General features: G+C 41.6%; 112 protein-coding genes and 1 other annotated feature (2 of these 113 only partly in view). Of the genes, 37 read left to right on the forward strand and 75 right to left on the reverse strand.

What is annotated here, in order from left to right; genetic code table 11:
- The 6 genes from NSU11_RS13515 to NSU11_RS13540 all read right to left on the reverse strand — a co-directional run.
- A protein-coding gene (locus NSU11_RS13515) for an ATP-binding protein (RefSeq protein WP_024424787.1) crosses the window boundary here: on the reverse strand, positions 1-1,324 show its 5' portion. The gene continues 419 nt to the left of window position 1, outside the view; 1,324 of the gene's 1,743 nt are visible here — the first part of the coding sequence; its start codon is at positions 1,322-1,324; its stop codon lies off the left edge, out of view.
- Positions 1,317-2,045, reverse strand: a complete 729-nt coding sequence (locus NSU11_RS13520; protein WP_024424788.1) for a response regulator transcription factor — start codon at positions 2,043-2,045, stop codon at positions 1,317-1,319. Before NSU11_RS13520 ends, NSU11_RS13515 begins: the two co-directional genes overlap by 8 nt.
- Before the next feature lie 184 nt (positions 2,046-2,229).
- Positions 2,230-3,168 (reverse strand): malate dehydrogenase, encoded by a 939-nt coding sequence (gene mdh, locus NSU11_RS13525; RefSeq protein WP_008356047.1) that lies wholly within the window; start codon positions 3,166-3,168, stop codon positions 2,230-2,232.
- Positions 3,169-3,202: 34 nt separating this feature from the next.
- Positions 3,203-4,474, reverse strand: coding sequence for an NADP-dependent isocitrate dehydrogenase (icd, locus tag NSU11_RS13530; protein ID WP_024424789.1), 1,272 nt, complete (start codon positions 4,472-4,474; stop codon positions 3,203-3,205).
- A gap of 147 nt (positions 4,475-4,621) precedes the next feature.
- Positions 4,622-5,740, reverse strand: coding sequence for a citrate synthase (gene citZ / locus NSU11_RS13535; RefSeq protein ID WP_024424790.1), 1,119 nt, complete (start codon positions 5,738-5,740; stop codon positions 4,622-4,624).
- Positions 5,741-6,116: 376 nt separating this feature from the next.
- A complete protein-coding gene (locus NSU11_RS13540; protein ID WP_024424791.1) occupies positions 6,117-6,581 on the reverse strand; it encodes a DUF441 domain-containing protein in 465 nt (154 codons plus the stop codon).
- Positions 6,582-6,681: 100 nt separating this feature from the next.
- Between NSU11_RS13540 and ytvI the strand changes: the two genes are divergently transcribed.
- Positions 6,682-7,800: a sporulation integral membrane protein YtvI gene (gene ytvI, locus NSU11_RS13545; protein ID WP_024426142.1), complete on the forward strand. Its 1,119-nt coding sequence runs from the start codon at positions 6,682-6,684 to the stop codon at positions 7,798-7,800.
- Positions 7,801-7,826: 26 nt separating this feature from the next.
- On the opposite strand, the gene NSU11_RS13550 is transcribed toward ytvI, so the two are convergent.
- The 7 genes from NSU11_RS13550 to dnaE all read right to left on the reverse strand — a co-directional run bounded on the left by NSU11_RS13550 (position 7,827) and on the right by dnaE (position 18,254).
- Complete coding sequence (locus tag NSU11_RS13550) at positions 7,827-8,216, reverse strand: FxsA family protein (RefSeq protein WP_024424793.1); 390 nt, start codon at positions 8,214-8,216, stop codon at positions 7,827-7,829.
- 98 nt (positions 8,217-8,314) lie between these two features.
- Positions 8,315-10,075: a pyruvate kinase gene (gene pyk / locus NSU11_RS13555; RefSeq protein ID WP_024426143.1), complete on the reverse strand. Its 1,761-nt coding sequence runs from the start codon at positions 10,073-10,075 to the stop codon at positions 8,315-8,317.
- Positions 10,076-10,102: 27 nt separating this feature from the next.
- Positions 10,103-11,062: a 6-phosphofructokinase gene (gene pfkA, locus NSU11_RS13560; protein ID WP_024424794.1), complete on the reverse strand. Its 960-nt coding sequence runs from the start codon at positions 11,060-11,062 to the stop codon at positions 10,103-10,105.
- Positions 11,063-11,403: 341 nt separating this feature from the next.
- Positions 11,404-12,381, reverse strand: a complete 978-nt coding sequence (accA, locus tag NSU11_RS13565) for an acetyl-CoA carboxylase carboxyl transferase subunit alpha (RefSeq protein WP_024424795.1) — start codon at positions 12,379-12,381, stop codon at positions 11,404-11,406.
- A complete protein-coding gene (gene accD / locus NSU11_RS13570) occupies positions 12,366-13,241 on the reverse strand; it encodes an acetyl-CoA carboxylase, carboxyltransferase subunit beta (protein WP_024424796.1) in 876 nt (291 codons plus the stop codon). Before accD ends, accA begins: the two co-directional genes overlap by 16 nt.
- Before the next feature lie 303 nt (positions 13,242-13,544).
- On the reverse strand, positions 13,545-14,777 hold the full coding sequence (locus NSU11_RS13575; RefSeq protein WP_025092260.1) for a malic enzyme-like NAD(P)-binding protein: 1,233 nt from the start codon (positions 14,775-14,777) through the stop codon (positions 13,545-13,547).
- 141 nt (positions 14,778-14,918) lie between these two features.
- Positions 14,919-18,254, reverse strand: a complete 3,336-nt coding sequence (gene dnaE, locus NSU11_RS13580; RefSeq protein ID WP_149126393.1) for a DNA polymerase III subunit alpha — start codon at positions 18,252-18,254, stop codon at positions 14,919-14,921.
- A gap of 137 nt (positions 18,255-18,391) precedes the next feature.
- On the opposite strand from dnaE, the gene NSU11_RS13585 reads away from it, so the two are divergent.
- The 3 genes from NSU11_RS13585 to NSU11_RS13595 all read left to right on the forward strand — a co-directional run bounded on the left by NSU11_RS13585 (position 18,392) and on the right by NSU11_RS13595 (position 19,527).
- Entirely contained in the window at positions 18,392-18,733 is a 342-nt protein-coding gene (locus tag NSU11_RS13585; RefSeq protein ID WP_024424798.1) for a YtrH family sporulation protein, read from the forward strand.
- Positions 18,730-19,233 carry a sporulation membrane protein YtrI gene (gene ytrI / locus NSU11_RS13590; RefSeq protein WP_024424799.1) on the forward strand — a complete coding sequence of 168 codons (504 nt, stop codon included), beginning with the start codon at positions 18,730-18,732 and terminating at the stop codon, positions 19,231-19,233. The genes NSU11_RS13585 and ytrI overlap by 4 nt, the downstream gene beginning before the upstream one ends.
- Positions 19,234-19,341: 108 nt before the next feature.
- Positions 19,342-19,527, forward strand: a complete 186-nt coding sequence (locus NSU11_RS13595) for a hypothetical protein (RefSeq protein ID WP_003216400.1) — start codon at positions 19,342-19,344, stop codon at positions 19,525-19,527.
- Positions 19,528-19,579: 52 nt separating this feature from the next.
- Here NSU11_RS13595 and NSU11_RS13600 read toward each other — a convergent pair whose 3' ends face one another.
- Complete coding sequence (locus NSU11_RS13600) at positions 19,580-20,521, reverse strand: bifunctional oligoribonuclease/PAP phosphatase NrnA (RefSeq protein ID WP_024424800.1); 942 nt, start codon at positions 20,519-20,521, stop codon at positions 19,580-19,582.
- A 147-nt stretch (positions 20,522-20,668) separates the two neighbouring features.
- Between NSU11_RS13600 and NSU11_RS13605 the strand changes: the two genes are divergently transcribed.
- Complete coding sequence (locus NSU11_RS13605; RefSeq protein WP_003216665.1) at positions 20,669-20,971, forward strand: YtpI family protein; 303 nt, start codon at positions 20,669-20,671, stop codon at positions 20,969-20,971.
- A gap of 37 nt (positions 20,972-21,008) precedes the next feature.
- Here NSU11_RS13605 and NSU11_RS13610 read toward each other — a convergent pair whose 3' ends face one another.
- The 14 genes from NSU11_RS13610 to sppA form a co-directional block, all read right to left on the reverse strand.
- A complete protein-coding gene (locus NSU11_RS13610) occupies positions 21,009-22,331 on the reverse strand; it encodes a CBS domain-containing protein (protein WP_024424801.1) in 1,323 nt (440 codons plus the stop codon).
- Between the two features lie 148 nt (positions 22,332-22,479).
- Entirely contained in the window at positions 22,480-23,163 is a 684-nt protein-coding gene (locus tag NSU11_RS13615; protein WP_024426146.1) for a metal-dependent hydrolase, read from the reverse strand.
- A gap of 65 nt (positions 23,164-23,228) precedes the next feature.
- Positions 23,229-23,984 (reverse strand): SDR family oxidoreductase, encoded by a 756-nt coding sequence (locus NSU11_RS13620; protein WP_034624202.1) that lies wholly within the window; start codon positions 23,982-23,984, stop codon positions 23,229-23,231.
- A 95-nt stretch (positions 23,985-24,079) separates the two neighbouring features.
- Complete coding sequence (locus tag NSU11_RS13625; protein ID WP_342493629.1) at positions 24,080-24,985, reverse strand: aminoglycoside phosphotransferase family protein; 906 nt, start codon at positions 24,983-24,985, stop codon at positions 24,080-24,082.
- A gap of 118 nt (positions 24,986-25,103) precedes the next feature.
- Positions 25,104-26,477 (reverse strand): argininosuccinate lyase, encoded by a 1,374-nt coding sequence (gene argH / locus NSU11_RS13630; protein WP_342493630.1) that lies wholly within the window; start codon positions 26,475-26,477, stop codon positions 25,104-25,106.
- Entirely contained in the window at positions 26,474-27,685 is a 1,212-nt protein-coding gene (locus NSU11_RS13635; RefSeq protein WP_024424806.1) for an argininosuccinate synthase, read from the reverse strand. The genes argH and NSU11_RS13635 overlap by 4 nt, the downstream gene beginning before the upstream one ends.
- 173 nt (positions 27,686-27,858) lie before the next feature.
- Positions 27,859-28,374, reverse strand: coding sequence for a MogA/MoaB family molybdenum cofactor biosynthesis protein (locus NSU11_RS13640; RefSeq protein ID WP_024426150.1), 516 nt, complete (start codon positions 28,372-28,374; stop codon positions 27,859-27,861).
- A gap of 105 nt (positions 28,375-28,479) precedes the next feature.
- Positions 28,480-29,664, reverse strand: a complete 1,185-nt coding sequence (locus NSU11_RS13645) for an acetate kinase (RefSeq protein WP_024424808.1) — start codon at positions 29,662-29,664, stop codon at positions 28,480-28,482.
- Between the two features lie 380 nt (positions 29,665-30,044).
- Positions 30,045-31,019 carry a class I SAM-dependent methyltransferase gene (locus NSU11_RS13650; protein ID WP_342493631.1) on the reverse strand — a complete coding sequence of 325 codons (975 nt, stop codon included), beginning with the start codon at positions 31,017-31,019 and terminating at the stop codon, positions 30,045-30,047.
- A gap of 88 nt (positions 31,020-31,107) precedes the next feature.
- The gene (gene tpx, locus NSU11_RS13655) at positions 31,108-31,608 is read right to left on the reverse strand and encodes a thiol peroxidase (protein WP_024424810.1); all 501 of its coding nucleotides are present in this window, start codon (positions 31,606-31,608) and stop codon (positions 31,108-31,110) included.
- A 112-nt stretch (positions 31,609-31,720) separates the two neighbouring features.
- A complete protein-coding gene (gene ytfJ / locus NSU11_RS13660) occupies positions 31,721-32,173 on the reverse strand; it encodes a GerW family sporulation protein (RefSeq protein WP_007501733.1) in 453 nt (150 codons plus the stop codon).
- A gap of 14 nt (positions 32,174-32,187) precedes the next feature.
- A complete protein-coding gene (locus NSU11_RS13665; protein WP_073206972.1) occupies positions 32,188-32,895 on the reverse strand; it encodes a DUF2953 domain-containing protein in 708 nt (235 codons plus the stop codon).
- A gap of 98 nt (positions 32,896-32,993) precedes the next feature.
- Positions 32,994-33,518 carry an RDD family protein gene (locus tag NSU11_RS13670; protein WP_024424812.1) on the reverse strand — a complete coding sequence of 175 codons (525 nt, stop codon included), beginning with the start codon at positions 33,516-33,518 and terminating at the stop codon, positions 32,994-32,996.
- A gap of 14 nt (positions 33,519-33,532) precedes the next feature.
- Complete coding sequence (sppA, locus tag NSU11_RS13675) at positions 33,533-34,534, reverse strand: signal peptide peptidase SppA (protein ID WP_024424813.1); 1,002 nt, start codon at positions 34,532-34,534, stop codon at positions 33,533-33,535.
- A 446-nt stretch (positions 34,535-34,980) separates the two neighbouring features.
- On the opposite strand from sppA, the gene NSU11_RS13680 reads away from it, so the two are divergent.
- From NSU11_RS13680 to NSU11_RS13715, 8 genes are all read left to right on the forward strand, one after another.
- A complete protein-coding gene (locus NSU11_RS13680) occupies positions 34,981-35,784 on the forward strand; it encodes an NAD kinase (RefSeq protein ID WP_024424814.1) in 804 nt (267 codons plus the stop codon).
- Between the two features lie 113 nt (positions 35,785-35,897).
- On the forward strand, positions 35,898-37,340 hold the full coding sequence (locus tag NSU11_RS13685) for a DEAD/DEAH box helicase (RefSeq protein WP_224426968.1): 1,443 nt from the start codon (positions 35,898-35,900) through the stop codon (positions 37,338-37,340).
- Positions 37,341-37,531: 191 nt separating this feature from the next.
- Entirely contained in the window at positions 37,532-38,587 is a 1,056-nt protein-coding gene (locus NSU11_RS13690; protein ID WP_107163233.1) for a fatty acid desaturase, read from the forward strand.
- A gap of 117 nt (positions 38,588-38,704) precedes the next feature.
- Positions 38,705-39,841, forward strand: coding sequence for a sensor histidine kinase (locus NSU11_RS13695; RefSeq protein WP_095409274.1), 1,137 nt, complete (start codon positions 38,705-38,707; stop codon positions 39,839-39,841).
- The gene (locus NSU11_RS13700; protein WP_041115006.1) at positions 39,838-40,437 is read left to right on the forward strand and encodes a response regulator transcription factor; all 600 of its coding nucleotides are present in this window, start codon (positions 39,838-39,840) and stop codon (positions 40,435-40,437) included. Before NSU11_RS13695 ends, NSU11_RS13700 begins: the two co-directional genes overlap by 4 nt.
- A gap of 198 nt (positions 40,438-40,635) precedes the next feature.
- The gene (locus NSU11_RS13705; RefSeq protein WP_205184277.1) at positions 40,636-41,556 is read left to right on the forward strand and encodes an iron-hydroxamate ABC transporter substrate-binding protein; all 921 of its coding nucleotides are present in this window, start codon (positions 40,636-40,638) and stop codon (positions 41,554-41,556) included.
- Between the two features lie 109 nt (positions 41,557-41,665).
- Positions 41,666-42,355 (forward strand): response regulator transcription factor, encoded by a 690-nt coding sequence (locus tag NSU11_RS13710; RefSeq protein ID WP_205184275.1) that lies wholly within the window; start codon positions 41,666-41,668, stop codon positions 42,353-42,355.
- Positions 42,355-43,359, forward strand: coding sequence for a sensor histidine kinase (locus NSU11_RS13715; RefSeq protein WP_205184273.1), 1,005 nt, complete (start codon positions 42,355-42,357; stop codon positions 43,357-43,359). The genes NSU11_RS13710 and NSU11_RS13715 overlap by 1 nt, the downstream gene beginning before the upstream one ends.
- 61 nt (positions 43,360-43,420) lie before the next feature.
- Here the strand turns inward: NSU11_RS13715 and NSU11_RS13720 are convergent, their stop codons facing one another.
- Together NSU11_RS13720 and NSU11_RS13725 are read right to left on the reverse strand one after the other, a co-directional pair.
- Complete coding sequence (locus tag NSU11_RS13720) at positions 43,421-44,674, reverse strand: FtsW/RodA/SpoVE family cell cycle protein (protein ID WP_342493632.1); 1,254 nt, start codon at positions 44,672-44,674, stop codon at positions 43,421-43,423.
- Positions 44,665-45,009, reverse strand: coding sequence for a PadR family transcriptional regulator (locus tag NSU11_RS13725; protein WP_095409279.1), 345 nt, complete (start codon positions 45,007-45,009; stop codon positions 44,665-44,667). The genes NSU11_RS13720 and NSU11_RS13725 overlap by 10 nt, the downstream gene beginning before the upstream one ends.
- A gap of 329 nt (positions 45,010-45,338) precedes the next feature.
- Here NSU11_RS13725 and NSU11_RS13730 point away from each other — a divergent pair, with 329 nt between their 5' ends.
- Positions 45,339-46,100 carry an ABC transporter ATP-binding protein gene (locus tag NSU11_RS13730; protein ID WP_012010889.1) on the forward strand — a complete coding sequence of 254 codons (762 nt, stop codon included), beginning with the start codon at positions 45,339-45,341 and terminating at the stop codon, positions 46,098-46,100.
- Positions 46,090-48,057: an ABC transporter permease gene (locus NSU11_RS13735; protein ID WP_205184269.1), complete on the forward strand. Its 1,968-nt coding sequence runs from the start codon at positions 46,090-46,092 to the stop codon at positions 48,055-48,057. Before NSU11_RS13730 ends, NSU11_RS13735 begins: the two co-directional genes overlap by 11 nt.
- A 39-nt stretch (positions 48,058-48,096) precedes the next feature.
- Here the strand turns inward: NSU11_RS13735 and NSU11_RS13740 are convergent, their stop codons facing one another.
- Positions 48,097-49,449: an amidohydrolase family protein gene (locus NSU11_RS13740; protein ID WP_342493633.1), complete on the reverse strand. Its 1,353-nt coding sequence runs from the start codon at positions 49,447-49,449 to the stop codon at positions 48,097-48,099.
- Between the two features lie 102 nt (positions 49,450-49,551).
- Complete coding sequence (locus NSU11_RS13745) at positions 49,552-50,139, reverse strand: NAD(P)H-dependent oxidoreductase (RefSeq protein WP_205184264.1); 588 nt, start codon at positions 50,137-50,139, stop codon at positions 49,552-49,554.
- A gap of 116 nt (positions 50,140-50,255) precedes the next feature.
- Between NSU11_RS13745 and NSU11_RS13750 the strand changes: the two genes are divergently transcribed.
- A complete protein-coding gene (locus tag NSU11_RS13750; protein WP_095409284.1) occupies positions 50,256-50,687 on the forward strand; it encodes a MarR family transcriptional regulator in 432 nt (143 codons plus the stop codon).
- A gap of 119 nt (positions 50,688-50,806) precedes the next feature.
- On the opposite strand, the gene NSU11_RS13755 is transcribed toward NSU11_RS13750, so the two are convergent.
- From NSU11_RS13755 to NSU11_RS13775, 5 genes are all read right to left on the reverse strand, one after another.
- Positions 50,807-51,421, reverse strand: coding sequence for a LysE/ArgO family amino acid transporter (locus tag NSU11_RS13755; RefSeq protein ID WP_205184261.1), 615 nt, complete (start codon positions 51,419-51,421; stop codon positions 50,807-50,809).
- 132 nt (positions 51,422-51,553) lie between these two features.
- The gene (locus tag NSU11_RS13760) at positions 51,554-53,134 is read right to left on the reverse strand and encodes an acyl--CoA ligase (RefSeq protein WP_205184259.1); all 1,581 of its coding nucleotides are present in this window, start codon (positions 53,132-53,134) and stop codon (positions 51,554-51,556) included.
- A gap of 226 nt (positions 53,135-53,360) precedes the next feature.
- Positions 53,361-53,573, reverse strand: a complete 213-nt coding sequence (locus NSU11_RS13765; protein ID WP_024424829.1) for an alpha/beta-type small acid-soluble spore protein — start codon at positions 53,571-53,573, stop codon at positions 53,361-53,363.
- A gap of 89 nt (positions 53,574-53,662) precedes the next feature.
- Positions 53,663-54,868 carry a tRNA uracil 4-sulfurtransferase ThiI gene (gene thiI / locus NSU11_RS13770; RefSeq protein WP_342493634.1) on the reverse strand — a complete coding sequence of 402 codons (1,206 nt, stop codon included), beginning with the start codon at positions 54,866-54,868 and terminating at the stop codon, positions 53,663-53,665.
- Between the two features lie 4 nt (positions 54,869-54,872).
- The gene (locus NSU11_RS13775; RefSeq protein WP_342493635.1) at positions 54,873-56,015 is read right to left on the reverse strand and encodes a cysteine desulfurase family protein; all 1,143 of its coding nucleotides are present in this window, start codon (positions 56,013-56,015) and stop codon (positions 54,873-54,875) included.
- A gap of 186 nt (positions 56,016-56,201) precedes the next feature.
- Between NSU11_RS13775 and brnQ (NSU11_RS13780) the strand changes: the two genes are divergently transcribed.
- Both brnQ (NSU11_RS13780) and brnQ (NSU11_RS13785) read left to right on the forward strand, forming a co-directional pair.
- Complete coding sequence (brnQ, locus tag NSU11_RS13780; RefSeq protein ID WP_101676762.1) at positions 56,202-57,542, forward strand: branched-chain amino acid transport system II carrier protein; 1,341 nt, start codon at positions 56,202-56,204, stop codon at positions 57,540-57,542.
- A 214-nt stretch (positions 57,543-57,756) separates the two neighbouring features.
- Positions 57,757-59,100, forward strand: coding sequence for a branched-chain amino acid transport system II carrier protein (gene brnQ / locus NSU11_RS13785; RefSeq protein ID WP_034279555.1), 1,344 nt, complete (start codon positions 57,757-57,759; stop codon positions 59,098-59,100).
- Positions 59,101-59,141: 41 nt separating this feature from the next.
- On the opposite strand, the gene ezrA is transcribed toward brnQ (NSU11_RS13785), so the two are convergent.
- Positions 59,142-60,845: a septation ring formation regulator EzrA gene (gene ezrA, locus NSU11_RS13790; protein WP_025092280.1), complete on the reverse strand. Its 1,704-nt coding sequence runs from the start codon at positions 60,843-60,845 to the stop codon at positions 59,142-59,144.
- Between the two features lie 341 nt (positions 60,846-61,186).
- Between ezrA and hisJ the strand changes: the two genes are divergently transcribed.
- Complete coding sequence (hisJ, locus tag NSU11_RS13795; protein WP_151862613.1) at positions 61,187-62,002, forward strand: histidinol-phosphatase HisJ; 816 nt, start codon at positions 61,187-61,189, stop codon at positions 62,000-62,002.
- On the opposite strand, the gene refZ is transcribed toward hisJ, so the two are convergent.
- On the reverse strand, positions 61,972-62,637 hold the full coding sequence (gene refZ, locus NSU11_RS13800; RefSeq protein WP_024426169.1) for a forespore capture DNA-binding protein RefZ: 666 nt from the start codon (positions 62,635-62,637) through the stop codon (positions 61,972-61,974). The two genes, hisJ and refZ, sit on opposite strands and share 31 nt — an antisense overlap.
- 126 nt (positions 62,638-62,763) lie before the next feature.
- Between refZ and NSU11_RS13805 the strand changes: the two genes are divergently transcribed.
- The 3 genes from NSU11_RS13805 to NSU11_RS13815 all read left to right on the forward strand — a co-directional run bounded on the left by NSU11_RS13805 (position 62,764) and on the right by NSU11_RS13815 (position 65,025).
- A complete protein-coding gene (locus tag NSU11_RS13805; RefSeq protein ID WP_024424837.1) occupies positions 62,764-63,261 on the forward strand; it encodes a GAF domain-containing protein in 498 nt (165 codons plus the stop codon).
- A 303-nt stretch (positions 63,262-63,564) separates the two neighbouring features.
- Positions 63,565-64,167 carry a 30S ribosomal protein S4 gene (gene rpsD, locus NSU11_RS13810; RefSeq protein ID WP_024424838.1) on the forward strand — a complete coding sequence of 201 codons (603 nt, stop codon included), beginning with the start codon at positions 63,565-63,567 and terminating at the stop codon, positions 64,165-64,167.
- Positions 64,168-64,464: 297 nt separating this feature from the next.
- Positions 64,465-65,025 carry a hypothetical protein gene (locus tag NSU11_RS13815; RefSeq protein WP_103132355.1) on the forward strand — a complete coding sequence of 187 codons (561 nt, stop codon included), beginning with the start codon at positions 64,465-64,467 and terminating at the stop codon, positions 65,023-65,025.
- A gap of 26 nt (positions 65,026-65,051) precedes the next feature.
- Here NSU11_RS13815 and NSU11_RS13820 read toward each other — a convergent pair whose 3' ends face one another.
- From NSU11_RS13820 to NSU11_RS13830, 3 genes are all read right to left on the reverse strand, one after another.
- Positions 65,052-65,618, reverse strand: coding sequence for a cysteine hydrolase family protein (locus NSU11_RS13820; protein ID WP_103132354.1), 567 nt, complete (start codon positions 65,616-65,618; stop codon positions 65,052-65,054).
- Positions 65,619-66,006: 388 nt separating this feature from the next.
- Positions 66,007-66,555 (reverse strand): hypothetical protein, encoded by a 549-nt coding sequence (locus tag NSU11_RS13825; RefSeq protein WP_024424843.1) that lies wholly within the window; start codon positions 66,553-66,555, stop codon positions 66,007-66,009.
- Positions 66,556-66,951: 396 nt separating this feature from the next.
- Positions 66,952-67,593, reverse strand: a complete 642-nt coding sequence (locus NSU11_RS13830) for a triacylglycerol lipase (protein ID WP_342493636.1) — start codon at positions 67,591-67,593, stop codon at positions 66,952-66,954.
- A gap of 207 nt (positions 67,594-67,800) precedes the next feature.
- On the opposite strand from NSU11_RS13830, the gene NSU11_RS13835 reads away from it, so the two are divergent.
- The gene (locus NSU11_RS13835; protein ID WP_048239107.1) at positions 67,801-68,157 is read left to right on the forward strand and encodes an antibiotic biosynthesis monooxygenase; all 357 of its coding nucleotides are present in this window, start codon (positions 67,801-67,803) and stop codon (positions 68,155-68,157) included.
- 87 nt (positions 68,158-68,244) lie between these two features.
- On the opposite strand, the gene tyrS is transcribed toward NSU11_RS13835, so the two are convergent.
- Together tyrS and acsA are read right to left on the reverse strand one after the other, a co-directional pair.
- Entirely contained in the window at positions 68,245-69,513 is a 1,269-nt protein-coding gene (gene tyrS / locus NSU11_RS13840) for a tyrosine--tRNA ligase (protein WP_342493637.1), read from the reverse strand.
- A gap of 52 nt (positions 69,514-69,565) precedes the next feature.
- Positions 69,566-69,797: a binding site (T-box leader), on the reverse strand.
- A gap of 59 nt (positions 69,798-69,856) precedes the next feature.
- The gene (acsA, locus tag NSU11_RS13845; RefSeq protein WP_025092287.1) at positions 69,857-71,581 is read right to left on the reverse strand and encodes an acetate--CoA ligase; all 1,725 of its coding nucleotides are present in this window, start codon (positions 71,579-71,581) and stop codon (positions 69,857-69,859) included.
- Positions 71,582-71,736: 155 nt separating this feature from the next.
- Here acsA and NSU11_RS13850 point away from each other — a divergent pair, with 155 nt between their 5' ends.
- The 3 genes from NSU11_RS13850 to NSU11_RS13860 are packed head-to-tail and all read left to right on the forward strand — an operon-like array spanning position 71,737 to position 74,207.
- On the forward strand, positions 71,737-72,369 hold the full coding sequence (locus NSU11_RS13850; RefSeq protein ID WP_024424848.1) for a GNAT family N-acetyltransferase: 633 nt from the start codon (positions 71,737-71,739) through the stop codon (positions 72,367-72,369).
- Positions 72,370-72,408: 39 nt separating this feature from the next.
- On the forward strand, positions 72,409-73,050 hold the full coding sequence (locus tag NSU11_RS13855) for a CBS and ACT domain-containing protein (protein WP_024424849.1): 642 nt from the start codon (positions 72,409-72,411) through the stop codon (positions 73,048-73,050).
- On the forward strand, positions 73,047-74,207 hold the full coding sequence (locus NSU11_RS13860; protein WP_024424850.1) for an acetoin utilization protein AcuC: 1,161 nt from the start codon (positions 73,047-73,049) through the stop codon (positions 74,205-74,207). The genes NSU11_RS13855 and NSU11_RS13860 overlap by 4 nt, the downstream gene beginning before the upstream one ends.
- A gap of 44 nt (positions 74,208-74,251) precedes the next feature.
- Here the strand turns inward: NSU11_RS13860 and ccpA are convergent, their stop codons facing one another.
- The 11 genes from ccpA to NSU11_RS13915 all read right to left on the reverse strand — a co-directional run bounded on the left by ccpA (position 74,252) and on the right by NSU11_RS13915 (position 85,822).
- Positions 74,252-75,253: a catabolite control protein A gene (gene ccpA / locus NSU11_RS13865; RefSeq protein WP_024424851.1), complete on the reverse strand. Its 1,002-nt coding sequence runs from the start codon at positions 75,251-75,253 to the stop codon at positions 74,252-74,254.
- Positions 75,254-75,705: 452 nt separating this feature from the next.
- Positions 75,706-76,782 carry a bifunctional 3-deoxy-7-phosphoheptulonate synthase/chorismate mutase gene (locus tag NSU11_RS13870; protein WP_056768228.1) on the reverse strand — a complete coding sequence of 359 codons (1,077 nt, stop codon included), beginning with the start codon at positions 76,780-76,782 and terminating at the stop codon, positions 75,706-75,708.
- Positions 76,783-77,003: 221 nt separating this feature from the next.
- On the reverse strand, positions 77,004-77,327 hold the full coding sequence (ytxJ, locus tag NSU11_RS13875) for a bacillithiol system redox-active protein YtxJ (RefSeq protein ID WP_024426177.1): 324 nt from the start codon (positions 77,325-77,327) through the stop codon (positions 77,004-77,006).
- A 34-nt stretch (positions 77,328-77,361) separates the two neighbouring features.
- Positions 77,362-77,832 carry a YtxH domain-containing protein gene (locus NSU11_RS13880; RefSeq protein ID WP_185853773.1) on the reverse strand — a complete coding sequence of 157 codons (471 nt, stop codon included), beginning with the start codon at positions 77,830-77,832 and terminating at the stop codon, positions 77,362-77,364.
- 26 nt (positions 77,833-77,858) lie between these two features.
- Positions 77,859-78,278, reverse strand: coding sequence for a DUF948 domain-containing protein (locus NSU11_RS13885; RefSeq protein WP_024424855.1), 420 nt, complete (start codon positions 78,276-78,278; stop codon positions 77,859-77,861).
- A 222-nt stretch (positions 78,279-78,500) separates the two neighbouring features.
- Positions 78,501-79,799, reverse strand: a complete 1,299-nt coding sequence (gene murC, locus NSU11_RS13890; RefSeq protein ID WP_024424856.1) for a UDP-N-acetylmuramate--L-alanine ligase — start codon at positions 79,797-79,799, stop codon at positions 78,501-78,503.
- A 303-nt stretch (positions 79,800-80,102) separates the two neighbouring features.
- Positions 80,103-82,835 carry a DNA translocase FtsK gene (locus NSU11_RS13895; RefSeq protein WP_269320770.1) on the reverse strand — a complete coding sequence of 911 codons (2,733 nt, stop codon included), beginning with the start codon at positions 82,833-82,835 and terminating at the stop codon, positions 80,103-80,105.
- 196 nt (positions 82,836-83,031) lie between these two features.
- Positions 83,032-83,637, reverse strand: coding sequence for a YtpR family tRNA-binding protein (gene ytpR, locus NSU11_RS13900; RefSeq protein ID WP_024424858.1), 606 nt, complete (start codon positions 83,635-83,637; stop codon positions 83,032-83,034).
- Positions 83,638-83,653: 16 nt separating this feature from the next.
- Positions 83,654-84,466 carry a DUF1444 domain-containing protein gene (locus tag NSU11_RS13905; RefSeq protein ID WP_171464581.1) on the reverse strand — a complete coding sequence of 271 codons (813 nt, stop codon included), beginning with the start codon at positions 84,464-84,466 and terminating at the stop codon, positions 83,654-83,656.
- Between the two features lie 20 nt (positions 84,467-84,486).
- The gene (locus NSU11_RS13910; protein WP_024424860.1) at positions 84,487-84,807 is read right to left on the reverse strand and encodes a thioredoxin family protein; all 321 of its coding nucleotides are present in this window, start codon (positions 84,805-84,807) and stop codon (positions 84,487-84,489) included.
- Positions 84,794-85,822 (reverse strand): PTS sugar transporter subunit IIC, encoded by a 1,029-nt coding sequence (locus NSU11_RS13915; RefSeq protein WP_024426181.1) that lies wholly within the window; start codon positions 85,820-85,822, stop codon positions 84,794-84,796. Before NSU11_RS13915 ends, NSU11_RS13910 begins: the two co-directional genes overlap by 14 nt.
- 200 nt (positions 85,823-86,022) lie before the next feature.
- Between NSU11_RS13915 and NSU11_RS13920 the strand changes: the two genes are divergently transcribed.
- Positions 86,023-86,469 (forward strand): YtoQ family protein, encoded by a 447-nt coding sequence (locus NSU11_RS13920; protein ID WP_024426182.1) that lies wholly within the window; start codon positions 86,023-86,025, stop codon positions 86,467-86,469.
- A 46-nt stretch (positions 86,470-86,515) separates the two neighbouring features.
- Here the strand turns inward: NSU11_RS13920 and NSU11_RS13925 are convergent, their stop codons facing one another.
- On the reverse strand, positions 86,516-87,589 hold the full coding sequence (locus NSU11_RS13925; RefSeq protein ID WP_024426183.1) for a M42 family metallopeptidase: 1,074 nt from the start codon (positions 87,587-87,589) through the stop codon (positions 86,516-86,518).
- A gap of 199 nt (positions 87,590-87,788) precedes the next feature.
- Here NSU11_RS13925 and NSU11_RS13930 point away from each other — a divergent pair, with 199 nt between their 5' ends.
- Entirely contained in the window at positions 87,789-88,103 is a 315-nt protein-coding gene (locus tag NSU11_RS13930; RefSeq protein WP_003217759.1) for a PepSY domain-containing protein, read from the forward strand.
- A gap of 41 nt (positions 88,104-88,144) precedes the next feature.
- On the opposite strand, the gene NSU11_RS13935 is transcribed toward NSU11_RS13930, so the two are convergent.
- The 3 genes from NSU11_RS13935 to trmB form a co-directional block, all read right to left on the reverse strand.
- A complete protein-coding gene (locus NSU11_RS13935) occupies positions 88,145-89,842 on the reverse strand; it encodes an NAD-dependent malic enzyme (RefSeq protein WP_073207028.1) in 1,698 nt (565 codons plus the stop codon).
- Positions 89,843-89,916: 74 nt separating this feature from the next.
- Positions 89,917-90,765: an MBL fold metallo-hydrolase gene (locus NSU11_RS13940; protein WP_342493638.1), complete on the reverse strand. Its 849-nt coding sequence runs from the start codon at positions 90,763-90,765 to the stop codon at positions 89,917-89,919.
- 116 nt (positions 90,766-90,881) lie between these two features.
- Positions 90,882-91,523 carry a tRNA (guanosine(46)-N7)-methyltransferase TrmB gene (gene trmB, locus NSU11_RS13945; RefSeq protein ID WP_024424866.1) on the reverse strand — a complete coding sequence of 214 codons (642 nt, stop codon included), beginning with the start codon at positions 91,521-91,523 and terminating at the stop codon, positions 90,882-90,884.
- Positions 91,524-91,710: 187 nt separating this feature from the next.
- On the opposite strand from trmB, the gene NSU11_RS13950 reads away from it, so the two are divergent.
- The gene (locus tag NSU11_RS13950; RefSeq protein WP_024424867.1) at positions 91,711-91,986 is read left to right on the forward strand and encodes a YtzH-like family protein; all 276 of its coding nucleotides are present in this window, start codon (positions 91,711-91,713) and stop codon (positions 91,984-91,986) included.
- Here the strand turns inward: NSU11_RS13950 and NSU11_RS13955 are convergent.
- The 4 genes from NSU11_RS13955 to thpR all read right to left on the reverse strand — a co-directional run bounded on the left by NSU11_RS13955 (position 91,983) and on the right by thpR (position 95,557).
- A complete protein-coding gene (locus NSU11_RS13955) occupies positions 91,983-92,783 on the reverse strand; it encodes a phosphotransferase family protein (protein WP_171464584.1) in 801 nt (266 codons plus the stop codon). The two genes, NSU11_RS13950 and NSU11_RS13955, sit on opposite strands and share 4 nt — an antisense overlap.
- Before the next feature lie 283 nt (positions 92,784-93,066).
- Entirely contained in the window at positions 93,067-93,996 is a 930-nt protein-coding gene (locus NSU11_RS13960) for a YegS/Rv2252/BmrU family lipid kinase (protein WP_149126372.1), read from the reverse strand.
- A gap of 48 nt (positions 93,997-94,044) precedes the next feature.
- Entirely contained in the window at positions 94,045-94,980 is a 936-nt protein-coding gene (locus NSU11_RS13965) for a hypothetical protein (RefSeq protein WP_024424870.1), read from the reverse strand.
- A 25-nt stretch (positions 94,981-95,005) separates the two neighbouring features.
- Positions 95,006-95,557, reverse strand: coding sequence for an RNA 2',3'-cyclic phosphodiesterase (gene thpR / locus NSU11_RS13970; RefSeq protein WP_149126371.1), 552 nt, complete (start codon positions 95,555-95,557; stop codon positions 95,006-95,008).
- Positions 95,558-95,648: 91 nt separating this feature from the next.
- Between thpR and cysK the strand changes: the two genes are divergently transcribed.
- Positions 95,649-96,581, forward strand: a complete 933-nt coding sequence (gene cysK / locus NSU11_RS13975; RefSeq protein ID WP_171464619.1) for a cysteine synthase A — start codon at positions 95,649-95,651, stop codon at positions 96,579-96,581.
- 48 nt (positions 96,582-96,629) lie between these two features.
- Here cysK and NSU11_RS13980 read toward each other — a convergent pair whose 3' ends face one another.
- Positions 96,630-97,256, reverse strand: a complete 627-nt coding sequence (locus NSU11_RS13980; RefSeq protein WP_149126369.1) for a Type 1 glutamine amidotransferase-like domain-containing protein — start codon at positions 97,254-97,256, stop codon at positions 96,630-96,632.
- 29 nt (positions 97,257-97,285) lie between these two features.
- Entirely contained in the window at positions 97,286-98,686 is a 1,401-nt protein-coding gene (gene pepV / locus NSU11_RS13985) for a dipeptidase PepV (protein WP_342493639.1), read from the reverse strand.
- A 94-nt stretch (positions 98,687-98,780) separates the two neighbouring features.
- Between pepV and NSU11_RS13990 the strand changes: the two genes are divergently transcribed.
- Positions 98,781-100,079 carry an NCS2 family permease gene (locus NSU11_RS13990; protein WP_024424875.1) on the forward strand — a complete coding sequence of 433 codons (1,299 nt, stop codon included), beginning with the start codon at positions 98,781-98,783 and terminating at the stop codon, positions 100,077-100,079.
- A 370-nt stretch (positions 100,080-100,449) separates the two neighbouring features.
- Positions 100,450-100,671 carry a DeoR family transcriptional regulator gene (locus NSU11_RS13995; RefSeq protein WP_008356419.1) on the forward strand — a complete coding sequence of 74 codons (222 nt, stop codon included), beginning with the start codon at positions 100,450-100,452 and terminating at the stop codon, positions 100,669-100,671.
- Positions 100,672-100,948: 277 nt separating this feature from the next.
- On the opposite strand, the gene NSU11_RS14000 is transcribed toward NSU11_RS13995, so the two are convergent.
- Positions 100,949-101,665 carry a pseudouridine synthase gene (locus tag NSU11_RS14000; RefSeq protein ID WP_024424876.1) on the reverse strand — a complete coding sequence of 239 codons (717 nt, stop codon included), beginning with the start codon at positions 101,663-101,665 and terminating at the stop codon, positions 100,949-100,951.
- 16 nt (positions 101,666-101,681) lie between these two features.
- On the reverse strand, positions 101,682-103,304 hold the full coding sequence (locus NSU11_RS14005) for a polysaccharide biosynthesis protein (protein ID WP_025092401.1): 1,623 nt from the start codon (positions 103,302-103,304) through the stop codon (positions 101,682-101,684).
- A 175-nt stretch (positions 103,305-103,479) separates the two neighbouring features.
- On the opposite strand from NSU11_RS14005, the gene NSU11_RS14010 reads away from it, so the two are divergent.
- The 4 genes from NSU11_RS14010 (at position 103,480) to NSU11_RS14025 (ending at position 107,273) form a co-directional block, all read left to right on the forward strand.
- Positions 103,480-104,751, forward strand: coding sequence for an NAD(P)/FAD-dependent oxidoreductase (locus NSU11_RS14010; protein WP_024424877.1), 1,272 nt, complete (start codon positions 103,480-103,482; stop codon positions 104,749-104,751).
- The gene (locus tag NSU11_RS14015; RefSeq protein WP_024424878.1) at positions 104,748-104,945 is read left to right on the forward strand and encodes a hypothetical protein; all 198 of its coding nucleotides are present in this window, start codon (positions 104,748-104,750) and stop codon (positions 104,943-104,945) included. Before NSU11_RS14010 ends, NSU11_RS14015 begins: the two co-directional genes overlap by 4 nt.
- Positions 104,946-105,085: 140 nt before the next feature.
- Positions 105,086-106,618, forward strand: a complete 1,533-nt coding sequence (locus NSU11_RS14020) for a BCCT family transporter (protein WP_024426196.1) — start codon at positions 105,086-105,088, stop codon at positions 106,616-106,618.
- 130 nt (positions 106,619-106,748) lie between these two features.
- Complete coding sequence (locus NSU11_RS14025; RefSeq protein WP_024424880.1) at positions 106,749-107,273, forward strand: CbrC family protein; 525 nt, start codon at positions 106,749-106,751, stop codon at positions 107,271-107,273.
- 44 nt (positions 107,274-107,317) lie between these two features.
- Here the strand turns inward: NSU11_RS14025 and NSU11_RS14030 are convergent, their stop codons facing one another.
- The 7 genes from NSU11_RS14030 to NSU11_RS14060 all read right to left on the reverse strand — a co-directional run bounded on the left by NSU11_RS14030 (position 107,318) and on the right by NSU11_RS14060 (position 112,595).
- Positions 107,318-107,500 carry a sporulation protein Cse60 gene (locus NSU11_RS14030; protein WP_024424881.1) on the reverse strand — a complete coding sequence of 61 codons (183 nt, stop codon included), beginning with the start codon at positions 107,498-107,500 and terminating at the stop codon, positions 107,318-107,320.
- A gap of 100 nt (positions 107,501-107,600) precedes the next feature.
- The gene (locus tag NSU11_RS14035; protein WP_024424882.1) at positions 107,601-107,912 is read right to left on the reverse strand and encodes a rhodanese-like domain-containing protein; all 312 of its coding nucleotides are present in this window, start codon (positions 107,910-107,912) and stop codon (positions 107,601-107,603) included.
- A 54-nt stretch (positions 107,913-107,966) separates the two neighbouring features.
- Positions 107,967-108,650, reverse strand: a complete 684-nt coding sequence (locus NSU11_RS14040; RefSeq protein ID WP_342493640.1) for a YesL family protein — start codon at positions 108,648-108,650, stop codon at positions 107,967-107,969.
- 20 nt (positions 108,651-108,670) lie between these two features.
- Complete coding sequence (locus NSU11_RS14045) at positions 108,671-109,960, reverse strand: Gfo/Idh/MocA family oxidoreductase (RefSeq protein WP_171464587.1); 1,290 nt, start codon at positions 109,958-109,960, stop codon at positions 108,671-108,673.
- Between the two features lie 17 nt (positions 109,961-109,977).
- Positions 109,978-110,502: a hypothetical protein gene (locus tag NSU11_RS14050; protein ID WP_024426200.1), complete on the reverse strand. Its 525-nt coding sequence runs from the start codon at positions 110,500-110,502 to the stop codon at positions 109,978-109,980.
- A complete protein-coding gene (locus NSU11_RS14055) occupies positions 110,499-111,611 on the reverse strand; it encodes a glycoside hydrolase family 105 protein (protein ID WP_342493641.1) in 1,113 nt (370 codons plus the stop codon). The genes NSU11_RS14050 and NSU11_RS14055 overlap by 4 nt, the downstream gene beginning before the upstream one ends.
- A gap of 18 nt (positions 111,612-111,629) precedes the next feature.
- The gene (locus NSU11_RS14060; RefSeq protein ID WP_024424886.1) at positions 111,630-112,595 is read right to left on the reverse strand and encodes a sugar ABC transporter permease; all 966 of its coding nucleotides are present in this window, start codon (positions 112,593-112,595) and stop codon (positions 111,630-111,632) included.
- Between the two features lie 231 nt (positions 112,596-112,826).
- Between NSU11_RS14060 and NSU11_RS14065 the strand changes: the two genes are divergently transcribed.
- On the forward strand, positions 112,827-115,124 hold the full coding sequence (locus NSU11_RS14065; RefSeq protein ID WP_342493642.1) for a helix-turn-helix domain-containing protein: 2,298 nt from the start codon (positions 112,827-112,829) through the stop codon (positions 115,122-115,124).
- A gap of 38 nt (positions 115,125-115,162) precedes the next feature.
- Here the strand turns inward: NSU11_RS14065 and NSU11_RS14070 are convergent, their stop codons facing one another.
- A protein-coding gene (locus NSU11_RS14070; RefSeq protein ID WP_003217763.1) for a winged helix-turn-helix transcriptional regulator crosses the window boundary here: on the reverse strand, positions 115,163-115,343 show its end. It continues 191 nt past the right edge of the window; the window shows 181 of its 372 coding nt (coding positions 192-372); its start codon lies beyond the right edge, outside the window; its stop codon occupies positions 115,163-115,165.

The following is a 115,343-nucleotide window of genomic DNA, read 5'->3' on the forward strand; positions in this document are numbered from 1 at the left end:
CAATCTCTTGAATGATTTCTGTCGCATTGGCGTCTTGAATATTCAGTTTGAAATGCTGCTGCTCGATTTTGGAAAGATCGAGTAAATCTTGAATAAGAGTTTCGAGACGGACACTCTCTTTTAGAATGATGGAAAGGAATTGTGTCAGCGCTTCTTTGTCATCAATCGCTCCATCAAGAAGAGTTTCGGAGAATCCTTTAATCGACGTAATCGGTGTCTTTAATTCGTGAGACACATTGGCGACAAAATCTTTTCGCATCTGCTCCAGCTGCTTTGTTTCTGTCACGTCATGAAATACAAGGACAATTCCTTTCCATTCATCGTCTGTACTTAAAATGGGAACACCATCCACCTGGAAGTAGCGCCGTTCAATGTCAACGGCCAGGCGTAAAAACTTCCGCACCTTCGTTTCTGTCATGAAAATTTCGTCAATCAGCTCAATAATTTCTTCATGAGTAAATGCTTCATGGTACAGCTTGTGCATGTAAATGTGCTTTTGCACTTTAAACTGCTTGCGGAAGGTTCGATTGACTAGGTTGATATATCCCATCTTATCAATCAAAATAATTCCTGCACCGATGTTTTCAATGACTGTTTGCAGACGGTCCCGCTGCATTTCCCCAGTGCTAGTCATTTCTTGAAGGCTTTCTGCCAGGCGCTTCATTGATGTATTAAGCTCACTTGTTTCGATGATGAGCTCTTCATAATGATTGGTATCATAGTTCCCGCGTTCCAGCTGTTTGGCTACCTTTGTGGCATAATCTATCGGTTTTACATATTTCATCGACATGCGGTATCCAAAGAAAACGATAATAATAATCGCCGAGCCAAGACAAACGGCTAATGCGAGCCAAAGCTGGCCGTCAATTTCATTTAAAGGCTGGAATGACGCATGGAGAAATAAATAGCCCACCGGTTTGTTTTGTTTCAGGATAGGGACTGCGTAATGAAACAGCGCATCCTTCTCATCCTCAATGACGACGCCTTTTGTTTGAAGGCGTTCATTGTTCAGTGTGTTTTGAATGATGCCCCTTTGCTCCGCTTGACCTGTTGTATGTATGATATTCCCCTTCAGGTCCACAATTGACGCATTCATATCGAGATGCTGCTTTGCCTGATTGAGGATCTCCTTGTTTTGCTTCGCCTGCAGATCATCACCATCCATGGAAGAAAGAAGAAAGCTCGATTCATTTTCCATTCGTTCCGTTAATTTTGTTTCATAAAAAACATGGAACATGTGATCCAAAAAAAGGCCAAGTGCAACAAACACAATAAAAAGGAGAAAAATAAGGCCCGAAAACAGACGGGTTCTAATTTTACTCATTTGGCTTTGGCTCCTCCAATTTGTAGCCTAAGCCGCGAATGGTTTTAATGTATGTTGGTTTTTTCGTATTCTTTTCAATTTTGTCCCGCAAGTGGCTGATATGTACATCCACAATACGAGTGTCACCTGCAAAGTCATAATTCCAAACGGCACTTAGCAGCAGATCACGTGTGAGGACACGTCCTTTATGCTTGGCCAAATAAAGCAGCAGTTCAAATTCCTTCGGCGTAAGCTCTAGGCGTTCTTCTTGGAAGTAGACTTCGTAGTGTTCTGGTAAAATGCGCAGTTCACCAATTTTGATTTGGTCTGCAATGATCTCTTCCTTCTCCTCTTGCGCGGGGACAGGCTGAGATTGCTGCGCTCTTCTCAAGATGGCTTTTACCCGAGCACCCACTTCTCTAGGACTGAATGGCTTTGTCATGTAATCATCGGCTCCAAGCTCAAGGCCGAGCACCTTATCAAATTCATCGTCCTTTGCTGTCAGCATTAAAATAGGGAACATCATTTTTTGAATTCTCAGTTGTTTACACACTTCAATGCCGTCCATCTTCGGAAGCATTAAATCTAATACAATGAGATCAGGCTGTTCACTTGCTGCTTTTTCAAGCGCTTCTTCCCCATCTCTTGCTGTGACGACATCATAGCCCGCCCTTTCAAGGTTATAGCTTAGAAGTGTTACAATCGATTCTTCATCATCCACAACTAATATTTTTTTATTCATGTTGTGCCTCCAATTAGTGATTTCCCCTGCATCCGTTTTTTGTATCTTATGTGAAAAGCGAGAAGTCATGCTTTCTCTTTCATTTTAACGAAAGCTTAACAAGAGGACAATTTAAAATTTCGACAAGATTGGTTTTGTAAACAAAAAGAAGGCCCCTCATAAGAGAAGCCTTCTTTTTTTCATATTAAGACAATACTTTCATGACGTTCTTAACAGATTCAACAGAACGGTCAAGCTGACTTCTTTCTTCTTCTGTCAACTCAAGCTCAATGATCTGCTCAAGGCCGTTTCCACCTACGATTGTTGGTACTCCAAGGTAAATGCCTTCGTAGCCATATTCACCTTCAAGGTATGCAATCGTTGGGATGACGCGGCGCTGATCTTTTAGAATCGCCTCAACCATTTCTACTAGTGAAGCAGCAGGTGCATAATAGGCACTACCGTTACCTAATAGGTTTACGATTTCGCCGCCGCCTTTTCTTGTTCTTTCAACAATCGCATCAATACGATCTTTTGGAATCAATGTTTCAAGCGGGATACCGCCTGCATAAGAGTAACGAACAAGCGGAACCATGTCATCGCCATGTCCACCAAGGACAAAGCCCGTCACATCTTTGACAGATAGGTTTAATTCTTGAGCAACAAACGTACGGAAACGTGCTGTATCAAGAATGCCCGATTGTCCAATGACTTTTTCTTTTGGTAATCCTGATTCTTTATAAACTGCATATGTCATTGCATCAACAGGGTTTGTTAACACAACAATAATGGCTTCTGGAGAATATTTAACGATTTCGCGTGTCACGCTGCGCATGATTTTTTCATTTGTGGACACGAGATCGTCACGGCTCATTCCCGGCTTTCTTGCAATTCCTGCCGTAATGACCACGACATCAGAACCGGCTGTATCTTCGTAGTTAGAAGTGCCTGTAATGTTCGCATCGAAGCCTTGAACAGGGCTTGCTTCCAGCATATCAAGTGCTTTCCCTTTTGTTGGGTTCTCAAGCTGCGGGATATCAACTAATACGACATCCGCTAATTCTTTTTGAGCTGTTAGAAATGCTGTAGTTGCTCCAGTAAAACCTGCTCCGATGACAGATACTTTTTTACGCTTGTTTGCCATTTCCTTTTTCCCCTTTAACTTTAAAGTTTAAGAATCAAGACAAGTTTTTGATGAGCTCGTCAGCAAACTCAGAACATTTTACTTCTGTTGCGCCATCCATTAATCTAGCAAAATCGTATGTGACGACTTTAGATGCAATTGTTTTTTCAACAGATTGAATCACTAGATCAGCTGCTTCCTGCCAGCCAAGGTGCTCAAGTAAAAGCACGCCTGATAGAAGAACAGAAGATGGATTCACTTTATCAAGACCAGCATATTTTGGTGCTGTGCCGTGAGTCGCTTCAAAAATAGCGTGTCCTGTTTCGTAGTTGATGTTCGCACCTGGTGCGATACCAATTCCACCAACTTGTGCTGCAAGTGCATCAGAGATGTAATCTCCATTTAAGTTCATTGTAGCCACAACATCGAACTCAGCTGGACGAGTTAAGATTTGTTGAAGGAAAATATCTGCAATGCTGTCTTTGACAATGATTTTGCCAGCAGCTTCTGCTTCACTTTGCGCTTTGTTTGCCGCATCTTTTCCATCTTGTTCTACAATACGATCATATTGTGCCCATGTAAAGACCTTGTCGCCAAACTCTTTTTCAGCCACTTCGTAGCCCCAGTTTTTGAAGGCACCTTCTGTAAATTTCATGATGTTTCCTTTGTGAACAAGCGTCACAGATTTACGGCCTTGGTCAATTGCATATTGGATAGCCGCTCTGACAAGACGGGATGTACCCTCTTCAGAAACTGGCTTGATTCCGATACCTGACGTTTCTGGGAAACGGATTTTGTTCACACCTAATTCGTTTTTCAAGAAGTCAATTAACTTCTTCACTTCGTCTGAACCTTTTGCATACTCGATACCAGCATAGATATCTTCTGTGTTCTCACGGAAGATCACCATATCTGTGTCTTCTGGACGTTTCACAGGAGAAGGTACGCCTTTGAACCAGCGAACAGGACGTAAGCATGTGAATAAATCAAGCTCTTGTCTAAGTGCCACGTTTAATGAACGGATTCCTCCGCCAATTGGTGTTGTTAGTGGTCCTTTAATCGCAATTAAGTATTCACGAATGTCTTCAAGCGTTTGCTCAGGAAGCCACTCTCCAGTTTTATTGTAAGCTTTCTCACCTGCATATACTTCTTTCCAAGTGATTTGCTTTTCACCTTTATATGCTTTTTCTACAGCTGCTTCAAGTACTCTTGATGCTGCTTTCCAAATGTCAGGACCGATTCCGTCCCCTTCGATAAACGGGATAATTGGATTATTTGGTACATTCAATACGCCGCCAGTAACTGTAATTTTTTCGCCTTGTGACAATGATATTACCTCCCAGGTTATGTAGTGAATATTTGAAACTTCTTGGCTTGATGTCTGCAAGCAAAAAAGTTTTTCACGTGATTCGTTTTTTGTTGATATAGAGGCTGATTGGTCTTTTGAAATCAGCCCCCGCTTATTCTATAAACATTAGTCTCTTTCACTGATCGGAACAAAGGTTTGAAGATCAGGTCCAATGTAATCAGCTCTTGGACGGATGAGTCGGTTGTTATCATATTGCTCTAGAATGTGAGCAATCCATCCAGAGAATCGGCTGATCACGAAAATTGGTGTAAACAAGTCATGATCAATGCCAAGACTGTGATATACAGATGCAGAATAAAAATCAACATTTGGTGGAAGATTTTTCTCTGATGTCACGATTTCCTCTGCGCGAACAGACATTTCATACCATTTCGGCTCGCCAGTGAGGTTTGTTAAACGCTGGCTCATTTCTTTTAGATGCTTTGCACGCGGGTCACCTTGACGGTATACACGGTGGCCAAAGCCCATAATTTTTTCTTTCTTCTCTAGCTTACCATGAATATAGGAATCTACGTTTTCAACTTCGCCAATTTCTGAAAGCATCTTCATCACGCCTTCATTAGCGCCGCCATGAAGCGGTCCTTTCAGCGCACCGATCGCCGCTGTCACACCAGAGTAGATATCTGATAGTGTAGCAACACATACACGCGCTGTAAATGTCGATGCGTTTAATTCATGATCCGCATGTAGAATAAGTGCCTTATCAATGGCTTCAATTTCTACTGGTGACGGCTCTTCGCCATTTAGCATATACAAGAAGTTTGCAGCATAGCTGTATTCTTCTTTTGGCTGTACAGGCTCAAGTCCTTTGCGAATGCGAGAAAACGCAGCGACTAGTCCAGAAATTTTCGCCTGTAAGCGAATCGCCTTTCTGTAATTCGCTTCTTTGTCCATAATCTCTGATTCGTCATCGAGTAAACCTAGTAAAGATACTGCTGTACGAATCGCAGACATTGGATGAACCCCATCGAGCGAATAAGATTTAAAATGCTCAATGATTTCTTGCGGAATCTGAGCATTTTCATTGAGCTGCTGTTTTAATTCACTCAGCTCCTGCTCATTCGGCAGCTTTAAGTGCCATAACAGGTAGACAATTTCTTCGAATGTAGCTTTTTCAGTTAAATCATCGATATTGTACCCTACATAAGTAAGAGTATCATCAATAATTGAGCTTACGGATGAAGTTGTTGCCACGATACCTTCAAGACCTCTTGTTGCTGTCATGTTCAATCTCCCCTTTTTAAAAAGATTCCCCTTCGTTGCAGAATTCTCACTTTTTGAAAGCGCTATCCAATCCGAATAAGATAGCAGGCTCAGAAAAGAAAATGCTTACATTTACCTATACGGTTAGAGCGCTTTTAGCCTCATATCTCTTGTATGATCAATGAGTTCAAAATTAAGCCTATTCCCATTATAAACAATAATCAGACATTTGTTAAATGTTTAACTATAATTTTTTTTGATATTTTTTTTTCCAGTCTCCCATATCAGGCATGGAATAAAGGGATTTTGCTTCTTTTAATATATTTAATTATGTTTTTTTGCAAAAGCTCACGCAAGAAAAAATTTAAAAAAGAAAGTGGCAGGAACCACTCTCTTTTCACCCGCTGAAAAATTTCACAGCCTGCATCGCCAAATAAGCAATTCCTGCCCCGATAAGCGGCCCAACAGCCACTCCTTTAAATAAGCTGACTGCCAAAATGGTGCCGAACACAAGCGCTGCCGTAATATGCGGATCATTTTCGAGTAGCACAATACCGTTTTTTGCAATTAATGCTACTAATATACCCGCTCCAAGAGCTATCCAAGCATAGGAAGATTTCATCGCTTCTCCAAGCTGCTTAAATCCAATGTCACCTGTTGCAATCGGGACCAGCACAGCAATGGTAATAACGGTGACTCCCCAATTAATGCCTTTAGATTGGAGAACCGGGAAAATTTTTTGATCCAGGCCAATCAGCTTAATCGCGATCAGCACAGAGACCGCTACAATTAACGAATTGTTTTTTGCAATAAGTGCAATAACGAGTAAAAGTACCAAAAATAAATTTGCTTGAGTAAACATACGCCGCTCCTTTCTTTCTTTTTATTGCGACCTTTTCATATTACTAATCTTTTTGAATAAAATGAAGTATCGGACATGCTTGTTTTTTGGAGGGGATTGTGTGAATCACGCCTATGTGGCCATTTTTTTGCGAAGTTTGATGATGATCAGCATTGCTGTTTTTGCTGTTGTCTTTTTATATCAGTCTTTTCCGTTTTTATATCCTTTTTGGATTGCCCTTATTGTGTCTTGTTTGATTCATCCTGCCGTATGCAAAATCGAAGAGATCACCGGAATGCCGAGAGGATTTGTTGTGGTCATTGTGCTCTTGCTCTTTTTAGTCGCAGCTGCCGGGTTAATGACGCTTTTAGTTGCGGAAATCATTTCAGGAAGTGCTTATTTGGCAAAAGTGCTGCCTGGCCATCTTGATCAAATGATTGGTATTTTAGAGCAATTTTTCACAGACAAGATTCTGCCTTTATATCATGATATGACGGCCCAATTTAATACGCTTCAAGCAGGTCAAAAGGAATCGATTTTGGGACAAATTCAAGCACTCGGTGATGAAGCGGCCGCAAAAATCGGGACTTTTCTTTCGAAAACACTCGAGCTTATTCCAGCGTTTTTAGGTCTTTTGCCTGATGCAGCAGCCACTCTGTTGTTTTCTGCTCTCGCAACTTTTTTTATCACGAAAGATTGGTTTACGTTAAAAACATATGGCTCACGTATCTTTCCCGCAAAATGGATGCAGCATACACGCGCCATTTTATCTGAAATCAAAAAAGCCATTACCGGCTTTATGAAAGCCCAGCTCCTACTTGTGGCCATGACGATTGGTATTGTATTGATTGGACTCATCATTTTAAAAGTTGAGCACGCCCTTGTGATTGCTTTATGTATTGGGCTCGTCGATTTACTTCCATATATCGGGAGCGGCACTGTTTTTCTACCGTGGATCATTTATTCTGCTATGACAGGAAATCTTTCCCTTGCCATTGGGCTGGGCATTTTGTATATTGTCGTTCTCATTCAAAGACAAATATCAGAGCCAAAAGTCTTAAGCAAATCCATCGGACTTAATCCTTTAGCAACGCTTGTGGCGCTATTTGTCGGGTTAAAATGGTTTGGTTTTCTTGGACTTGTGATTGGCCCTGCTTCCCTTGTCGTGTGGCAGGCGTTCCGTAATGCAGGAGTTTTCAGAGATATTTATGAGTACATTCGGTATGGCATGCAAAAATAAAAGAGACCTTCAGCCTGAAGGTCTCTTTAACGAATGATCGTGTAGCGGTTACGATTAGACATGTTTCTAAGCCAGCGTTCAAAGAGCGGCTTGATTCCCTTTCTCGTCACCGGAATGAGCAGCAAAGCCCCAATGAGATCCGATAAGAAGCCTGGAATGAGCAGCAGCAGACCGCCGATTAGAATGCAAAAACCATCGACAATCGCTCCCCCTGGCATCTTTCCATATTGCAAATCTCGCTGCACTTTTTGGAAGGCTTCTATTCCTTGTTTTCTTGCGAAATAAGCACCTAAGGCACTTGTCAGCACGATGAGCAGCATCGTTGGCAAAATGCCAATGATTTTACTTGAGATTAAAAATAAACTAATTTCCACCGCAGGGAACAGAATTAATAATAGTAGAAAATATTTCTTCAACCATATCACCTCATGGGGTATCTTTCATGAAAGCTGTTTACTTTTTTTAGTGTAACATAAAAAAAGAGAGGAGTCAGACAACTCCCCTCTAGTATGATTTAAAGGACGCTTGCACGGCCTTTGTAGATCGCTCCGCGTGCTGGATCTACTGTAATCTCTTCGCCTTCTTTTAAAAGTGTTGTGGCGCTGTCAAGACCAACAATCACTGGGATACCAAGGCTTAGTCCAACAACTGCTGCATGGCTTGTTAAACCGCCCTCTTCTGTGATAAGGGCAGATGCTTTTTCTAAAGCTCCCATCATATCACGATCTGTGCAGTTTGCAACTAGGATCGCACCATCGTACATTTTTTCTTCTGCTTCTTTTCCGCTTTGTGCAATGACAACCGGTCCAAATGCAGATTTACGGCCAATCCCTTGACCTTTCGCAATGATGTCACCGACAACATATACTTTCATTAAGTTCGTCGTACCTGTTTCACCAACTGGCACACCTGCTGTAATGACAATTAAATCGCCGTGTCTTACATAGCCTGTTTCAATTGACTTTTCTACTGCATTCTCAAGCATTTCATCAGTAGATGTCGTTTTTGATCCGCTCTTTGCAAATACACCGAATACGAGTGATAGCTTTCTCGCCACTGATTCGTTTGCAGTAACTGCTACGATTGGTGCTTTTGGTCTATATTTTGAAATCATTCTTGCTGTATGTCCGCTTTCCGTCGGTGTCACAATCGCTGCTACATCAAGCTTCATTGCTGTATGTGCAACAGATTGACCGATCGCGTCTGTAATGCTGACTTCTACTTCTTCGCTTCTGCGGGAAAGAATGGCTTTATAGTTTAGTGCTTCTTCTGAACGTGATGCAATGTTGTGCATTGTTTGTACAGCTTCTACTGGATATGTTCCTGCTGCTGTTTCACCAGAAAGCATAATCGCATCTGTGCCGTCAAAAATAGCATTTGCCACGTCACTTGCTTCCGCACGGGTAGGACGTGGGTTACGCTGCATGCTGTCGAGCATTTGAGTCGCTGTAATGACAGGCTTGCCTAAACGATTGCATTTTTTGATCAGCATTTTTTGAACAAGCGGTACTTCTTCTGCCGGGATCTCTACACCAAGATCTCCACGCGCAACCATTAAACCGTCAGATACCTCAAGGATCTCGTCGATGTTATCAACACCCTCTTGGTTTTCAATCTTAGGGATGATTTGAATATCAGTCGCATTGTTCTTTTCAAGAAGCTCACGAATTTCAAGAACATCAGAAGCTCGTCTCACAAAAGAAGCTGCGATGAAATCGACGCCTTGTTCAATTCCAAACAGAATATCATTGGCATCCTTTTCTGTAATACCTGGCAGGTTCACACTGACGCCAGGGATGTTGACGCCTTTTTTGTTTTTGAGCGTGCCTGTATTCATGACTTTAGTGACGATTTCTTTGCGGTCCTTGTTAATTTCTTTTACTTCTAAACCAATCAGACCATCATCTAATAGAATCGTTGAACCTACTTCTACATCATGAATTAAATCTTCGTATGTCACACTAATTTTTTCCGTATTTCCAACAATGTCTTCCATACTCACGATAAGATCAGCACCAGCGACTAGCTCAATTGAGCCGTTTTCAACTGTACGTGTACGGATCTCTGGACCTTTTGTATCTAGAAGGATCGCAATGTCCTTGCCTAATGTTTTACCTGCTTTACGTATGTTTTCAATGCGTGCACCATGCTCTTCAAAATCTCCATGGGAGAAGTTTAGTCTGGCTACATTCATTCCTGCTTCAATCAATTCAGTCAGCTTTTCAATGCTTTCACTTGCTGGACCGATTGTACAAACGATTTTTGTCTTTCTCATTACTGTTCCTCCTAAGGTCTTCTCGTTTTATATAGAGAGCTCTTGTGAAAGTCGGTACATATTTTTATCGACTGTATGTTTTTTATCTAAGATTTCTAAAATATCGTGATGAACGAGTTCATTGCTTTGAATGCCTACACAGCGTCCGCCTTGTCCTTCAAGAAGAAGCTCGACTGCATATGCTCCTAAGCGGCTTGCCAGTACACGGTCAAACGCACTCGGAGAACCTCCGCGCTGAATATGCCCTAAGACAGATACACGTGTTTCAAGGCTTGTCTCCTCTTCAATCCGCTTACCAAATTCAACACCGCTGCCTACGCCTTCTGCAACGATGATGATACTATGCTTCTTGCCGCGTTCGTGACCTCTTCTTAACCTAGCAATAATTTCGTCCATGTCATAGTCTGCTTCAGGAATCAAAATAGATTCGGCTCCGCCTGCAAGACCTGACCAAAGGGCAATATCACCAGCATGTCTTCCCATTACTTCCACTACGTATGTACGTTCATGAGATGTGGCTGTATCACGAATTTTATCAATGGCATCAATGACAGTATTCAGTGCTGTATCAAAGCCAATAGTGAAATCAGTACCTGGAATATCGTTGTCAATCGTGCCTGGAACACCTACACATGGAAAACCGAGCTCTGTTAATTTCTTTGCTCCCATAAATGACCCGTCTCCACCAATGACTACAAGTCCTTCAATACCGAATTTTTTTAAGTTTTCAATTCCCTTTTCACGACCTTCAACTGTCTTGAATTCAGGACATCTTGCCGTGTAAAGTTTTGTTCCTCCACGATGAATGATATCGCCTACTGAACCTATTTCGAGTTTCTCAATTTTACCGTTAATTAGACCCGAGTATCCATTATAAATACCGTAAACTTCAACATTATGGTAAATTGCTTTCCTTACAACTGCGCGCACAGCTGCATTCATTCCTGGGGAATCCCCACCGCTTGTTAAAACTCCTATACGCTTCATCTTTTTCACCTCAGAGACCATATATGAATTAAACATACCATTTCCACTGCTTGAAAACAATCATGAGCAAATTTGGATGTTTTCAATACGAATTTCTAAAACCGTACTTATTATACAATTAAATAAACCGTTTTTAAACAAAAGTTAAGAACGTCATGAAAGCAAATCTCTCTGAAATCTGTAAAGGCAAGTGCTATAAACCTTGTCATATCAAGGTTTTCAGACGTTTCAAATTTTATGAAAACAAAAGAAAATTATTTTCAAATAGCGCTTACATGAAGACGGTTTTCATGAAAAAAGATGAAAAAAATAAACGCCAGCCAAAAAGGCTGTACGTTTATTTAGTTTACCCCAATATATTGATTTTCAATCGAGACTTTCCCGATTGCTTTGTATTTTTCATATCTTTGTTCGACTAGTTCTTCAGGCGTTAGTTTGAGCAAAGATGTAAGTGACTGTTTTAATGTTTTTTCCATGTAAGCTGCTTGTTGTTTCACGTCTCGATGTGCTCCACCTTGCACTTCTTTAATAACATCATCTATAATATCTAATTCTTTTAGGTCTGGAGCGGTAATTTTCATTGATTCTGCAGCTTTTTTCGCAAGTGATGAGTCCTTCCAGAGCAGTGCTGCTGCACCTTCAGGTGAAATCACTGAATATGTTGAGTTTTCTAGCATGAATAGGTGGTTTCCTACGCCTAAGCCTAGTGCGCCGCCGCTTCCGCCTTCTCCAATGACAATACAGACAACCGGTACACGAAGTCCTGCCATTTCGAATAGGTTTTTCGCAATTGCTTCACTTTGTCCGCGCTCTTCAGCTGCTTTACCAGGATAAGCTCCTTTTGTATCAATAAAGCAAATGATCGGGCGATTAAATTTATCTGCTTGTTTCATCAAGCGCAGCGCTTTACGGTAGCCTTCTGGATGAGGCATTCCGAAATTACGGCGCAAGTTTTCTTTTGTATCTTTACCGCGCTGATGGCCAATAACCGTGACAGGAAGCCCTTTAAACGTGGCAATTCCTCCAACGATCGCTTCATCATCACCATAAAAACGGTCACCGTGACATTCGAAAAAGTTGTCAAACAGCTCTTGAATGTAATCGAGAGTTGTTGGGCGCATCGCATGCCGAGCAATCTGCACTCTGTCCCACGGCTTTAAATTTGTATAAATGTCTGCTTCAAGCTTACTCAGACGTGTTTCAAGGCGCTCAATTTCTGCACTTAAATCCATTTCTGAGTTTTGTGTGAACTTTTTCAGTTCATCAATTTTCGCTCGAAGTTCAATGACAGGTTTTTCAAATTCTAATTCTCCAGCCACTCTCGTTCACCTCCTGTGCTGTGTAGTGCTAAGATTCGGCCTAGTGTTTCTTTCATTTCTGCACGATGAATCACAGCATCAAGCTGTCCATGCTTCATTAAAAATTCAGCCGTCTGGAAGTCCTCTGGCAGGTCTTCACGAATCGTTTGTTCAATGATTCTGCGGCCTGCAAAACCAATTAAAGCACCAGGTTCTGCAAAATTGTAATCACCGAGAGACGCAAAACTAGCTGATACACCGCCAGTTGTTGGGTTCGTCATCACAGAGATAATCAAACCTTGATCCTCGCTGAACAGTTTTAATGCTGAACTTGTTTTTGCCATCTGCATGAGACTGAGAATTCCCTCTTGCATTCTCGCTCCGCCAGAAGCAGTAAAGATAATAAATGGCACCTTGTCCGCTTTTGCTTTCTCGATCGCCAGCGTGATCTTTTCACCAACAACGGATCCCATGCTGCCCATACGGAACGTGGCATCCATGACAGCAATCACAGCACTTTGGCCTTCAATTTCACCTTTACCTGTGACAATGGCTTCATTCAAAGATGTTTTTTCTCTGTCTTTCTCAAGCTTTTCTTCGTAGCCTGGGAAACCGAGCGGGTTTGATGAAATAAGGTGCCCGTTAAATTCTTCAAATGTGCCTTCATCTACAAGGCTTTCAATACGCTGTTTTGCATTCATTTGCAAATGTCTGCCGCAATTCATACAAACACGTAAATTTTTATCTAGTTCTTTGGTGAGCATTATTTTTTTACATTGCGGACATTTGGTCATGATGCCTTCAGGCACATCTTGACTTGCCTGTTCAGAGGGTACAGATGCATATTTTTTCTTTTTACTGAAAATATTCTTGATTGACAAATGACTACCTCCCTTTTTGAAGGGTTTTTTCTTTACACGCACATCCACTATTATAGGACATGTCATAACTGTACCGAAACTATTGTACTTTTTTTGTCAAACGCTGTCATCCTTCATTCAATTTTTTCAGTGGGGAATTGATGAGAAATGAGTATGTGTTTGGGGCGCTGAGCAGTTGATATGTTTGAATTGTGAACGTCTACAAAAAAATCTCATTCCGGATGAAAAAATTTTCGCGTAAGAGAGGAAATGGTGCACGTTTTTCTCCAGTTTCAGAAAGAACGTGCACACTTTTCCAGTTGATTATTCGCCGATAATCGTTAATTTTCTTGTTTTTTCAGCGACAGCCTCTGGGTCGACCTTGATTCTTGCAACGCCAGTTTCCATTGCTGCTTTTGCCACCGCTTTTGCTACCGCTGGTGCTACGCGTGCATCAAATGGTGCAGGGATGACATATTCAGCTGACAATTCTTCATCTGAAACAAGAGACGCAATCGCTTCAACAGCTGCGATTTTCATTTCTTCGTTAATGTGAGTTGCACGTACATCTAATGCTCCGCGGAAAATTCCTGGGAATGCCAGTACGTTGTTCACTTGGTTCGGGAAGTCAGAACGGCCAGTTCCTACAACACTTGCTCCTGCTGCATGTGCATCTTCTGGCATGATCTCTGGATTTGGATTAGCCATAGCAAAGATGACAGGATCTTTTGCCATTTTTCCAACCATTTCTTTTGTTAAAGCGCCTGCTACAGAAACCCCGATAAAGACGTCTGCGCCTTCAATGACCTCTTCTAATGAACCTTCTTTGCGGTCTTGGTTCGTGAATTTAGCTACTTCGTTTTTCACTGCATTCATACCGTTCGGGCGGCCTTCGTAAATAGCACCTTTCGTATCACACATAATGATATCACGTACACCGAAATGATAAAGAAGCTTGATAATCGCAATTCCTGCTGCTCCGGCGCCGTTTGCCACTACTTTAATTGAAGACATGGATTTTCCAGATAGCTTCAGCGCATTCACAAGTCCTGCTACTGTCACAATCGCTGTTCCGTGCTGATCATCGTGGAAAACTGGAATGTTTGTCTCTTTTTTCAAGCGCTCTTCGATGATAAAGCAGTTAGGCGCTGCAATATCTTCAAGGTTCACACCGCCAAAAGTCGGCTCAAGAAGCTTCACTGTTTCAACGATTTTGTCTACATCATTCGTTGCAAGCGCGATTGGGAAGGCATCTACGCCTGCAAAGCTTTTGAATAATACAGCTTTCCCTTCCATTACTGGAAGAGATGCTTCTGCACCAATATTTCCAAGTCCTAAAACAGCGCTTCCGTCTGTGACAACAGCGACCATATTGCCTTTCATTGTATAATCATACACTTTGCTTGTGTCGTCATAAATATCCTTACATGGTTCTGCAACACCAGGTGAATAAGCCAAGCTCAAGTCTTTCGCATTTTTCACTTGTACTTTTGATTTTGATTCGAGTTTGCCTTGATTCTCTTTGTGCATATGTAATGCTTCTTCTCTTAATGACATGTGATGAACACTCCTTCAAGTGGAAAATGATTTAATGATTTGCTAAGTTGATAAGCACATACTGGCAGTTTTAAATAAACAGAATCTTTAAAATGATAACACAATAGGTGAATTTGTAAAACATATTCAGGCGATTTGTCATCATTTAATCACAACGTTTTGTTCACCGAGCAGCTCTTTTAACTGGAAAATCACAGCATGATCTGCATGAACTTTGTATGCATCTGGAAGTCTCATCGTCTTTTTTTGCTTCTCATAATACAAATAGACATCTGCTTCTCCGCTGTGCATCGAAAGGATTCGTTTTACTTGCTCTAGCAGCTCCTGCGTATGCTTCTCTTCTTTCACACGAATGTAGACAGACTCTTTTCTTTTTGCATCCATCTCTTCCAGCAAAGCAGCTTCTTGCACGATGATTTGACTGCTGTCATTTCTGACCTCTATTCTGCCTTCAACATAAAGCATGTTGCCCTCCTCAAGTAAGGGGGACAGCTTTCTAAATTGCTCTGGAAAGACGACGCCTTCCATTTCTCCCGTTTCATCCCCAAATGTAACAAATGCCATCGATTGTCCATTTTTTGTCCGAATCGATTTCACTTTTGTCAAAAGACCACCCATTGAGATTTTACGCTTAATATAGGAAGAAAGTCTGATGATTTCCACTGCACCATTCTCTCTTAAGCGGTCTCGGTACGCTTGTACTGGATGATTTGATAAATATAACCCGAGTGCCTCTTTTTCAAATTGCAGGAGATCAATAAGCGGCATTTCTTCTATCTCCGCATATTTTGGCTTAATGGAGAAGGTTGTATCCCCAAGAAAGTCCAGCTGATCCTCTGGATTTAAAAATGACACGTGATCTAACGCGATATCTATCGATGCTAATAACGAAGCACGATTGGGATAAAACTCATCCATCGCCCCTGAAAAAATGAGCGCTTCAATCGTTTTTCGGTTGACACTCTTTGGTGATACTCTTGCGCAAAAATCAAATAAATCTTCAAACGGCTTTTCCTGTCTTGCTCTGTATATATCCTTTACAGCTGACACTCCGACATTTTTGATCGCTCTTAAGCTGTAGCGGATCTCCCCTTTTTCAACCGTAAATGGAAACTCACTCTTATTAATAGAAGGCTTCAACACAGATATCCCTTTTTCCTTCGCCTCATAGAAATATTGAGCAATTTTGTCTTCATTTCCAATTACACTCGTTAAAAGACCGCACATAAAATATAACGGATAATGCGCTTTTAAATAAGCAAGCTGAAAGCCAATCATGCTATATGCAACAGCATGGCTTCTATTAAAACCATAGTTTGCAAATTTGACGATTAAGTCATAAACGTCATTTGCAATGTTAACAGGATACTCCTTTTTTAGGCATCCTTCAACAAAATGGCTTCGCTCTTCATCAAGGACCTTTTTATCCTTCTTTGAAACAGCTCTTCTTAATAGATCTGCCTCTCCCAGCTGAAAACCAGCCATCTTCGCTGCAATCAGCATGATTTGCTCCTGATAGACGATGACCCCATATGTATCCTTTAATATGTCATACAAATCAGGATGAGGATAGGAGACCTTGACTCTGCCATGCTTTCGGTCGATAAAAAGCGGGATATTTTCCATTGGACCCGGACGATAGAGGGCATTGACCGCCACGATGTCTTCTAAACTAGACGGCTTCAGGCGTCTCAGCACCTGACGCATCCCCTGTGATTCAAGCTGGAATATTCCAGTTGTATCTCCCGCAGATAACAATTCAAACGTTTTCTGATCCTCATATGATATGTCACTAAAGTTAATGTGGACGTTTTCCTGTCTTTCAATCTGGTTTTTAATGGATTCAATTAATGTTAAGTTTCTGAGCCCTAAGAAATCCATCTTTAAAAGTCCGAGATCTTCTAAATAATTCATGGCATACTGCGTTAAATACACACCTTCATGGCCGTCTTGAATTGGAACGACCTCTGTTAGCGGCTCCTCGCTCAGCACAACGCCAGCTGCATGTGTCGAGGTGTGTCTCGGTAAGCCTTCTACCTTTAAAGCAGTTTGGAAGACCTTTCGAAGCTCTTCAGATTGCTGAAGCATCGCTTTTAATTCAGAAGATGCAGTCACCGCTTCTTTCAGCGTCGTTCCTGGCTTTGATGGAATCAGCTTGGCAAGACGGTCCGCTGCCTTTGAATCAATTCCCATCACACGACCAACATCCCTTAAAGCAGCTTTTGCTGCCAGTGTTCCAAACGTGACAATTTGCGCCACATGCATATCTCCGTATTTGTCTTTTACATAAGAAATGATTTCATCTCTTCTCGTGTCGGGGAAATCAATATCAATATCTGGCATGCTGATCCGCTCTGGATTTAAGAAGCGCTCAAATAAAAGACCGTGACGGAGCGGATCGACATCTGTAATAAACAGAACATATGCAACAAGTGAACCCGCTGCTGATCCCCGTCCAGGGCCTGTGACAATCCCTTTGTCATGCGCATACTTCATAAAATCCCACACAATGAGAAAATAATCACTGAAATTCATTTTTTGGATAATGCTTAGCTCATATTCAAGCCTTTTGACGTACATGTCATTTGAAGCAATCTTTCTTTGCTTCATCCCTTCTGCACACACTCTGCGTAAAAACTGATCTGCTGTTGATTGATCAGGAGTTGGATAGGATGGGAGTTTTGTCTGCCCAAGATTTAAATCAACTTCACAGCGGTTTGCAATCTCCACCGTTCTTGTCAGCAGCTCTTGATCATCTCTATACCATTCCAACATTTCTTCAAAGGATCTGAAATGCTTTTCTCCTCGGTCTTCCTCTATCTCTGAAAGCTGCTTACCTGCTTTGATCGCTTTTAAGCACGTATAAGCCATTTTGTCTTCTCGATTGATATAGTGAACATCACCCGTCGCAACAAGAGGAATGTCTGTACTTTGTGAGACGTCCCGCAGTTTGCCGGCGAGCGATTCGTCCTGCTGAAATGGCTGAAGTGCGATATACACATGTCCCTCGCCGAATATATGCTTCAATTGGTTGGCAGCTTCACGCGCTTCTTCTAACTGATCATGCTGCAAAAGCGTTTCAATATACCCAGATGCGCCTGGTGTGATGGCAATGAGCCCGCGGTGATAGCTTTTGAGCCATTTCTCTTTCAATCCGGCTTTTGATTTTGATTTCAGCACACTGCTGATTTTGATTAGGTTTTGATAGCCTTCATTGTTTTTTGCAAGGAGTACCAAGGGATAAGCCTCTGTCTCTTGTTCATCTATGAAGACAGAAGCTGTTAAACCGATAACCGGCTTGATGCCATGTTTTTTACATTCCTTATAAAATTCAACCGTGCCATACATCACATGGTCATCGGTAAGAGCGAGCGCCTTGCAGCCAAGTTCTTTTGCTTTCAGCACAAGCTCCTTTACTTTAGCTGCACTGCTTAATAAGCTGTATCCACTGTGGACCTGAAGATGAACATAAGACATGCTTAATCCACTCCTTTCGTCTAAAGTCATTCTTTCATTATAAAACGCGATGCGATGAGAAACAAATGTTCTTTCTTTTCTGTCCGTTCATACTTGTCCAGCATACGCCATATATTGAATAGAGTGAGGTGGACAAAATGGATGTGAAGGAAGCTTTTATTCCGAATTTTATCAGCTGTTATTTTATCGCCCTTGGGGTCATTTTGGGTGGTGCTATCATAGGCGGTGTTGGTGCGTATTTATCTGGTCAGCCGCCTTTATCCATTATTACTAGTCTTGCCAACCGTTTAAAGATTTGGGCGCTTGTCGCCGCTATCGGCGGAACATTTGATGCTGTTTATAGCTTTGAACGAGGCATTTTTGAAGGAAACACACGTGATATTTTCAAGCAGATTTTATTAATTATCTCTGCCATGGGCGGTGCACAAACAGGGTATCTCATTATTACGTGGCTCACCCAGGAGCATGTGTCATCATGAGGGTGCCGGAGCTGTATAAACGCCCAGGCTGGCAGCGTTTTTTTGCAGGAATGATGTTTGGTGCGATTATAAGCTGGCTTATTTTTCTCTTTACATACGGAACCTTTCAGGAAAAGCAAGTGACACTGCTGAGAAGCCAGCAGCATCATATGGACAGTCTGAAAGAACAAATCACACTCTATCGGGAAGATTTGCATAAGTTAAATGAGGATAATAAGAAGCGGCTGCTGATCCAAAGCGTAGATGTTCATCTCGTGAATCGTGAGCAATATAAAATCCCAGAGCCAGATACGCTAAAGTTTGAAGATCAGGTCAAGGAGGATATCTCAGAAGTCATTACAAAAGATATTGAAAGTGTCTATAAAACAAAGGAATTACTAAAACGGACAGTGGAAAATAAAGAATATACCATTCGGGAAAAGGCATATCGCGCGAAAGTGACAGAGCTGACAATTTATACGAAGCTTTCACTTGAAGTACGTATTTCATTTGCTGAATAAAGAGGTTGTGGAATTTTTATGAATTTCTGCCCTCAATGATCGCTTTTCACGCTTCATTTTTATACACTAAAAGTAGAACGAGATCTTAAATAGAAAGAGGTGAGGACAATGGAGGTTTACAGCTATCGTCAAATGGCACGAGACAAAGCAAGCCGGATCAAAGACGGCATGTGTGCTTATGCTGAGACAGAAATGATGGCTCATTTAATTAAAAAAGAATTAAAGCATCAAAATCTCCAAGCCTATGAAGATTCAACAGACATCGGCTGCTGGTTTATTCCTGTATGCAAGTAACCCTTTTCTCCATGACAAAAAAAGAGAGAAGGGACTTCATATCCCTCCTCTCTTATGATGATGATTTACATACTTCCTCTAAATCACGCAAAATCTCATCTGCTACTGCCCAATCATAAATGGACGCACCGGCTGCAAGCGGGTGGCCGCCTCCATGATATTTTTTCGCAATGGTGTTAATGACGACGCCTTTAGAGCGGAATCTCACACGAATCTGATCGTTTTCTTCCACAAAAAAGACCCATGCCTTAATGCCTGCAATATTCCCTAGTGTCCCAACAAGCTGTGAGGCCTGCTGCGCTGTTGTTTGGAACGATTCCAAAATTTCACGCTTAATGAAAACAGATGCAACCCCGTTCTCTGACAAAGAAATATGTTGAAAAATATAGCCATTTAATTTCACGACATTCAAATCTGTCTCATACAATTGATTGAAAAGATCTGAAGATGAAAATGGATATTCGATAAGCTCCCCTGCATATTTGAGTGTCTTTTTCGTTGTGTTTGGGAAAAGGAAGCGGCCTGTGTCTCCTACAATGCCGGCATAGATCAATTCAGCTGCCTTTGTATTCAGCTGATATCCTTCTTCTTTCCCCTCTAAGTACAATTCATAAATCATCTCGCTCACAGAGCTTGCCTCTGTATCCACCCAAAGCAAATCACCATAAGGATCTTCATTCGGGTGATGGTCGATTTTCATCAGCTTATCGCCCATTAAATAGCGCTGATCATCGATTCTTGCTTGATTGGCCGTATCACAGACAATGACAAGGGCCCCTTTATACACGTCATCTGGTACCTCATCGAGTTCATATAAAAATGAAAGGGATGGCTCAGGCGTTCCTGTCGCATAAATATTTTTTTCTGGATAGGTGGCACGCAAGATTTCCGTAAGGCCGCACTGCGATCCATACGCATCAGGATCTGGTCTTACATGTCTATGGATGATGATGGTGTCATATAATGATATGGTTCTAATCAGTTCTTTTTTCATAAAAACTCCTTCTCATGCGATACTCTTTTTATTATTAAATCATAATCTATCGTGACGGAAAAGTGAGGAATAGACAATTTATTCTAGTAAGCAAGCCTATTTACGTTTAAAATAGGGTTGTAACCACTTACAATGGAGGCTTGGCACATGCTTGTTTTGATTGTGTTTATTATTTGTTCTGCCATGTTTTATTTATACTACAAAGCAAAAAATGTCCGTACGAACCGGCCAGTCGAGAAAAAATTCTGGTCGGCGAAATCCAGTATGGCCCTTGGCTGCTTTGTCCTGCTCTTCGGTGTGAATCAATTATTTTTAAACCGCTCGTCACTCGCATTTGTCATCGGATTTATTTTTGTTGCTGTTGGTATCGGCAGTACATGGGCTGGGTATAAAGCCTACAAGCATTATCTTCCGCTCTTTTTAAAGGAAGGCGAAAAAGATCACGCGTAATAAGGAAAGGGGCGACATGAGTTCGCCCTTTTTATCATTATCCTCTTTCCATCAGCTGCACCATCAGCATCGCTTTGCCTACGATATTCGATTGGTGATAAACCTCCACTTCCAGCTTTCCAAACTTGCGTCCTACTTCTAAAATATTCGGCTTAATCTGGATGGTGGATTCCATTTGGACCGGCTTTAAGAAATAGACAGAGAGACTCTCGACGATCAGTTCGCCCTTTTTATGAGATTTTAAGAAGCGGTTGGCAGATTCGATTAAAATTTGTGTGAACACTCCATATGAAATGTTTCCAAGCTGGTTCGTCATTTGCGGGGTAACCTCGTATTGATAAACCGCATCCGCTTTTGGTTTCTCTGTATCGGCTTCTTTAAACCCTCTTGAGACAACATCATCCAGCTTTTCTCCGACCTGCGGCTGCTTTTGAATCATTTGGAGCGCCTTGAGCACATCCTGACGGCTGATCATACCGATCAGCTTCGCATGATCATCCACAACTGGCAGCACCTCAATGCCTTCCCACACCATCATTTGTGCAGCAGAGGCGACAGATGTCTTGCCAATGACCGTCAGCGGATTTTTCGTCATCACTTTTTCAATCGGTGTGGAGCGGTCATGCCCCGCAATATCCTTTGAGGTGAGGATTCCGTGAATCTTCATTTGATCATCTGCGACCGGGAAACGGCCGTGGCCAGTTTCATAATTCTTTTCATACCATTTTTCAAGCTTATCCTCTGGTGATAAATACACGGTGCGTTCAATCGGCGTTAAAATATCTTCTACAAGCACAATTTCTTTTTTAATTAATTGGTCATAAATGGCTCTGTTAATGAGAGCCGCGACGGTAAATGTATCGTAGCTTGTCGATAATATCGGCAGCTCCAGCTCATCTGCGAGCTGAATGATTTCGTCATCTGTTGAGAATCCGCCGGTGACCAGCACAGCCGCCCCTGCCTCTAATGCCTGCCTATGGGCATTGATCCGGTTTCCGACGATGAGCAGGTTGCCAGCAGCCGTATAGCGCATCATTGCGTCCAGCTCCATCGCTCCGATAACAAATTTATTTAACGTTTTATGTAAGCCGGCGCGTCCTCCAAGGACCTGACCATCAATAACATTGACCACTTCTGCATATGTGAGTTTTTCAATATTTTCTTTTTTCTTTTGTTCAATTCGAATGGTGCCGACTCGTTCAATGGTACTGACGAATCCTTTATTTTCAGCATCTTTGATGGCCCTGTAAGCGGTACCTTCACTCACTTTCATTTCTTTCGCTATGCGCCGGACAGAAATTTTCTCTCCGACATCTAATGAATCAATATACGATAAAATTTGCTCATGCTTTGTCGCCAATCCCGTTCACCCTTTTTGTTTTCAGCGTTTTCATCTATGTTTCATTATAAGGGCAGGATGCTTTTAATAGCAATTTGTCTTTTCTTTCGGCAGATGAAGGCAAATAAAAAAAGCCGGCATTTGTGTGCCAGCTTTTTTCATATGAGGATTAAATGTCGATTGATTCCCCGCTGTTTAACACATGACCGACGCCGCCATGCAGGCTGTCTGCAAATGCATGCGGGTCCTGTTCAATTGGCGGGAATGTGCTGTAGTGAATCGGAACGACCTGTTTTGCCCGCAGCCATTCTGCTGCGATTCTTGCATCTTCCGGTCCCATTGTGAAGTTATCACCAATTGGAAGGAATGCGAGCTCAATATGATTCAGTTCACCGATCAGTTTCATATCTGAAAAGAGTGCAGTGTCTCCTGCATGATAAATTGTTTTACCCTCTGCGGTAAATAAAATACCTGATGGCATCCCTGTATACGTAATTGTCTGTGCCTCTTCATCAATGACAGCTGAACCATGAAACGCTTGCGTGAGCTTCACTTTACCAAATTCAAACTCACGTCCGCCGCCGATATGAAGCGGGTGCGTTTTCACCCCTTGCCAGCTTAAATAAACGGCAAGCTCATTTGGCGCAACGACGAGAGCGTCATTATTTTTAGCAATTTCAATGGTGTCACCAAGGTGATCTCCATGTCCATGTGTCAGTAAAATGACATCCGCTTTCACATCTTGCGGTTTGATCTCTGTATGCTTATTTCCATTTAAAAATGGGTCAATCCAAATATGATATCCGTTTGTTTCAATGTGTACAACTGAATGTCCATGATATGTAGCTTTCATGTAGTATATCCACCTTTCAATTTTGATCTCATATCATTTATTCCCTCTATAAAAAGCTGAAAAACTTAATGCCTGTGAATCACGTTAAGACCACCTGTTGCTTCAATGACGGTCCCTGTAATGAGATCTGAACGGTCATCGCATAGAAATGAAATGATACGCCCTATATCCTCTCCAGTGCCAGACCTGCCTATCGGCGTTTCATCGTCTTTGATTTGACGGGCTTTCTCTATTGTCGATTCTTTCATGTCTCCAACGATTTTGCCTGGACAAACCATATTAGCAGTGATGCCATTTTCGGCTTCTTCAATCGCAATCGTTTTCGTCAATGACGCAAGGCCCACTTTTGCCGCTCCAAAGGCTGATCTGTGCATCCAGCCTGGCGCATGGTCTGCACCTTGGAAGCCATAAGTGATAATGCGGCCAAAGCCTTGTTTTCTCATCGTTGGGATGACCATTCGGAACAAATGGAATACTGCTGATAGGTTGCCTTCTATCATTTGATACCATTCATCTTCAGAGTAATCCGCCAGTTTTTTTCGTTCAAAAATATAAGGACCGGCATTGTTAATCAAGGCATCAATCCGTCCAAATCGCTCTGCTGCCAGCTCTACCATGTTTTTCAAATCTTCTTTTTTTGTCACATCACCTTGGACAAATTGAAGCTTATCTTCGTACTGGTGTAATTCTTCTTTCATCTGCCGGACAGCTTCATCATCACTTCGATAATTCACTGTCACAGAATACCCCATATTCAGTAAAGACTCGGTAACTTTCCGGCCAAGTCCTTTAGAACCCGCTGTTATTAATGCGTGTCGCACACAATCTCCTCCTAAAGCAAAGGTTGCAAGTTCACGTGTTTCTTTTGTTATCTTTACTTTACTATAAACCGGCATCTGGCGCACTTATGAACCCTTTATCGATATGAGTCAAACAATATAGGGTGATTCATCCACATTTTCAAATCCCATGAGCCATGGATATCGAGCAGCAGAGAAACAAAACGATAGCACTCTCTCACCTCATGAAGATCACGAGGAAGCGGGCAAATCTCTTCATAGCCCAATTGAACATTGCGGGCAGCTTCTTTCGTCAAAAGGTATTCCAATGCAATAAAATCAAACGCAGCTGGTCCATATACGACATATTCTGTATCAACTAAACTCGTCACTTGATCATCTTTTTCAATATATTGAGACGGATCTAAATCAATTAAAATGAGACTTGCTGAATCAGGGGGCTTTAGCTTTTCAATCTTTTGCAGCACAATTTCTGCATAACAGTGAAATTCTTGCTGATCAGCGTAATAGCGGCCTATGAGTTTGGATACAGCCTTTTTTAACACAGCATGGAATTCTCTCAAATGCTTCTTTTCAGCTCCGTAGACTGCACCAAAAAAGTCAGTACGATATGAATGAAGATGTGCTAGTTTCCTCCCATAACCCTTATAAAAGTCTGATGAACGTCCCTCAAAAGATGTACAAGGTGTTCCTTCTACTTTTTCCATTACATAAAAATGTCTCCCTGCCTTCTTCACTTTACGAACAACTTTTGGAATATGAAAGGAATTCGTATGAGACAGCTTTTGATTGATTTGATCGATATGCTCTTGTACAGTACGGTCATCTACTTCATAGATCATCTTGATCCCAGACACAAATTCACTTTCTTCTCTTGCAGTTTTAGGAGATTTGACTACATATTCCGTTTTATCTTGTAAGGAGATCAGCCACACATCATTAGCCCGTCCGTCATATTGTTCTCCTAACGTTTTCACTGATACGAGTGGTTGATGAAACAAAGCCTCAAGCGTTTTCTTCATGATCTGCTGTCACTCCCTCTTCTGCTTGACGCAGGTATGCTTTCATTTCTCCAATGATCATCAATCTCCTTTTTCCATGACAAAAAAACCATCCGTATAAACGAATGGTTATGATAAGTTATGCCAGGCAGGCTTTTGCTTTTTCTAAAGCGAGCTGAATTTGTTTGAATCCAGTTCCGCCTGCACTTGTTCTTTTTTCAACCGCAACATATGGATCAAGAACAGTGTAAATGTCTTGTTCAAAAAGATCGCTTGCTTCTGTGAATGTTTCAAAAGAAAGATCACTTAGATAGATGCCTTTTTGAATACATGTATACACAAGCTTTCCAACGATTTCGTGTGCTTCACGGAATGGCATGCCTTTTTTCGCAAGGTAGTCAGCCACTTCTGTCGCATTTGAGAAATCTTCTTTTGTTGCCTTTTTCATGACATCTTCGTTCACTGTCATCGTTTGAATCATGCCTGTGAAGATTTGCAGGCTGCCAGCGACGGTTTTCACTGTATCAAACATGCCTTCTTTATCTTCTTGCAGATCTTTGTTATACGTAAGCGGCAAGCCTTTCATAATCGTGAGAAGCCCCATCAGGTTGCCATACACACGGCCTGTTTTCCCGCGGATTAATTCAGCCATATCCGGATTTTTCTTCTGCGGCATCATGCTGCTGCCTGTTGCATACGTATCATCGAGTTCAATGAATTTGAATTCTTGCGAGCACCATAAAATGATTTCCTCACAAAAACGTGAGAGGTGCATCATCACAAGACTGCTATTAGACAAAAACTCTAAAATGAAATCCCGGTCACTCACACCATCGAGGCTGTTTTCGTAAATATGGTCAAAGCCAAGCTGCTCTGCTGTATATTCACGATCAATCGGAAATGTCGTTCCTGCTAACGCTCCGCATCCAAGCGGCGAAACGTTAATTCGCTTCAATGAATCTTGAAAGCGCGCTTTGTCACGCTCAAGCATCCAGAAATAGGCAAGCATATGATGGGCAAACGAAATAGGCTGTGCACGCTGCAGGTGCGTATATCCTGGAAAAATCGTTTCAACGTGCTGTTCTGCCTTTTCTACAAGCACCGTTTGAAAGGAAGAGATCAGTTCAATGATATGCTCGACTTGGTTATTCAAATACAAGTGCATATCGGTTGCGACTTGATCATTCCGGCTTCTCGCTGTGTGCAATTTGCCGCCAAGCGGACCAATCTCATCAATGAGCATTTTTTCAAGGTTTAAATGAATGTCCTCATAATCGACTGAGAATTCCAGTTCATCCGCCTCTGCCTTTTTCATGAGCGTATTTAGTCCGTCTTTGATGGCAGCGGCCTCCTCATCGCCGAGGATACCGCATTTATTCAGCATACTTGCATGAGCAAGGGAGCCGGTCAGATCTTCTTTGACTAATTGTTTGTCGAAATGAATGGACGCGCCAAACTCATCGACCCATTTTTCTGGTGTTTTTTGAAATCGGCCTCCCCAAAGCTTTTTCATGCTTTAACCTGCTCCTTTTTATTCACGATGCTGTTTACTTTTGTCGGTAAGCCCCAAAGATTAATAAATCCTACAGCTGCATCATGATCGAATTCATCTGCTTTTGTATAAGTGGCTAGATTTTCATCATAAAGTGAATATGGTGATTTACGTCCTTCTACAATGGCATGACCTTTAAATAGTTTCACACGTACAACACCTGTTACGTTCTGCTGTGTTTCTTGTAAGAATGCATCTAGTGCTTCTTTAAGCGGTGAGAACCATAAGCCGTTGTATATTAATTCAGCCATTTTTTGTTCAACGATTGGTTTAAAGTGAGCGACTTCTTTGACTAGCGTTAAGTCTTCAAGCTCTTTATGCGCTTTTAGAAGTGTGACTGCACCTGGGCATTCGTACACTTCGCGAGATTTGATGCCGACAAGACGGTTTTCAACGTGATCGATTCTGCCAACACCATGCTGACCAGCGACTTCATTTAAATGAAGGATGAGATCAGATAATGAATACTGGATACCGTCAATGGCTGTTGGTTTTCCTTTTTCAAACGTGATTTCAATGATTTCAGGTGTGTCAGGCGTTTTTTCAAGTGGATTTGTCAGATCGTATGCACCTTCTGGCGGCGCAGCCCAAGGATCTTCTAAAATGCCACATTCGTTACTTCTGCCCCAAAGGTTTTGGTCGATTGAATATGGGCTGTCTAAGTTAATCGGAATTGGAATACCGTGTTTTTGTGCATAATCGATTTCTTCATCACGAGACCATTTCCATTCACGCACTGGTGCAAGAACTTCTAGGTCTGGATTTAATGCTTTAATGGATACTTCAAAACGAACTTGGTCGTTCCCTTTTCCAGTACATCCATGAGCAACTGCTACTGCATTTTCTTTTTCTGCTACTTCCACTAATTTTTTTGCAATAAGCGGACGGGATAGTGCAGATACTAGTGGATATTTTCCTTCATACATTGTGTGTGCTTGTAATGCAGTGAGTGCAAACTCTTCAGCAAATTCTTCTTTTGCGTCAATCATGTATGATTGAACCGCTCCGACTTGAAGTGCTTTTTGTTGAACGAATGCTAAATCTTTTCCTTCACCTACGTCCAGGCAGCAAGCAACGACTTCGTATCCTTGCTCTTGTAACCATTTAACTGCAACAGAGGTATCAAGACCTCCGGAATATGCTAATACGACTTTTTTATTTTGTGACATGATTGAAAAGCTCCTCTCGCTTGTTTTGATTCTGTGAATGTTTTTTGCATAAAAATAAGTTTTAATTTATAAACATGCATTTAGTATGTATACACTGTAACAAGGAAAAATTGTTTTTTCAACCCCTTTATGAAAAAAACTCTGCCAAATTTTCTTGGCAGAGTCATTTTGGGCTATTTTTGATCCTTTTCAAGCTCTCGTAAGACATGAGGAAGCTCTGGAATCACGAGTTTGGTCATGGCTAAACGAACGGCTCCGGTAGATCCCGGCGTGGCAAAGACAGCCTTTTGATTGACGACCCCTGCCGTTGCCCTGGATAAAATAGCAGCTGAACCTATGTCTTCTGTATAACTGAGCATGCGGAAGATTTCACCAAAGCCAGGCAGTTCCTTGGAAAAAAGAGGAGTGATCGCTTCAATGGTCACATCCCTTGCGGCAATCCCTGTTCCGCCATTTAACAAGACGGCATCTATTTTCGGTTCGCTTGTTCCTTCCAGCACAGCGTCTTGAATCGATCCTATATCATCTTTTACAATATCGTATGCAAGAACAAGATGTCCCTGTTCTTTGAGCAAATCAATCATCAGACGGCCGCTTTTATCTGTATCTTTCGTTCTTGTATCACTGACCGTAATGACTTTCACATAAAGCCTTTCTTTCGCCTCACGTTTATGTTCTGTCACGCTCATCTTTCGCACCGCTCCCTTTTGCTTCATATTGGACAACATTATAGCATGCTGCTTTCAACAGAAAAAAGCTCTTTTCCTTATTGGAAAAGAGCTTTTCAAACTTGATTACGCTAAACGCATTACGTCTCTTGCAATCATTACTTCTTCGTTTGTAGGGATGACAATCACTTTTACAGGAGAGTGCGGGTAGCTGATGAATGCTTCTTCGCCTCTCATGTTGTTTAAAGAAGGATCCCAGTAAACGCCCATGAATTCTAGACCACGAAGTACACGTGCTCTTACTTCTGAACTGTTTTCACCGATTCCAGCTGTGAAGATGATCGCATCTACGCCATTCATTCTTGCTGCATAAGAACCGATATATTTATGAATACGGCTCGCAAAAATATCAAGAGCAACTTCTGCACGGTCGTTTCCTTCTTCTGTTGCTTCTTCGATATCACGAAGGTCACTTGACAGACCAGACACACCTAAAAGACCACTCTTCTTATTCAAAGTAGAAAGCACTTCTTCAGCAGTATGTCCTGTTTTTTCCATAATAAATGGAATAAGGGCAGGGTCAATGTTACCAGAACGTGTACCCATTGCAACACCTGCAAGTGGTGTAAAGCCCATAGATGTATCGATTGATTTTCCGCCTTCAACTGCTGCAATACTCGCACCATTTCCAAGGTGACAAGAAATCAGACGAAGCTCTTCTAGCGGACGGCCTAATAGCTCTGCTGCACGCTCTGTAACGAACTTGTGGCTTGTCCCGTGGAATCCGTATTTACGAATACCAAAGTTTTTGTAGTAGTCGTACGGAAGGCTGTATAGGTAAGACTGCTCTGGCATAGTTTGGTGGAATGCTGTATCGAACACAGCAACCGCTGGTACGTCCGGCAGAATTTGTTTGAATGCTTTGATTCCTACAACGTTTGCAGGGTTGTGAAGTGGTGCAAGCTCTGAAAGCTGATCAATGTCATTGATCACTTCATCAGTTAAAAGAACAGAATCGCTGAATTTCTCTCCGCCGTGAACAACGCGGTGTCCTACGCCATCAATTTCATTAAAGTCTTTGATGATGTGAAATTCAGTTAGTTTTTCAAGCAGCATTTTGACCGCTACTGCGTGATCTGGAATATCTGTCACTTCTGTTTTCTTTTCTCCATCTACAGAAATCGTGAAGATACTGTTGTCCATTCCGATTCTTTCAACAAGCCCTTTTGTTAAAACGGTTTCTTCTGGCATGTCGAACAATTGGAATTTAAGAGATGAGCTTCCTGCGTTGATTGCAATAATTTTGGACATTACTGTCGCTCCTTTTACTCAGTTGTTATATAAGGTTTCACGTTTTTTCCGGTGCTATATTCAACCTGTTTGACGGGTCTTTTATAGTTTAACGATAAGTCCGAAAAATATCTGACTTTTTCATTTAAACATTGAAAACTTTGCATTTCAAGTGCACCTTCAAACTGTTATCGCTTACATCAATAAGTCGTTATTTTCTGAATAGTAAAATATCCAGATTATTGACAAAGAGCTAAAATGATTTTTATTTTAGCTCTTTGTTTTCTTTTCAGCATGATAGAAAACCTTTGCAGCTCTAGGAAGGGCGAGCACCGGAGCGCAGAACTGCGGGCGAATGCAAGGGTTTGTCTACACGCTGAAATAGCCAGAAATCACTCTGGCTATTCTTTCGTTTCTTTTTCTTCCATAAACCACTGGTCTAATTTTCTCATCACACCGACCATTGCTTCCTTCTGTGAGAAAGATGGAAGATTGGCAAACAGCATTCGTTTTGGTGCTTTCAGCCCTTCTTTTTTCTTTTGCATCACAAATAAGCTTTTGGCGTGTTTTTTATCCTTAAACATGGACACTGGCAGCTGAATTAACGCATTCATATACGCATGATCTTTGATGAAATCCTTTAATTGTACGCTCTCTTTTCCTTCAAACAAATCATTTGGAATGATGAAGAATAAGAAGCCGCCTTCTTTTGTGTAGCGAAGGCTTTGTTCAATGAATAAATAATGGGCAAAGGCATGTCCTTCTTTTGCCTTTAGTTCAAAGTCTGCTGCACTCTCATCATTTGGATAATAGCCCACTGGGAGACTGCATACAGTGACATCTGCCGGTGAGATCAGAAGCGGCTCAAGACTGTCCTGGTGGAAAAGCTCAACTTCTTTCTCCTCTAAATTCGCCTGGGCCCAAGCAATTTTAATGAGCACATCATCAATTTCAGATGCAAAGCCGCGTTTTGTTTCTGCAGTGAGATTATTTAAAACAGCAAGAAGTAAGTTTCCTGTTCCCGCTGCTGGATCAAAGACTACAAGCTCTTTTTGACCGTCTAAAAATTTATTCACCAAATAGCTGACAAACAGTCCAATCGTATCTGGTGTCATCTGACGATTTGGATGAGAAATATCCTTTTGACCTTTCAATACGGCGAGCTGAAACGCTTTACGAATCTGCTCATGATCATAAGAAGCAAAATCTGCTTTTTCTATTAAATCCTTTAATAAACCGTTTCGATCATTTGCTTGGAAAAAGGCTTCTCCTGCTTCTGCCAATGCTTCAATATAGGAAATGCCCTGTTCCTTTTTTAATCGAATAGAAGCTGTATCGAGCAGTTCAAAAATAGTACTTACTTGATCTTTCTGCAATGCTTTTCTCTCCTCGCTTTGTTAAAAGCTATATGTTCTCATTGAAAAGAGCCCCAGGATGAAGCCGGAGCTCTTGTCGATGCTGCTTTTATAACAGTGATTTTGCAGCTTCAATGGCTTTTTCATAATTTGGGTGATTCGTTGCTTCACTTACGTATTCAGTGTAAACCACTTTTCCGTTAGGGTCTAATACAAAGACTGCGCGCGCCAATAAACGCAATTCTTTCATATACACTCCGAATGCTTCACCAAATGACATATCTCTGTGATCAGATAATGTTTCGACATTTTCAATTCCGTTTGCTCCGCACCAGCGTGCTTGTGCAAATGGAAGGTCTGCACTAATCGTATAAATATTGACCGGACCTAAACCCGCTGCCTCTTCATTGAAACGTCTTGTTTGTGCGTCACACACACCTGTATCAATAGAAGGAATCACTGAGATGATCGTCACTTTTCCTGCTAAATCAGAAAGTGAAACTTCTCCAAGTGAGTTCGTTAATACCGTAAAATCAGGAGCCTGCTCGCCTACTTTTACTTCATTTCCTACAAGCGTGACAGGACTTCCTTTAAATGTGATCGATGCCAAAACAATTCCTCCCTTTTCAAATGTATGGTTCTATCATAGTAGAGAAAGCAAAAAACTGCAAAGCCTAATCGTCCCTTTTGCAAAAAAAGTTAACTGCAGCGCAGCTAACTTTTTAAAGGTCTATGTCATCTAGTTTTCGTTCTTTGTGACGGTGCTCCCGCTCATCCTTCTTAAACATGTGCTGAAGACGTTCAATTGCTTGAGGAGCAGAATCCAATATTTTATCGAGCAGATGTGTGTGTTCATCCAAATGAAGCATTCGAACTCCGTTTGTTCCTACAATTAAGAAGGCGATTGGTGTAATCGACACCCCGCCGCCGCTTCCGCCGCCAAATGGGAGTCTCGGCTCTTTTCGTTCCTGTTCATCAGAACGTTTTTCTTTCTTTTGGTTCCCGTTAAATTCACTGCCGCCGGCTGCAAATCCAAAACCAACCTTTGACACAGTGAGAATGACACTGCCGTCAGGGGTTTCGACTGGATCGCCGATGATTGTATTCACATCTATCATTTCTTTTAAGTTTTCCATCGCTGTCTTCATGAGACCTTGGATTGGATGATCTGCCATTTTCGGGTTCCTCCTTAAACAGATGATTCATTCTTCGTTGCTTGAAGAGAGGCACTTTTTCTCGCCTTTCTTCCTTTTAACCAATGGACAAGTAAACGAATGGCTGCAAGCATAGCATGTCCAATACGAAAATATGCTATACATGTAAACTGAGTTTGTGACACATTGTGCTGAAAGGCCGGAATGACTTCATACACCGGTTTATGCTTAAAGGTGAGATGCTCCTGCATAAAGGCAAGCAGTGCTCCTTTCACTGACCACACACCGCCGGCTGCTACACCTGTTAAAGCGGCGTCATGAAAGCCGATCCATGTCGACCAGTGAAATGAGACAACCCTTATGTGAATGAAGAATTTGCGCATGATCCGGTTTAAATCGACAATTTCTTTTGTGATGCGCTCCATTTGATGAAGGATTTGCTTCATATCACGCTTTCCTACTTTTTTATGCATCGATTCTTTTTCGTGATCAGGGTTTTTAGCGCTTTCCATTTTCTTTTCACGAATATCAATCGTTTGGTCTTCTGGATTGACCCTCACCATCGGAATATCTTTTTTGAGTCTGACCAATCCATATAAGGTGATGACCTTCAGTGCAATGTGGTCATTGTCGTTTGTATGCGAATAGTCCAGCGAAATGGTTACTTTCATGAAAATCAACAAGATCACAAGAAGCAAAAACGCTGCGATCCAAACGTAAAGCACTGTGCTCACTTCCTCCATAACAAATGATGCTTCCCCTACGATTATGGCTCTCATTCTGGATTTTATACCCAATCAACAAAAAAGAGTTTGACCGGTACCCGGCCAAACTCCTCTGATTATACGTTTGATTCTGTTTTTTCATATAAATGTTCATGGACGACCACCGTATCGGCAAAGTAATCATGAACCCCTTGCTTTTTCGGTGAGAACCCAACGATAGCATAGAGAATAAAGATCGTATTAATGTAGCGCCCCACAATCTCTCTAAAGAAAATAACATCCCATGCCAGCTTCTTCTCAGGCTGAAGTGAGACCACTTTAATTCCAAACACCATCTTGCCAAGTGTTTGTTGAAAGATTTTCGTCATGATGGCGAAATAAAGGAGGAATACAATCGTCGTTGTGACGGAAAATGGAGAAAACCATCCCCCTCCTTTGGACCAGCCAAACAGACTAAAGATTGGAGAAACCGTCAAATGGTTTACACCCCAGACGACGAGCCAATCAAGAATAAATGCCCAAAATCTAATCCAAAAACCTGCAAACGCCTGTGCTTCAATTGAAGCGCGCTTCACAAAGGCCGGCTTCGATTCTTCCTCTTGGCTGCGGCTTTCGCTTACTTCATCGAATGTAGAATCCATCTATGATCCCTCCTTTATTTTGAATAGAGATACATCGGTTTAGACCCATTTGAGCCAGCCAGTGTTTCTTTTAAATTCAGAAAATCAATTTCGCTTTTAAAGAGCTTGCTTGCACTCATGTTGAAGAGAGAGTTCCAGCCAAAGCTTTGAGAATAGCTGACCACTGTTGCTCCTTTTAAGCCTTTTTCATTTTTCTTCATCGCTTTTAATGCATCTTCATAATACCCAAGCTCATCGACTAATCCGTTCGATTTTGCCTGTGTCCCGTCATATACCCGGCCGTCGGCAATTTTCTTGACTTCCTGTTTTGACATGCCGCGTCCTTCAGAGATCACTTTGACAAATCCTTCATAAGAGTTATCGACCATGCTTTGCATGATGTTGCGCTCATCTTTTGTCATATCACGGTTCGGAGACATGATATCTTTGAATTTCCCGCTCTTAATCGTTTCATATTTAATACCTAGATTATCTGCGAGCTTAGAATAATTCAAGCTTTGCATGATGACCCCTAACGACCCTGTTAATGTTTCAGGTGAAGCAAAGATTTTCTTCGCTGGAGTTGACACGTAGTAGCCGCCAGAAGCTGCCATTGAACCCATAGATACGTAAATCGGCTTCTTCGCTTTTTTCACTTCTTCTAATTTTTTATGTATTTCAGCACTTTCATAGACACCGCCGCCAGGAGAGTTTACGCGCAGAAGTACACCTTTTACAGAAGCATCCTCTTTCGCTTTATCTAGTTCCTTGAGGAATGCACGATGATCATAACCTTCTCCGCCTAATAGGCTCGATGCACCGCCATTATCTTGAATGGTTCCATTAATCTCAAGAACAGCAATCTTGCCTGCACCGCTGCCATTCTCTAGTACCTTCTCTTCTATTTCATCCCCGAATTGATAGCTCATTTTATTGTCATTGAAGCTATCGAACAAGGCCATCGTGACACTAATCACAATTGAAAATCCGAAAACACCAAGTGCAATAATTAGCGCTACCCATCTTTTCGCATTCATCTTTTTCTCCTCCTTTTTTTCTCACTTCATTCATACGAATGCCCACATGAAATGTTTCACAGGAATTGTGGTTTTTTTACATTTCATGTAGGCATATGATAGCACCTCTCTTAAATAACGATCAACTTTACATCGTCTACGTAGATATGCGCATGACGAAAAATTGGCTTTTTTATCCTCTACCTGCACCTAATAGGCTAGATCTTCACCGCAACGAAACACCTAAACCATTCTTTCATGAGAAAACGGCTATTCAATTATGCTCAGGATTCAGCCATTTCAAATCACTCACATCGACTCATTTCTCATAAAGGCAATCCGATCATCAGACGGTTCTTTCTAAAGTTTTTACTTTCATATGAAAAAAGTGTAAAATGTGAGCAAGGGTTTTCATGTAAGCCCTTTATCATTGAAAATTATTTTTGACAGCAAAGGGGAGAACGTCAATGACAGACAATCGTCGCAATGTATTTTTCTTTTACAAAAAAGATCATGAATTGGATGGACACATTTCTTCTCTCGAGAAGCTCGCTACCGATCAGGGCTTTCACGTCGTCAAGCGTGCAGAGGATGCCCATATTATTGCTTCAATTGGCGGGGATGGCACATTTCTTCAAGCAGTACGTAAAACAAACTTCCGGGATGACTGCTTGTATGTAGGGGTATCAAAATCAGAAAATACGCACTTATACTGCGATTTCTCATTAGAGCATTTTGATAAAATGATTGATGCCATGAACACTGAACAGCTTGAAGTGAGAAAATATCCGATCATCGATGTAAGCGTTGACAGCACAAACCAGTTCCATTGCTTAAATGAACTGTCGATCCGCTCCAGCATTATTAAAACATTTGTGATCGATGTGTATATAGATGATTTCCACTTTGAAACATTTAGAGGCGACGGCATGATTATTTCCACTCCGACTGGTTCAACGGCTTACAATAAATCGGTGAGCGGCGCCGTGGTTGATCCGATGCTTCCTTGTATGCAAGTCACAGAGCTTGCATCGCTGAATAACAACTCGTACCGTACATTAGGCGCTCCTTTCATCTTGAGCAGTGACCGCAAGCTGACGCTGAAGGTAGTGCAGGATGGAAACGATCATCCAATTATCGGGCTTGATAACGAAGCGCTCGGCACAAAACACGTCAAACAAATTGACATTGGCCTTTCAGGAAAAGTCATTAAAACGGTGAAATTAAAAGACAACTCTTACTGGGAAAAAGTAAAACGCAGATTCCTTTGAGAATTTGTCTGCACGCTGAAAGCTCCTTTACGGGGCTTTTTTTATGTCTTTTCATTCACGGCCATGGTTATGGTATGATGTCACAAGTATGAATGTACGAAAAGGAGAACACGATGACATTACAACATTTTGATCAATATCCATTAAGTGATGAATTGAAACAAGCGTTAGAAGCGCTTCACTTCCATACACCTACACCCGTTCAGCACGAGACATTATCCGTTGCTTTTTCAAAGCAGGATTTAATCGTCAAATCTCAGACTGGCAGCGGCAAGACTGCAGCCTATGGTCTGCCGATTTGTGAAATGGTTGATTGGGCTGAAAATAAACCTCAAGCCCTCATCCTCGTTCCGACACGAGAACTCGCCATGCAGGTCAAACAAGACCTCACAAGCCTTGGGCGGTTCAAACGAATCAAAGCCGCAGCCATTTATGGAAAAGCCTCTTTTCAAGCGCAGAAAGTAGAGCTTTCACAGAAAAACCATATTGTGTGCGGGACACCAGGCCGCATTTTGGATCACCTTGAGAAAGGCACCCTTTCTTTAGAAAATCTCAAATTTTTCGTGTTAGATGAAGCGGATGAGATGCTGAACATGGGATTTATCGATCAAGTCTCTTCTATTATTCAGTATCTGCCGCCAAAGCGCATGTCGATGCTGTTTTCAGCGACAATGTCTGATGATATGAAAAAATTGAGCGAACAGTTTTTACAATCACCAAAAGTCATTGAGATTGCACGTGAAGAAACGTCTGTACAGCAAATCACCCACACCGTCATTGAAACGGAAGAAGAATCGAAATTCTCCCTTCTTCAGCGTACGATCGTCATTGAAAATCCAGATAGCTGCATTATTTTCTGTAATACACAAGACAGGGTGAATGAACTCACGCTGAAGCTGGACGAATGGGATGTGCCCTGTGACAAAATTCATGGCGGTATGAGACAGGAAGACCGCTTTGATGTGATGGATGAATTTAAAAAAGGTGAATTCCGTTATCTGATCGCAACAGATATAGCAGCCCGGGGAATTGATGTCAGTGATATGACACATGTCATTCATTATGATCTTCCTTATGAAAAAGAGCGCTATATTCACCGGACTGGCAGAACAGGCAGAGCGGGAAAAAGCGGGAAAACGATTGCGTTTATGACAAAGAATGCAAAACCGCTCATTGATGAATTAAAGCAGGATGCCGGCATAGACTTTCAAACTCAGCCTTATCCGACAAAGGAAGAAGCAGAAAAGCATGTAGAAAGCTTTGAAGAAAAGATTGAAACGCCTATTCAAAAGGAAAATAAACAGGCAGGCGTTGAGAAGGATATTATGAAGCTTTATTTTAACGGCGGAAAGAAAAAGAAGCTGCGGGCTGTTGATTTTGTTGGGACCATTGCCAAAATAGAAGGCGTTGCATTCGATGACATTGGGATTATTACGATCCAAGACACAAAAACATATGTAGATATTTTAAACGGCAAAGGCCCTCTTGTGCTGAATGCCATGCGCCACACAACCATTAAAGGCAAGCAGTTAAAAGTACATGAAGCACGTTCATAAAAAGTGAGGGCCCAGCGCCTTTACTTTTTTTTATTTTTATATTGAAATAAGCTCAAAACCGTATCCCATCAGCCTTTTTGATGACAAACATGACAAATGTCATATTGAATACATGATGGGTGCTACTATGAGCATGACACCTTTCCTTCTATACTTTGAAGTAGAAAGAAACGGAAAGGACTTGAACGTTCATGACGACTTCAACAAACACACAGCAGCAAGCTACTTTAAGAAAACAAGTGGGTCAATTCTCTGGTGCTGATTCGAAAAAAAGTATCATTCAACTCTTTAATACATTCATTCCATTTTTAGGGCTTTGGTTTCTTGCCTATTATAGCCTGAATATCTCCTACCTTTTAACCCTCTTTTTCGCGGTTATTGCAGCTGGTTTTTTAGTGCGTGTCTTTATTATTTTTCACGACTGCTGCCATCAATCCTTTTTTAAACAGAAGCCGCTGAATCACCTGTTCGGTTTTTTAACGGGCGTACTCACCCTTTTCCCTTATCTTCAATGGCAACGAGATCATTCAATTCACCATGCCACAAGCAGTAATTTAGACAAACGAGGTACTGGCGACATTTGGCTCCTAACAGTCAAAGAATATCAAGAAGCATCAGCATGGACGAAATTTCGCTACAGATTTTATCGTAACCCTTTTGTGATGTTTATTTTAGGACCGATCTTTGTTTTTCTCTTAAAAAACCGTTTCAACGTCAAAAATGCTCGTAAAAAAGAGCGTTGGAACACGTATTTCACAAACGTGAGCATCATTGCGTTAGCAGCCGCAACATGTCTCCTTTTTGGCTGGCAGGAATTCCTGCTTGTTCAAGGTCCGATCTTCCTGATCTCAGGATCTATCGGTGTATGGTTGTTTTATGTACAGCATACGTTTGAGGACTCTTATTTTGAAGCAGATGAGCATTGGAACTATGTGCAGGCAGCTGTAGAAGGCAGTTCTTTTTACAAATTGCCAAAACTACTTCAGTGGTTAACAGGCAATATCGGTTATCACCATGTCCATCATTTAAGTCCGAGGGTACCGAATTATCATTTGGAGCATGCACATGATCATAGTGAGCCGCTTCAAAATGTTCCAACCATCACTTTAAAAACAAGTATCGAGTCAATGAAATTTAGACTTTGGGATGAAGAAACGAAAGCATTCGTTACCTTTAAAGAAGCACGGCAATCTAAGAAGATACCGGCACCTGTCATTAAAGGAGACATTCTAAAGAAAAATGCATAATTGGTGCAAGCTCTTTCTTACACTAGAAGGAGCTTGTTGTCATTTACAGGATGCAACCATAAGTTGAATTTGATAAAGTAAAGAAAAAGAACGAAAACGAAAAAAGGTGGCACACGGATGAAAAAACAGTTTAAAATTCAAAAATTGCATGGGATTTCTCCCTATATATGGGCCATTTTTTTCATCCTGCCCTTCTATTTTATCCTTAAGACACCTTCGACTTTAGGTATTGTGATCGGCATTATTTTGAACGTCGTCTTTTTCGCTGTGTATCGTTTTGCCTTTGTCGCAAAAGGCTGGTCATTATATGTCTTTGGCCTTTTATTGATCGGTATTTCAACTGGTTATGTGATGCTCTACAGCTATATTTATTTCGCTTTTTGCATCGCCTATTTTAACGGACATATTAAACGAAAAGTCCCCTTTTATATCTTGTACTATATCCATCTGGCGAGTGCCGCCGTGGCAGTGAACTTTAGTTTGATCTTAAAAAAGGGCTGGTTTCTCACACAAATTCCTTTTGTGGTGATCACCCTGATTAGTGCCATTCTTCTTCCTCTCAGCGTTCGGAGCAGGAAGGAACGTGAACGGCTTGAGGAGAAATTAGAATATGCCAATGAACGGATTGCTGATCTTGTGAAGCTTGAAGAAAGACAGCGCATTGCACGCGACCTGCATGACACCCTTGGACAAAAGCTTTCTTTGATCGGTTTAAAAAGTGATCTTGCCCGTAAACTCGTGTATAAAGACCCTGAACAGGCTCGTGCCGAACTCAAAAGCGTCCAGCAAACCGCCAGAACGTCTCTCAATGAAGTGCGGAAGATTGTTTCCTCCATGAAAGGCATCCGAATTAAAGATGAAATGTCGAACATCGAGCAAATTCTCGAAGCAGCCGGAATTGAGTTGATCTATGATGAAAAGGAAGCACCGAAACACATCTCACTTCTGAACGAAAACATAGTGAGCATGTGCATCAAAGAGGCAGTGACAAATGTCGTCAAACATAGTGATGCGACTGTTTGTAAAATCACCATTCACCAAAAATCAAAGGAAGCCATCGTCACCGTTGAGGATGACGGAACATTTAAAGGCGACTATCCATCCTCTCAAACGAAGGGTCACGGCCTTTTAGGAATAAGAGAAAGATTAGAATTTGCAAATGGCCGCCTGCGCATTGAAACAAAAGACGGGACAAAGCTCATTATGAGCATTCCAAATGATTCAGCAGCAAAAGAAAAGGAGGGGATGAAATGATCAACATCTTTATCGCAGAAGATCAGCAAATGCTGCTTGGTGCACTCGGTTCACTTCTCGATTTAGAAGACGATATGACGGTTGTTGGGAAAGGTACGAATGGCCAAGATGCCATCGATTTTGCCAAAACACACCCTGTTGATATTTGCTTAATGGATATTGAAATGCCGGGAAAAACCGGACTTGATGCAGCGGAAGAGCTTAAAGGATCAGATGTGAAAATCATCATTTTAACGACCTTTGCCCGCTCTGGTTATTTCCAAAGAGCGCTAAAAGCTGGCGTCAGCGGCTACATGCTGAAAGACAGCCCAAGCGAGGAGCTGGCAAGTGCCATTCGCAGTGTGATGAAAGGGAAAAAGGTGTACGCACCTGAATTGATGGAAGACTTATATAGTGACGAAAACCCTTTAACGGAGCGAGAGAAATCGGTTCTTGAACTTGTCGCAGACGGTAAAAACACAAAAGAAATTGCAAAAGAACTGAGCATTAAAAGCGGCACTGTCCGGAACTACATTTCCATTATTTTAGATAAGCTAGAAGTGAAAAACCGCATCGAAGCCATTACACGATCAAAAGAAAAAGGCTGGTTTAAATAAGAAAAAAGATCAGGACACATGCTGCCTTGATCTTTTTTTTATCGAAAATTCCCCCTTTATTTTTTATCACCAGCTATCAAAATGTCATTGACAACAGACCACAGTCCTATGATATGATATCCAAGTGATAATAATTATCATTATCACTAATACAACCAAATATACGGCTATGTGCCGATTTCAAAGGAGTCTACATTCATGAAGAAAATATTGTTCCCTCTGATGCTCATCTTTGTACTTGCATTGAGCGCATGTGGCAATAGCAGCAGCTCTTCCTCAAATAAAGGAAATCAATCAACATCATCAGACAAAATTACATATCAATCTGAAAATGGGCCTGTGAAGCTTCCAGCACATCCAAAACGTGTTGTTGTTCTTGGTTCTTACACAGGTAATGTCATGTCACTTGGTGTGAACCTCGTCGGCGTTGACTCTTGGTCCAAAAAGAACCCTCGCTTCCAAAAGGAATTAAAAAATGTGGAAGAAGTATCGGATGCCAATGTAGAGAAAATCATGAAGCTAAAGCCTGATGTCATCATTGGCTTAAGTAATACTAAAAATGTAGAAAAGCTCAAAAAAATCGCACCAACCGTTTTGTTTACGTATAACAAAGTGGATTACCTTCAGCAGCAAATTGAAATCGGTAAAGTATTAAACAAAGAAAAAGAAGCAACAGCTTGGGTAAAAGATTTTAAAAAACGCTCAGCTGAAGCGGGAAAAGAAATCAAAGCAAAAATCGGTAAAGATGCAACAGTTTCTGTCTTTGAAAGTGGCACAAAAGACCTTTACGTCTTTGGAGATGCATGGGGCCGCGGAACAGAAATTCTCTATCAAGCAATGAAACTGAAAATGCCTGAGAAAGTGAAAGAAAAAGCATTAAAAGCCGGCTACTATGCGGTTTCACAGGAAGTCATCCCTGAGTTTGCTGGAGACTATATGATCATTAGTAAAAATAGCGAAATGGACAATTCCTATCAAAACAGTGAAATTTACAAGTCCATCCCAGCTGTCAAAAAACATCGTGTGTATGAAGCCAATGCAGAGGAATTCTATTTTAATGACCCACTCACACTTGAATTCCAACTATCATTCTTTAAAAAGCACTTTTTAGGTAAATAAGCTGAAGCAAGGGACCTCTTCCCTTGCTTTTTTCTTGTCTGCTTCTAGCGGCAGAGCCTTTTTTCCGCTACAATGACAACAAGCGAATACAAAAAGTGTGGTGCTGATTTTGTTTAAGATTCTACTGATTGAAGATGATACAACCCTCTTCCAAGAAATCAAAGAACGTCTAGTCAACTGGTCCTATGATGTCTATGGGATTCAAGATTTTCATCAGGTGCTGCAGGAATTCACGTCTGTCCAGCCTGATCTCGTCATTATTGATATTCAGCTGCCAAAATACGATGGCTTTCACTGGTGCCGGATGATTCGGCATCATTCAAATGTTCCAATCATCTTCCTTTCCTCAAGAGACCACCCTGCTGATATGGTCATGTCGATGCAGCTCGGTGCTGATGATTTCGTGCAAAAGCCCTTCCATTTTGACGTGCTCATTGCCAAAATTAGTGCTGTTCTTCGCCGCGTGCATAATTATAATGCAGAACCGGCCAGCCTAAAAATGTGGTGCGGCGCTGCGATTGACCTAGAAAAAAACACCGTAACAAATGATCACGGTGAGGTTGAATTAACGAAAAATGAGTTATTTATTCTCAAGGAATTGATTCAGCATAAAAATCATATCGTCAGCCGGGAATCACTCATTCAAGCATTGTGGGAGGATGAACGATTTGTCAGTGACAATACACTGACTGTAAACGTCAACCGGCTCAGAAAAAAACTAGACGAGATCTCCCTTGGCGCCTTCATTGAGACAAAAGTGGGTCAAGGCTATCTTGCAAAGGAAAAGGATGATCAATGATGCTGCAGGCATTTCTAAAAGAACGAAGAAGCTGGATTCTTTTCTTTCTTAGTTTGCAGCTCCTCATTCTATTTGTTGCTTATTTGGATACGACCATTCCCATCGCTTCTCTTTTTTATATTGTGCTATTGTCTACGTTTCTCATGATTGTCTTTCTCTTTTTTCGATACCGAAAAGAAACAGCTTATTATGAGAGGTTGAAAGAATGGGATGATGACATTGAACATCAAATGCGGCTAGCCCCCACTTCCCCATTTGAGCACCTTATCCATGATGCGACGTCAGAGCAAATTGCACGCTACCGGCGGATGGCAGCAGATCAGAAAATCGCTCTTGAAGAAGAAAAAGATGAATTACTTTCTTGGATACATGAGGTCAAAACACCGCTGACAGCGATGCGCTTAATGATTGACCGCTTAACAGATCAGCCGCTGAAATCAAATATGACGTATGAGTGGCTCAGAATCCATTTATTACTCGATGCCCAGCTGCACCAAAGCAGAGTACGTCATATCGAAAATGATTTATTCATTGAAAAGCTGGACCTGCAAAGCATCATAACAAAAGAAATCAAAGCGCTCCAATCATGGTGTATGCAAAAAGGAATCGGCTTTGAGCTGACGCTGGAGGAACGCACCGTATTAAGTGATATAAAATGGTTATCCTTTATGATCAGACAGGTACTCACAAATGCAGTCAAATACAGCCATTCTTCCGATATTGTCATTGAAAGCAAGCAAATAAATGACCAAGTCATGCTGACGATCACAGATCAAGGCAGAGGAATTGATCCAAGAGACATCTCTCGTATTTTTGAAAAAGGCTTTACCTCAACTAAACATCACAATGACACCGCCTCAACAGGAATGGGGCTCTATTTAACGAAAAAAGGAGCAGACGCTCTTCATATCACGATCGAGGTCAACTCCACGATAGATCAAGGTACAACCTTCACCTTCATCTTTCCGAAAAAGAATGATTTTGTTCATATTGCGAGCATGTGAAAAGCAATCACAATCTCTTCGCGGCTGTCAAAACTTGCGCGAAGAGATTGTGGTGGCTTACTTAGGAAATACTCCCCGCTTCTCTGCGAAAAACATCTCCCATCTTTCTCCGTCTATAAATACTTAAGATCAGCCCAACAGCCATCATTTCTAGAAGAATATGTGAACCTCCATAGCTCATGAAAGGCATAGACACTCCAGGTAAAGGCAGAAAGCCAAAGTTTGTGAAGATGCTTAAGAGACATTTTGCTGCAAAAACAGCGGCTAAACCTGTCATGACCATTTTGCCATAAGCCATTTTCACTCGTTTTGCTGTATGAAATACTCTGTGAATAAAAATGACAAACAACAGAATCGCAATGAGCCCTGCCAACCAGCCAAATGAATAAATGATATATGTAAACATCCAATCCGTGTGAACTTCAGACATAGCATAAGGTGTGATCTGAAGCCCGTTTGAGCTGAATTCATGAATTCTATAAAAGAAAGGGTGCCCATCTGCTTGAAAAAGAGAAAATAATTCAACCATCACATATAAAATGCCTGTTGCTGTCAGCATAATGATTTGCCATAAACTTGCGCTAGACACATACATCACGGTTAAGCACATGACCAGACAGATAACAGTCGCAGGAAGAAAACCAATCGTACTGATTAAAATAATCGGTAAAGCCATAACCCCTACTCCAAACCAAGCTTTGTACGCATTCTCCCAATTCCAATTGTGGAAGATCCCTGCTAAAGAAATAGCTAGAAGAAAAGGCATAATCTCAGTCAAATTAATAGATACATCATTTATTTTTAAAAAAAGAACACCGTTCACTCTTGCCCCGAACATCATCGAAAAAATCAGCGTTCCGAGTGTCCCAATGTATAAATGCCAAGAGTATTTCAATAAGCGCCGATAATCGAATGAAAACAAACCAAACATAAGCACTAGACCAATTAGATAAAAGGCAAGACTTTTATAAAAAATGTTCATGTTTTGAAAATTTGTAAAATCTGAATGAAACTGCAAAAAGTACATCACAAACAGCCCGCAAAAACAAGTAGCTAACACTAGAAGAATCATTTTAAAATCGATTTGGGTTTTATGTGTTTCATGAAGCTGCATTCCGAGAATTTCCGCATCACCAATTTGGTTCAACGCTTGATCTACCGCCTCTTCTTCAGACACCCCAGCATTCATTGCTTCCTCTTTTAGCGTGTATAGATGATCCAGCAGCTCAAGCTTTACACTCGAATGAACATCTTTATTTTTAATTTGTTTACATACACTTTTGACATACTTCTCGAACTTTTTATCTAATCCCATGCGATTTTCTCTCCGTTCAATACGCCATCGACTGCATGTTTGAAAACGTTCCATTCTTCTTTCTTTTCCTGTATCAGTGCTTTCCCTTGCTCATTGATTTTGTAATACTTTCTTTTCCGGTTGCCATTCCCTTCGCCCCAGTAAGAAATAATAAATTCTTTCCCCTCTAAATTGTGCAATATAGGATAGATTGTTCCTTCTTTAAAGCTGAAAATCCCTTCCGACTTCGCCTCCAATTCTTTAATCATTTCATATCCATACATCGGTCTTTCATTTAATAAGCTTAATATAAGGGTAGCTGTACTTCCCTTTAGAAGCTCTTTACTCACTTTCATTCTTAGTTACCTCCAATACATAGATTTACTATGCATACATTTAATATGCATATCATACATGAATAAAATAACCATGTAAAGCTTCAAAACGCCACCATGACATGAAAAATCATAGAAGATTGATACATAAGAGTGAAAAACCAGATAAAATAAATAGGTAAAGAAAACTCACCTTACATAAGAAACGGGTTTACATAAAATTTGTTTAAAAAACAAGCATGTGACAACAATGTCACATGCTCGTCTGTTTTGTTCGCCAAATCGAAGGACGTCTGGCAGGCTTCTTTTTATACTAGAGATATCAATTAAAAGAAAAAGGGGTTCAGCAAATGAACATTTTAGAAGCTCGCAAAATTTATAAAAGCTATGGAAATAAATTCAACAAACAAGAGGTGCTGAGTGGTATTGATTTAACCATTGAAGCCGGGGAATTTGTCAGTATCATGGGGCCATCAGGCTCGGGGAAAACAACCCTTCTGAACGTATTGTCGTCTATCGATCATGTGTCCAGCGGATCCATTCGTATTGCAGATGCTGAGATGACGCAAATGAAGGATCAGCAGCTTGCTGAATTTAGAAAAAAGCAGCTTGGCTTTGTTTTTCAGGATTATAACTTACTTGATACACTCACGGTCAAAGAGAACATCCTCTTACCATTATCTATCTCCAAAACGCCGAAGAAAGAAGCTTTCGAACGTTTTCAACAGCTTGCGGAGGACATGGGCATTTATGAACTAAGAGACAAATATCCGAATGAGCTCTCTGGTGGACAAAAACAGCGGACATCTGCGGTTCGTGCCTTCATTCATGAACCGAGTCTTATTTTCGCGGATGAACCTACCGGAGCGCTTGATTCCAAATCTGCCTCTGATTTACTCAATAAACTGCAAGATTTCAATCGCAAACGAAAAGCGACCATTGTCATGGTGACACATGATCCTGTCGCAGCCAGCTATTCAAGACGCGTCATTTTTATCAAGGATGGACAGATTTATACACAGTTGAATAAAGGTGCTTTAGAGAGAAAGATGTTTTTCGAGGATATTATGAAAACGCAAGGTGTTTTAGGTGGTGTGAAGCATGAACATTAATCAGCTCATCTTCCGTAACTTGAAGAAAAATTTGAAGAATTACTATTTATATGTGTTTGCTCTCGTGTTTAGTGTGGCGCTCTATTTTTCTTTTGTCACCTTGCAGTACTCACCTGCACTTGATGATGTAAAAGGCTCCATTAAAGGCGGCGCTTCAATTAAAGCCGCTTCAGTTCTGCTCATTGCTATCGTCGGTATTTTCCTGCTATATGCGAATAGCATTTTTATTAAGCGCAGAGGAAAAGAAATAGGTCTCTTACAGCTCATTGGTATGACGAAACAAAAAATTGCCAGACTGCTCAATGCAGAAAACTTTATCCTATACGTGACCGCCATGGTTATCGGCATCATTGCCGGCTTTATCGGTTCAAAGCTGATGCTGATGGTGTTATTTAAAGTGACCGGTGTTAACGCCATCGCCAATCTGCATTTTTCAGGCATGGCTCTTTTGCAGACACTCATCGTCTTTTTCATCATCTATGGATTGATTATGTTAAGAAATAGATGGTTTATTAATAGACAGACGATTTTATCTTTGTTTAGAACCACATCTTCGACAGAACAGCGTGTGAAAAAAATCTCTGTGTTTGAAATCATCATTGGGGTTTTCGGTATTGTCTTGATCAGCTCAGGCTATTATATTTCTTCTAAGCTTTTTACCGGCTCATATACGTCCATGCTTGAGTTACTTTTAGCCATGATTTATATTCTAGCCTCTGTCATCATCGGTACCTTTCTTTTTTACAAAGGCTCTGTTTCTTTCATTGCCAATATCGTACGTAAAAGAAAAAATGGCTATCTCGCCATTCATGAAGTGTTATCTTTGTCATCCATTATGTTCCGGCTAAAATCAAATGCACTGCTTTTAACGATTATTACAACCGTATCTGCACTTGCCATCGGTTTGCTGGCTCTTAGCTACATTTCCTATTACTCAGCAGAAAAAACCGCTGAACAACAGATCCCATCACATTTCGTCATGGGCTCAGAGAAAGAAGCCAACACCTTCACTCGTGCACTTTCTGACAAACAAATTGCGTATGATCTAAAGCAGGTCAAAGTGATTCGAGCAAAATTTGATGCAAAAAAACTCATGGATATGGATGCAGAGTTAAAAAATATGAATAATGAACCAGGCATATTGACACTGCCTGTAATTAGTGAGAAAAACGCACCAAATATCCATGTGGAGAACAACGAAGTGATTTTAAGCGGCTACAGTGATATGTTAAAGAAATTCATGCCGATTAAAAGCTCAGGCGATGTGAAGCTTCTCATCAAGAAACCGCTCGATTTGAAAGTTTTGGATTTGAAAAAAGATTATCTCATTTCTAACAACTTCACTTTTGGGGGTCTGCCTGTTGCCGTCGTGAGTCAAGATGTTTTTGAGCAGCTTGATCAACAGAAGGATCCTAAGCTACAGCTCGACCAACAAAAAGGTCTGCAGCTTGATAAAAGCCAATATATAGCAGTCAACATAAAAGATAATAAAAATCTTGAACAAGCAAATAGTGTGTTTACCTCTTTAAAACTAGGTGACAACAGCATGTCTCAATTGGCTTCAGCTCAACAGCAAAAGCAAACAATAGGACTGATGATGTTTGTCGTCGGATTTTTAGGTCTCAGCTTCCTTGTCACATCAGGCTGTATTTTATACTTTAAACAAATGAATGAAAGTGAAGAGGAACAAAGCTCTTACACGATCTTACGAAAACTTGGTTTTACAGAGAAAGATCTGTTAAAAGGTATTCGGCTTAAACAGCTATTTAACTTTGGGATTCCGCTCATTGTCGGGTTGCTGCACAGCTACTTTGCAGTACAGTCAGGCTGGTTTTTCTTCGGTGGTGAACTGTGGACACCAATGCTCATCGTCATGTCGATTTATACGGTGTTATATTCTATTTTCGGATTCCTATCTGTCCAATATTATAAAATGGTCATTAAAGAATCCTTGTAATCTCATCCCCATAGGCAGCTACCTATGGGGATTATTTGTTTATGATGGCGTTGATTCAAACTTGTGCGATAGAATATGATCTCTTGCCGCATAAGCTTTTCGTTTGACCTCTTCTAGGTTCACACCGACAAGCTTTCCGTTTTGTTTCACTGCTTTTCCAGCAACGTAAACAGAATCAACATTTGAAGGATGTGCCGTTTGGACAACCGCTCCAGCTGGATCTGACATCGGAAGAAGATTCATGCTTGTCCGATCGATCAGAATGAAATCAGCTTCTTTCCCAGGTGTAAGTGACCCAATTTTATGATCAAGCTGTAATGCACGTGCACCATTGATCGTCGCAGCCTCAAGCATTTGATAAGCAGACAGCCCAAGTTCAGGCCCCGGCATGATCCCATCCATTAACAACGATTGATTTTGGATCGCGCGCTCTGCTTGAAGCCCGAATTTCATTTGGGCAAACAAATCTCCCCCTGTCGCAGTCACTACATCTACACCGAGCGTTGGAAGAACACCTTGTTCAATTGCCAGTCCTGTGACAGGATAACCGTGACCCATCATCATTTCAATTTCAGGTGTAATGGATATGGAGCTTCCGCTGTCTGCCAGCATCTTCATTTGATCCGCATCGATGGCATTGATATGCACCATATTCAAATCCGGCCCGAGTAACCGTGCTTTGTGAAGCCGCTCAATCGATCGATCCTCCGCTCCCCAATTCCCAAAGCCAATGTGCATACTGCATAGAGTATCTAAAGACCGGGCTGTTTCAATTTCAAATACCGACGTCTCCCATGAAGAAAACTCTGGACCACGAATCGCAAGTCCCATTGTTAAAAGCTGATCTGATGATTGAAAATGCGCTTTTTTCACACGTGCTGCGTCCTCCATATTGGTGAGCGTACTTTCCCTATCCCAATATTCAGCATCTCCAGAGGAACCAAAAGCAAAAACAGCTCGTATGCCCGCATCTTTTAATCCTCCAATAAGCTCTTCTGTATGATCCAATGAATTGATCATCGTCCAGTCTAAAAACGTGGTCACACCTGCATCTAAAGCCTCTAATGCCCCTAAATAATTGGCAATTCGATCGTCGGATGGGCGTCTCATCGCTCCATAGTTGCCATAATAGATTTTGCTCAAATATGTCTGCAAAGACCAATCTGTCCCTATGCCCCGGATGACAGACTGCCACACATGCCGATGTGTATCTACAAGACCTGGCATGATGACCATATCAGATGCATCAACGATGTCAGCATCACTTACTTCAATTGAAGGTCCTACTTCTAAAATGTATTTCCCTTCAATTAATAAATCTCCCCTTTCAAGAAAACCTACAGATGGATCCAGTGTTAAGAGAGCTGCATCTTTAAACAATGTTTTCTTCATCCATATCCCCCTTTTCAAATGACGAGGATGAGTCCCTCGCCTCAATGTCATTTTAAAACAGAACAGGATCAAATTAGAAGAAAAGTGACTTATCAAAATATATTAAGAGCTGAAGTTTCTGAAATAGTTGTATGTGCGCTTTAATTTGATGTCATGCTTCCCTTTTGGACTTTCCATCATCCCAAACTCAAAGAACTTCACAGGTTTGATACCGACATATTGTAAGAGAGCTCGTTTCATTAACATCTTGTGCGCATTTTGTAAAAAGAACAAAGGGTAGTTTGTTGGTCCTTGCATTGTTGATACACAAACGGCGCTTTTCCCTTTTAATAATCCTTCTGGCAGCAGACCGCCTGTTTGGCGATAGGCGAAATTCGCAGCAAACATGCGGTCAATAAAGCCAAGGAGCATAGCTGGCGGCCGCCCCCACCAAATGGGATAAACGAACACGATCTTGTCCGCCCACTTGATCTTATCCTGATACACCTGAATATCAGGGTCCTTATGCATATCACGTCTTTTTTTCTCTTCATTAAAAACAAGCACAGGATTAAATTTGTCTTGATATAAATCGATGATTTTCACTTCTTGAACGATTGGATTTTCTTCGCTGCCTCTAACAATTTCTTTAAAAAAAGCACCATTTAAACTATTGTGATGAGGGTGAGTATAAATAATGAGTACATTCATCTTTTTCTCCTTTAGTTATCATTTGATAATAAAAGGATATACCTCAATCGATTAGTTGTCAAATGATAATTGTTTTTTGATAATAAATTTGATATGTTACATAGGAGGTGATCATCATGCAACATCCACATTTCTTCAAGGAATTCGTCGCATTTGCGTCTACTTTTTCAGAGTTAAAACATGACTTGATGAGCAAAGTCAAACCACCAGAATTAACACCCTTACAATATTTGATTTTAGAGCAGCTAGCGGTCAGCGAACCGCTTACCCCTAGTGAAATCGCAGACTGCCAGCATATGTCTCTTCCAAATGTCAGCAGAGAACTGAAAAAACTGCACGAAAAACAATTCATTGATAGAGAAGAAGACTGTAATGACAAACGAAAGCATGTCATTATGCTATCTGGCAAAGGCCGTGCCTGTATGAACGAAGCCTTCCAGCATATCGAAAGGATGCTAATAGACAGCCTATCTCCCTCAGACATAGAACAAATCGATGATATCGTACAAGCTCTCCGTCTATTAAATCAAACGATCTTCAAAAAATGACCCAATCCTGCATGAGCGCTGCGCTCATGCAGGATTGGGTTGCTGCACTTCCAACATGTACAAAAAAAGCGCTGGATCATTACGTCCAAACGCTTCTTTGTTTCATTCTCTATGTACCTTTACACAATCAATTGATACGCAATGTATAATGCAACCAGCCAGATCATGACCGCCGAAGCTTTATTGATACGGTTCATCCACTTGCCGTTTGTATCTAACTTTCCTAACATCTTCCCTAAAAGGGCGAGCCCAATAAACCATAACCAGGACACGATGATACAGGCAAGTGTAAACGCCAGCTTTTCTGTCCCGCTATATTGCAGCGAATTCGTACCAATGACACCTATCGTATCGAGAATCGCGTGGGGATTTAAGAGAGAAACTGAACAAGCAAATACAATTTGTTTTCTTGCAGGCATTAATTTCTGCTTCTCTTGATCACCTGATGATGAGCTTGTGTTCCATACAGACCATCCCATATACACTAAAAAGCAGAAACCAATGATATAAAGACCGATTTGCAGCACAGGAATGGTAAACACCACAACAGAAACCCCTATGACAGCTAAAGCAATTAAAAGTGTGTCACAAAGAGCAGCCGTGATGACGACAGGCAATGCTCGATAAAAACGAGGCTGCAGCGCTCCTTGTTGAAATACAAATACATTTTGTGCGCCCAAAGGTAAAATGAGACCAAAGGCAAGTACAATTCCATGAATGATCGCAATGGACATCTACTAACATTCTCCTTTTTCAGAAATTCCTACATATTTTAACACAAAGTATCCTGCCTGCTTTCAATGAATTTCATTTTCCATACAAAAAAAGCGCTGGATGTTTCCATCCAAACGCTTCTCACTTCTTTATTATTTACCTTTTCGTGCAAGCTCTCTTTCTCTCAGCTCTACACGGCGGATTTTCGCTGACGGAGTTTTTGGCAGTTCGTCAATGAATTCGATTTCTCTTGGGTATTTGTACGGTGCTGTTGTGTTTTTCACATGTGTTTGCAGCTCTTTGATCAATTCATCACTTTGCGCAGTTCCATCACGAAGGACGACGTATGCTTTGACGATTGATCCTCTGATTTCATCTGGGCTCGCCACAACTGCACATTCCTTCACTGCTGGATGCTTGATCAGTGCATCTTCTACTTCAAACGGTCCGATCGTATAGCCTGAGCTGACAATGATGTCATCTCTGCGGCTTTCAAACCAGAAGTACCCATCTTCGTCTTTTTTCGCGCGGTCACCCGTAATGAAGTAATTTCCTCGGCGCTGCGCCTTTGTACGCTCTTCGTCTTTATAGTATTCCTTAAATAAAGCCGGTGTTTCGAGATGGACCGCAATGTCTCCAATTTCTCCAGGTGCGCAGACGTTTCCGTCCTCATCAATGATATCTACTTCGTTGCCAGGGGTTGGTTTCCCCATACTGCCTGGCTTGATATCCATCCCTTTTAGCACCCCTACGAGCAGTGTGCTTTCTGTTTGGCCATAGCCGTCTCGTACTTCTATATCGAAATGCTTTTTGAATGTATCAATGACTTCACGGTTCAATGGCTCTCCCGCAGAAACAGCACTATGCAGCTTCGGCAGCGCGTACTGACTCAAATCATCTACTTTTGCCATAAAGCGATATTCTGTCGGTGTACAGCATAGGACATTGATTTCATTTTTTTGAAGCAGCTCTAAGTATGTATTTGGATTGAATTTTCCTCCATACACAAAGCCTTCTGCTCCACTTCCTAACACAGATAAGAGGGGGCTCCACACCCATTTTTGCCAGCCTGGTCCTGCTGTCGCCCATACTTTATCTCCTTCATTAATGGAGAGCCATGCTTTGGCAGCTGTGCGTAAATGTGCATACGCCCATCCGTGTGTATGAACAACCCCTTTTGGGTTCCCTGTTGTACCTGATGTATAGGATAAAAACGCCATGTCTGTGCGCTTTGTATCAGCCAATTCAAGTTCGTTTGATTGCTCTTCCTTTTGCGCTAGAATGTTTGTCCAGCCATGATCGTTTTCACCGATTGAGAATGTTTTAAAATCGTTTGGCTTTTTGGTTCCGTCGAACGATTGAATGAATGAAGAGTAAACGATCGCTCCCTTTGCTTCTGCATGTTCAATTCGGTAATCTAAATCTTTCGCACGCAGCATTTCAGAACAAGGAATCACGACCATTCCTGTTTTTAAAATCGCTAAATAAATGCTGTATGCCTCGAGCATGCGCGGCACCATCACAATGATTTTATCGCCTTTTTTGAAGCCTGCATTTAATAAAACATGTCCAATTTTATTTGCTTCTTCCACTAATGCTGCATATGTCACATGCGCTTCGTGGCCATTCCCGTCCTGCCAGTGCAGGGCCATTTTCTCCTTGTCATGACTGAACGCTTCAATCTCACTGACTAAGTTATATTGTTCTGGTGCAATTAAGTCTTCTCTTTTCATGGTACAGCTCCTTTTAGCCTCTTTCTTATGAAACGAAACATGTTTCAATTTACCTATTCTAACACTCATAACTGAAAAATGCTTGGATTAGGACCTACTCCTAGTATTATGCCATAATTTTTTAAATCCGTCTCCTTTTTTAAAAATATTCTAACTATTTATATGTACAAAAAGAAAAGAGCGGGAATGATCCCGCTCATAAGCCATAGCTTTTTAATTGTGTGTCTTAGAAAGATCCGCCACCCATATGTTGTTGAGCGTAAGATACAAGACGCTTAGTGATTTCTCCACCAACTGATCCGTTAGCGCGAGATGTTGTTTCTGCACCAAGGTTTACACCAAATTCAGAAGCGATTTCGTACTTCATTTGGTCGATAGCTTGTGCAGCGCCTGGTACTAGTAATTGGTTAGAACTGCTTTGTCTGTTTTGTTGAGCCATGTGTTCTCACCTCCTTGTGAATATAGAATGTGTAGAAACACATGACTTCATGCGATTGATTTTATGGTAATTATTATGAAATTTTCGTTTTAGAATAAATCAGCGAATTCGTCTGCCGCTTTCTTTTCATTTGTCACAATCATCGTTTCAATTTGCTCTACTGCCTCGTCCAGCATCGGCTCGAAATCAGCAAAGCTTTCGTAGCGTTCTACCTTCTCAAGCTTTGGTTTTGTTTTAGGGGACGGCGGCGTAAAGATCGTACAGCAATCCTCAAAAGGCTGAATGCTTGTATCGTATGTGCCAATTCTTCTTGCTTCATCAATAATGTCATTTTTATCGACAGCTATGAGCGGGCGGATGATTGGTGTATTGGTCACATGATTAATGGCATACATGCTTTCAAGTGTCTGACTTGCCACTTGACCAAGGCTTTCACCGGTAATAATCGCAAGGGCATCACGCTTTTCTCTTATTTTGTCAGCTATTTTCAGCATCATTCTTCTTGTTGATGTCATCGTATAGTTTTCAGGTACTTGTTTGTGGATCAGTTCTTGAATTTTTGTAAATGGTACAATGTGAAGCTTTACTTCGCCTCCATATGCTGCCAGGCATTCTGCAAGATCAATGACCTTTTGTTTTGCACGTTCACTTGTATACGGAGGGCTAAAGAAATGCACAGCTTCAATTTGAATTCCGCGTTTCATTGCTTGATAGCCGGCAACTGGGCTGTCAAAGCCGCCTGAAAGCATGAGCATTGCTCTTCCGCTAGAACCAACCGGCAGTCCGCCTGCACCTTTGACATCTTTAAATGTAATGTATGTTGCGTGCTCTCTGATTTCAATGCGTAAATGCACATCCGGCTGTTTCACATTGACCGTTAAGTTTTCCGTATTCCTTAGAACATGTCCGCCAATTTCGCGGTTCATTTCATTTGAATCAAGTTCAAATTGTTTATAAGAGCGTTTCGTTGAGACTTTAAATGTATTCCCCTGTTCATACACTTCCTGTACCGCTGTTAGTGCCGCATTTTTAATCGCATCTAGATTCGTTTCACATTTAACCGCAAGACTAAAACTCTGAATGCCAAATACACTTTTGAGCTGTTCTGAAATCAGATCAGGGTCTTCTCCGTTCAGCATAATCGTGATACGGTCTCTATCAGATGCATACTTTAATGCTTCAAAATCCTTTAAGACGTACCGAATGTGCTGTCTTAGTTTTTCAATGAATTTCTTTCTATTCTTCCCTTTTGTTGAGATCTCACCAAAACGGACTAAAATATGATCATATTTCATGCTGTTATCTCATTCCTTTTAATTTTTTCACACTTTGTGCGATCGATGTGATGATTTGCGGCGTTAGCTCTGGTCCTTGTCCATACGTCAAGCTGATTCTCATACTGCTTTTGGCTACTTCTTCTGGTTTTCCCATTGCCAGCAGTACACGGCTCGGCTCTTTTTTCTTGGCTGAGCAGGCAGAGGTTGTAGAAACATATATGCCTTCTTTTTCAAGCATATGGAGGAGGACTTCGATTTGAATACCCGGCACTGAAAAATTCACAATGTGCGGCGCACTTTGCTCCCTCGGTGTATTCATCACAATACCTTCTATCTCTCCAAGCTGTTTTTGCAGCTGCGTTTTTAAGTTCAGCATCTCATTATGATACTTGTCAAGCTGTTCAAATGATTGTTTCATGGCTTTTGCTAAGCTGACAGCTCCAGCAGGGTTTTCAGTACCTGAACGAAGCCCTAATTCCTGCTCTCCTCCAGTAATGAAAGGGGCGAGAGTAACATCTTTCTTTAAAAAGAGTGCTCCTGTGCCTTTTAATCCATGAATTTTATGGCCTGACATCGTCAAAAGGTCTACATCCAGCTGTTTATTGAGTACGACCTTGCACATTCCCTGCACCCCGTCGACATGAAAAAGTGCGTTTTCGGCATACTCACGAATGATACCAGCAGCCTCTTCAATCGGCTGGATAGCACCGGTTTCGTTATTGACGTGCATCATGCTGACAAGCACTGTATCAGGGCGAAGCACTTCTTTTAAATGAGTCATATCTGCATGGCCATGCTCATTTACTTGAATATAGGAGATGTCAAAGCCAAATAACGCCTTCAGCTGTTCAAACGATTCAATAACAGAAGGATGCTCTATTTCTGTGGTCACAATATGCTTGCCCCGGTTCATTTTGGCAAGTGCTGCTCCTTTAATGGCGATGTTATTCGCTTCTGTTGCACCAGACGTAAAAATAATCTCATATTGTTTCAAGCCCGTGTAGTGAAGCATTTGTTTTCTCGTTTCATTTAACAGCCGGCTTGCATCTATTCCGAGCTGATGAAGCGAAGATGGATTTCCAAAATAACGTTCACTCACTTGCTGATATACTTGTAAAACCTCAGGGTACGGTTTTGTGGTTGCACTATTATCAAGATACATCATTGCGAAACTCCTTATCCTCTTGCGTTTAACTAATATGATCCGAATTCCTTTTTTTTCAATATAAAGCGGTATATTGACAACCTCATCAATTCACTATATCATGCATAGTGCCATTGTCATATTTTTTCCTAAATTAACAGAATATTTAAACATGGCGGAAAAATAAAATAATAGGGGGATAACCTTATGAAAAATAAGTTAAGTCAAACAGACACATTAGCCATCGGCTTAATGTTGTTTGCACTCTTTTTCGGCGCAGGCAATATGATATTCCCTCCTGTACTTGGACAGTACGCAGGTGAAAACGTATGGCTTGCGATCGGTGGATTTTTACTGACCGGAGTTGGGCTTCCACTCTTAGGTGTCATCGCCGTTGCCCTGACAGGAACTGGTGCAAAGGGGCTTGCTGACAAAGCTCATCCTACATTCGGTACCATTTTCACTGTCATTTTATATTTATCCATTGGGCCTTTCTTTGCGATCCCTCGTACTGGAACGGTTTCTTATGAAATTGGGCTGGCGCCGTTTCTGTCTGAAGCGCAGTCTGAATCATGGATTCCATTATTCTTGTTTTCGATTGCTTTTTTCGGCATTACCTATGCTCTTGCTTTAAATCCATCGAAGCTTGTTGACCGAATCGGTAAAATTTTAACACCAATTTTACTCGCTGTCATTGCTTTAATTGTGATCAAAGCGATCGCGACACCAATGGGTGGAATTGGGAGTCCGCATCCAACTTATGAAGGAAGCCCGCTGTTTACCGGCTTTTTAGAAGGCTACAAAACGATGGATGCTCTTGCTTCAATCGTTTTCGGAATTGTCGTTGTCACGGCTGTGAAAGAGCGCGGTATGACAGAACGTAAATCGATTGCCGCAGCCTGTATTAAAGCTGGGCTTGTCGCAGCTGCTGGACTAGCTCTTGTGTACATATCACTCGCTTATGTCGGAGCATCAAGTCCTGAGGCAACAGGTATGGTCGGGGCAAATGAAGGTGGAAAACTCCTTTCGCTTGCGGCGAACTTTTTATTTGGTTCTGCTGGTAATATTGTGCTAGGGGCTGCGATTTTATTTGCCTGTTTGACCACAAGTATTGGCCTGGTTTCATCCTGCGGGGAATATTTTTCTTCACTATTTCCACGCTTTTCTTATCGCACTGTTGTTTTAGTTGTATCTTTATTCAGTACATTTGTGGCAAACCTTGGACTGGCACAAATTATTTCGCTCTCTGTTCCGGTTCTTGTTGCGATTTATCCGTTAGCCATCGTGATCATTCTCTTATCTTTTCTTGATCGCTGGATCAACGGAAGACGGATTATTTATATCGCTTCACTCATTTTTACAGGTATCTTTGCCGTCATCGACGGGTTAGTGGCAGCAAAGATTCCTCTTGGCGGTTTAAATGAAATTTTAGAAGCTACTGTTCCTTTATACAAACTTGGGATCGGCTGGGCTATCCCTGCCGTACTTGGAGCCATTATTGGTCTTCTTATTTCTTTGTTTACGAGCCCACCTAAACAGCCTGCTTAATCAAGCATCAATTCAAAAAACATCCCCTTCATAGGAGAAGGGGATGTTTTTGATTGTTCTTCATATACTAAAATAGAAAAATTCATGACTTTTGTATGAAAACACATGTTGACATCAGGCGTACATCCTTTATAATTAGTGAATGTTAATGATGAACCGTTTTAGCAGCTAATTAACAGAATATTTCAACATAATATTGGAGGCTTTATATTCAATGAAGGCAACATTGTCGACGAAAGATACGATTATTATAGGTTTTATGTTATTTGCTTTATTCTTCGGCGCCGGAAATATGATTTATCCGCCAGAGCTTGGGCAATATGCCGGAACAAATGTCTGGAAAGCAATGGGCGGATTTTTATTAACAGGTGTCGGTTTACCTCTACTCGGGATTATTGCGATTGCTTTAACAGGGCGTGATGCAAAAGGACTTGCAGATAAGGCTCACCCAGTGTTTGGAACAGCATTCACCGTCATTTTATATTTATCCATTGGGCCGCTTTTCGCTATTCCGCGTACAGGAACAGTTTCGTATGAGATTGGGGCATTACCATTTTTATCAAGTGTGCCAGCTTGGCTGTCCCTTCTTTTATTTACACTCGTCTTTTTCGGTATTACGTATTATCTTGCTTTAAATCCAACGAAAATCGTGGATCGTGTAGGGAAAATATTAACACCGATTAAATTTACGATCATTTTTATTATCATTGTCAAAGCCATTTTGACACCGATGGGCGTCATTGGTACACCAGATGTATCTTATAGCAACGGATCGTTTTTCAAAGGATTTTTAGAGGGCTATAAAACGATGGATGCTCTTGCTTCTATTGTATTTGGAATTGTTGTCATCAACGCGATTAAAGGACGCGGTGTGACAAGTAAAAAGGCACTGGCTTCTGCTTGTATCAAAGCGGGTTTGATTGCAGCTGCTGGATTAACCTTCGTTTACCTGTCACTTGCGTATCTGGGTGCTTCTAGTACACATGCCATTGGATTCGTTGGAGATGGAAGCAAAATCTTAGCTCAGTCTTCTCAGTTCCTTTTCGGCAGTCTAGGAAATATTGTGTTAGGAGCTGCCATCACAGTCGCTTGTTTAACAACAAGTATCGGTCTTGTCACATCATGCGGAGAGTATTTCTCAAAGTTACTTCCTAAGCTTTCTTATAAAATGGTCGTGACACTTGTTACATTGTTTAGTTTCATTATTTCTAACTTTGGACTTGCTCATATTGTTGCTTTCTCTGTTCCAGTCTTAACAGCGATTTATCCGCTGGCGATTGTGATCATCGTTTTATCACTTGCTGATAAATGGCTTGGACATAGAAGACCTGTATATGTCCTCTCGTTAATTTTGACAGGGTGCGTGAGCTTATTTGACGGCTTAGCAGCAGCAAAGCTTCCAATCGGTCCAGTAAAAGACATTTTCCAAACAGTGCTGCCTTTTTATGACCTTGGCATTGGCTGGCTTGTCCCTGCGATACTTGGAGTCGCCATTGGGTTCGTGATCTCCCTTTTCACTTCTTCTGCTTCAGAAGAACGTCAGAAGCAGGCATCATAATACAAAAAAAGCTGAAGTCCTATCAATGGACTTCAGCTTTTTTATTGATGCTGATATTCTTTTTCGTGCTGAGCTAATAGCTTCTGAACGGCTCCAGGTGATGCTTTTTCAACAGCTGATGCTGCTACATCAAATGAACCGTTATAATCATACGCATAAAATCTTCGCTCTGCCTCTTTTAATTGTTCTGAAAGAATATGATTTTGGCTTCTAAAACGATTGCCATATTGAATGATTCGTTCAATTTGATCCACTTTTGTGAGCATTTCTTCCGTCTCATTCACAACATGTCTCACTGTGTCAGAGGCTTCTTTTAATTGCCCATTCACAGCTGGCATGTTGAGCGGCAGGTTCTCCAGCTGCTCGTGCACTTGCTGAATCATCTCCTGCGCTTTTTCAGCCTGCTCTTTCATGTCAGCAGGTACACCTGGAATATTGCTTTTTTGCAGCTGACGCACTGTATCTGTCAGCATCGTTTTGAGCTCAGCCAGTGTTTCTCTCGCTTGCAGCTCTTCTTTTCTTAATGATTGAAGATGATCCTTAAATGTATCATGCAATGCTTTTGCATCATCGATAAAGGTCTCAAGCTGATTGATTTCATTCATTAATAGGGAATATGCGACATGATCACGATCAAGCTTCTCGCGAATTTGTTTCATGAGCTTTTCAATTTCTTCTAAGCGTTTTTCGAACGCCTTCTGCTGATCAAGCTCTCCGGCTGTCAGTTTGTAGCTTTCTTTTACAAGAGCTGTTTCTGCCTTTGTTTGGGTGTGATCCTGCTCTAGCTTTTCAAACGCTTCCGTCAGCTCAGGCATTTTGCTTTTGATTTCCTGACCTGCTTCTACTTCCGCTTCCAGCTGATCATACAGCGTCTGAATGGCATCATCAATCATTTGGAGAATGCTTGATGCCTCATCCAGATTGAGTTCATCAATCAGCAGTTTTTCCGCACGGGTCAGCTGTTTGTTTAAATTCTCAAGCTCTTTAGTGATCTGGATGTGCTCGAGCTTGTAGCCTTTGTCTGTCATTTCTTTATATCCGTCTTTCAGCTTCGTCAGCTGGCCTGGTACGGTTTGTTTGCAGTCTGCAATGAGCTTCGGTACATCATTGATATACAGCTGAAGCTGATCGAGTCTGCGGTCTTGCTCAAGCAAAATCTTTCTTGCTTTCATATAGTTGCCGTTTTCTGTCTCTTCCTCGTACTGCTTGATCCCTTCCCAGGCTTCATCTAAATCCTGCTCCATTTTGTCATAAAGGGTGCCATATAAATGGCTGTACGCAAGCAGATTTTTTCGAACTGTTTGATATTGTTCTTTGACCTTTTCAATGTCCTTGCGATTCTGCTCCTCGCTTGTGACAAGGTCTGCAATCTCTTTTAAAATGTCTTCAATGTTCGAATCAGCAGCACTCAGCAAGTCCTCAATGTGCGTAAGAACCTGCTTGGCTTTGGAGAATCGATATTTATCAGAATACTCTTCTGCATCATATAATAGCTCCTCTACCTTTGGAAGATGGGCTGTGACGATATCGTCCCACTCTGCACGCCATCTTTCAAAAAATTGCTCTGTTTCTCCGGTCATTTTTAAATGTTTGATCTTTGAAATTTCTTCTACAATTGATCTGTTTAAAATTTCAATTTTCCATGCTTCCAATCGGTCAATCTCTTTATATATATTTTTTCGCAGGAAATAACCGACTGAAAACAAAGCAAGCAAAATGACAATTAAACCGATGATTAACTCCATAATGAGCCCCCTTGTTGTGATCTAAGTGATGTCAGGGTAAAAGTGTCCCGAGTAGACCTGAGAACCCTTTCGTGTCCGCTTTGCATTTGTTTTTTTATAAGCAGGATCGTATGTTTTCCAATACCATCCATTCACGGTTTTATGTATGTTTTTTCAAGAAAGTATTTGTGCGCTTTCTATCATTTGATCACACGTATCAATGTGACCTGCTTTTATGTATGCGGAAGCTGTCGTTTTCATTGTTATTATGATACCATGTAACCAGCATTTTTGGTCATGATTTTTCATTATTTTCGCTGATAAACATCACGTTTTTCAAAATATCGACAAGAGGTGACGACATGCTGAAACAAGATGCACATCTACATACACCGTTTTGCCCGCACGGCTCGCTTGATCCTTTTCATTCTTATATTGAAAAAGCCATCAAAAAGGGATTTGATTCCATAACCTTTACCGAGCATGCCCCGCTGCCTCCATCGTTTCAAGATCCAACACCTGAGCAGGATAGTGCCATGAAGCTCCAAGACCTTGAAGCGTATATCACGAAACTGGCTCAGCTGAAACACGAATACAAAGGACAATTAATAGTAAAAACTGGACTTGAGGTTGACTTTATCAAAGAGTATGAAGAGGAAACAAGAACCTTTTTAGACTGCTACGGTCCAGAACTAGACGACGCCATTTTATCTGTTCACTTTCTTCCTGCTGGCGATGATTATATTTGCCTTGATTTTGACGAGCATGCCTTCCAGCAGCTAATAAGCATCTATGGCAGCATCGAACAGGTCTATCAAAGCTACTATGACCAAATTCATTCTTCTATTCTATCATCTTTAGGCCAATATAAGCCAAAGAGAATCGGTCATATCACCCTTGTCCAGAAATTCAAACAGCTTTTTCCATATGAAATGTCACCTGAACTTTGTCAAAAGGTCACCCTTTGCCTTGAAGAAACGGCAAAAAAAGGCATGTCCTTAGATTTTAATACATCAGGTCTTCGTAAAACATATGCCAGAAGTATCTATTTAGATCAATGGATGATTGACCTTGCAAAAAAGAAAAAAATTCCGCTCATATTCGGCTCTGATGCCCATCAAGCGGAAGATCTCGGATATGCGTATGATCAATTCGAGGACATCATGAGGTTTAGATGAGAATCTAGTGCCGGCTCTTTTGGTTCTAACAGATAATGAAGCGAGCGGCTCAGCTCCTTAAAGTACATTTGATAGAAATACGGCTCACTTGGGTTCAAATAAAGCACCTCTGTTAAATATTGCGGCTGTAAATATGGCATCATGAGAAGTGATTTTAGCTGAATCATAAAGGATGCGAGTGACAGCTGCTCACAAATTACATGGGTGCTTTTTCCTTTTTCAATGATAAGCTGAAACAAATACTTTTCTTTTGTTAAATATGTCGACATGATTTCTCTGATGAGTGTCGAATCAATTGTCACCTCCCGATAAACGAAACGGGTTAATTGACGGTGCTTGTGCTGATAAGATAAAATATCAAAAACCACATGTAGTAAGCATTCTTTTGCATGACGGGTTTCCATGTGATGGAGATGTGATTCAATCATGTGAATGTAGCCTTCATAAAAATCGGATACGAGCTGCTCAAGCAGCCCTCCTTTTCCTTGAAAGTAATAAGAAATGTGGGCAACGTTGACGTTTGCTTCCTTCGCAATCTCACGGACAGAGGTTCCAGAAAATCCTTTTTGGTTAAAAAGTCTGATGGCAGCATCCATAATACGATCTTTTGTCTGCACGGTTGTTGATGTTTTCATCCGCTCACCCCTCTTCATGTGTACATACTTCAAGATGAAGGCGGAAGTTCCTTTTACAATTGCTCGACAAATCCCACATGCGAGACGCAAGTTATGTATTTTTAAGATAGAAAGTAGGAGATTTTCATGTTTCATGTCGAAAAACAGTCTGGCGATCCTTCAAAAGACTATCAATTGCTTGTCAAACAGGTTGAAGCCATTACAGATGGTGAACCTGATCTGATTGCCAACTTGGCAAATGCAGCTGCGCTACTCTATCACTCACTTCCTGAAGTCAATTGGGCAGGCTTTTATTTAGCAAAGGGCGGCGAGCTTGTGCTTGGACCATTTAACGGACTGCCTGCATGTGTGCGCATCCCTTCTGGAAAAGGCGTTTGCGGTACAGCCTTTGCGACAGGTGAAGTGCAGCGTATCGCTGATGTCCATGCATTCCCTGGACATATTGCCTGTGATGCCGCATCGCAATCTGAAATAGTCATTCCGCTCAAGGTCAATGGACAGATCATTGGAGTGCTCGATATTGACAGCCCTGTGAAAGACCGCTTCAGTGAAGTAGATGAGACCTATCTTATTCAATTTACAGACATTCTCCAACAGGCGTTATCTGTCTCTACGGATGCGTAATCATTTTGAAAAAGCAGACACATTGTCTGCTTTTTTATGTTTCTTTATATAATGGAGAACGTCACCTCTGCCTCTAAATAGGTTGACTTCTCCTACCCAGCGTCATATAATAGAGTTTGTGTGAAATATGGCAGCCTTTTTGTTCGGCTTTTTTGTATCATTTTGTTCCTTCTATATTATGAAGGTGCATCTTGTAACTCCCTGCTGCTGGAGCGAGGATGCATGAAAACATAATGACGAAAAAGAGGAAGAACAGACGGTTTTTATTTTTCACAAATAAAAACAATAAGGAGGAGTCACATTATGGCTCGCTATACAGGTCCAAGTTGGAAGATTTCCCGCCGTTTAGGCATTTCATTAAGCGGAACAGGTAAGGAACTTGAAAAACGCCCTTACGCTCCAGGCCCACATGGTCCAGGACAACGCAAAAAACTATCTGAATACGGTTTACAATTACAAGAGAAGCAAAAGCTTCGTCACATGTACGGTGTCAACGAACGTCAATTCCGTACACTATATGACAAAGCTGCTAAACTTCCTGGTAAACAAGGTGAAAACTTCATGATCCTTCTTGAAACTCGCCTTGACAACCTAGTATACCGTCTTGGCCTTGCTCGTACTCGCCGCCAAGCTCGTCAGCTAGTAAACCATGGTCACATCCTTGTTGATGGAAGCCGTGTAGACATCCCATCTTTCTCTGTGAAACCAGGTCAAACGATTGCTCTTCGTGAGAAATCTCAAAACCTTGCAGTAGTGAAAGAATCAGTTGAAGTAAACAACTTCGTTCCTGAATACCTTTCTTTCGATGCTGAAAAGCTTGAAGGAACTTTCACTCGTCTTCCAGAGCGTTCTGAATTAGCGCCTGAAATCAGCGAACAACTAATCGTTGAGTTCTACTCTCGTTAATTTCATTACTTCTCTAAGAGAGAGCAAAAAAACCCTAGATCCCTTGATTGTTCAAGGATTTCTAGGGTTTTTTTGTATGTTCTCAATTATACATGAAATCATTTGAAGTCATCTTCCATTTTCAACACTTATTTTCCCCGGCTGCCTGCTCCATTCTTACTTCGATCAAACCTGTCTTGATTTTTAAATACAAATATAGGAAATAATTCATTGAATTGCCTATTTCCTATTGGTACAATAATGATGAATGACATATCAGTCGTATGGTCTTCTATAGTACTTAGATGGAGGAGTTCCATGTTTAGTATCATAATCATTCTATTCTTACTTTTAATCTTATCAGTGATCGCCTATTCTCTTTTAAGAAAAAAACAGGTTATCGATGAGCCGCCCAATAGATTTGCTGCATGTCTGTTTATCTTCCTGCTCTTTTTTTCTATCTGCTTTGTGATCGCGGTTCCATGTGTATTGCTATACATCGCCGTTTTAGGCGTGAATTTTCTTTTTGGAGAAACCATCACGTATGATTCGTTTTTTTCTTTGATCTCTTTCTCTTTGTTCGTGAGTATTATCATCGTTTTTTGGTCACCTTTCCTTCTATTCATAGGCAAAGGACTGGCTTATCTCCTTAAACTTCCTTTATGGCTCATTTATACTTTGGAATGGGTGAGTTCTTGGATCGTTTCACATCTCTCTATCAAGTATGTCCTTTACTTAAACTTAATGAATGTATCGATAGAGGATGACGGCCTATTGATTTTATCATTCTTTCTCAGTTTTTTATTTATTGAGATTGATCTCGTTTACTCACGTATGAAACAACGAAAACAATCGCTTAATACGCAAAAAAGCTCCTAGATATCTTTCTAGGAGCTTTCAATCGTTCATTCTTGACTTGTCCATTTTGTGATAAGCTGCTCTGTTGTCATAACAGTCGCAAATTCATCATGCAGGGTTGCAAGTGAAAGCCGGTGGATCGTTTCTGGGTCAAAATATGTACCGTTTTGATCTGTTAGTCCAAAGGCGGCTGTTGCATCTGAGATCAAGTACGTATCAAAGCCAAGATTTCCGCTCATTCTTGTGGTCGTTGATACGCAGTGAGGCGTTGTGAGTCCTGCAATTACGACCGTGTCAATCTGGTTGGATCTTAGATGTTCCTCTAAGTTAGTACCAATAAAGCTGCTGTTGACTTTCTTTTGTATTACTGTTTCTCCCTCTAGCGGGTTAGCCATATCTTTGAAAAGGTGCCCTTCATTTGCCGGATGAAATACAGAGTTCGGTTTGTCGGATGTATGCTGAATATGAATCACTTTCCAGCCTTTCTCTCGCCAAAACGTCAATAGCCGGCTGATATTTTCCTCTGCCTCTAGGTTATTGCGTTCTCCCCACTTTTCATGCTCGAACGCTTTTTGTACATCTACAATGATGAAAGCCTTTTGATTCGTTTTCACAAACGCCCACCTCCGAATATTCACATTCACTACATGTAGTGTAAGGAATAGCGGACGTTTTGTACATGTTTTTATTAAATTGAAAAAAGAACCTAGAAGTCATTTGCAGACTTACCAGCTTCTTTTTCAATGAATTTAATTTATTCTATTAGCATCTTTAAATTTGGAACGAAGTAAAAAAACAAAAAATACACTGACAATTATATAATATATTCCAATGATTGATGTACTGTTAGAAAAAACATCAAATAGTTTATCTGATTTGACCATAAACATCCATATGAAATAGATGATGAAAAAAGATAAAGGAAAATAAAGGAAATAACCTAAGAAATATAACTTTAGTTTTTGCATCATTGTCTTCCTCCTATTATATTAAGCCGGTTAATTATGCCCATGGACCTCTTCCCTCCATGCATTTAGCTGAATACCAAGTAAGGAAGGCTACTAAACCGATAACATTTCCCCCAATGCCAATCTTCAATAAAAGCTTAGCAGCTTCTTTATAAGCCTTCTTTTCAAGATAGCTCCAAAGACCACCAGTTAAAGCCACTTCTATCATTGCCACCCCAAAATGATCCTTTAATGAATCAATCATACAATCGCCCCAAGTTCCTTTAGCATCCTGAGTTTTTAAATCTGAAGACTTTTCTAATTGAATTCCACTTTGTTTTATTTCATTTTCTAAGATTGTAAATTCTTTTGTATCTCCAAATCTCTCTCTTAATTTTTCAAAATTAAAGCCAACCAACTGATTATTTTGATCATATATACTAGCTGTCTCCATTAAAAATTTTAAATCTTTAGCCAGTAAATTCACACTTTCTTCATTAGAGTTTGATTTGGCAGCTGCGATTGGTGAAGCAATAACGGAAAAACCCAAAAATAATGCTATCATAATAAAAGTTGTTTTTTTAAAGAATAATTTGTTTCTCATTATATCCCCCTTGAAATGCAATATTTAAAAATCTATATGTAATCTAAAGAGTGAACTTCTTAGATGAAACATTCGCTTCCCCCCTAACATCTACATACTATAACATCCTTTTCCATTCATTTATTGAGATAAAAGTTTTATTCTATAATGTATTATTTTCATATTTATATGCTCATACTAAAATTAAACCAATCAGCAAGTATAGAGCACCTCGTACATATTATTTATTAAACATACTAGTTATTAATCACTAGTCAAAACAACTACTATTATAATGATATTGTTATTACAAAGCGGGACTTTAATCTCCCTCTAGATTCATATTAAATATAAAAAACAATCTTTTTTCACCGTTAACAAAAAAAAGACAGCATATGCCGCTGTCTTTTCGTTTTTTTAATTCGTATTCTGTCCTCCGCCGTTCAGTCCTTCTTTAATGTAGCCTTTCACTTTGCTTGAGGTTAATAGACCGATATGGCCAACGCCATGGATCAGAACGTTTCTTGCGCCAATTAAACGAGAGAGGCTGTTGACGACGATGAGATCAGCTGAGCTGTAGACAGATGTGTAAAGAATTTTTTGATTTGGATCTGTGCCTGGTAATGCTCTGCTTGAAACGAGTCCGTTTGCTCCACCAATTGTGACAACGTTTTCAATTTTATCGCCGCCATCTAGATTCTTAATATAGTATAATGTGTTCGCTCCGCCCATACTATGAGCCACAATATCTACTTTTTTGGCACCCGTTTTGTCTAACACATCTTTGACGAATCTGGATAGACGCGGACCATTGTTGCGGTTATTTCCTGTTTTGTCTATGAAATCGATAGCATACAATTGGTTTCGATCCCAGCCTTGTGTGGCCAAATAACTTTTAATAGAAAAAAAGTTATAAGAGGCACCGCCAATGCCGTGTACCATCACAACCGGATTATGCTCAGCCGCCTTCACCTCTTTCGGCTGGATAAAAGCCATTGAACCAATCACCAATGCAAGCGCAATGAGAATTTGCAAACTCCTTTTCTTAACAAACATCACTTTCATTCCCCCTTATTCATCTTATACGACTCTATTTTATACAAGAAAAATATGTCAGAAAAGTGAACAAGGTAATGTTTATGAGATGATTTTACAAAAATATAAATAATCAAAAAGCACCTTGGACTTTTTTAAATTCAAACAAAAAGACTACGAGACCTTCTTTCTTTCATATATAATATCAATAGACTAAGGAGGTTCTACTAGATGCTATTTACTCAAACACCTGCACCACCCTATTATGCCGTGATTTTCACATCAAAACGAACAAATGTCGAACAGAAACAATACGATGCGGCTGCTCAAAAAATGGAAGAATTAGCGAAGGATCTAGACGGATTTCTTGGAATAGAAAGTGTACGAGATGAACATGGTGTTGGAATCACTGTCTCTTACTGGGATTCATTAGCAGCCATCAAAGAATGGAAAGCACATACAGCACATCAGCGTGTTCAAAAAAAGGGGAAAAAAGATTGGTATGAATCCTATACAACCCGAATTTGTAAGGTAGAACATGCTTATACAAACAAAGATTCACTCCTTGAACAAGAAGCAGACGAATGAGCTACTTCTACATAAAAAAGAAAAACACCTCAATGTATACGAACATTTTGAGGTGCTTTTCCATGATGTTTACTGTTTCATAAAGATTTATTTATACGTTACGAGGAAGTATTTCTTTTTCCCTCTTCTTAAAACGGTAAATTGGTTTTCAATTCGGTCGTCAGCGGAAAGAACATAATCTTTATCTGTTTGTCTTTCTCCGTTGATGGAGACAGCACCATTTGTGATATCTTCACGTGCTTGACGCTTTGATGGAGACAGCTTTGATTCCACAAGGATATCGACTAGTGTTAATTCTTCTGTGCTGCTTTTCTCCATTGATGGAACATCCTTAAAGCCTACTTTCACTTCTTCAGCTGTAAGAGATTTGATCTCACCTTTAAATAGCGCATTTGAGATGTTAACAGCCTGTTCTAGTGATTCACGGCCATGTACAAGTGTTGTCACTTCCTCTGCTAGACGGCGCTGCGCTTCACGCTTTTCAGGTGCTGTTTGCACTTTTTCTTCGTACGATGCGATCTCTTCTTTTGATAAGAACGTAAAGTATTTTAAGTATTTCACGGCATCACGGTCATCTGTGTTAATCCAGAATTGGTAGAACTCGTATGGAGACGTTTTTTCTTTATCTAACCAGATGGCGCCGCCTTCTGTTTTACCAAACTTTGTGCCGTCTGCTTTTGTGACAAGCGGCATCGTCAGACCAAATGCTTTTGCCCCTTCTGCTTCAGACTTACGGATCAGCTCAAGTCCAGATGTGATATTTCCCCACTGGTCACTTCCGCCGATTTGCAGCTTACAATTTTCATTTCTGTAAAGATTTAAGAAGTCTAAAGACTGAAGGATAACGTAGCTGAATTCTGTGTAAGAAATCCCTGTTTCGATACGTGAGCTCACGATATCTTTTGCCAGCATGAAGTTTACACCAAAGTTCTTTCCAACATCACGAAGGAACGTGATGACATTCATTTGGCTGATCCAGTCGTAGTTATTCACGATAACGGCTGGATTCTCCCCTGCTTCAAAATCAAGAAATTGAGACAGCTGTCCTTTGATTTTTTCTGACCACTGTTCGACGATTTCTGCTGGGTTGAGTGAACGTTCTGCTTTTTTGAAGCTAGGGTCGCCGATTAGTCCAGTTGCGCCGCCAACAAGAGCAATCGGATGATGACCTGCTTCTTGGAATCTGCGTAATGTTAAAATTGGCAATAGATGACCAATGTGTAAGCTGTCAGCTGTCGGATCAAAGCCGGAGTATAGTTTGATTTTTTCTTCTGCTAATAATTTTGTTAAACCTTCTTCATCTGTTTGCTGCTGAATTAATCCTCTGAACGATAGCTCTTCCATCAATTGACTCATTTTCAAATCTCCTTTTTTTACAATTCAACAAAAAAACGCCCCTTCGAATGAACGAAGGGACGATATATATCGCGGTACCACCCTGCTTAAAAGACAAAAAATCTCGTCTTTTCACTTACACTGATAACGGACAGATCCGTTCTTTCACTAATCAGGGCATGCTCCTTTTCGTAAAAGCGGTTCGTGAGGGTAATTCGAATATCTCTTTGTACTGACTCGCACCAGCCGTCAGCTCTCTTCAACAGGGAAAGATCATTCTACTGAATCTCAGTCAAAACCTTTTCATATTCAACTAATGTCATTTTTAACACACTTTTGATATCAAGTCAACTGATGAAAAAATTTAATCTTCCATTGTCGAAAGGTCGCCAGCAGGTAAATTCAGCTCCCACGCCTTTAGCACACGTCTCATAATTTTTCCGCTTCTCGTTTTCGGCAGTTTGTCTTTGAACTCAATTTCTCGCGGTGCCGCATGTGCTGCGAGTCCTTTTTTCACAAATGTACGAATCTCTTCTTTCAGCTCATCTGTCGGCTCATATCCGCTTCTAAGCGCTATAAATGCTTTAATAATTTCACCGCGGACCGGATCTGGCTTTCCAATGACACCAGCCTCCGCAATAGCTGGATGTTCGACCAGTTTACTTTCCACCTCAAATGGACCGACCCGCTCTCCTGACGTCATGATGACATCATCGACACGTCCCTGGAACCAAAAGTATCCGTCTTCGTCCATATAAGCTGAATCTCCTGAAACATACCAATCTCCCGGCATAAAGTAAGATTCATATTTTTCAGGATTGTTCCAGATCGTATGCATCATAGAAGGCCAGCCTTTTTTAATCGCAAGGTTGCCCATCCGGTATGGCGGAAGTTCATTTCCTGCATTATCAACAATCGCCGCTTCTACGCCTGGAATCGGTTTTCCCATCGAGCCTGGCTTGATGTCCATGCATGGATAATTACAAATCAGCTGTGCACCCGTTTCTGTCATCCACCAAGTGTCGTGAATTCTCTTGCCAAAAACAGCATCTCCCCAGCGGATGACTTCTGGATTAAGCGGCTCTCCCACACTTAAAACATGGCGGAGCGAGCTGAGGTCATATTTTTGAATGAGATCATCCCCTGCCCCCATGAGCATTCTAAAGGCGGTCGGGGCACTGTACCAAACAGTTACACCGAGTGATTCAATGGTTTCATACCACGTATCAGGATTAAACCGGCCGCCTAAAATCACATTCGTCGCCCCATTTAACCACGGTGAAAAAATACCGTACACTGTGCCTGTAACCCAGCCTGGATCAGCTGTACACCAGTAAACGTCATCCTCTTTCAAGTCAAGCACCCATTTACCAGTCTGGCCTTGCTGGACCATTGCACCATGGACATGAAGCACTCCTTTTGGCGTACCAGTAGATCCTGATGTGTAATGAAGCAGGAAGCCGTCTTTTTCATCCATCCATTCAATCTCAAGCTCCTTTGCTGCCTCCTCAAACGCCTTTTCATAGTGAATTGTCCGCACACCATCGACGTCTTCGTTTTCACCGCCGACAATGATGACAGATTCAAGCTTCGGAAGCTCTGCAAATGGAATTCGCTCAAGCAGATCAGGTGTTGTCACGATCACCTTTGCCTCGCTATTCTCTAAACGGTCTTTGACAGCACCTTCCATAAATGCCTCAAATAACGGGCCAACGATTGCTCCAATTTTAACCGCACCAAGCAGAAGAAAATAGAGCTCAGGTGATCTTGGCATAAAGATAAACACGCGATCCCCTTTTTCTACATGTGCCTTTTCTCTGAATAGATTTCCCGCTTTATTTGTGTTGATTTTCATATCCCTGAACGTATACTTTTCATCCCGCTGTGAATCTTTGTAGTGAAGCGCCACCTTGTTCTGACGAAACGAGTCCGCATGTCTGTCAATCGCTTCATAGGCTGCATTTATTTTTCCTGTTTCATACCAGGAGAAGTTTTTTCTAGCTTCCTCCCATGAAAAATCTTTGTATGCCTGCTCATAATCATTTAAATGATAATCCCCTTTTACTGATGGTAGCGTTTCCAATTTCATCAAACAGTCCCCCTTTGCATACGTTTACAATGACCATTATAGTATAGATGACTTTTTTTCTCAATTTTTAAAAAACTTCTGATGAAACCGTTTTAATTATTGCAAGATTTAAGATAGAATAGAGACGACTCACTAGAATTAGGGGCGGTGGATACGTGGAGCATCCTAAAACTTATTATTCAAAAACCATTGAGCGAGAAACAGGTTCCATCCTGATTGAAGGACCGGTACCTGCATCAGAGCTTGCGAACTATACGTTTCATGAAGGACTAACGGCATTTCGCACGCCTGAGGAACAGAAACAAGCACTTGTTGAAATAGCAGATCTTCCAGAAGGACGTATTATCATTGCAAGAGCGAATGAGCTCGTCGTAGGCTATGTCACGTATTTGTATCCTGATCCACTTGAGCGCTGGTCAGAGGGCAAAATGGATAATTTAATTGAGCTTGGCGCGATTGAGGTCGCTCCTCCATTTAGAGGATGCTCACTTGGCAAGCATTTGCTTGATGTGAGCATGATGGATGAGCAAATGGAGAATTACATCATCATTACAACTGAATATTACTGGCATTGGGATTTAAAGGGGACAAAGAAAAACGTTTGGGAGTACCGCAAAATGATGGAGAAAATGATGAACGCAGGCGGTCTTGTCTGGTTTGCAACAGACGAGCCAGAGATTAGCTCACATCCAGCCAATTGTTTAATGGCCAGAATTGGGAAACATGTGAGTCCTGATTCGATCGAGCGTTTCGATCGTCTTCGCTTCCATCAGCGCTTTATGTATTAACGTTCAATTCGTTTTTTTGGCAAAGGGGATTGGTAAACAATGATGATTGAACAAATTATGGAGCGTGATGTGATCACGCTGCGAAAAACCGATACGATTGAAGAGGCCATTCAAAAAATGAGTGCACACCACATCCGGCATATTCCGATCGTATCTGATCAAGGATCTGTCATTGGGATGGTGACTGATCGGGATATTAAAAATGCCAGTCCAAGTATTTTTGAAACAGAGAAAAGGAAGCTCTTTATTCAGCGGCCGGTAGAAGAGATCATGGTATTAGAGACGATCACGGCTCACCCGCTTGATTTCGTTGAAGAGATATCAAGTGTCTTTTTTGAGCACGGAATTGGCTGTCTTCCAGTGGTGAGACGCGGCAAGCTTGTAGGCATTATCACAAAAACAGATCTGCTTCGTACGTTTGTAAGACTGACAGGTGCAGATCAGCCTGGGTCGCACTTAGAGGTTGAAGTCGAGCAGATGACAGAAGGCCTCGCAGACATTACGGCCATTTTAAAGGAGCAGCATATTCAATTGCTGAGTGTGCTTGTGTACCCGCATGCCAATGAGGCATCTAAAGTGCTCGTCTTCCGCCTTCAAACCATTCATGCAGATCATGTGACGAAGCTGATTCGCGCAAAAGGCTATAAAGTGCTCTGGCCTATGGAGCAGACGATCAAATGAAGGAAGCGACCTTTGTTTTTTCACCATCTTTTCAAACGTACCAATTTAACCAAGATCATCCCTTCAATCAGCTTCGGGTCTACTTAACTTATGATCTTCTTCAAAAAATGAAGGCGTTAACAGAGGATGAAATCGTTGCACCACGTATGGCTACTCTGGAGGAATTAAAGCTCGTCCATACAGCAGATTATATCCAGGCTGTGCAGCGGGCAAGTGAAGGAAAACTGTCTACAGCAGAGGGTGAACGCTACGGTCTTGGCACTGAGGATACACCGATGTTCGCAGGCATGCATGAGGCGGCATCTCTCCTTGTTGGCGGAACATTAACAGCGGTTGACCAAGTGATGCTCGGTCATTCGCAGCATGCCCTCAATCTTGGCGGCGGGCTTCACCACGGATTCAAAGGGCGTGCATCTGGCTTTTGTATTTATAATGACAGCTCTGTGGCGATTCAATATATTCAAAAGACATATGGCGCTAGAATTTTATATATTGATACGGATGCTCATCACGGCGATGGTGTCCAGTTCAGCTTCTATGACGACCCAGAGGTATGTACAGTCTCCATTCATGAAACGGGACGCTACTTGTTCCCTGGAACCGGACAAGTACAGGAAAGAGGCCACGATAAAGGCTATGGCTACGCGTATAATATTCCGCTAGATGCATTTACGGAAGATGAATCGTTTCTCGAAGCATACCGAACAGCAGTGACTGAAATTGCTGCTTTTTTTAAACCAGATGTGATTTTGACGCAAAACGGGGCAGATGCACATTACTATGATCCGTTAACTCATTTATCTGCCACCATGAAAATATATGAGGAAATTCCTAGACTTGCTCATGAGCTTGCGCATCAATATTGTGACGGCAAGTGGATCGCTGTTGGCGGAGGAGGATATGATATTTGGCGCGTCGTTCCAAGAGCGTGGAGCCGCATTTGGCTTGAGATGAAAGGCATTACACCGCCAGATGAGCTGCCTCAGGACTGGATTCAGGCATGGAATAAGCAATCGCCTGTTACCCTTCCACCTACATGGAAAGATCCTGACGATTTATATCCACCGATCCCAAGAAAAGCAGAAATCACAGAAAAAAATGCTCAAACAGTAGAAAAAGCACTCATGCCTGTTAGAAGAGAAAAGAAAAAGGCATAAGAAAAGCAGGCTTTCCCTCATAAGGTAAGCCTGCTTTTTTTGTTTTATTTTGTTGATTGTCTTTCTTCAATTCTGTGCGGAAGCTCAACAATTTGATCGTCCACTTGTTCTTTGTTCATCAGTTTTGTGAGCAGTCTCATGGCAACAGCACCAATATCATATGTCGGCTGAACAACTGTTGTCAGCTGAGGACGCACCATGAGAGAAAGTCTTGTATTATCAAAGCCAATCACTTCTAAATCTTCAGGAATGGAGACCCCTCTGTCTTGTGCTCCGTGAATGACACCTAGCGCCATTTCATCTGTAGCTGCGATAACAGCTGTCGGTTTGTCAGACTGCTCAAGCAGATGAGCAAGTGCTTCAATTCCAGAGTCATAAGAGTAATCGCCTTCAGCAACAAGTGCATCGTCAAACGCGATACCCGCTTCTTCAAGCGCACGCTTATAACCTGCAAGCTTTCTCACGGAATTAATCGGCTCTGACATTGGACCAGAAACAAACGCAATTCGTTTATGTCCTTTTTCAACTAACAGCTGAACGGAATCATAAATCGCCTGCTCATAGTTGATGTTAACAGATGGTGTTTGAGCCTGTTCTTCAACAGATGCTGCAAGCACAATCGGTACAGGAGAGCGCTTAAATTCTTCCACATGCACATCTGTGATGTTTCCGCCCATAAAGACAATTCCGTCTACTTGTTTGCCCAGCATCGTATTTAACAAATGAAGCTCTTTATCCGTATTTTGATCTGAGTTGCTTAAAATGATGTTGTATTTATACATCGTGGCGATATCTTCAATACCGCGTGCTAATTCTGAATAGAAGATACTAGAAATATCAGGGATGATGACCCCAACTGTCGTTGTTTTTTTACTTGCAAGGCCTCGTGCCACTGCATTTGGACGATAGCCAAGGCGATCAATCGCTTCAAGCACCTTTTTTCTTGTTGTTGGTTTTACGTTTGGATTACCATTTACTACGCGTGATACCGTTGCCATACTTACATTTGCTTCTCTTGCTACATCATATATTGTAACATTATTCACATAAATCACTCCTTCAAATACACTTCATATCTATAGCATTCACCAATTAGATAGAGACATGTCAGATACGAGGAAAATAATATCCTATTTGTCATTAAAACGATGAAAAGAGACACATAATTTTTCAATCTACATCAAAATGACATTCTTTTATGAAATTATACACGTTTTTTTGTCATATGAAAACGTTCCCTTTCTTTTTATAACTAAATTAAACAAACTTTAATCAGCTTGTTACCTGTAATTTGAATCATATTTCATAAAAAAGCATCGAGAACGCCAGCTATGACAATGATCTTAGCAGATTCTATCGAATTTTAAAAATGAAAACATTGTGAACAAGCACTTTTTGGGCTTGCAATGTGCTTTCTTCCTTTCATTCCCAAACCTCATGGTATTTTTTCCATAAAAAAACCGCCGGGCAGTCATCCGGCGGCTATTTCTATCTATGATTACGCGTGAATGTTGACAAGTGGTCTTAACGCATCTAACCATTTTTCGAATTGTGGAATGTCCATTTGCTGCGCTGAATCAGATAGAGCAACAGATGGATCTGGATGTACTTCTGCCATGACACCGTCTGCTCCAATCGCAAGAGCTGCTTTTGCTGTTGGAAGGAGAAGATCTCTACGTCCAGTTGAATGCGTCACATCAACGAAGACTGGTAAATGTGTCTCTTGTTTCAAGATTGGCACTGCCGAGATATCTAATGTATTTCTTGTCGCTGTTTCGTATGTGCGGATACCGCGCTCGCAAAGGATGATTTGATCATTTCCTTGGGCGATGATGTATTCAGCTGCATTGATGAATTCTGAAATGGTCGCTGCAAGACCGCGTTTTAAAAGAACTGGTTTCTTCACGGAACCGGCTTCTTTTAATAGTTCGAAGTTTTGCATGTTACGTGCCCCAATTTGGATGACATCGATATGCTCAATCGCTTCTTCAATATGAGCAGGATTGACTATTTCACTAATAACAGCAAGACCGTATTCATCCGCTACACGCTTTAGAATCTTTAGACCATCTACACCAAGTCCTTGGAAGTCATATGGGCTTGTGCGAGGTTTAAAGGCGCCACCGCGAAGTAGTTTTAACCCCTGCTGTTTCGCTGCTGCCGCTACTTCTGCGACTTGCTCGTAGCTTTCAACGGCACATGGTCCAACGATGAAACGCTGCTTTCCATCACCGATCGCTTCCCCATTGATATTCACAATTGTGTTTTCTGGTTTTTTCTTACGAGAAACAAGAAGTGCTTTGCTGTGGTCATCTTCTTGAAGCTCTAGACCTGCTTTGAAAATCTCTTTGAAAATATGTTGAATCGTTGAATTTTCAAATGGCCCATCATTTTCTTCAAGAATTTGGTTCAGCATTGTGCGCTCTCTGACAGGATCATAACGGTTGACACCTTGCGCTTCTTTCGCTTTTCCAATTTCTTTGACAATGTTTCCTCTGTCATTGATCAGTTTTAAGATTTGAAGATTTAGTTCATCTGCTTGCTGCCTCAATTTTTCTAATTCATTGTTGCTCATTTTTGTCATCCTTTCCTCTGCCTGCTCTCGCTTTTTATTTTTTCATTCTTGCATGATAGGGTTTATTATAAACAAAGATTTCGGAATTGTCACGAAAATTTTCTTTATTACCCAAACGCTTTTAAGCGGTAAAGTATCGTATGTAAGATTATAGCATACTTTTTGTTCAAGTAAACCTTTTTTATAAAAAAAACGTCAGCCGCTGCTGACGTTTCTTTCTTTTACAGATTATGTTCAAGCGCTTCTTTTGTAATGCTTGAGTGAGAAGCATGCCATTTTACTTTTCCACCGCTAAAGATGAGTGCCTGTGGACTTTCATGCTTTACTCCAGACTTTTCCGTCACATAGGATGAAAGCTCTCTCGTGTTTTGAATTTGTAAGAAATACGCAGGTACATCTTCATGTGCAGACGCAAATGCTTCAAACTCTTGAAAAGCCGCTTGGCTGATCGGACATGTCAAACTGTGCTTAAAAAAGACAAAGGTCCCATCTTGATTCGTTAGTTGATCAAACTGTTCTTCTGTTTCAATGAGTTGTTTTGACATGATGTTCTCCTTCTTCACTTCTTAGCAGTGAGCGTTAGCCTTTAGTAGATTGTTCTACTTTTTCTTTGACATCTTTGATGCCGTCTTCAATTTCTGACTTTGCTTCTTGTGCTCGTACTTTTGCTTCATCTGCTGCATCAGATGCTTCGCTTGCCAAATCCGCTGCCGCATCTTCTGCTTCACTTTTCACTTTATTAGCTTTTCCAGCTGCTCGCTCTTTTATGTCTTTCACTTTGTCTAAAATCTGGTTTGACTGCTCTGCTACAAGCTGAGACAATTCAGACGTTTTATCTTTCGCAATCGTCACATATTCAGTGCCTCTTTCTTTTGCATCTGTTGTGAGCCGGTCTGTTTTTTCTTTTAACGCATTCGCTTGGGTGTTCAAATCATCGCGAAGCTCTTTCCCTGACTTCGGTGCTAAAAATAATGCTGTTGTTGCACCAACAATTCCACCAATAAGTGTTCCGATCAAAAAGTCTTTGCTATTGATTCCGTCTTTGCTCATGATTATTCCTCCTATGCGAATATGGTTTATTTTTGGTGTTTACGCTGTTTCCATTTTTTATAAATTTCAAGTGCTGCGTTACTCCAGCTAACCACATCCGTCACTTTTTCTTGATTTCTTTCAACGGATGAAGAAACCGCACCAGCTGCCTGCTTTATGCTTGTATTAAATTGGTTGATCGAGCCGCCAATTCCCTGCACCGCATCCACAACTGTATTGAGTTTTGCTGATTTGTCTTGAATATCTTCAGCAAGCTGATTCGTCTTATGTAGCAACTGTGCTGTCTCTGTGGTGATGCCTTGCATCTGACCTTCAAGACCTTCTAAAGTTGATGCAACATTCTTTAATGTCAGCTGTAAGGATTTTAATGTTTTGGACAAATAGATGACAAGAATGAGGAAAGCAATTGCGATCAGTGCAACGCTTAGATATAGAATAATAATCATCTGATACCTCCTTTGCTGCGGGCATATTCAATTCATTACCCTCTCGTTGTATCATTCAAACATCGCCTAGAATGACCGATTGAATAATAATTCTACACTTATTCGCTAATTCCTGTCCACAGCGAACGAAAAAAAGCGGCACATGTTGACACATTTAGCCCTTTTGTCACATTTTATTCAAAATAAAAAAAGTGCCGTGTGAAACGGCACTTTTTTAAGCATTTATACAGCGACTTTTTCATAAGCACGCAAATATTTCTGAATGTCTCCTGCTCCCATAAAGATCAGAATCGCATCTTCGTGCGTTTTCAGCACAGATGTATCTTCTTCCTCAATTAATTGGGCCTGCGGGATTTTTTCTTGTAAATCTTCAATGCTCAGCTTCCCAATGTTTTCACGGGCTGAACCGAAAATATCACAAAGGTAGACATAGTCGGCTTTCTTTAGACTGTCAGCAAATTCACTTAAGAATTGCTGTGTACGTGTGAACGTATGCGGCTGGAAGACAGCCACAATATCACGGTCCGGATATTTTTGGCGAGCTGCTTCAATCGTGACTTCAATTTCAGTTGGATGATGTGCATAATCGTCAATTAAGACCTGCTCACCGACTACTTTTTCATTAAAGCGTCGTTTCACACCGCCAAATGTCGTTAATGCGCCTTTGATAAGTTCTACATCAATGGACTCATAGTGACATAATGCAATGACAGCTAACGAGTTGAGGACATTATGATTTCCGTAGGCAGGAATGTAGAAGGTATCATAAAACGTATTGCGTACAAATACATCAAATGTGGTACCTTCCGTATTTTTCACAACATTGCGTGCTTGGAAATCATTTTCTTCGTTGAAACCGTAGTACACAACAGGTACCTTCGCTTGAATCTTTGGCAGATGCTCATCATCACCGCAGGCAATAATGGCTTTTTTCACTTGAAGCGCCATGTTTTGAAATGCATCAAACACGTCATCAATATCCGAGAAATAATCAGGGTGATCAAAATCAATATTGGTCATGATCGCATAGTCTGGATGATAGCTGAGGAAGTGTCTGCGGTATTCGCATGCTTCAAAGACAAAATACTCGCTGTTTTCTTTCCCCATTCCAGATCCATCACCGATTAAGTACGAAGTAGGTTTGGCTGCCTGCATGACGTGAGCAAGCAGTCCTGTTGTCGATGTTTTTCCATGAGCACCAGTAATCGCAACGTTTGTGAATGAATCCATGTATTCTCCAAGGAATTTATGGTAACGAATGACAGGAATCCCTTCAGAAAGGGCACGTTCAATCTCAGGGTGTGTATCAGGGAATGCATTTCCTGCGATGACCGTCATCCCTGGCTGAATATTGTCTGGGTCAAATGGTAGAATTTTAATATTTCGTTCTTCTAATGCTTTTTGTGTAAAGATATGTTTTTCGATATCCGATCCTTGGACAGTATACCCAGTATCATGAAGAATTTGGGCCAGTGGACTCATACCTGTCCCTTTTATTCCAACAAAATGATAAACAGTCATAATTGTACCTCCAACAAACGTCTATCTGACTTACAGTATATGACGCTCATTTCAATTTGCAACTTGTGATTTTTGCCTCTAGCTGATCACAGATCGCAGCTCCAAATAAAGATTTTTTTCCGATCTTCCTATTCTAATCAATATTAACTATGATTAGTATCCGACAACTTTCCCATTTCTAACACCTGTTTCCGCTTATTTTACATTAAAAAGCGTTCTGGCAGACATGCGAAAAGTGTCCAATTACAAAATTGCACCTATGTGCTATCATACCATGTTTACGAAAAAAATGAAGTGGTTTGTTTAGATCAACTGTTCTAAGTCACTCAGTGTCATGAGTACTTCTCTTGGCTTACTGCCTTTCGCACCAGATATCATGCCCTCGCGTTCCATCATGTCAATCAACCTGGCTGCACGATTGTAGCCAATTCTAAATCTTCGCTGCAAACTTGATGTACTAGCGCTATTCTGCTCGATGGCAAAACGGCAGGCATCCATAAACAATTCATCTTCGTCTGTAATCGCAGAGCCTTGCAGCATTAGTTCCTCCTGTTCAAAAAGGAACACGGGCTTGCGCTGCTTTCTCACATGTGCCACCACTTGATCAATCTCACGGTCTGATACAAAGTTCCCTTGAAGCCTTGTCGGCTTGCCAGAGCCATTTTCTAAGAAGAGCATGTCTCCTTTTCCGAGAAGCTTTTCTGCACCTGCCATGTCAATGATCGTTCTTGAATCCACCTGACTTGAAACAGAAAACGCAATTCTTGTTGGGATATTGGCTTTAATGAGACCTGTAATAACATCAACAGAAGGTCTTTGTGTCGCAATCAATAAGTGAATGCCGCATGCTCTTGCTTTCTGTGCAATTCGGCAGATGCTTTCTTCGACTTCATTTGGTGCGACCATCATTAAATCAGCCAGCTCATCAATCACCACGACGAGATAAGGCAGTTTTTCACCCATTTGTTTTTCTTTCACAAGCTCATTGAATCGTTTAATTTCTCTCACGCCTGAGTGTGCAAATAGTTCATAGCGTCTTTCCATTTCATCCACTACCCATTTCAGAGCAGCTGTTGCTGTCTTGGCATCGGTAATGACGGGACTCACAAGATGCGGAATGTGATTATACGGCGCTAATTCAACCATTTTAGGGTCAATTAAGAGCATTTTCACTTCATCTGGTGATGCTTTAAACATTAAGCTCACTAAAATCGTATTAATGCAGACGCTTTTTCCTGAACCAGTGGCCCCGGCAATTAAGCCATGGGGCATTTTTTGCAGATCAACCACGACAGGCTGGCCTGAAATATCTAATCCGAGTGCCGCTGTTAAAGGAGATGGATTGTCTCTAAACGCACTGCTTCTGATCATTTCTCTTAAGAACACCATTTTACTGTGCAGGTTTGGCACTTCGATCCCGATCGTGTTCTTTCCTGGAATCGGGGCTTCAATTCGAATATCCTTTGCGGATAAACTAAGTTTAATATCATCTGACAGGTTCGTGATTTTGTTCACTTTGACACCTGGTTCTGGATGTACTTCAAACCTTGTTACAGAAGGTCCCTGTGTGACATGAACCACACTTGCTCTTACGTTGAAATTTTTAAGTGTCGCATTGAGCAGCTCAGCCCGCTCTTTCACCCATGTCCCGTCCTCTTCTTTTTGAGCTGGCGGTACGTCTAAAAGGGCGAGACTTGGAAAAACATATCCTTGTGTATCGGCTGCTTTCTTTTGCCCTTGCACGCGCTGATCGCTTTTTAACATCATGACATTAAACGGAACCGTAGAGGTTTGCCCGCTTGTGCGTTGTGGCTGCGGAGATGTCTGTTTTGGTTCTTCTTTCTTGACTTCCTGCGTTTGTTCTTGCTGCTCTGTCTGCTCTATAACCGTTTCTGCCGGTTCAGATGCAGTTTGTTCCTCTCTTACTTGTTCTACTGGCATCGCTTGATCTTCTTCAATTTCAGCTTCTTGAACCAGCTGATCTTCCTGCAGGTCATGTTGGACTGGCTCAGCTTCTTCAAATGCTGCCGCTGGCGCTTCTTCTTGGTCGTCTTCTATTGGATCAGCTTTTACTTCTTCCACCGGTTCTGCTGAAATGTTTTCTGTTAACACTGCTTCTTCTGCTGGAATGTCTACTTCCATCTCAATCGCTGGCTGCGAAGGTTCCGGTGTTTCGAAGGTCAACATCTCTATTTCCTCAGTATGCTCTTCAAACTGATGGACAGACTCGTCCTTTATTTCTTCTTCATCACTGGAAACAGCCTGTTCCGGCTCAGACTCTACCGGCTGCTTCTGATAGACTTCGGCTTGCTGCTTATGTAAATCAGCTTCATGAGTATCTTCTGGCTCGTTTTCTTCTGGCTCGATGAAAGGCTCGTCAGTTAAACGTTCCATCGTCGATTGAACATGATCTTGATAAGCGAGTTCCTCTTGTAATGTATGCGGGGTTACTGCTGGCTCCTTATCTGCTCTCTCTTCTGCTGACGCTGAAACCATTTCCTCGATACGTTTTTCTTTCTGTATTGACGGGATGTTCATTTGCTGTCTGACATTCCGTTCACGCTCTGCCTCTTCTGATAACAGTGTGACACGCTGCGCCGTTTCTTCTGCTGCTTTCCTTTGAACTGAAGCTGTTTCTTCTTTTGCATCTGCCCGTTTTGGACGCATATCCTGATGATAGCCATAGATCGGTGATGGAATTTGCTCTGGCTTGAATGGCTTTTTATTCATATCAGGCTGAAGCGTTTGTTTAGGCTGATAGGTTGTCTGTCTGGTCTTTGACTGGCTTGGTTTGGCGCGTCTTCTCTCCGGCTTCACTCCATCGCGCTGAGGTTCATCTGGAACGAGCGGAAAGCGAAAGTTCCCTTTCGGATATTCATAATACACTTTCGTATCTTCGATTTTTTTATATTCTTTATGCGGTTCAAAAGCTGGCTGCTTTGGTGCAGCTAGATCTTCTTCAGGTCTTGCAGCTTTTTCTTCTTTCTTTTCTTCTCCTAAAAATACACTAAAAAATTTATCTAACCAACTCATCATTTATCACTCACTTTAACTCCCCTTACGTTTTCTTGGGCGATTTTTAGTATACCATTGCTTTTTCATGCAGAAAAGCGAGAAAAGTGCCGCTTTTTGCTGTTCATGCTGTCTGTAGATGAAAAAAAGTCACTAAGTACGTACTTAGTGACTTTTGGTATAACACATTCTTCGCTCCTATGTGCCCGTTTATGGGAGGTTACGCTTTAAAGGGTTCGCCAGCTTGATGGCTTCCATCTAAAACAAGAATCCCTTTTTCAGCAGGTGCGTCTGGAAGATCTAACTCTTTCGCTGAACAGATCATGCCGCTTGATGGAACGCCTCTCAGCTCAGCATCTTTGATGACCATACCGCTTGGCATCACTGCACCGACCTTCGCCACCACGACATATTGGCCTTGGTCAACGTTTGGTGCACCGCATACGATTTGTAAGGTTTCATCGCCCACATCAACTTGGCAAATGTTTAATTTATCTGCGTTCGGATGCTTTTCTTTTTCCTTCACATAGCCGACAACAAATTTTGGTGATAGATCCACAGTCAACGTTTCACTGACACCGTTGCGGTTTAAAATTTCATTGATATCTTGAACAATGGTTTCAGAAAGCGGGACAGATCCGTTTTCTTCAATTTTCATGTAAGTCGATGCATTGAAGATATTAAAGCCTGTTGTTTCTTTTGTTTCTTGATTGAAGATTCGTACAACATCTCCAAACGTCTCATGACCTACTTCTTCTCTCGTCACATCTTTCAATGAAATAAGGAGTGTGTCGCCTACACCTTCTGCATTATAAAAAACGTTCATTCTTCAAAATTCCCTTCTACTGCTGTTTTGGTCTGCTTTTTGCAAGTATAAAGATCGGTTCAAGCTTCCCCTCATCATATAAAAATGATAATGCGGTAATCGGAACCGTACCGCTGGCGAAGAAGCTCATCGACATCTGTCCTAAAATATCATAGCCTGAATCATTGCGAACATCAGCAATGATGAATACATCTTGATGGGGAACAGAAATCGCCATTTGTCCTTGTATTTTTTGCGCGTATTCTTGTAATAACGATTCATTTAAAAGTCTGCTGGCGTCATATCCGTCATTTGCACGGAAGAAATAAAACCGGTTGCCTGCCACTTCATCCATTTTCACTACAGTTTCTAGCGAACGGACGTTGAAGCTGGCGGTTTCTCTGATTCGCTCTTTTGTCCAGTTTTCCTTTTGAAGCATCTTTTCATCAATTAATCGGTAGGTGCTTCCAAGATCAAGTGCATAGTAGATTCTCGTTTCTGCTGTATGCTCATCAAACACGAGGGGAATTCCATCACTTGATGCCTCAGGAAAGGAAGTGGAACGAATGACTGGATAGATCTGCTTTTCTTTTCCTGAAATGTGCTGCGCTTCGCCTTTCATCGCACTCAGCGCTTCTTTCACATAATAAACGATCTCATCGATGGTTTCATCAGGCTTTACTTCCCACTTTGCAATAATTGGCGGGAGCTCAAGTGTGATGCCTTTGCCTGTTTGTTTATCTTCAATACGAAGCGTATCTTTTTCCCGATCAAACTGGTGTGACCAGCTGTCGTTCGTCAGACGGCTTTTGAGTTCATTCGCAAGCTGTCTTGATGTCATTTTTGCCATCGTTTTAGACTCTCCTTTCGTTATTTAGAAAGAGAATCTGTTAAAAATGCTTCTATCTCTTCCTTTGTCTTACGATCTTTGCTAACAAAGCGGTTAATCTCTTGTCCGTTTTTAAAGACTAAAAAGCTTGGAATGCCGTAAATTTCCCACTCTGCACAAGTGTCAATGAACTTGTCTCTATCGACATAGAAGTACTCAAATTCTGGGTAGTTTGCTTCAAGCTCTGGCAAGAATGGCTCAATAAATGTGCAGTCCGGGCACCAGTCAGCTGAAAATAGCAATACCGTTAAGTCTTCTTGAATCACTTTTTGTAATTCTTCGTTAGATTCAATTTTTTTCATGTTTCATTCCTCCAGTTTGTATGGTTAAATCTCCGAATTGTATATAGCCTTTCTTTCTCATCCATTCTGATACTACCAAACTAATCACTGCCGGGCCAACGATATGCAAGAGAGCTATCGCCAGAAATACAGATGGATGAAACCCCATGACAGTGAGGGTCATGAGCTGTCCAACAAGCCCGCTCGTTCCCATTCCCGCTCCTGCCGCATTATTGACCATCCCAAAGCCAATAATACCAATTGGCGCGAGAATCAGACCAGCAATCGTCGGCGGAATCAGGATGAGGGGGTTTTTCACAATGTTCGAAAGCTGCAACTTTGACGTCCCAATGCCGACAGCCGCAAGCCCGCCAAAGCGATTTTCTCTAAAACCTGCAGCAGCAAAGCCAACCATTTGGGCACAGCAGCCAATCGTTGCAGCACCAGCAGCTGTTCCGCTTAAGTCAAGCATGAGCGCAAGTGCAGCACTTGAAATCGGAGAACTTAGAGCAAGTCCAACAATGGTCGCTACCAGCATACCCATGATCAGCGGGCTTTGGTCTGTCCCCCACATGATGAGCCTGCCGAGCCCTGTCATCATGGCTTCAATCCCAGGTCCGATGAAAGCAGCGGTGAAAAAGCCAGTGATAATGGTGACAAGCGGCGTTAAAATAATATCAATTCTTGTCTCACCACTGACCAGCTTGCCGAGTTCCACACCAATTAATGCTGCGGCAAAGCTTCCAGCAGGACCCCCAAGCTCTGCTCCAGCAGCACCTGAGACAACACTTGCAAAAATGATTAATGGAGAAGCATTTAAGCGATAAGCAACTGCTACACCAATTGCCGGTCCCATCAGACCCATAGCAAGCGTACCCATTTTCACAATGAGAGAAAGTGATAACAGACCGCCTGCTGTTTTTAAAATCAGACCTACCACTAATGTAGCAAATAGACCTAAAGCCATATAAGAAAGTGCATCAATGAAATACACCTTTGGCGAAAGGGAGATCCCCTTTCTTTTCAAATAAGTCATCAACGTCGTCTTCCTGCTTTCTCATAGGAAAGACGAAGAGGCCTGTCCTTCCCATTATATGTAGTATTCTTACGATGAAAAATTGTCTCTACCATGAATATCATAATCATATTTTTTTTGCTTTATCAAGCACTTCTTGTGTAACATGAAAAGAAACAGGACAAACCTTTACTAAGTTTGTACAAAAGGAGGAGTTCGTTATGCAATTAACTGTTTATTTAGCTGGAGAAATTCATAGCCAGTGGCGTGATGAAATCAAGGAAAAAAGCCAATCTTTGAAGCTTCCGGTGACATTTGTCGGTCCAATGGAGAATCATGACCGCTCAGATAACATCGGTGAGGATATTTTAGGTGAGCAGCCGAATGCCATTTTCAAAGATGATGCAGCGTCTGATTTGAACAATTTTCGTACTGAAATTTTATTAAACAAAGCAGATGTCGTCATTGCACGCTTTGGTGAGAAATATAAACAGTGGAACACAGCCATGGATGCATCTGCTGCGATTGCAAAAGGGAAACCTCTTATTTTAATCCGTCCAAAAGAGCTGCACCATCCGTTAAAGGAACTCTCAAACAAAGCAAATATCACTGTGGAGACCGTAAACCAAGCGATCAAGGCGTTATCTTATGTGTTTGAACAGCAATAAGAAAAAAGGCTGCTTTCATTGAAGAAGCAGCCTTTTTCTATCACATTTATACTTGTTGGTAAATAGTATCCACTGTACTTTGATCACAATTTTTGACAAGGCGGACAATTAACTCTTTAGCCGCTGCGTAATCATCCACATGCAAAACAGAATGACTTGTATGAATGTAGCGTGCGCAAACCCCAATGACAGCAGAAGGCACACCTTGGTTTGAAATATGAACACGTCCAGCGTCCGTACCACCCGGTGATACGAAATATTGATATGGAATGTTGTTTGTCTCAGCAGTATCAAGCACAAAGTCTCTCATTCCGCGGTGCGTAATCATTGTCCGATCAAAAATACGCAGAAGTGCACCTTTTCCAAGCTGGCCGAACTGTGTTTTGTCACCTGTCACATCGTTTGCAGGACTCGCATCTAAAGCGAAGAAAAGATCTGGCTGAATCATATTCGCAGCTACCTCAGCCCCTCTAAGCCCTACTTCCTCTTGAACAGTTGCTCCTGAGTACAGCTGACATGAAAGTGTTTCGTCTTTTAATTCTTTTAATAATTCAATTGCAAGGCCGCAGCCATAGCGGTTATCCCAAGCCTTCGCTAAAATCTTTTTTGGATTCGCCATTGGGGTAAAAACCGTTGCAGGAACGATTTGCTGTCCTGGACGAACGCCAAGCTCTTTTGCCTCTTCTTCACTGTCTGCACCAATATCAATGAGCATATCTGACGGCTTCACAGGCTTGCTTTTTTGTTCTGGCGTCAGAAGGTGAGGAGGTGTACTAGAGACGACACCAGGAATTGGCCCGTGATCGGTATGGACGTCCACACGCTGCGCCAGCATGACTTGACTCCACCAGCCGCCAAGTGTTTGAAAACGAATCATCCCGTTTTTCGTAATTGATGAGACCATGAATCCTACTTCATCCATATGACCCGCTACCATAATTTTCGGTGCGTTTTCCTGCCCCTTGCGTACGCCAAACACTCCGCCAAGACGGTCTTGAATGAGTTCATCAGAATATTTCTCAAGTTCCTTTTTCATAAAAGCACGCACATGGTGCTCATTTCCTGGAGTTCCCTGTAATTCTGTTAAATTTCGGAAAAGCGACAATGTTTCTTCGTTCATTCTACAGTTTACCTCGTTTCTATGTAATGACCATATATATTCCTATAAAAATAACACTCACTTTATACTATAAGAATTCTTTCGGTTTTCCAAGTATCTCTCCAGAAATTTTGAATATGCTTTCAAGTATTCGGATTCCTTAACATCAATGGACAAGTTTTGTATAATGGAAAAAACAGCAATACGGAGGTGCAGCACGTTGAAGTTAAAACATGTTCTGATTGGTGCGAGTATTGGCGTAGCCGCTGCAATTGTTGCAAAGAAAGTATTTTTCCCTACGTATATTTCATCTGAAAAAGCATTAAAAATTGTGAAATCTGCTTTTAAACAGCGCGGCCCTATTGATGGCTCTTGGATTTATACTGTACCAGAACCGTATACCGTAAATGGTGAAACGATTGATGTGTACAAATCTGGCATTACCCGCTCTGCCTTTGGCGAGCTTGAACAGTATGAAGTGATGATTGATGCCAAAACTGGCATGATCGTGGATGTCATTGATTCTGTTGCTTGATCAAGAAAGCTTCGCAAAGACGTGTCCTTGCGAAGCTTTTTTTATATGGCTTTGATTTTTTTGTACACAGGATGCCACATAGCGTCCTGCACAGCCTGAATAAGATCATCAGGCGTTTCTTCTGCTATTCCTTCATCAATTGCTGCCTGCGCCACACGGACGGCCACTGTCGCTGAAACGGTTCGAAGCTGATCGACACTTGGCAGCATCGCTGCACCCGGCTTCCCAACATTGACCATGCTTGCAATGGCTTCAGCACTCGCAACAAACATACTGTCTGTCATCAACCTGGCTTTTGACACAATTGTGCCTAGACCAAGTCCTGGGAAGACAAGGGCATTATTCGCTTGTCCAATTTCATATGTGACACCGCCATACTCGACAGGAGCAAATGGACTTCCCGTTGTCACAAGGGCGCGTCCTTCAGTCCACTCGATCAGATCTTGCGGCTTTGCTTCTGAAAGAGGGGTCGGATTCGACATCGGTAAAATCGCAGGGCGCTCCACGTGTGACGCCATTTCTTTTACAATTTCCTCTGTAAAAGCGCCTCCGACCGTCGAGGTGCCAATTAAGATTGTTGGTTTCGCCTGCTTGACGACCTCTAATAGATCAATCGAATGCTTTGGACCATTACGGGCATAATCCTTTACTTCGTCAGAACGTCTTGCATACGGCTTTTGAAATGGCTGAATGTCAGGTGAATCATCTGTGAGCAGCCCCGTTTTATCAATACACCAGAAATGATCGTAGGACTCCTCTTCTTTGACTCCGTCTCTGACGATCGCATCACGGATTTGCTCGGCTATGCCAATACCTGCCGTACCCGCTCCAAAAATAACAATACGGTGATCTTTCAGCGGAACTTTCGAAGCTTTTGCACATGCTAGCACTGCAGCAAGTGAAACGGCGCCAGTCCCTTGAATGTCATCGTTAAATGTACAAATACGATCCTTATATTTTTCCAATATCGCACGGGCATTCTTTGTCCCAAAGTCTTCCCAGTGAAGGAGGGCGTTTGGGAAAGTAGCGCGGGCAAGCTCGACATATTGATCAATGAACTGATCATAGCGCTCTCCTCGAACGCGGGAGTGCTGATTTCCAACATAAAGCGGATCATTCAAGAGACTTTCCTGGTTCGTTCCGGCATCAAGCACTACTGCCAGCACGCGGCTGGGATCAATGCCTGCTGCAGCTGTATAAACAGCAAGTTTCCCAACTGAAATGGCAATCCCGCCAACGCCCCAGTCTCCAATACCTAAAATGCCTTCTGCATCAGTTGCAACGATTAAGTCGATTGATTCATCGACACCATAAGAGGCAAAAATCTCCTCCATGCCTTCCAGATCATCAATCGATAAATAGAGCCCTCTTGGCTTTCGATACTCATGGCTATAACGCTGAATTGCCGTTCCTACAGTCGGCGTGTAGACAATTGGAAGCATTTCCGCCAAGTGCTCATTAAGTAATTTGTAAAAAAGCACTTCATTTCTATCATGAAGTGATGTTAAATACACATTTTTCCCTAGATCATCCGGCTGTGCCTTGAACTGCTCATATGCACGCTTTGCCTGATCCTCTAAGGTTAAGACCTTAGGCGGAAGAAATCCCTTTAACCCGAGCTCCTCCCGCTCTTCCTTTGTAAATGCAACCCCTTTGTTTAAATAAGGGACTGACATGACTTCCATCCCTCTTAATGGTGTTTCGATCACATCACCATGTACACGATAAAATTGGTTCACCTGCACTCTTCCTTTCACAAGTTCATTTTGTCGTTATTTTGTGTGAAAGGCGAAAAAAACATACAGATGATCTTTTATCTTCCTGTTTCTCTTTTGATTTCGTGTGTGATCTGCCCGTCTTCGTCCCATTTTACAGCACGATAAATGGCATCATGATAAAACAAGTACCACGCATTTTTTTCTTCTGCAAATGCCTGCCACTTTTGCTTGGCTGGAATCGAGGTCATTGGGTAATCATCATATGCCAAAACCCAAAGTGGATTTTTATGAGCATGTGTTGGCATGATATCAGCTAAATGAATCGCTGTTTCACCCTCACTTGTGAGCACTAAAATGCTATGACCATTGCTGTGGCCGCCTGTATGATGCAGCTCGATGCCTTCTGTCACTTCGATGCTTTCTTCAAATGTGACCACTTGGTCTGCCACAGCCTCCCAGTTTTCTTTCCAATATGTATTTCTTGAGCGAATGTTCGGCGCTCTCATTTCATCCCATTCGATTTTCGATGTGATGATTGTTGCCTGCTGAAAAACAGACACGAGCTTATCGCCTTCACGTTTTGTTAATCCGCTGGCATGATCAAAGTGCAGATGTGTCATCAATACGTAATCAATATCTGATGGGCGCAGGCCAAGCGCCGCTAGAGATTCTTCCAATTTGGTTTCCTCTGTCACGCCGTAATTGCGTTTTTGTTTATCTGTCAGCTTCCCTGATCCGATGCCGGAATCCACTAACAGATGAAGACCGTTCCACCGAATAAGAATTGGATCACATCGTAATTCAATTTGATTGCGGTCATTTACCGGGTATTTTTTTGACCATAATGGCTTTGGCACGACACCAAACATCGCACCGCCGTCCATGTGCGTATCTCCCCCATTTAACCAAAACAGTTCCATTTCACCTATTTTCATTGTCTCCATTGCTGTCATCCCTCCTTTTTCTATCGTAGCAAATACAGCCAAAAATCGCATGCACCAATCTTTTCATAAAAAAAGCTGGCTGCCATTTTTCTTTGCAGCCAGCTTGATATCACTTGTTATTCTGGGAATTTGACTTCTGATCGATAGATCGGTTGTCCCATAGACGAGAATTTCTCTTCATATTCAGTCATCACGTTTCCTTCTAAGCCGTCTTCATGTAAATCTAGACTGACATACGTTAAAAGAAGACCATATGCAGAAAAACTTTTTAAGGAATATTCAAATAACCCGCGGTTATCTGTTTTGAAATGTAATTCACCGCCTGGACGAAGAATATGTTCATATCTCTCTAAAAAGGTTTTAAACGTCAATCTGCGCTTTTCGTGTCTTGCTTTTGGCCACGGATCAGAGAAATTCAAATACACCCGGTCAATCTCATTTTCCGCAAACACATCTGTCAGCGTCTCAGCATTGATGTTCAAAAGCTTTACATTTTCAACATCTGTCTCTTTGATTTTATCTACTGCCGTCACAATAACACTTTTAAATAATTCAATGCCAATATAGTTGATATCAGGATGAAGCTTGCCCATTCCAGCAATAAAGCTCCCTTTCCCTGTCCCAACTTCGATATGGATTGGATGATCATTTCCAAACAGCTCATGCCATTTCCCTTTATATTGCTCGGGACTTGCTAAAGCAATATGAGCATTCTCAGCTAAGTAATCATCAGCCCATGGTTTATGTCGCATTCTCAATTTGATACACCTCTATTTTCTTTACATTTTATCAAGATACCATGAAACATAAAGACCCGCAAGACAGCATCTCTATGTCCATATAAAAAGACCAGCCCTTCGCTTGAGCTGGTCTGCCGCATGTATAAATTGGACGCTGAATGCACAGTTTAACCTCATAAATGACACGCAGGAAAGGAGCATTTGTATGGGTTTAAACCGTCAACATCAGCTTCAATTAATCAAAGATATTTTAACCGATCACCAGCTGGATTGCTGCGGGACTGTTGCAGAATATGAACAGGTGGGACGCGTGATTCAATTAATGCTGGCAAAAGAAGATCTGGATGCTGACATTCGTCAGCTGTTAACAGATATTTATGATTACAGCCAAAAGGGCACCTCTGTCAGTTCAATTGATGCACATATTGAGGAGCATCAATCACATCTGTCTGAGTGGGTCGAGAACATTCCACTGTCTTAATGGATGTTTAACCGTTTTAAGAGTGCATTTAGCTCCGCTTGTACTTCTTTTTGCGCCTTTTCATTCCCTTTTCGTTTATGCCAAACGACAAACGATACGGTTTCAGCGAGCACGTACCACGCCATGCGCTTTCGCAAATTGTCCGTCAGCGGGGCGCCGTACATAGAGAGCCAGCATTCCCAGTTCTCTTCCTCAACATAATGGTATAAAAGCGGTCCAAGATCAATCGCTGGGTCTGCAATCATCGCCCCATCCCAATCGATCAAATAGAGCTGGTTTTCATCTGTCAGCAGCCAATTATTATGATTGAGATCGCAATGACAGACGACCTTGTCCTCAAAATGGACAGCCTCCACATGCTTCTCTAAATACTGGATGGCACGCGAAATGTCTTGTGAATCAATTTGCTCGTTTAATATGGACTGTTTCAGATGCATCAGAATGGATTCTGGGTCTAGAGAGTGCTTCTCTAATCGTTTCAGCATATCGAGCAATTCTTTTGATGTATGAATTTTTCTTAGCTGCTCTGCTACAGGACGATCATTCATGTCCTTTGGCTTCAGCTCTCTGCCGCTCAGCCAGTGCTGTGCAGTAATCACATCTCCATTTTCCATCCGTTTTGTCCAGACAAGCTTCGGCACAATGCCTTCAGCTGACAAAACCGCAAGAAACGGTGACGTATTGCGTTTTAAAAATAGCTTTTGGTCATTGTGTGTTGCGAAGTACGCATCTCCCGTAGCGCCTCCAGCCGGAGAGATGTGCCATTCGCTACCTAATATTTGTCCCAACCAGTTCATATCAATTTTCAACCCATCATTTCTTAAAATATTTTAAATCTTGCTTTTTTAGTCGACAAAATTCAGCCGATTGAGGATCAATTGGCTGTTTCTTTTTTATTTATATGATCATAAAAACAAAAAGGACAGCTATTGAGAATGAGATGCTAAACAATAGCCGTCCTATAGATTTTATCGTTACCTTCTTATACTCGTCAAGCAAAACTAAAAAATCAGGACAAGAACCTTACGAAAAAGAAGGCTTTTTTCACGGTTCTTTGCCTGCGGATATACCGCAAGTTATTTAAGCACGTAATTTTAAGGATCGTTCACTTGCCTTTACAAAGACAGGCGTTGCGCCGATCACTTCTCCATCTGCGTGAAATAAGATTTTTTCATCTGCTTCTAAAAACGCTTCCTCATGCTGAAACAGGGTAACCCCCTTCATCCCAAGGTGCTTTCGAAACACCATTGCACTTAGAAACAAGAGGACTTTGAATGGATTCAAATCTGTGACAACCATCGTTTGAAAACCTGGCTGCCTTGCACTCACTTCCGGCGCTGCTTCCAGCCCTCCCCCATAATACGGGTGATTACATACGATCACAAACCACACTTGGCGAAAGACTTTCTTCTCATTTTCAATAAATAATGCAAGATCAAACGGCTTAAACGACCATAAAGAATGGAGAAATGACACCGGGTAGATGATAAAGCCAAGCCCCAGCCGTTTCAGCCACTTTTTCCCTCTAAAATGCACCGTTTTCCTCAGTACATGTGCGTCAAACCCCACACCGATATGATTGAGAAAGAGAACAGATTGCGGACTTTCGGCATGATCTTGAAAGGAGCCGAGAGAAAATGTTTTGGTGAGCATTCTCTTTTGCTTTCTCACTTCTTTTAGGACATCATGACGATGGATACCGAGACCCTTCGCAGCATCATTCCAATGACCAGCAGGGACAAAACTAAGCTGCACATGATCGACTTCCTTTAAGCCATTCAGTACTTCATGAATGGTGCCGTCACCGCCAATAACAATCAAGCGCTTCAGCCTGTCATCCTGCATGGCACTGATTTGTCTTGCCAAAACTTCGGCATGGCCTTCATGCTGGGTGAGAAATGATCGATAAGAGACCTCCACCTTTTGTAATTCTTTCTCTATGCTCCTCCATGTGCGGAGTCCTTTTCCATGTCCTGCTTCTGGATTAACGATAAAGTACCATTCATTCATATATTAGCTCCACTCAGGTCTCATTTTTCGTGACCTTCCATCATGCCTTTAATCGAGCCATTCCTGTCTTCTTTTGCTGTCTGATTCACCATAAGCAAGCAATGCCTTTGTCGCCTTAAATTGCTGATGCTTTGTCGGCGCCGTATTTTTCCGCTGCTTTTCAAACCACTCTTCTGCCTTCTTCTTATCGATAACCTCCATCCCATATGGAACTTCAGGTAAATCAATATAAGAGGTTCGGCTGATGAGGATTTTTTTCACAGGAAGGTCTACACCACTCTGCTGTAAGATCTTTGACACGACGGTGCCAGAGCGCAAAAGGCTTGCACAAGGATTCAAGACGGACTGAACAGCTTTCCCAGTCGCCCGTTTTTCCCAAAAACGTTCCTTCGTTCCAATATAGACGCTGTCTGGCTCGGCCTCTAAGAAGGATAAACAGATCACTTCGAGCGGCGTGATGAGTATCGGACATAATTCCATCTCAGCTTTTTGAATGAGCAGCACCGGCTTGTACATCACAAAATAAGAATCCGGAAGCTGCCTTGCAAGCATCCGCAGCTTTTCATCATACCGAATATGATGGGAAACGGTTGAAATATGTGAAATCGTCGAACTCGCCCATTTTAATTGCACTTCAAAGAGATGATCCTTAAAAAAGTGAATCAGCTTCGTTTCATCGGTAGGAACGTTTCTGAAAACCCCTTGCTCTATATCTGTCGGCTCGTTAAAAAGACTCAGGTCCCGTTCCTTTTTCATATCGGCTTCTTTTTGCTTTCTCTTTAAGGAGAATTTCTTTCTCTTTTCTTCCTCTTGTTCTGGCGCTTGTTGAGGAATTTGATCAAACGGTTGCTGCGCCTCCTCTTTTGAAGCCTTTTTTAACTCGTCCCATCTTTGTTTTTTCAATCGATTGAATTGATTGATATAGTGATGCGGGTCTTGTTCATATCGTGATATATAATCTTGAATTTTGATAATTTGCGCCATCTGCTGCTCACTCCAACTTCTAGAATCATTTATGTAGTTTAAATTGTCTGATTGCGTGATAACGAGGGGTTTCCTTCGGACGTATTTCAAATAAAGTGATACGAGAAACCTCCATCACATATGGCTCTTTGCGTAAAGGTGCTTGCTTTTCATAAGGGTCATCCGCATTCCATTTGCGCGCAATCGTCATATGCGGATGAAACGGTCTCTTTTCAACAGGGTGTCCTGCTGCCAAGACGGCTTCTTTCACCTTTTCTCTTAAGTGCATGAGCGGCTCACTTTCATGAGGCTTTGCAAAAAAGACTCTTGGGCGTTCCTTCGCACCAAACTGCCCTACCTCATTCAGCTCTAGTGGAAATGCAGACGCTTCATTTGAAAGGATGTCAAGCAGCTGGATGATCTTTTTTAAACGCTCTTCTGGAATGGCGCCTAAAAAGATAAGGGTCACATGATAATCATGTGGTGCTGTCCATTTTTGAAAGAACAGTCCGCTCCTTTGATCAATGTCTTGTTTGATTTGATGCGCAAGTTGTTCAGGGATGTGAATCCCTATAAAATAATGACGGTTTTCTGACACAATATCACCTGTCCTTTTTTAACAAACTTTACGAATCCCCATTGATGATAGTATAACTAAAGAAATGCGGAATGAGAAGAAAGGGTGTCATCTGATGAAAGTTGCACAAAATATAGCTGAGCTGATTGGCGATACACCGCTTGTCAAATTACAGCGGCTCCAGCCAGAAAATGCGGCGGCTGTTTACTTAAAGCTGGAATCATTTAATCCCAGCGGAAGTGTAAAAGACCGCGCGGCTTACAATATGATCATTGAAGCAGAAAAACAAGGGAAACTCACAAAAGGAGCAACCATTATTGAGCCTACGAGCGGGAATACAGGGATTGGTTTAGCCATGAATGCCGCCGCAAGAGGCTACAAAGCCATCCTTGTCATGCCTGATACGATGACAAAGGAAAGAATCAATATTTTGAAGGCATACGGGGCGCAGGTCGTCTTAACCCCAGGAGAAGAAAAAATGCCAGGCTGCATCCGCAAGGCTGAGGAACTGGCTGCTCAAATTCCTCATAGCTTTATTCCCATGCAGTTTGACAATAAAGCGAACCCAGATGCACATAGAGGCACAACAGCAGTCGAAATTATGGAAGCTGTGAAACAACTTGGACAGCCCCTTGGAGCCTTTGTCGCAACAGCTGGAACTGGCGGTACTATTACAGGAACTGGAGAGGAATTAAAAAAGGCATTCCCTCATTTAACCATCCGTGTGGCAGAGCCTAAGGGTTCCCCTGTCTTATCTGGCGGGAAACCTGGGAAGCATAAACTTGTTGGCACAAGCCCAGGATTTATCCCCCATATTTTAAACGAGCACATCTATGATGACATCGTGCAAGTAAGTGACGAAGATGCTTATCACATCACACGGCAGCTCGCTAAGCTTGAAGGAATTTTAGTAGGCCCATCCTCTGGGGCGGCTTGCTATGCAGCCATTGAAACAGCCAAGCAATTGCCGGCAGATCAAATTGTGATCTGTATGACAGCAGATACGGGCGAACGATACTTATCAAGTGATGTTTTTCAAGATTAAAAAAGGAACAGGGCGTTGAATCCCTGTTCCTTTTTCTTCATTTCACAGTTAAGATATTTTGACAGATTTCACCTCAGCCTGTTCCCCTCTGATAAGTAAAGCCTGTTCATCAGTAAGCGGACATAAATCGAGCGTCTGCTGATACTTCTCTGTAATTTGCTGCGCAGCCTCGCCTAAATAGGCATTATGCATATGCGGTACTGGATAGCAGCTTATTTCATTGACACCTTGAAATGATGAAAGCTCCGGCGCCTTCTTTTGTTCATCCATCAGGGAGATATATTCAATGCTTGGCGCCATGATGATACTCCCCGCAGATTCTCCGATGTACAGCTTGCCGTTGTTGATTTCTTCTTTCAACACGTCATCGAAACGATGCTTTCTTAACTCCTGCAATAAATAAAAAGTGTTGCCTCCTGAAACGTAGATCACATCATTTTGTTTGATCATCTGCGCGATCTCTTCAGCGGACTGTTTATCTATCTGCACAGTCTCAATCTGCATCCCTAATTGCTGAAAGGCTTCCTTCGCTGCCTCTACATAGTGCGTGACTTCTTCTACAGCACTTGCCGTTGGAATGAAAGTCACTCGCTTTCCTTTTAAAGATTCACCGGCAAAGTCAGATAAGAGAGAATAGCTGTCTTTGAATGAAGAGCATAAGAACATTTTTTTCACTGTCAATCCCCTCTTCTCTTTTCCATTTTCTATTTTGCTAATTCATACATGGCTTGTGCATAAAGAGCTGTTGCTCTCAGTAAGTCATCAATTTCAATATATTCATCCTTTTGATGGGCGCAGTCTGGTCTGCCAGGAAATAAAGGTCCGAAGGCAACGCCTGCTTCTAAAGATCTCGCATACGTTCCTCCCCCAATGGCAATAAGGTTTGCAGGATCTCCCGTTTGTTCCTCATATACCCGCTGCAAGGTTTTCACAAGCGGATGATCTTTTGAGACGTGATGCGGAGGACTGTCTTCGAATTTTAGAAGAGCCGCACCTTTGATGCTTTCAATTCCTTTTTTGACGTCCTTGCCGTCTGCTGTCACTGGATAGCGGACATTTAACCCTAGCTTTGCTTCCTCATTCTGTTTATAGCGGATTGTCCCAACATTCAACGTCAAATCTCCACTAATCTCATCTTTGCAAGCAATTCCCAGCTTTTGTCCTCTTGTATCCTGATCAAATAAAGCGTTGATTTGGGAAGTAAAGGCAAGTCCCTGCTCATCTAATTCGAGTCCGCATAAGAAATTCGCCATATGAATGCCCGCATTTGTCCCATGCGCCGGCTCCATGGCATGAACAGATACCCCTTTTAATGTAAAATGCAGTCCATCCACTGCGCTTTTTACCTCACCAGATAATTGGTGATCAGCAAGATAGGCTTCGAAAGCTGTTTTTATTAATTCAGCATCGTGTTCCTGTGCAGCAGTCACAATAGCAGCTGCCTCATCTGGCACCATATTGAGCCTCATACCCGATGTAAATTGCTTCAGCGTATAGCGCTGATGATTCGCTGTTTGTTGATATGTAAATGACAGGGTGGCATCAATAATCCCTTTTTCCGCATGAATAATCGGAAAATCGGCGTCTGGTGCAAATCCGATTTGCGGCATCGCCTCATGCTTGAAATAATGGTCCACACAGCGCCAATCGCTTTCTTCATCTGTTCCAATGATCATTCGAATTTTTTTCGACAGCTGCAAACCAGTATCTTTTAAGATCTTCAGCGCATAAAATGCCGCCATGGTTGGGCCTTTGTCATCAATAGCTCCGCGTGCAAAGATTTTATTTTCTCTGATGTCAGCTGAAAATGGCGGGGTTGTCCAGCCGTCGCCAGCAGGCACCACGTCCACATGACAGAGCACACCTACAATGTCTTCGCCTTCCCCGTATTCAATATGACCTGCATAGCCGTCGACATTCTTGACTGTGAAGCCTTCGTCTTCCCCTTTTTTCAGCATATACTGCAGGGCATCATCGACTTTTTCACCAAATGGCTTTCCTTCTTTGCCGCCTTCTTCATCAAGGACACTTTCAATTTGTAAAAAAGATTGTGTGTCCTGAATTAAGTCGTCTTTTTTTCGTATTACTTCAGCTTCCCAATTCATTTTTCCATTCCTCCTTGAAAAAAGGTTGCAATCCACCCTTAAAACGAATATTATATTAATTGTTTTGTAATAATGTTCGTAAATGGAGGATTTTATGTTTCAGTTAAAAGAAAATCAAACCAACATAAAGAAAGAAATCATCGCTGGTATGACGACATTCTTTACCATGGTCTATATTGTTGCCGTCAACCCGGGAATTCTTTCAAAAGCAGGTATTCCTTTTGACCAAGTCTTTACTGCAACAATCATCGCTGCTGTTGTCGGTACGCTCTGGATGGCACTATTTGCAAATTATCCGATTGCCATTGCACCAGGCATGGGGCTGAATGTCTATTTCACCTTTACCGTTGTCGGCGGTGGCGGCATCAGCTATCAAACAGCGTTTAGTGCGGTATTTGTTGCTGGTATACTCTTTATTATTTTATCGTTAACATCCCTTAGAAAACAACTGATTCAAGCCATTCCAGATAATTTAAAGTACGGTATTACAGCAGGAATCGGGCTTTTCATTGCATTTATCGGCCTTCGTCAGTCTGGGATCATCGCTGCTGATCCAGAAAACCTTGTGAAGCTTGGCAATTTAAGCTCGCCTGTTGTCATTTTAACGCTTGTCGGCTTAATGATTTCGGTTATTTTAATGGTTCTTCAAATAAATGGTGCACTGTTTATCGGCATGTTAGCGACCACATTGATTGCGCTCGCAACCGGCCAGCTTCATTTCCCTAAAACACTGATGGACATCCCTGCACTGCCTGAAGGCATGCTGATTACAAATCCAATCGCTGCCTTTGGTGACGTGTTCTCTCATCATTTGTATGCTGTCGTCTTCTCCTTCTTACTGGTGACGATTTTTGATACAACAGGCACGATGATCGGGGTTGCCGAACAAGCGGGATTAATGAAAAATGGCCAGCTGCCAAAAGTGCGCAGAGCCCTGCTTGCTGACTCTGCTGCAACGACGGTTGGTTCTATGTTTGGTACAAGCCCAACCACTGCTTATATTGAATCATCATCAGGAGTAGCTGCTGGCGGAAGAACTGGGCTGACGTCTTTAACGGTCGCTGCACTGTTTATTGTGGCATTATTTTTCGGCCCGCTCGTTCAAGCTATTTCTTCTTTACCATCGATCACATCACCTGTTTTAATCATTGTTGGCTGCTTGATGATGAACTCGGTGTCACGCATTCGCTGGAACGAACTAGACGAGGCATTCCCTGCTTTCCTTGTTATTCTTTCGATGCCGCTGACTTCTAGTATCTCTACAGGAATTTCACTTGGATTTATTTCATATCCGCTTGTGAAATTGGCAAAAGGGAAATGGAGAGAAGTACATGTGCTTGTTCTCATCTTTGCGGTCTTATTTTTCATTCAGCTCTTTTTCTTAGAAGGATAACAGAAACAAAAAAGGCACATCCTCACATGGAATGTGCCTTTTTGCCTTCACTGAATTTTTTATTTTGTAAATTTTCTGTGATTATTTTGCGGAATTTAAAAATGTCAGCTTCAATCGCATCCCTTATCATTATTGGATTGTAACCGGATTCAAATCATGATATATACCATATTTTATTTCATGAAGACAAGTTTAAAAACACGTAAAGTTGACTTTTTGGTGGAACTAGATGCATAATAACGTGTATAATAGAATAAAACATTAAGAAACACGAACATTTACCATTGTTGCTTGTCCTTATTTCGCAGTTTTAGTGTAGTAAGTTGTGGTTAGTCAAGTCCATCCGATCTTATTGATAGGGAGTGGTTTTTTGAAACCTTCAACAAACCGTATGATGACTCGAATCAAATCAGTCTATATGTTCATTCAAGAGAAAGGTCTTGTGACGACACAAGAGCTGGTTGATGAATTCGGGATCACACCTAGAACCATTCAAAGAGACTTAAACGTGCTTGCCTATAACGATCTTGTTCATAGTCCAAGCAGAGGCAAATGGGAAACAACGAGAAAAAAAGTAAAAATATCATCTTAAGCGTATAATGAATTGTCCATATAACAAAAAGAACCGGCGATATGCCGGTTCTTTTCTTTTGCAAATTGTTGACGAAGGGCTAAAATGATTTTTATTTTAGCCCTTTGTCTTCTTTACAGCGTGATAGAAAACCTTTGAAGTCTAGGAAGAACGAGCACTGGCGCGGAGCGAATTTAACATTCGTGAGCACCAGCGCACAGGACTGACAAAGAATGCGAGGGTTTGTCTACACGCTGAAGAACCGGCGATATGCCGGTTCTTTTCTTTTATTCTTATGTTATTCACGATTCATTAAGCTGTCTAATTCTTCATCCGTCAATTCACGGTACTCTCCGGGTGCTAGATCTTCATCTAAAGAGACTGCCCCCATCGAGAGCCTTTTTAAAAAGATCACTTCATTTCCCACCGCTTGCGCCATCAGCTTCACTTGATGGTACTTCCCTTCAGTAATCGTCAAACGGATGCGTGTATCTTCCTCTTCATTTGCATCTACTTCCACCTTCGCCGGCTTCGTGTGATAATCATCTAAGATGACAACGCCCTCTTCAAGACGCTTAATGTCTTGATCTCCTAAAGGATATTTCAAATGAACCTCATACGTTTTTGGCACATGCTTTTTTGGAGAAAGTAATTGATGAGCAAGCTGTCCATCATTTGTGAGGAGAAGGAGACCGACCGTATCCTTATCCAGTCTCCCCACAGGAAATGGCTCCCTTGCGATATCCTCCGGCTCAAGTAAATCGACAACCGTTTCATCCCGCAGATCTTCAGTTGCCGAGATCACCCCGTCTGGCTTGTTCATCATTAAGTAAATGAATTCTTTATATTCTACACGCTCTCCGTGTACGAGTACTTCATCATTTGATGGATCAACATGATCTTTCACCTGCTTTGCCACTTCTCCATTCACTGTGACCGCCCGGGCTTTGACAAGCTTTTTCACATCTTTTCTTGAACCAAAGCCGCTGTTAGCAAGTAATTTATCAAGCCTCATGAATATCTACCTCTTCTTAACTCTTTTTTCTTAAAAATTTCGGCATACGGCTGCCCAGTACACGCTCTAGTAATCCCACCTTATAAGACAAGTACATATACACACCGCCGCCAGTGATCATAGAAATCAAAATGACGATACCCGCTTGTAAAATTCCGTCTTCATAAGAAATTACTTGGTTCACAAGCTGACTTGTCAAATATGCCACGACAGCCATGATCGCCGTTAAAATACCAATGAGAATAAAACGTTTGAAAATTCTGCGGAACGAATAGCCGGCATGGCGTTTAATCATGATAAACATATACAAGATGGACGCACTGTAGCCTAATGCTGTTGCCAATACAGAACCATTTCCTTGCAGCCAGCTGATCAGCGGGATGTTCAGAACCGTTTTAATAATGATCCCTAACAAAAGACTGACGATCGCAAATTTTTGTTTGTTGATCCCTTGCAGAATCGCTGCATTAATGGTGAATAAAGAAAACAATAATGCAACAGGTGCATACCAGAACAAAATGGAAATCCCAATCTCAGGATGAACAGACGGATAGAAAAACCAATAAGCCGGTCCAGCCAATGCCGAGATACCAAATGAAGCAGGCAGCACGAAAAATAAAATGACTTGCATCGTCTGATCAATTTGTCTATTGAGCAGCTTGTAATTACGTGCTGTAAATAATTCTGTAATCGTCGGAATCAATGTTAAGCCAAACGCTGTGGCAAGTGACACAGGAATCATCACGACCTTCGGTAAATATAACGTCACAATGGACAATACCGCTGTACTAATATCCTGATGTCCGGATGCAATCATGGCTCTGTTAATTGTGTTTGTATCGATATAAGAATAAATTGGAATCGCAAGTCCAACAAACACATACGGCGCCGCATAGCTAAACAGCTCTGTAAACATTTGCTTATAAGATAAATCAGAGTGAGCGCCTGTATTCGGCTGCATGGCTAAGAGCCTGTCCTTCCGCTTCAGCCAATATAAATAAAGCGTGAATAAACCGCCAAATGCACCGATCAGAGCCGCAAATGTTGCATATCCGACAGCAATGACAAGCCCGCCGTCAAGCACCTTTAAAATAATAAACGTCGCCGTTAATAGGAAGATGATTCTGACAAGCTGTTCAATCACTTGGGAAACAGCTGTCGGTCCCATCATGGAGTGTCCTTGGAAGAACCCGCGTACAAGACTCATGATCGGTACAACCAAAAGACCTAAGCTGACCATTCGAATCACATATACTACTTGATCGACAGTCAAACCGCCTGTTTCATTTGATCCGCCAAGCTGAATCTTGGCAAAAATCGGTGCGGACAAATATAAAATAGAAAAGGCGATCATCCCGGTGACAAGCATGACCGACATACCCGCCCTGAACATTTTTCTTGTTGTCTCATAATCGCCGATCGCATTATATTTGGAAACAAATTTTGATACCGCTGTTGGAAAACCAAGCGTAGCGATACTTAAAAAGATCGTATACTGATTGTATCCATATTGGAATAGCGCACCACCAGTAGCTCCAACCATTGCGCTAAATGGAATTAAATAAATCATACCAAGAATACGAGAGAGATACGTCCCTATCGTTAAAACCAACGTACCACGAAGCAGTTTATTAGACATGCGCTTAACCACCATTTTTCTAATGAATATTCAACTTAACTATTTTACCACATCAATTCAATACACAGGTAACAAATCCAATACGGAAGTCACAAAACCAATCAATTCATATTTCAGCCTTCCCTAATCTTCGTTATAATAGAAAAATGACTGAAAGTAGAAAGAGGAATGTAACATGAAACATTATGATGTCATTGTCATTGGCGGCGGACCTTCTGGGCTGATGGCCGCGATTGCATCAGCAGAGCACGGTGCGACTGTTCTGTTAATTGACAAAGGAAACAAACTTGGCAGAAAGCTGGCCATTTCTGGCGGCGGACGCTGTAACGTCACCAATCGCCTTCCAGTAGAAGAAATCATCAAACATATTCCCGGAAACGGCCGTTTTCTATATAGTGCATTTTCTGAGTTCAACAACGAGGATATTATTTCGTTTTTTGAAAACCTTGGCATTGAACTAAAAGAAGAAGACCATGGACGTATGTTCCCTGTCTCAAACAAAGCACAATCTGTTGTGGATGCCCTTCTAGACAGGCTCCGAGCCCTCAATGTCACCATTCGAACGAACGAAAAAATTAAAACAGTTCTGTATCAAGACGGACAAGCAGCTGGAATTGTTACAAATAATGATGAAAAAATTTCAAGTAAGTCTGTCGTCATTGCTGTCGGCGGAAAAAGTGTGCCGCATACCGGCTCTACTGGTGACGGCTATGCATGGGCAGAAGCAGCCGGTCATACCATTACAGAGCTCTTCCCAACAGAGGTACCGGTCACATCCGATGAACGATTTATTAAAGAAAAAGTGCTTCAAGGTCTTTCTTTAAGAAGTGTGGCTGTCAGTGTTTTAAATAAAAAAGGAAAACCCGTCGTCACACATGTCATGGATATGATTTTTACTCACTTTGGTTTATCAGGTCCAGCTGTTCTTAGATGCAGCGGATTTGTTGTGAAGGAATTGAAAAAACAACCGACAGTCCGCCTGCAAATAGACTTATATCCGAAGCTGAATGACGAGGAGCTGTTCCAGAAGCTTCATCGTGACCTTAAAGATGAACCGAAGAAAGCCATTAAAAATGTCCTCAAGTCTTGTATGCAAGAACGCTATTTATTGTTTCTGTTAGAACGGAACGGGATTGATCCACAAGACACATTCTCTGGTCTAGCCAAGGATAAACTGCGTGCATTTGCCCATGATTGTAAACATTTTATTGTGCATGCAAATGGTACGCTATCCTTGGACAAAGCGTTTGTGACAGGAGGCGGCGTTTCTGTGAAGGAAATTGAACCGAAGAAAATGGCGTCTAAAAAAATGCCCGGTCTTTATTTCTGTGGAGAAATTTTAGACATCCATGGCTACACAGGCGGCTACAATATCACATCAGCACTTGTGACAGGCAGGCTTGCCGGCATGAATGCTGCACTAGAAGCAAAGGAGAGAGATCAATGATCAGACGTGCATTACCGATTGTTCTTGCGGTCGTTATCAGTTTGACAGCCGCTGTTTTCTTGAAGCTGTCCATTACCCCGTTAAAAGTCGCCATTGTTTTGGCGTTTACCATTTTCGCCGTATGTTTAAAAGAATATGTCTACCGTCTTCGCAAACGGATTGAGGAAAAATCGTCTTCCCATATCGATAGTTGATAAATGGAAGCAAAACATGTTACGGTAAAGTAGAGGTCGAGTGAGAAGCTCGCCTCTTTTTGTTTGAAATAAGTTGAGTTAGGGGATATTAAGCGAAGTCCTCTGCTTAAACGTGTAGAACAACAGGAGAGTGAGATGGTGTGAAAAACGTATCAAGTGTATTTTGGATTGTGATTGCGATCACATTTGTTGCCGTGATGTGGGGAGCGTTTTCTCCAGACACATTGCAAAATGTCACAGATCAAATTCAAACATACATTACAAATGACTTTGGCTGGTATTACTTGTTAGTGGTATCACTGCTTGTCGGCTTTTGTCTATTCTTTATCTTCAGCCCAATCGGTAAGATTACGCTAGGAAAACCGGGGGAAGAGCCTGAATTTGGTTTATTTTCTTGGTTTGCTATGCTATTTAGTGCCGGTATGGGAATTGGTCTTGTTTTTTACGGAGCAGCTGAACCGATCAGCCACTATGCTATTCAGTCACCAACAGGGGAGACTGAAACTGCGCAGGCCTTCCGCGATTCCCTTCGCTATACATTTTTCCACTGGGGGCTTCATGCATGGGCTATTTATGCCATTGTTGCACTTTGCATTGCTTACTTTAAATTTAGAAAAGATGCACCTGGTTTAATCAGTGCAACACTGCAGCCCGTTTTAGGAAATAAAATTCACGGATGGATCGGTAAAACCATCGATTGTATTGCGGTATTTGCAACTGTGGTTGGTGTTGCAACAAGCCTAGGATTAGGTGCGGCACAAATAAATGGTGGATTGAATTATCTTTTTCATATTCCAATTGCCTTTAGCACACAATTGATCATTATTATCATTGTGACGGTGCTTTTCCTTGCATCTGCTTTAAGCGGGATTGGAAAAGGCATTAAATACTTAAGTAATATCAATATGGTATTAGCAGCTGTTCTGATGTTTTTCTTACTTTTGGTAGGTCCAACTGTTTTTATCTTAAATTCATTTACTGACTCGATTGGACAATACTTATCCAATATCGTTCAAATGAGCTTCCGTCTATCTCCCAATGATCCTGAAAAGAGAGAATGGATTAATGGATGGACAATCTTTTATTGGGCATGGTGGATTTCTTGGGCACCATTTGTCGGGATCTTTATCGCTAGAGTGTCACGCGGGCGAACAATTCGCGAATTTTTATTGGGTGTCTTAGTCGCTCCTTCCATCCTAGTCTTCCTATGGTTCTCGATTTTCGGTGTATCTGCAATGGACTTACAGCAAAAGAATATTGTCGATGTTGCAGGTCTTTCAACTGAAACGATGCTCTTCGGTGTACTGAATGAATATCCGCTGGCGATGATTACATCGATACTGGCACTCATTTTAATCGCCGTATTCTTTATTACATCGGCTGATTCAGCTACATTTGTGCTTGGAATGCAGACAACCTACGGATCATTGAACCCTTCTGGCAGTGTCAAAGTCAGCTGGGGCATTATCCAATCGGCTGTTGCTGCTGTGCTTTTATTTTCAGGGGGACTTGAAGCCCTGCAAAATACAGCCAAGCTCGCAGCCTTGCCGTTCTCCGTTGTCATTATATTGATGATTGTCTCGCTGTATAAATCACTAAATGATGAACGAAGAATCATCAAACAAACCAATCAAGTCAATAAACCAAGAAGTCCAAGAGTAAAAAAAGCATAATCGCAAGCGAGAAAAAGCCGTTCCTTATCCGAACGGCTTTTTTCTATATATACAATTTAAGATTGTCGCGAGCTTGAGGATTCCTTTAAAATAATGATGAATCATCACTTTCTACATAATGGAGGTTTATATGACGTTACCTACGTTCAAGTACAACCCAGATCCAGTTTCGTTAAACGTGATCAAAAAAGAGCATACGACATGTCCTGTTTGTGAGAAAGAAAGAGATTATGTGTACCATGGCCCTTTTTATACTGTTGAAGATGTAGAGGGAATTTGTCCTTGGTGCATTAAAGATGGATCAGCGGCGAAAAAATACAATGGAACCTTTCAAGACGATGCGAGCTGTGATGACGTCGATCAAGAGGAATATATCGATGAGCTGATCTTCAGAACGCCAGGCTATCGCGGATGGCAGCAGGAATATTGGTTAAGTCATTGCGGAGATTTTTGTGCAATCGTCCAGTATGTCGGCTGGAAAGAGATTGAACATCTAGAGGAAGAACTCGCCGAGGATATCGAAGACATTTGCAGCGGCGAAGGATTAACGAAAGAGAACCTAAAGCAATGGCTCGTCAACGGAGGAGACTTACAAAGCTATCTTTTTCAATGTGTTCACTGCAACAAGCACCGGTTATATATTGACGCCAGCTAATCAAAGAAATAGGACCCTTCAAGCAGGTCCTTTTTTGATGCCGTCTATTTTTTATATAAAATGAGTGCAGAAAAACAGTAGAGCTGTTCCCCTCCCTGCTCACAGATCACCGCTACATTGTACTTGATGTCAATGATTTGGTCGTCATCCATTCCTTTTAAAAAATGATTAATTTCGCTCTGCAAATCTTTCTCATGCTCTTCATCAAATACAGCTACCTTTAGCACCTATGCCACTCTCCCTTCTCTCGCTACTCTATCTTTATGCACATAGAGAGAGGCATATGAACAAAAAAACCTTTCATCGTTAAGATGAAAGGCCTTCTATTTACAGCTTCGGTTTTGTTTCTCCTGTCCAAGCAAGCATCCCGCCAACGACATTTGTCGCTTGGTAGCCTTGATCTTCTAGGTAATAGCAGACATTTTCACTACGTTTACCAGAGCGGCAAATAATATAATATTCCTGCGTTTGATCGAATGCATCCAGCTTCTCAGGGATATCGCCCATTCGAATGTGAATAGCTTCCGGGATCATTCCTTCTGCTACCTCTTCATCCTCACGTACATCGACAAGCTGAATGGCATCTTCCTGCTCCAGCTTTTGTTTTAATTCTTCTATTGAAATTTCTTTCACTGACACGACTCTCATCTCTCCTTTTCATTACGGTGACACCATTATAGCAAATGATTCACTTCACTGCGTATTCACCCGCTTCGATTGAAGGAAAGAGGGCTGCCGCTTTTTCACTTCTGCTGTCTCGTGCTCAATATCAAACTCTACCTTTTTAAAGACTTGATAGGCCAGCCACATATGACCGTAGGCGAGTATGCTCACACTAAAAAACGGCACGATTCCCGGTAAATAAGCAAACAGAACAAACAGAACAGCCGAGAAAACAAGCATAGAGAGTGTATATTGCAAGTATGAGATACCAAGCAGAAGAGAGAATTTTAGATAGAGACATTTTTTCCAATCGTAATGAGCAAGCAGCGGAAAAATATAAAATAAGCTCACAATAAACAGAAAACCGAAAATATATATAGCAAAGCGAAGCACATGTAAAAGCCAGCTCGTCGGATAAATATAAGCAAGGTCGACATAAATAATCGTTCCAATGATGAATAGCACCACTCCAATGATGTTAGAGCGTACAAACTCCTCCCTGAATACCTTCCAAAAAGTGCGGAATATATTGACTTGCTCATGACCTTGAATCCACTTTCTCATCACGGAAAATAACGCAGTGGTCGCGGGCATCAAGCCAAAAACGCCAAGCCCTAGAATGGTGAACAAAAGCCATAACAAATTTGTATAGGCGAGTCTCATCACCCACTCACACATACTCAGCATTCTGCTCATTGAACCATCATGATCCATCTCTTTCCCCTCCTCTCTCTTTACACCGTCTCTTTATGAAACAATTCATCGATTTCAATTGGGCGATTTTCTGTAACAGAGCGCCACATGCCTTCCCCAAGAGCAATCGAATAAGCTCCAGCCTCTGCTCCTGCTAAGATGTCATAGTGAATCAAGGGATCTTTTCCTATAAATAAATCAGCCAATAGCAGAGGATCTCCGCCGCCATGTCCACCTGGCTGCTTCACGACTTCAATCGTCTCCTTTGATCCAAACATCGGGTAATAAGAAATTGTTTGTTCTGGGAATTGAAAAGGAATTCTTGATGGCACATGAAACTCATTTGTTTCAATACGCCCCTTCGTCCCATTAATGGCCAGACGGTAGCCTTCATATGGGGCTGAGAATTGAATCGAATAGCTAAGCAGAGCCCCTTGATCATAAGCGACTGACGCCACATATGTATCCTCAATATCAATTTCCTGATCAAAAATGCACGCATCCGGGCGATAGTTTGAGTACTGCTGCGTTTGCTCCTGACCGGATTCAATATGGTCGTCCTCCACCTTCGAGCGCTCAACCCGCGGATTCCACCTTGCTTCATAATGACATATATCCTTCACATGACATGTTCCGCAAAATCTATTTTCCTCCCCCTGCAAGGGATTCCAAGGGCTTTCACTGCCGTAATAGTTCAGCGCCCCGTAGGCAAATACTTGTTTCGGCTTTTGATCAATCCACCAGTTGACCAGATCAAAATGATGTGTCGACTTATGAATGGACAGTCCGCCAGAAAATTGACGTGTACGGTTCCACCTTTTGAAATAACTAGCACCATGATACGTATCAATAAGCCAGCTCAGTTCAACAGAAGTGACCCTTCCAATTTTCCCGTCTAGAATCAGTTCTTTTACCTTTCGATGGAAAGGATTGTAGCGATAATTAAAGGTGACCGTGACCTTCCCTTTACTTTCCGCTTCTTTTTCCATCACTTTTTTGGCGTCTTTTGCTGTTGTCACCATCGGCTTTTCGGTGATGACATCTAGATCATGGTCAAGTGCCTGCATGATATATGTGACATGTGTGTCATCCCTGCCTGCCACAATGACGATATCTGGTTTTGTTTCTTTGACCATCTGATCAAATGCATCTTCATGAAAAAACGAAACGCCCCGGAGTGACGGAAAACGCTCCTGACAAAGTATATACCGCTGATGATCTATATCGAGGAGCCCTGTAATCCGATAATGCTCATTGAAATCCTCTGTGAGTGGTTTAATAAACATATTGAACGCACGATGGCTCAGCCCGCAAATCACGACCCGTTTCACATTCCCCACCCCATTTTCTATTGGTTTTCACGAAGCTGTTTCATAAGAGACAGCGCCTCTTCCGACTTATCAGCATACACGGGAATGAAGGCGACCATATCTCGGTGTAATTGAAAGGTATAGCCGTTGAGTTTTTTCTTTCCTTTATTGATTTGAACTGCATAATCGACCGTTTTCCCTGTCTTTTTGTCCTCGACCGTATATGGTCCTGCTGCTTGATCGCCTATTTTCATCTCTTCCAGCAGCTGAAAGCTTTCAGGATCATCATACGTTCTAAACATTTCTTCTGGAACAAGCATCACGTCCCCCTCTTTTGAGGTAATTTCAACAAGAAGCTTTTCAGGAATCGCCGGAAAGATGTGGACGCTATAAGTCTCTTGTTCCGGCTGAAAAGCCTTCTCCACTAGTTGATCCTTCATTCCCTTTGACATATCAGAAAAAATCAGAACATCGATCCCGTTTGTTTTCCCCTGACAGGCAGATAAACAAATGGCAGCGATAAAACTGATGAGCCATACAGCGGCTCTTTTTCGCCTCCTCATGCCTTTTGAAAAACAGACAGCTTTTCTAGCTCAGTTAACGCCATAATAAAAGCGCCTGCCCCGTGCAAGTCATTTGTGCTCCGCTCTCTTCCAACGTAGTAATCATAAAATCCCGCAGATGTTCCGATACAAATATCATTGATGGTAAAATCACCATTTTCTTTCTCAGCCGTCTTATGCTGAATCAAGCCTTGATATGCTCTGACCACATGATCAATATAACGGAGACCTACATACCCTTCATTCATGGCCTTTGCCATGGCGTACATGAATAAACACGACCCTGAGCTTTCAAGCCAATTGTCACTGTGATTTCCTTTATCAATGATTTGATGCCAGAGACCTGTCTTTTGATCCTGGTACTTTGCCACACTTTCCAGCATGTCTGTCAGCGTTTCCTTCCACACCTTCCGCCTTTCATGATGCTCGGGCAGATCCTCGATCATATCTGCTAATGCAAGGACATACCAGCCAAACGATCTTGCCCAAAATTCTGGGGAACAGCCGGTCTTTTGATCAGCCCATGGCATCGTTTTCCGTTCATCCCACGCGTGATAATACAGACCTGTTTGTTCATCTTTCGTATGCTTTCTCATGAGATGCTCTTGATGAATGACCATATCCACTAGTGACTCTTCACCTTTAAGCTGAGCATACTTTAAGGCAAAAGGACCGCCCATGTAGAGACCATCGAGCCACATTTGATAAGCATAATTGTCTTTATGCCAAAATCCGCCCTCAGACGTGCGGTTTAGCGTACGATAAAGTCCGCGCAGCTTCTCCGCCGCCAGCACATACCGCTTCTCTCTCGTTCGTTCGTAAAGAGGGAATAAAATGAGTCCTGCTTGAATGGCATCAAGCTCATCCCTGCGAAATAATAAATTTCCGTACTCATCAATGAGTGAGTCCGCATAGTTTTTCACATAATCGAAATATTCCTCGTTCCCTGTTGCCTCATATAGCTTCATGACGCCGCAAAGGAAAACCCCTTGATGATAATGCCATCTTCCAGCTGGCGGCAGCTCAATCGGTGTATACGCTTTCATAATAGTTTGTGCTAATTTCTCTGCATGCTCAAGCGGTGATCCCTTTTCAATCGATAAAGTCATTCTTCCTCATCTCCCTTTTTAATAAATACCTTCTTCCCCGAATTTCTTCGCTAAACGGTTTGCCAGCATGACCAAAATAAGTCCAACGGCTGCTTTAAATAAACCAACAGCAGTACTATAGCTGAATTGTCCTTGCTTAAGACCTGCTGTATAAACGTACGTATCAAAAATCTCTGCTACTTCCCGGTTCGTTGCGTTCAGTAATAGATAGACATGCTCAAAGCCAAGCTCAAGCGTATCACCGATTTTTAAAATAAGCAGAACCACAATGACACTTTTAATGGCAGGAAGTGTGATGTGCCACATTTGTCTCAGTCTCCCGGCCCCATCCATTTTTGCTGCTTCATATAGCTGCGGATCTACCGCTGTAATCGCCGCAAGGTAAATGATTGTTGACCATCCTGCTTCCCGCCAGATTACCTGTAAAATGTACATCGGTCTAAACCATTCCTGACTAAGAAGGAAATTAATCTTTTCTCCTCCAAAGAAAGCAATCAATTCATTCATTAACCCGCCATCTACTGTTAACAAAACAAAAGATAAGGACACGACAATCACCCATGACATGAAGTGAGGGATATAAATCATCGTCTGTACAAATTTCTTAAACAATGCCAATCTCACTTCATTTAAAAGAAGAGCTAATAAGATCGGAATTGGAAAGAAAATCACGACATTCATGGCAAATAAAATCAGCGTATTTTTTAATAAGATGAAAAATGTTGGTTCTGTAAACAATCGAATAAAGTGTTTGAAGCCAACCCACTCACTGCCAAGAATGCCGAGAAACGGCTGGTAATCTTGAAAGGCAATGATGAGCCCCCACATTGGCACATATTTAAAAACAATAAAATAAATGAGCCCCGGCAAAATCATTAAATACAAAAATTTTTGACTTAGCAATTGATTAAGTAAGCGCTTTCTTTTTTCACTTTTCAAAGCTGCCGCAGGCACACCCTTGGCAGTGACATCCTCTGTTTTCATTAATAAAGCCTCCCCTCATGCTCATGCATGTGTTAACTGTATCTTAAGGATGAAAAATCCGTCTACAATCATATCAACAGATCATATTTTCATAGGTGATGCTACTCAAAACGTTACATAAAACATAAGAAAATGATCCTAATCTCAGAAAATGATTATTGACAAACCTACCAGATTTTTGGATTAATAAATTAAGGGGAAAAGATTGTTTCGTTTGAAATGGGGGGTTTTATGAAAAGAAGGCAGTATAAATTTTATTACAAGCTTGTGACGTTTTTTTTCATACTTAGTACGATTCCTGTTATCATTGTCGGCATTTTTTCTTATCAGCATTCGCAAAAAACAGCACTTGAAAATATCTCAAATGAAAAGCTCGACAGCGTTAAACAAACGCAATCCAATATTGAGCATATTTTAAAAACTGTTGATCATTCTCTCACTCACTATGTCAGTTCGCCGCCTCTCCTTCAAACACTGGCAGAACCTTTAAATCCAGACCAATTCCAGCTTTATAATCAAGTACAGCAGGAACTGAATTACCTGCAAACCTTCGACACCGATCTTTCCAATATTACACTCGTCAGTAAAATGGAAGACTGGTACATGAACAATTCAGGGCTTTATCATGTCACAAGCGAAGACCAAGAAAAAGCGCTGACCTCTTACCTCAATATACCAAGTCACTCCAGCTGGGCACTTGAAGAGAATAATCCACTTGTTGCGACAAAAGAAGGAAAAGCATCCTTTTGTAAGTACAATGTGAATTTAATCAAACAACTGCCTATGAACAGCGTTCAAAAAAAGGGAATCGCTGTCGCCAGCATTCCAAGCTGCGTCATTGCTGATAACATGCCTGACTTCTCTCAATCAGATAGTATGTTTGTGATCGATACAAACGGAAAAGTGCTGCTACATAATCGCAAAGAACAAATTGGTGAATCGCTGAAACATCAAGATATCGTCAAACATGTGCTCTCACTTGAAAAACGATCAGGGCAATTTGATATGAAGATCGACGAACTCAACTATCAAATCACATTTCAAAAATCAGATTATAATGAATGGACGTACCTATCCTTTGTTTCTATTCCAGAACTTAAGCAGCAAACGAAATCAATCGGGTGGATTACCTTTATTATCTGCACTATTTTGTTAGCGCTTTCATTACTATTTTCATGGTTCGGTTCTAGACACTTTTATAAACCAATCCGCTTATTATACGAGTCATTTGCACGCAATGAATCATTTTTGCAAAAACAGCCTTTTCAAAATGAATTTGAGTTGATTGAATCGAGTATTAAACAAATGAAAGATCAAAACAATGATTTAGAGGAACGGATTGAGCAGCAAGTGACACACTTACAGCAATACTTTATGGTACGGCTGCTGCTTGGAAAGCTGACAGATGAAGAAGTTAACAACCGGTTCCAAAGCTTAGGCTTTCCTCAGGGCTGGTCTCATTTGTCCATGCTTGTGACCCAAATCGATACATTAAAAGGAACACCTTATGAAAAAAAAGATGCTGACTTGCTTTTATTTGCGATCAATGGACTGATCGAGCAGATTATTCCGCAAGAGGAGCACCTTCAGCCAACCGTTGTCAATCAGCATCAAACGACGATTATCCTCAACCACTCAAAGTCAGAAGAGTTTACTGAATATTTAAACCAATTAGCAGAAACCATTCAGCAGCGTATCGAGGAAGAGCTTGGTTTATCGATCAGCATCGGAATCAGCCGCCAGTTTAAAGAACTCACGATGGCAAAACATGCTTACATTGAAGGAAAAGAAGCCTTAAAATACAGACTCAAAGCAGAGAAAAAGTCCATTATCTTATATGAGCATATTCAGCAAGGAAAGACGTTCAAAACCCATTTTCCAAAGCAGCTGCAACATGATTTATTTGATGCGATGAAAGCTGGCGATCAAGGCAAGGCGGATCACTATTTACATGTGCTCCTGCAATCCATTTTTTCTAAAAATGCAGGACCGCACGAATACCATATCGCCCTCGCTCGTTTTTTAAACAATTTAATTGAGCTAATGCATTTGCTGGGCATTGAATTATTTGAAGTCGAAGATAACAAAATGCTCTATGATACGATTTTTGAATTTAAAACCTTTGAAGATACAGAAGCATGGCTGAAACATGAAATCATTCGGCCAATTATTGACCAACTTGCTGCACGTGAAGACTCACAATACAAAAACATCTCAGAAAAAATCATTCATATTATTCATCAAGAATTCGACTCAGATCTCACATTGGATGAAATCGCCACACGCCTGCATTACAATCCCAATTATTTAAGCAGCATTTTCAGAAAGGAAATGGATATCTCCTTTAGTGAATATCTCTCTTCCTACAGACACCATGTCGCTAAAAACTGGCTAGTAGAAACCGATATGTCCGTCAAAGAAATTTCGGAAAAACTGAAATATAAAAACCCGCAAAATTTCATCCGGTCCTTTAAAAAGCTGGAAGGTACTACTCCTGGGAAATACCGCGACCAGAAAAAAGGCATGTAAGACAAAGAGTCCCGCTCTCACAAGAAAGCGGGACTCTTTTATTTAAACTGTTCATTTAAGATGCTGTCTTCCAGCACGGAAAGCGGCTCTCCATACACACGTTCAATATGAGCTGCTCCCCAATCGCATAGCGCATTGAGAATTCTTTCGAGCGACTGTCCGTATTCACTTAATTCATATTCCACTTTAGGCGGCACCTGTTCATAGACAATCCGATTA

The organism is Bacillus sp. FSL R5-0712 (assembly GCF_038593285.1).
Classification (GTDB): domain Bacteria; phylum Bacillota; class Bacilli; order Bacillales; family Bacillaceae; genus Bacillus; species Bacillus safensis.

Coding starts and splice junctions, on each gene's coding strand:
- ytfJ (WP_007501733.1), bottom strand. CDS start 32,173: ATGGCAGATCATCCAATCCAAGGTCTCATGAAGACAGCGATGGAAAAC.
- pepV (WP_342493639.1), bottom strand. CDS start 98,686: ATGAATTGGGAAGCTGAAGTAATACGAAAAAAAGACGACTTAATTCAG.
- thiI (WP_342493634.1), bottom strand. CDS start 54,868: ATGAAATATGATCATATTTTAGTCCGTTTTGGTGAGATCTCAACAAAA.
- NSU11_RS13825 (WP_024424843.1), bottom strand. CDS start 66,555: ATGAGAAACAAATTATTCTTTAAAAAAACAACTTTTATTATGATAGCA.
- NSU11_RS13855 (WP_024424849.1), top strand. CDS start 72,409: ATGATGATTGAACAAATTATGGAGCGTGATGTGATCACGCTGCGAAAA.
- NSU11_RS13960 (WP_149126372.1), bottom strand. CDS start 93,996: ATGAATGAATGGTACTTTATCGTTAATCCAGAAGCAGGACATGGAAAA.
- NSU11_RS13750 (WP_095409284.1), top strand. CDS start 50,256: ATGCAACATCCACATTTCTTCAAGGAATTCGTCGCATTTGCGTCTACT.
- NSU11_RS13635 (WP_024424806.1), bottom strand. CDS start 27,685: ATGTCACAAAATAAAAAAGTCGTATTAGCATATTCCGGAGGTCTTGAT.
- brnQ (WP_101676762.1), top strand. CDS start 56,202: ATGAAAAATAAGTTAAGTCAAACAGACACATTAGCCATCGGCTTAATG.
- NSU11_RS13915 (WP_024426181.1), bottom strand. CDS start 85,822: ATGACTTATTTGAAAAGAAAGGGGATCTCCCTTTCGCCAAAGGTGTAT.
- citZ (WP_024424790.1), bottom strand. CDS start 5,740: ATGACAGCAACAAGAGGTCTTGAAGGTATCGTGGCAACAACTTCATCC.
- NSU11_RS13645 (WP_024424808.1), bottom strand. CDS start 29,664: ATGTCCAAAATTATTGCAATCAACGCAGGAAGCTCATCTCTTAAATTC.
- NSU11_RS14000 (WP_024424876.1), bottom strand. CDS start 101,665: ATGAGGCTTGATAAATTACTTGCTAACAGCGGCTTTGGTTCAAGAAAA.
- NSU11_RS13585 (WP_024424798.1), top strand. CDS start 18,392: ATGGATGTGAAGGAAGCTTTTATTCCGAATTTTATCAGCTGTTATTTT.
- NSU11_RS13950 (WP_024424867.1), top strand. CDS start 91,711: ATGGGTTTAAACCGTCAACATCAGCTTCAATTAATCAAAGATATTTTA.
- NSU11_RS13905 (WP_171464581.1), bottom strand. CDS start 84,466: ATGGCAAAAATGACATCAAGACAGCTTGCGAATGAACTCAAAAGCCGT.
- tyrS (WP_342493637.1), bottom strand. CDS start 69,513: ATGAGTCAATTGATGGAAGAGCTATCGTTCAGAGGATTAATTCAGCAG.
- NSU11_RS13955 (WP_171464584.1), bottom strand. CDS start 92,783: ATGAACTGGTTGGGACAAATATTAGGTAGCGAATGGCACATCTCTCCG.
- hisJ (WP_151862613.1), top strand. CDS start 61,187: ATGCTGAAACAAGATGCACATCTACATACACCGTTTTGCCCGCACGGC.
- NSU11_RS14055 (WP_342493641.1), bottom strand. CDS start 111,611: ATGACTTTATCGATTGAAAAGGGATCACCGCTTGAGCATGCAGAGAAA.
- NSU11_RS13735 (WP_205184269.1), top strand. CDS start 46,090: ATGAACATTAATCAGCTCATCTTCCGTAACTTGAAGAAAAATTTGAAG.
- NSU11_RS13965 (WP_024424870.1), bottom strand. CDS start 94,980: ATGGCGCAAATTATCAAAATTCAAGATTATATATCACGATATGAACAA.
- NSU11_RS14005 (WP_025092401.1), bottom strand. CDS start 103,304: ATGTCTAATAAACTGCTTCGTGGTACGTTGGTTTTAACGATAGGGACG.
- NSU11_RS13940 (WP_342493638.1), bottom strand. CDS start 90,765: ATGGAGACAATGAAAATAGGTGAAATGGAACTGTTTTGGTTAAATGGG.
- NSU11_RS13910 (WP_024424860.1), bottom strand. CDS start 84,807: ATGAAAAAAATTGAATCTAACGAAGAATTACAAAAAGTGATTCAAGAA.
- NSU11_RS13605 (WP_003216665.1), top strand. CDS start 20,669: ATGCTTGTTTTGATTGTGTTTATTATTTGTTCTGCCATGTTTTATTTA.
- NSU11_RS13775 (WP_342493635.1), bottom strand. CDS start 56,015: ATGATGTATCTTGATAATAGTGCAACCACAAAACCGTACCCTGAGGTT.
- sppA (WP_024424813.1), bottom strand. CDS start 34,534: ATGAATGCGAAAAGATGGGTAGCGCTAATTATTGCACTTGGTGTTTTC.
- NSU11_RS13715 (WP_205184273.1), top strand. CDS start 42,355: ATGCTGCAGGCATTTCTAAAAGAACGAAGAAGCTGGATTCTTTTCTTT.
- pyk (WP_024426143.1), bottom strand. CDS start 10,075: ATGAGAAAGACAAAAATCGTTTGTACAATCGGTCCAGCAAGTGAAAGC.
- NSU11_RS14015 (WP_024424878.1), top strand. CDS start 104,748: ATGATCAGACGTGCATTACCGATTGTTCTTGCGGTCGTTATCAGTTTG.
- NSU11_RS13880 (WP_185853773.1), bottom strand. CDS start 77,832: ATGAGCAAAGACGGAATCAATAGCAAAGACTTTTTGATCGGAACACTT.
- NSU11_RS13925 (WP_024426183.1), bottom strand. CDS start 87,589: ATGAACGAAGAAACATTGTCGCTTTTCCGAAATTTAACAGAATTACAG.
- NSU11_RS13725 (WP_095409279.1), bottom strand. CDS start 45,009: ATGAAAGTGAGTAAAGAGCTTCTAAAGGGAAGTACAGCTACCCTTATA.
- NSU11_RS13870 (WP_056768228.1), bottom strand. CDS start 76,782: ATGAGCAACAATGAATTAGAAAAATTGAGGCAGCAAGCAGATGAACTA.
- brnQ (WP_034279555.1), top strand. CDS start 57,757: ATGAAGGCAACATTGTCGACGAAAGATACGATTATTATAGGTTTTATG.
- NSU11_RS13885 (WP_024424855.1), bottom strand. CDS start 78,278: ATGATTATTATTCTATATCTAAGCGTTGCACTGATCGCAATTGCTTTC.
- rpsD (WP_024424838.1), top strand. CDS start 63,565: ATGGCTCGCTATACAGGTCCAAGTTGGAAGATTTCCCGCCGTTTAGGC.
- NSU11_RS13760 (WP_205184259.1), bottom strand. CDS start 53,134: ATGAAAAGAGAAGACTTAATTGCACCAGAACAATATAACTTAGTCAGT.
- mdh (WP_008356047.1), bottom strand. CDS start 3,168: ATGGCAAACAAGCGTAAAAAAGTATCTGTCATCGGAGCAGGTTTTACT.
- NSU11_RS13920 (WP_024426182.1), top strand. CDS start 86,023: ATGCAATTAACTGTTTATTTAGCTGGAGAAATTCATAGCCAGTGGCGT.
- NSU11_RS13755 (WP_205184261.1), bottom strand. CDS start 51,421: ATGTCCATTGCGATCATTCATGGAATTGTACTTGCCTTTGGTCTCATT.
- NSU11_RS13625 (WP_342493629.1), bottom strand. CDS start 24,985: ATGAAGAAAACGCTTGAGGCTTTGTTTCATCAACCACTCGTATCAGTG.
- acsA (WP_025092287.1), bottom strand. CDS start 71,581: ATGAAATTGGAAACGCTACCATCAGTAAAAGGGGATTATCATTTAAAT.
- NSU11_RS14040 (WP_342493640.1), bottom strand. CDS start 108,650: ATGGATCATGATGGTTCAATGAGCAGAATGCTGAGTATGTGTGAGTGG.
- NSU11_RS13685 (WP_224426968.1), top strand. CDS start 35,898: ATGACATTACAACATTTTGATCAATATCCATTAAGTGATGAATTGAAA.
- NSU11_RS13640 (WP_024426150.1), bottom strand. CDS start 28,374: ATGAGCGTGACAGAACATAAACGTGAGGCGAAAGAAAGGCTTTATGTG.
- NSU11_RS13720 (WP_342493632.1), bottom strand. CDS start 44,674: ATGGGATTAGATAAAAAGTTCGAGAAGTATGTCAAAAGTGTATGTAAA.
- ytpR (WP_024424858.1), bottom strand. CDS start 83,637: ATGAACGTTTTTTATAATGCAGAAGGTGTAGGCGACACACTCCTTATT.
- NSU11_RS13690 (WP_107163233.1), top strand. CDS start 37,532: ATGACGACTTCAACAAACACACAGCAGCAAGCTACTTTAAGAAAACAA.
- NSU11_RS13595 (WP_003216400.1), top strand. CDS start 19,342: ATGGAGGTTTACAGCTATCGTCAAATGGCACGAGACAAAGCAAGCCGG.
- NSU11_RS13670 (WP_024424812.1), bottom strand. CDS start 33,518: ATGGATTCTACATTCGATGAAGTAAGCGAAAGCCGCAGCCAAGAGGAA.
- murC (WP_024424856.1), bottom strand. CDS start 79,799: ATGACTGTTTATCATTTTGTTGGAATAAAAGGGACAGGTATGAGTCCA.
- NSU11_RS13695 (WP_095409274.1), top strand. CDS start 38,705: ATGAAAAAACAGTTTAAAATTCAAAAATTGCATGGGATTTCTCCCTAT.
- NSU11_RS13700 (WP_041115006.1), top strand. CDS start 39,838: ATGATCAACATCTTTATCGCAGAAGATCAGCAAATGCTGCTTGGTGCA.
- dnaE (WP_149126393.1), bottom strand. CDS start 18,254: ATGTCTTATGTTCATCTTCAGGTCCACAGTGGATACAGCTTATTAAGC.
- NSU11_RS13745 (WP_205184264.1), bottom strand. CDS start 50,139: ATGAATGTACTCATTATTTATACTCACCCTCATCACAATAGTTTAAAT.
- NSU11_RS14010 (WP_024424877.1), top strand. CDS start 103,480: ATGAAACATTATGATGTCATTGTCATTGGCGGCGGACCTTCTGGGCTG.
- argH (WP_342493630.1), bottom strand. CDS start 26,477: ATGAAAAAGCTTTGGGGAGGCCGATTTCAAAAAACACCAGAAAAATGG.
- NSU11_RS13815 (WP_103132355.1), top strand. CDS start 64,465: ATGTTTAGTATCATAATCATTCTATTCTTACTTTTAATCTTATCAGTG.
- ytxJ (WP_024426177.1), bottom strand. CDS start 77,327: ATGTCAAAACAACTCATTGAAACAGAAGAACAGTTTGATCAACTAACG.
- NSU11_RS13895 (WP_269320770.1), bottom strand. CDS start 82,835: ATGATGAGTTGGTTAGATAAATTTTTTAGTGTATTTTTAGGAGAAGAA.
- NSU11_RS13835 (WP_048239107.1), top strand. CDS start 67,801: ATGCTATTTACTCAAACACCTGCACCACCCTATTATGCCGTGATTTTC.
- NSU11_RS13680 (WP_024424814.1), top strand. CDS start 34,981: ATGACAGACAATCGTCGCAATGTATTTTTCTTTTACAAAAAAGATCAT.
- refZ (WP_024426169.1), bottom strand. CDS start 62,637: ATGAAAACATCAACAACCGTGCAGACAAAAGATCGTATTATGGATGCT.
- NSU11_RS13705 (WP_205184277.1), top strand. CDS start 40,636: ATGAAGAAAATATTGTTCCCTCTGATGCTCATCTTTGTACTTGCATTG.
- NSU11_RS13740 (WP_342493633.1), bottom strand. CDS start 49,449: ATGAAGAAAACATTGTTTAAAGATGCAGCTCTCTTAACACTGGATCCA.
- NSU11_RS14060 (WP_024424886.1), bottom strand. CDS start 112,595: ATGAAAACAGAGGATGTCACTGCCAAGGGTGTGCCTGCGGCAGCTTTG.
- NSU11_RS13520 (WP_024424788.1), bottom strand. CDS start 2,045: ATGAATAAAAAAATATTAGTTGTGGATGATGAAGAATCGATTGTAACA.
- ezrA (WP_025092280.1), bottom strand. CDS start 60,845: ATGGAGTTAATCATCGGTTTAATTGTCATTTTGCTTGCTTTGTTTTCA.
- pfkA (WP_024424794.1), bottom strand. CDS start 11,062: ATGAAGCGTATAGGAGTTTTAACAAGCGGTGGGGATTCCCCAGGAATG.
- NSU11_RS14050 (WP_024426200.1), bottom strand. CDS start 110,502: ATGAGGAGGCGAAAAAGAGCCGCTGTATGGCTCATCAGTTTTATCGCT.
- NSU11_RS13805 (WP_024424837.1), top strand. CDS start 62,764: ATGTTTCATGTCGAAAAACAGTCTGGCGATCCTTCAAAAGACTATCAA.
- NSU11_RS13575 (WP_025092260.1), bottom strand. CDS start 14,777: ATGTCATTAAGAGAAGAAGCATTACATATGCACAAAGAGAATCAAGGC.
- NSU11_RS13615 (WP_024426146.1), bottom strand. CDS start 23,163: ATGAAAGCTACATATCATGGACATTCAGTTGTACACATTGAAACAAAC.
- NSU11_RS13860 (WP_024424850.1), top strand. CDS start 73,047: ATGAAGGAAGCGACCTTTGTTTTTTCACCATCTTTTCAAACGTACCAA.
- NSU11_RS13730 (WP_012010889.1), top strand. CDS start 45,339: ATGAACATTTTAGAAGCTCGCAAAATTTATAAAAGCTATGGAAATAAA.
- NSU11_RS14025 (WP_024424880.1), top strand. CDS start 106,749: ATGACGTTACCTACGTTCAAGTACAACCCAGATCCAGTTTCGTTAAAC.
- NSU11_RS13540 (WP_024424791.1), bottom strand. CDS start 6,581: ATGTTTACTCAAGCAAATTTATTTTTGGTACTTTTACTCGTTATTGCA.
- ytrI (WP_024424799.1), top strand. CDS start 18,730: ATGAGGGTGCCGGAGCTGTATAAACGCCCAGGCTGGCAGCGTTTTTTT.
- NSU11_RS13765 (WP_024424829.1), bottom strand. CDS start 53,573: ATGGCTCAACAAAACAGACAAAGCAGTTCTAACCAATTACTAGTACCA.
- NSU11_RS13600 (WP_024424800.1), bottom strand. CDS start 20,521: ATGAAAAAAGAACTGATTAGAACCATATCATTATATGACACCATCATC.
- NSU11_RS14065 (WP_342493642.1), top strand. CDS start 112,827: ATGAAAAGAAGGCAGTATAAATTTTATTACAAGCTTGTGACGTTTTTT.
- NSU11_RS13665 (WP_073206972.1), bottom strand. CDS start 32,895: ATGGAGGAAGTGAGCACAGTGCTTTACGTTTGGATCGCAGCGTTTTTG.
- NSU11_RS13990 (WP_024424875.1), top strand. CDS start 98,781: ATGTTTCAGTTAAAAGAAAATCAAACCAACATAAAGAAAGAAATCATC.